This window comes from Polaribacter septentrionalilitoris (assembly GCF_009832745.1).
Lineage (GTDB): Bacteria > Bacteroidota > Bacteroidia > Flavobacteriales > Flavobacteriaceae > Polaribacter > Polaribacter septentrionalilitoris.
The window spans coordinates 1-115,343 of sequence record NZ_VRMJ01000025.1 but is presented as its reverse complement, the minus strand read 5'-3'; the positions used below and the strand labels follow the sequence as shown (position 1 = coordinate 115,343).

The 115,343-nt window shown below is 29.5% G+C and carries 109 protein-coding genes, 2 tRNA genes, 1 other RNA gene and 1 pseudogene; 58 read left to right on the top strand and 55 right to left on the bottom strand.

Annotated features, from left to right (window positions below; all coding sequences use genetic code 11):
- Positions 1-34 precede the first annotated feature (34 nt).
- Positions 35-133, bottom strand: an RNA gene (ffs, locus tag FP421_RS05050) — signal recognition particle sRNA small type.
- Positions 134-300: 167 nt separating this feature from the next.
- Here ffs and FP421_RS05045 point away from each other — a divergent pair.
- The 4 genes from FP421_RS05045 to FP421_RS05030 are packed head-to-tail and all read left to right on the top strand — an operon-like array spanning position 301 to position 5,425.
- Positions 301-822 carry a DUF4199 domain-containing protein gene (locus FP421_RS05045; protein ID WP_159948233.1) on the top strand — a complete coding sequence of 174 codons (522 nt, stop codon included), beginning with the start codon at positions 301-303 and terminating at the stop codon, positions 820-822.
- 56 nt (positions 823-878) lie between these two features.
- The gene (locus tag FP421_RS05040) at positions 879-1,835 is read left to right on the top strand and encodes a glycosyltransferase family 2 protein (protein ID WP_159948232.1); all 957 of its coding nucleotides are present in this window, start codon (positions 879-881) and stop codon (positions 1,833-1,835) included.
- A gap of 42 nt (positions 1,836-1,877) precedes the next feature.
- Positions 1,878-3,593: a phospho-sugar mutase gene (locus tag FP421_RS05035; RefSeq protein WP_159948231.1), complete on the top strand. Its 1,716-nt coding sequence runs from the start codon at positions 1,878-1,880 to the stop codon at positions 3,591-3,593.
- Positions 3,593-5,425 carry an ABC transporter ATP-binding protein gene (locus tag FP421_RS05030; protein ID WP_159948229.1) on the top strand — a complete coding sequence of 611 codons (1,833 nt, stop codon included), beginning with the start codon at positions 3,593-3,595 and terminating at the stop codon, positions 5,423-5,425. The genes FP421_RS05035 and FP421_RS05030 overlap by 1 nt, the downstream gene beginning before the upstream one ends.
- Here the strand turns inward: FP421_RS05030 and FP421_RS05025 are convergent.
- Positions 5,417-6,829 carry a CCA tRNA nucleotidyltransferase gene (locus tag FP421_RS05025; protein WP_159948562.1) on the bottom strand — a complete coding sequence of 471 codons (1,413 nt, stop codon included), beginning with the start codon at positions 6,827-6,829 and terminating at the stop codon, positions 5,417-5,419. The genes FP421_RS05030 and FP421_RS05025 overlap by 9 nt on opposite strands.
- Before the next feature lie 127 nt (positions 6,830-6,956).
- Here FP421_RS05025 and FP421_RS05020 point away from each other — a divergent pair, with 127 nt between their 5' ends.
- Together FP421_RS05020 and FP421_RS05015 are read left to right on the top strand one after the other, a co-directional pair.
- A complete protein-coding gene (locus tag FP421_RS05020; RefSeq protein ID WP_159948560.1) occupies positions 6,957-7,760 on the top strand; it encodes an alpha-1,2-fucosyltransferase in 804 nt (267 codons plus the stop codon).
- Complete coding sequence (locus tag FP421_RS05015) at positions 7,757-8,503, top strand: glycosyltransferase family 25 protein (protein ID WP_236548040.1); 747 nt, start codon at positions 7,757-7,759, stop codon at positions 8,501-8,503. The genes FP421_RS05020 and FP421_RS05015 overlap by 4 nt, the downstream gene beginning before the upstream one ends.
- On the opposite strand, the gene FP421_RS05010 is transcribed toward FP421_RS05015, so the two are convergent.
- Both FP421_RS05010 and FP421_RS05005 read right to left on the bottom strand, forming a co-directional pair.
- Complete coding sequence (locus FP421_RS05010; RefSeq protein WP_159948227.1) at positions 8,504-9,262, bottom strand: glycosyltransferase family 2 protein; 759 nt, start codon at positions 9,260-9,262, stop codon at positions 8,504-8,506.
- Positions 9,263-9,270: 8 nt separating this feature from the next.
- Positions 9,271-10,086 carry a 2,3,4,5-tetrahydropyridine-2,6-dicarboxylate N-succinyltransferase gene (locus tag FP421_RS05005; RefSeq protein WP_159948225.1) on the bottom strand — a complete coding sequence of 272 codons (816 nt, stop codon included), beginning with the start codon at positions 10,084-10,086 and terminating at the stop codon, positions 9,271-9,273.
- 123 nt (positions 10,087-10,209) lie between these two features.
- Here FP421_RS05005 and ruvX point away from each other — a divergent pair, with 123 nt between their 5' ends.
- From ruvX to mazG, 4 genes are all read left to right on the top strand, one after another.
- The gene (gene ruvX / locus FP421_RS05000) at positions 10,210-10,620 is read left to right on the top strand and encodes a Holliday junction resolvase RuvX (RefSeq protein WP_159948223.1); all 411 of its coding nucleotides are present in this window, start codon (positions 10,210-10,212) and stop codon (positions 10,618-10,620) included.
- A gap of 79 nt (positions 10,621-10,699) precedes the next feature.
- A complete protein-coding gene (gene def, locus FP421_RS04995; protein WP_159948221.1) occupies positions 10,700-11,290 on the top strand; it encodes a peptide deformylase in 591 nt (196 codons plus the stop codon).
- Between the two features lie 47 nt (positions 11,291-11,337).
- Positions 11,338-11,760 (top strand): DUF5606 family protein, encoded by a 423-nt coding sequence (locus FP421_RS04990; RefSeq protein ID WP_159948219.1) that lies wholly within the window; start codon positions 11,338-11,340, stop codon positions 11,758-11,760.
- Positions 11,760-12,539, top strand: coding sequence for a nucleoside triphosphate pyrophosphohydrolase (gene mazG, locus FP421_RS04985; protein WP_159948217.1), 780 nt, complete (start codon positions 11,760-11,762; stop codon positions 12,537-12,539). The genes FP421_RS04990 and mazG overlap by 1 nt, the downstream gene beginning before the upstream one ends.
- 5 nt (positions 12,540-12,544) lie before the next feature.
- On the opposite strand, the gene FP421_RS04980 is transcribed toward mazG, so the two are convergent.
- The 7 genes from FP421_RS04980 to FP421_RS04950 form a co-directional block, all read right to left on the bottom strand.
- Entirely contained in the window at positions 12,545-13,504 is a 960-nt protein-coding gene (locus tag FP421_RS04980; protein ID WP_159948215.1) for a glycosyltransferase, read from the bottom strand.
- 254 nt (positions 13,505-13,758) lie between these two features.
- The gene (locus FP421_RS04975) at positions 13,759-14,565 is read right to left on the bottom strand and encodes an enoyl-ACP reductase FabI (protein WP_159948213.1); all 807 of its coding nucleotides are present in this window, start codon (positions 14,563-14,565) and stop codon (positions 13,759-13,761) included.
- 112 nt (positions 14,566-14,677) lie between these two features.
- Positions 14,678-16,330 carry a DNA repair protein RecN gene (gene recN, locus FP421_RS04970; protein WP_159948211.1) on the bottom strand — a complete coding sequence of 551 codons (1,653 nt, stop codon included), beginning with the start codon at positions 16,328-16,330 and terminating at the stop codon, positions 14,678-14,680.
- Between the two features lie 46 nt (positions 16,331-16,376).
- Complete coding sequence (locus FP421_RS04965) at positions 16,377-18,548, bottom strand: peptidase domain-containing ABC transporter (RefSeq protein ID WP_159948209.1); 2,172 nt, start codon at positions 18,546-18,548, stop codon at positions 16,377-16,379.
- Positions 18,541-19,068 carry a TlpA family protein disulfide reductase gene (locus FP421_RS04960; RefSeq protein ID WP_159948207.1) on the bottom strand — a complete coding sequence of 176 codons (528 nt, stop codon included), beginning with the start codon at positions 19,066-19,068 and terminating at the stop codon, positions 18,541-18,543. Before FP421_RS04960 ends, FP421_RS04965 begins: the two co-directional genes overlap by 8 nt.
- A gap of 2 nt (positions 19,069-19,070) precedes the next feature.
- Positions 19,071-19,700, bottom strand: coding sequence for a hypothetical protein (locus FP421_RS04955; protein ID WP_159948205.1), 630 nt, complete (start codon positions 19,698-19,700; stop codon positions 19,071-19,073).
- 231 nt (positions 19,701-19,931) lie between these two features.
- Positions 19,932-20,135, bottom strand: coding sequence for a hypothetical protein (locus tag FP421_RS04950; RefSeq protein ID WP_159948203.1), 204 nt, complete (start codon positions 20,133-20,135; stop codon positions 19,932-19,934).
- A 354-nt stretch (positions 20,136-20,489) separates the two neighbouring features.
- On the opposite strand from FP421_RS04950, the gene FP421_RS04945 reads away from it, so the two are divergent.
- Positions 20,490-20,699, top strand: coding sequence for a helix-turn-helix domain-containing protein (locus FP421_RS04945; protein ID WP_159948201.1), 210 nt, complete (start codon positions 20,490-20,492; stop codon positions 20,697-20,699).
- Positions 20,700-20,771: 72 nt separating this feature from the next.
- Here FP421_RS04945 and porD read toward each other — a convergent pair whose 3' ends face one another.
- The 7 genes and pseudogenes from porD to FP421_RS04910 form a co-directional block, all read right to left on the bottom strand.
- Complete coding sequence (gene porD, locus FP421_RS04940) at positions 20,772-21,662, bottom strand: type IX secretion system protein PorD (RefSeq protein WP_159948199.1); 891 nt, start codon at positions 21,660-21,662, stop codon at positions 20,772-20,774.
- Entirely contained in the window at positions 21,655-22,866 is a 1,212-nt protein-coding gene (gene coaBC, locus FP421_RS04935) for a bifunctional phosphopantothenoylcysteine decarboxylase/phosphopantothenate--cysteine ligase CoaBC (protein WP_159948197.1), read from the bottom strand. The genes porD and coaBC overlap by 8 nt, the downstream gene beginning before the upstream one ends.
- Positions 22,866-23,186 (bottom strand): DNA-directed RNA polymerase subunit omega, encoded by a 321-nt coding sequence (locus tag FP421_RS04930; RefSeq protein WP_159948195.1) that lies wholly within the window; start codon positions 23,184-23,186, stop codon positions 22,866-22,868. The genes coaBC and FP421_RS04930 overlap by 1 nt, the downstream gene beginning before the upstream one ends.
- Positions 23,187-23,192: 6 nt before the next feature.
- Positions 23,193-24,056 carry an outer membrane protein assembly factor BamD gene (locus tag FP421_RS04925; protein ID WP_159948192.1) on the bottom strand — a complete coding sequence of 288 codons (864 nt, stop codon included), beginning with the start codon at positions 24,054-24,056 and terminating at the stop codon, positions 23,193-23,195.
- Between the two features lie 153 nt (positions 24,057-24,209).
- Positions 24,210-25,085, bottom strand: coding sequence for a 4-hydroxy-tetrahydrodipicolinate synthase (gene dapA / locus FP421_RS04920; protein ID WP_159948190.1), 876 nt, complete (start codon positions 25,083-25,085; stop codon positions 24,210-24,212).
- Positions 25,086-25,182: 97 nt separating this feature from the next.
- The gene (locus FP421_RS04915) at positions 25,183-25,704 is read right to left on the bottom strand and encodes a DUF6913 domain-containing protein (protein WP_236548039.1); all 522 of its coding nucleotides are present in this window, start codon (positions 25,702-25,704) and stop codon (positions 25,183-25,185) included.
- A gap of 32 nt (positions 25,705-25,736) precedes the next feature.
- Positions 25,737-26,708 (bottom strand): annotated as a pseudogene (locus tag FP421_RS04910) (esterase-like activity of phytase family protein).
- 185 nt (positions 26,709-26,893) lie between these two features.
- Between FP421_RS04910 and FP421_RS04900 the strand changes: the two are divergent.
- Entirely contained in the window at positions 26,894-27,277 is a 384-nt protein-coding gene (locus FP421_RS04900) for a DoxX family protein (protein WP_159948184.1), read from the top strand.
- A gap of 302 nt (positions 27,278-27,579) precedes the next feature.
- Here FP421_RS04900 and FP421_RS04895 read toward each other — a convergent pair whose 3' ends face one another.
- Together FP421_RS04895 and FP421_RS04890 are read right to left on the bottom strand one after the other, a co-directional pair.
- A complete protein-coding gene (locus FP421_RS04895; RefSeq protein WP_159948182.1) occupies positions 27,580-31,233 on the bottom strand; it encodes an ABC transporter permease/M1 family aminopeptidase in 3,654 nt (1,217 codons plus the stop codon).
- Positions 31,234-31,319: 86 nt separating this feature from the next.
- Positions 31,320-32,219 carry an ABC transporter ATP-binding protein gene (locus tag FP421_RS04890; protein WP_159948180.1) on the bottom strand — a complete coding sequence of 300 codons (900 nt, stop codon included), beginning with the start codon at positions 32,217-32,219 and terminating at the stop codon, positions 31,320-31,322.
- Positions 32,220-32,435: 216 nt separating this feature from the next.
- Between FP421_RS04890 and FP421_RS04885 the strand changes: the two genes are divergently transcribed.
- Both FP421_RS04885 and FP421_RS04880 read left to right on the top strand, forming a co-directional pair.
- Positions 32,436-33,524, top strand: a complete 1,089-nt coding sequence (locus FP421_RS04885; protein WP_159948178.1) for a M42 family metallopeptidase — start codon at positions 32,436-32,438, stop codon at positions 33,522-33,524.
- A gap of 70 nt (positions 33,525-33,594) precedes the next feature.
- The gene (locus tag FP421_RS04880) at positions 33,595-34,140 is read left to right on the top strand and encodes an NUDIX hydrolase (protein WP_159948176.1); all 546 of its coding nucleotides are present in this window, start codon (positions 33,595-33,597) and stop codon (positions 34,138-34,140) included.
- A 43-nt stretch (positions 34,141-34,183) separates the two neighbouring features.
- On the opposite strand, the gene FP421_RS04875 is transcribed toward FP421_RS04880, so the two are convergent.
- From FP421_RS04875 to FP421_RS04855, 5 genes are all read right to left on the bottom strand, one after another.
- The gene (locus FP421_RS04875; protein ID WP_159948174.1) at positions 34,184-34,948 is read right to left on the bottom strand and encodes a DUF6503 family protein; all 765 of its coding nucleotides are present in this window, start codon (positions 34,946-34,948) and stop codon (positions 34,184-34,186) included.
- Positions 34,949-35,014: 66 nt separating this feature from the next.
- Complete coding sequence (locus FP421_RS04870) at positions 35,015-36,781, bottom strand: ABC transporter ATP-binding protein (RefSeq protein WP_159948172.1); 1,767 nt, start codon at positions 36,779-36,781, stop codon at positions 35,015-35,017.
- 428 nt (positions 36,782-37,209) lie between these two features.
- Positions 37,210-39,120 (bottom strand): acetate--CoA ligase, encoded by a 1,911-nt coding sequence (acs, locus tag FP421_RS04865; protein WP_317163321.1) that lies wholly within the window; start codon positions 39,118-39,120, stop codon positions 37,210-37,212.
- A 130-nt stretch (positions 39,121-39,250) separates the two neighbouring features.
- Entirely contained in the window at positions 39,251-41,026 is a 1,776-nt protein-coding gene (locus FP421_RS04860; protein ID WP_159948168.1) for a M56 family metallopeptidase, read from the bottom strand.
- 2 nt (positions 41,027-41,028) lie between these two features.
- Positions 41,029-41,388 carry a BlaI/MecI/CopY family transcriptional regulator gene (locus tag FP421_RS04855; RefSeq protein WP_159948166.1) on the bottom strand — a complete coding sequence of 120 codons (360 nt, stop codon included), beginning with the start codon at positions 41,386-41,388 and terminating at the stop codon, positions 41,029-41,031.
- A gap of 183 nt (positions 41,389-41,571) precedes the next feature.
- Between FP421_RS04855 and FP421_RS15195 the strand changes: the two genes are divergently transcribed.
- Together FP421_RS15195 and FP421_RS04850 are read left to right on the top strand one after the other, a co-directional pair.
- Positions 41,572-41,790 (top strand): hypothetical protein, encoded by a 219-nt coding sequence (locus FP421_RS15195; protein WP_236548038.1) that lies wholly within the window; start codon positions 41,572-41,574, stop codon positions 41,788-41,790.
- A complete protein-coding gene (locus FP421_RS04850) occupies positions 41,733-42,224 on the top strand; it encodes a sulfite exporter TauE/SafE family protein (RefSeq protein ID WP_236548037.1) in 492 nt (163 codons plus the stop codon). The genes FP421_RS15195 and FP421_RS04850 overlap by 58 nt, the downstream gene beginning before the upstream one ends.
- A 40-nt stretch (positions 42,225-42,264) precedes the next feature.
- Here FP421_RS04850 and FP421_RS04845 read toward each other — a convergent pair whose 3' ends face one another.
- A complete protein-coding gene (locus FP421_RS04845; protein WP_159948164.1) occupies positions 42,265-43,488 on the bottom strand; it encodes a hypothetical protein in 1,224 nt (407 codons plus the stop codon).
- 172 nt (positions 43,489-43,660) lie between these two features.
- On the opposite strand from FP421_RS04845, the gene FP421_RS04840 reads away from it, so the two are divergent.
- From FP421_RS04840 to FP421_RS04830, 3 genes are all read left to right on the top strand, one after another.
- Positions 43,661-44,425: a sulfite exporter TauE/SafE family protein gene (locus tag FP421_RS04840; protein ID WP_159948162.1), complete on the top strand. Its 765-nt coding sequence runs from the start codon at positions 43,661-43,663 to the stop codon at positions 44,423-44,425.
- A 51-nt stretch (positions 44,426-44,476) separates the two neighbouring features.
- Positions 44,477-45,268, top strand: coding sequence for a TerC family protein (locus FP421_RS04835; RefSeq protein ID WP_159948160.1), 792 nt, complete (start codon positions 44,477-44,479; stop codon positions 45,266-45,268).
- A 173-nt stretch (positions 45,269-45,441) separates the two neighbouring features.
- The gene (locus FP421_RS04830; protein WP_159948158.1) at positions 45,442-45,978 is read left to right on the top strand and encodes a fasciclin domain-containing protein; all 537 of its coding nucleotides are present in this window, start codon (positions 45,442-45,444) and stop codon (positions 45,976-45,978) included.
- Between the two features lie 196 nt (positions 45,979-46,174).
- Here FP421_RS04830 and FP421_RS04825 read toward each other — a convergent pair whose 3' ends face one another.
- From FP421_RS04825 to FP421_RS04800, 6 genes are all read right to left on the bottom strand, one after another.
- On the bottom strand, positions 46,175-46,543 hold the full coding sequence (locus FP421_RS04825; RefSeq protein WP_159948156.1) for a glyoxalase: 369 nt from the start codon (positions 46,541-46,543) through the stop codon (positions 46,175-46,177).
- Positions 46,536-47,015, bottom strand: coding sequence for a hypothetical protein (locus tag FP421_RS04820; RefSeq protein WP_159948154.1), 480 nt, complete (start codon positions 47,013-47,015; stop codon positions 46,536-46,538). Before FP421_RS04820 ends, FP421_RS04825 begins: the two co-directional genes overlap by 8 nt.
- An 81-nt stretch (positions 47,016-47,096) precedes the next feature.
- Positions 47,097-48,284 carry an enoyl-ACP reductase FabV gene (gene fabV, locus FP421_RS04815; RefSeq protein ID WP_159948152.1) on the bottom strand — a complete coding sequence of 396 codons (1,188 nt, stop codon included), beginning with the start codon at positions 48,282-48,284 and terminating at the stop codon, positions 47,097-47,099.
- A gap of 4 nt (positions 48,285-48,288) precedes the next feature.
- Positions 48,289-49,242: a phosphoribosylaminoimidazolesuccinocarboxamide synthase gene (locus tag FP421_RS04810; RefSeq protein WP_159948150.1), complete on the bottom strand. Its 954-nt coding sequence runs from the start codon at positions 49,240-49,242 to the stop codon at positions 48,289-48,291.
- 43 nt (positions 49,243-49,285) lie between these two features.
- Positions 49,286-49,906, bottom strand: a complete 621-nt coding sequence (locus FP421_RS04805; RefSeq protein ID WP_159948148.1) for a hypothetical protein — start codon at positions 49,904-49,906, stop codon at positions 49,286-49,288.
- A complete protein-coding gene (locus FP421_RS04800) occupies positions 49,903-50,856 on the bottom strand; it encodes a PhoH family protein (RefSeq protein ID WP_159948146.1) in 954 nt (317 codons plus the stop codon). Before FP421_RS04800 ends, FP421_RS04805 begins: the two co-directional genes overlap by 4 nt.
- Before the next feature lie 129 nt (positions 50,857-50,985).
- Between FP421_RS04800 and FP421_RS04795 the strand changes: the two genes are divergently transcribed.
- Genes FP421_RS04795 through gldG form a run of 4 tightly spaced genes read left to right on the top strand, consistent with a single transcriptional unit; the run spans position 50,986 to position 54,526 of the window.
- Entirely contained in the window at positions 50,986-51,846 is an 861-nt protein-coding gene (locus FP421_RS04795) for an SAM hydrolase/SAM-dependent halogenase family protein (protein ID WP_159948144.1), read from the top strand.
- Between the two features lie 5 nt (positions 51,847-51,851).
- Positions 51,852-52,148 (top strand): putative quinol monooxygenase, encoded by a 297-nt coding sequence (locus FP421_RS04790; protein WP_159948142.1) that lies wholly within the window; start codon positions 51,852-51,854, stop codon positions 52,146-52,148.
- Positions 52,149-52,176: 28 nt separating this feature from the next.
- Positions 52,177-52,893 (top strand): gliding motility-associated ABC transporter permease subunit GldF, encoded by a 717-nt coding sequence (gene gldF, locus FP421_RS04785; protein ID WP_159948140.1) that lies wholly within the window; start codon positions 52,177-52,179, stop codon positions 52,891-52,893.
- The gene (gene gldG, locus FP421_RS04780) at positions 52,886-54,526 is read left to right on the top strand and encodes a gliding motility-associated ABC transporter substrate-binding protein GldG (protein ID WP_159948138.1); all 1,641 of its coding nucleotides are present in this window, start codon (positions 52,886-52,888) and stop codon (positions 54,524-54,526) included. Before gldF ends, gldG begins: the two co-directional genes overlap by 8 nt.
- A 23-nt stretch (positions 54,527-54,549) precedes the next feature.
- Here the strand turns inward: gldG and FP421_RS04775 are convergent, their stop codons facing one another.
- On the bottom strand, positions 54,550-55,314 hold the full coding sequence (locus FP421_RS04775; protein ID WP_159948136.1) for an NAD(P)-binding domain-containing protein: 765 nt from the start codon (positions 55,312-55,314) through the stop codon (positions 54,550-54,552).
- Between the two features lie 3 nt (positions 55,315-55,317).
- The gene (locus FP421_RS04770) at positions 55,318-55,983 is read right to left on the bottom strand and encodes an MIP/aquaporin family protein (RefSeq protein WP_159948134.1); all 666 of its coding nucleotides are present in this window, start codon (positions 55,981-55,983) and stop codon (positions 55,318-55,320) included.
- A 110-nt stretch (positions 55,984-56,093) separates the two neighbouring features.
- Here FP421_RS04770 and FP421_RS04765 point away from each other — a divergent pair, with 110 nt between their 5' ends.
- From FP421_RS04765 to FP421_RS04755, 3 genes are all read left to right on the top strand, one after another.
- Positions 56,094-56,942, top strand: a complete 849-nt coding sequence (locus FP421_RS04765; protein WP_159948132.1) for a DUF2911 domain-containing protein — start codon at positions 56,094-56,096, stop codon at positions 56,940-56,942.
- A gap of 91 nt (positions 56,943-57,033) precedes the next feature.
- On the top strand, positions 57,034-57,660 hold the full coding sequence (locus FP421_RS04760; protein ID WP_159948130.1) for a Crp/Fnr family transcriptional regulator: 627 nt from the start codon (positions 57,034-57,036) through the stop codon (positions 57,658-57,660).
- A 71-nt stretch (positions 57,661-57,731) separates the two neighbouring features.
- Positions 57,732-57,941, top strand: coding sequence for a YgaP family membrane protein (locus FP421_RS04755; RefSeq protein WP_159948554.1), 210 nt, complete (start codon positions 57,732-57,734; stop codon positions 57,939-57,941).
- Between the two features lie 56 nt (positions 57,942-57,997).
- Here FP421_RS04755 and FP421_RS04750 read toward each other — a convergent pair whose 3' ends face one another.
- The 3 genes from FP421_RS04750 to FP421_RS04740 all read right to left on the bottom strand — a co-directional run bounded on the left by FP421_RS04750 (position 57,998) and on the right by FP421_RS04740 (position 63,413).
- A complete protein-coding gene (locus FP421_RS04750; RefSeq protein WP_159948128.1) occupies positions 57,998-58,969 on the bottom strand; it encodes a Gfo/Idh/MocA family protein in 972 nt (323 codons plus the stop codon).
- Positions 58,970-58,992: 23 nt separating this feature from the next.
- Entirely contained in the window at positions 58,993-60,693 is a 1,701-nt protein-coding gene (locus FP421_RS04745; RefSeq protein WP_159948126.1) for a sodium:solute symporter, read from the bottom strand.
- Positions 60,694-60,887: 194 nt separating this feature from the next.
- Positions 60,888-63,413, bottom strand: coding sequence for a PIG-L family deacetylase (locus FP421_RS04740; RefSeq protein WP_159948124.1), 2,526 nt, complete (start codon positions 63,411-63,413; stop codon positions 60,888-60,890).
- 254 nt (positions 63,414-63,667) lie between these two features.
- Here FP421_RS04740 and dnaN point away from each other — a divergent pair, with 254 nt between their 5' ends.
- The 15 genes from dnaN (at position 63,668) to FP421_RS04665 (ending at position 83,481) form a co-directional block, all read left to right on the top strand.
- Positions 63,668-64,786 carry a DNA polymerase III subunit beta gene (gene dnaN, locus FP421_RS04735; RefSeq protein WP_159948122.1) on the top strand — a complete coding sequence of 373 codons (1,119 nt, stop codon included), beginning with the start codon at positions 63,668-63,670 and terminating at the stop codon, positions 64,784-64,786.
- 79 nt (positions 64,787-64,865) lie between these two features.
- Positions 64,866-65,456 carry an acyl carrier protein phosphodiesterase gene (locus FP421_RS04730; protein ID WP_159948120.1) on the top strand — a complete coding sequence of 197 codons (591 nt, stop codon included), beginning with the start codon at positions 64,866-64,868 and terminating at the stop codon, positions 65,454-65,456.
- 9 nt (positions 65,457-65,465) lie between these two features.
- On the top strand, positions 65,466-65,882 hold the full coding sequence (locus FP421_RS04725; protein WP_159948118.1) for a VOC family protein: 417 nt from the start codon (positions 65,466-65,468) through the stop codon (positions 65,880-65,882).
- A gap of 79 nt (positions 65,883-65,961) precedes the next feature.
- On the top strand, positions 65,962-69,213 hold the full coding sequence (locus FP421_RS04720) for a S41 family peptidase (protein ID WP_159948116.1): 3,252 nt from the start codon (positions 65,962-65,964) through the stop codon (positions 69,211-69,213).
- A 51-nt stretch (positions 69,214-69,264) separates the two neighbouring features.
- Complete coding sequence (locus tag FP421_RS04715; protein ID WP_159948114.1) at positions 69,265-70,140, top strand: RluA family pseudouridine synthase; 876 nt, start codon at positions 69,265-69,267, stop codon at positions 70,138-70,140.
- A 91-nt stretch (positions 70,141-70,231) separates the two neighbouring features.
- Positions 70,232-70,807, top strand: a complete 576-nt coding sequence (locus FP421_RS04710) for a GNAT family N-acetyltransferase (protein WP_159948112.1) — start codon at positions 70,232-70,234, stop codon at positions 70,805-70,807.
- A 145-nt stretch (positions 70,808-70,952) separates the two neighbouring features.
- On the top strand, positions 70,953-72,230 hold the full coding sequence (locus FP421_RS04705; RefSeq protein ID WP_159948110.1) for a hypothetical protein: 1,278 nt from the start codon (positions 70,953-70,955) through the stop codon (positions 72,228-72,230).
- The gene (locus tag FP421_RS04700; protein ID WP_159948108.1) at positions 72,230-73,312 is read left to right on the top strand and encodes an AI-2E family transporter; all 1,083 of its coding nucleotides are present in this window, start codon (positions 72,230-72,232) and stop codon (positions 73,310-73,312) included. The genes FP421_RS04705 and FP421_RS04700 overlap by 1 nt, the downstream gene beginning before the upstream one ends.
- An 8-nt stretch (positions 73,313-73,320) precedes the next feature.
- The gene (locus FP421_RS04695) at positions 73,321-74,508 is read left to right on the top strand and encodes a THUMP-like domain-containing protein (protein ID WP_159948106.1); all 1,188 of its coding nucleotides are present in this window, start codon (positions 73,321-73,323) and stop codon (positions 74,506-74,508) included.
- A gap of 148 nt (positions 74,509-74,656) precedes the next feature.
- Complete coding sequence (fdhD, locus tag FP421_RS04690) at positions 74,657-75,466, top strand: formate dehydrogenase accessory sulfurtransferase FdhD (RefSeq protein WP_159948104.1); 810 nt, start codon at positions 74,657-74,659, stop codon at positions 75,464-75,466.
- Positions 75,459-77,747, top strand: coding sequence for an FdhF/YdeP family oxidoreductase (locus FP421_RS04685; RefSeq protein WP_159948103.1), 2,289 nt, complete (start codon positions 75,459-75,461; stop codon positions 77,745-77,747). The genes fdhD and FP421_RS04685 overlap by 8 nt, the downstream gene beginning before the upstream one ends.
- Before the next feature lie 9 nt (positions 77,748-77,756).
- Positions 77,757-79,286 (top strand): hypothetical protein, encoded by a 1,530-nt coding sequence (locus tag FP421_RS04680; protein ID WP_159948102.1) that lies wholly within the window; start codon positions 77,757-77,759, stop codon positions 79,284-79,286.
- A 252-nt stretch (positions 79,287-79,538) separates the two neighbouring features.
- On the top strand, positions 79,539-79,802 hold the full coding sequence (locus FP421_RS04675; RefSeq protein ID WP_159948101.1) for a hypothetical protein: 264 nt from the start codon (positions 79,539-79,541) through the stop codon (positions 79,800-79,802).
- Between the two features lie 177 nt (positions 79,803-79,979).
- On the top strand, positions 79,980-83,267 hold the full coding sequence (locus FP421_RS04670; RefSeq protein ID WP_159948100.1) for a hypothetical protein: 3,288 nt from the start codon (positions 79,980-79,982) through the stop codon (positions 83,265-83,267).
- A 70-nt stretch (positions 83,268-83,337) separates the two neighbouring features.
- Positions 83,338-83,481 (top strand): hypothetical protein, encoded by a 144-nt coding sequence (locus FP421_RS04665; RefSeq protein WP_159948099.1) that lies wholly within the window; start codon positions 83,338-83,340, stop codon positions 83,479-83,481.
- Here the strand turns inward: FP421_RS04665 and FP421_RS04660 are convergent.
- Positions 83,478-84,614: a cysteine desulfurase family protein gene (locus FP421_RS04660; RefSeq protein WP_159948098.1), complete on the bottom strand. Its 1,137-nt coding sequence runs from the start codon at positions 84,612-84,614 to the stop codon at positions 83,478-83,480. The genes FP421_RS04665 and FP421_RS04660 overlap by 4 nt on opposite strands.
- A gap of 15 nt (positions 84,615-84,629) precedes the next feature.
- On the bottom strand, positions 84,630-85,175 hold the full coding sequence (locus FP421_RS04655; RefSeq protein WP_159948097.1) for a Smr/MutS family protein: 546 nt from the start codon (positions 85,173-85,175) through the stop codon (positions 84,630-84,632).
- A gap of 64 nt (positions 85,176-85,239) precedes the next feature.
- Between FP421_RS04655 and FP421_RS04650 the strand changes: the two genes are divergently transcribed.
- A complete protein-coding gene (locus tag FP421_RS04650; RefSeq protein WP_159948096.1) occupies positions 85,240-85,863 on the top strand; it encodes a low molecular weight phosphatase family protein in 624 nt (207 codons plus the stop codon).
- Here FP421_RS04650 and ppk2 (FP421_RS04645) read toward each other — a convergent pair.
- The gene (gene ppk2, locus FP421_RS04645) at positions 85,860-86,645 is read right to left on the bottom strand and encodes a polyphosphate kinase 2 (protein WP_159948095.1); all 786 of its coding nucleotides are present in this window, start codon (positions 86,643-86,645) and stop codon (positions 85,860-85,862) included. The genes FP421_RS04650 and ppk2 (FP421_RS04645) overlap by 4 nt on opposite strands.
- Before the next feature lie 2 nt (positions 86,646-86,647).
- Entirely contained in the window at positions 86,648-87,505 is an 858-nt protein-coding gene (gene ppk2 / locus FP421_RS04640; protein WP_159948093.1) for a polyphosphate kinase 2, read from the bottom strand.
- Positions 87,506-87,596: 91 nt separating this feature from the next.
- Between ppk2 (FP421_RS04640) and FP421_RS04635 the strand changes: the two genes are divergently transcribed.
- Positions 87,597-88,547 carry a lipid A deacylase LpxR family protein gene (locus FP421_RS04635; protein ID WP_159948091.1) on the top strand — a complete coding sequence of 317 codons (951 nt, stop codon included), beginning with the start codon at positions 87,597-87,599 and terminating at the stop codon, positions 88,545-88,547.
- Here FP421_RS04635 and FP421_RS04630 read toward each other — a convergent pair.
- Positions 88,544-89,968, bottom strand: a complete 1,425-nt coding sequence (locus tag FP421_RS04630; protein WP_159948089.1) for an ATP-dependent DNA helicase — start codon at positions 89,966-89,968, stop codon at positions 88,544-88,546. The two genes, FP421_RS04635 and FP421_RS04630, sit on opposite strands and share 4 nt — an antisense overlap.
- A 104-nt stretch (positions 89,969-90,072) precedes the next feature.
- Between FP421_RS04630 and FP421_RS04625 the strand changes: the two genes are divergently transcribed.
- The 3 genes from FP421_RS04625 to FP421_RS04615 are packed head-to-tail and all read left to right on the top strand — an operon-like array spanning position 90,073 to position 92,145.
- Positions 90,073-90,807: a hypothetical protein gene (locus FP421_RS04625; protein WP_159948087.1), complete on the top strand. Its 735-nt coding sequence runs from the start codon at positions 90,073-90,075 to the stop codon at positions 90,805-90,807.
- Positions 90,791-91,612 (top strand): DUF3822 family protein, encoded by an 822-nt coding sequence (locus tag FP421_RS04620; protein ID WP_159948084.1) that lies wholly within the window; start codon positions 90,791-90,793, stop codon positions 91,610-91,612. The genes FP421_RS04625 and FP421_RS04620 overlap by 17 nt, the downstream gene beginning before the upstream one ends.
- Positions 91,609-92,145, top strand: a complete 537-nt coding sequence (locus FP421_RS04615; protein ID WP_159948082.1) for an RsmD family RNA methyltransferase — start codon at positions 91,609-91,611, stop codon at positions 92,143-92,145. Before FP421_RS04620 ends, FP421_RS04615 begins: the two co-directional genes overlap by 4 nt.
- Here the strand turns inward: FP421_RS04615 and FP421_RS04610 are convergent.
- From FP421_RS04610 to FP421_RS04585, 6 genes are all read right to left on the bottom strand, one after another.
- A complete protein-coding gene (locus FP421_RS04610; protein WP_159948080.1) occupies positions 92,142-92,564 on the bottom strand; it encodes a hypothetical protein in 423 nt (140 codons plus the stop codon). The two genes, FP421_RS04615 and FP421_RS04610, sit on opposite strands and share 4 nt — an antisense overlap.
- A gap of 97 nt (positions 92,565-92,661) precedes the next feature.
- Positions 92,662-93,615 carry an AAA family ATPase gene (locus FP421_RS04605; protein ID WP_159948078.1) on the bottom strand — a complete coding sequence of 318 codons (954 nt, stop codon included), beginning with the start codon at positions 93,613-93,615 and terminating at the stop codon, positions 92,662-92,664.
- Positions 93,615-94,997 carry a peptidylprolyl isomerase gene (locus FP421_RS04600; RefSeq protein WP_159948076.1) on the bottom strand — a complete coding sequence of 461 codons (1,383 nt, stop codon included), beginning with the start codon at positions 94,995-94,997 and terminating at the stop codon, positions 93,615-93,617. Before FP421_RS04600 ends, FP421_RS04605 begins: the two co-directional genes overlap by 1 nt.
- Positions 94,963-95,811 carry a hypothetical protein gene (locus tag FP421_RS04595; protein WP_159948074.1) on the bottom strand — a complete coding sequence of 283 codons (849 nt, stop codon included), beginning with the start codon at positions 95,809-95,811 and terminating at the stop codon, positions 94,963-94,965. Before FP421_RS04595 ends, FP421_RS04600 begins: the two co-directional genes overlap by 35 nt.
- 3 nt (positions 95,812-95,814) lie before the next feature.
- Positions 95,815-97,449 carry a peptidylprolyl isomerase gene (locus tag FP421_RS04590; protein ID WP_159948072.1) on the bottom strand — a complete coding sequence of 545 codons (1,635 nt, stop codon included), beginning with the start codon at positions 97,447-97,449 and terminating at the stop codon, positions 95,815-95,817.
- A gap of 12 nt (positions 97,450-97,461) precedes the next feature.
- On the bottom strand, positions 97,462-97,743 hold the full coding sequence (locus tag FP421_RS04585) for a DUF493 family protein (protein WP_159948070.1): 282 nt from the start codon (positions 97,741-97,743) through the stop codon (positions 97,462-97,464).
- Between the two features lie 31 nt (positions 97,744-97,774).
- Here FP421_RS04585 and FP421_RS04580 point away from each other — a divergent pair, with 31 nt between their 5' ends.
- The 5 genes from FP421_RS04580 (at position 97,775) to FP421_RS04560 (ending at position 102,320) form a co-directional block, all read left to right on the top strand.
- On the top strand, positions 97,775-98,377 hold the full coding sequence (locus tag FP421_RS04580) for an ATP-binding protein (RefSeq protein WP_317163316.1): 603 nt from the start codon (positions 97,775-97,777) through the stop codon (positions 98,375-98,377).
- Positions 98,377-100,269, top strand: coding sequence for a RecQ family ATP-dependent DNA helicase (locus FP421_RS04575; protein WP_159948068.1), 1,893 nt, complete (start codon positions 98,377-98,379; stop codon positions 100,267-100,269). The genes FP421_RS04580 and FP421_RS04575 overlap by 1 nt, the downstream gene beginning before the upstream one ends.
- Positions 100,270-100,273: 4 nt before the next feature.
- Complete coding sequence (gene fmt, locus FP421_RS04570; RefSeq protein ID WP_201288796.1) at positions 100,274-101,218, top strand: methionyl-tRNA formyltransferase; 945 nt, start codon at positions 100,274-100,276, stop codon at positions 101,216-101,218.
- A 188-nt stretch (positions 101,219-101,406) separates the two neighbouring features.
- Positions 101,407-101,679, top strand: coding sequence for an HU family DNA-binding protein (locus FP421_RS04565; RefSeq protein WP_159948066.1), 273 nt, complete (start codon positions 101,407-101,409; stop codon positions 101,677-101,679).
- A 92-nt stretch (positions 101,680-101,771) separates the two neighbouring features.
- Positions 101,772-102,320: a YqgE/AlgH family protein gene (locus tag FP421_RS04560; protein WP_394350682.1), complete on the top strand. Its 549-nt coding sequence runs from the start codon at positions 101,772-101,774 to the stop codon at positions 102,318-102,320.
- Here the strand turns inward: FP421_RS04560 and FP421_RS04555 are convergent.
- Together FP421_RS04555 and FP421_RS04550 are read right to left on the bottom strand one after the other, a co-directional pair.
- A complete protein-coding gene (locus tag FP421_RS04555) occupies positions 102,317-103,150 on the bottom strand; it encodes an aminotransferase class IV (RefSeq protein WP_159948064.1) in 834 nt (277 codons plus the stop codon). The genes FP421_RS04560 and FP421_RS04555 overlap by 4 nt on opposite strands.
- Positions 103,151-103,250: 100 nt before the next feature.
- Positions 103,251-103,634, bottom strand: a complete 384-nt coding sequence (locus FP421_RS04550) for an START-like domain-containing protein (RefSeq protein ID WP_159948062.1) — start codon at positions 103,632-103,634, stop codon at positions 103,251-103,253.
- A 110-nt stretch (positions 103,635-103,744) separates the two neighbouring features.
- On the opposite strand from FP421_RS04550, the gene FP421_RS04545 reads away from it, so the two are divergent.
- Positions 103,745-103,818 (top strand) — tRNA-Met (locus FP421_RS04545).
- Between the two features lie 87 nt (positions 103,819-103,905).
- A tRNA-Gly gene (locus FP421_RS04540) sits at positions 103,906-103,978 on the top strand.
- Positions 103,979-104,017: 39 nt separating this feature from the next.
- Here the strand turns inward: FP421_RS04540 and FP421_RS04535 are convergent.
- On the bottom strand, positions 104,018-104,674 hold the full coding sequence (locus FP421_RS04535) for a rhomboid family intramembrane serine protease (RefSeq protein ID WP_159948060.1): 657 nt from the start codon (positions 104,672-104,674) through the stop codon (positions 104,018-104,020).
- An 83-nt stretch (positions 104,675-104,757) separates the two neighbouring features.
- On the opposite strand from FP421_RS04535, the gene FP421_RS04530 reads away from it, so the two are divergent.
- Positions 104,758-105,672 carry a lysophospholipid acyltransferase family protein gene (locus tag FP421_RS04530; protein ID WP_159948058.1) on the top strand — a complete coding sequence of 305 codons (915 nt, stop codon included), beginning with the start codon at positions 104,758-104,760 and terminating at the stop codon, positions 105,670-105,672.
- Positions 105,673-105,685: 13 nt separating this feature from the next.
- Entirely contained in the window at positions 105,686-106,609 is a 924-nt protein-coding gene (locus tag FP421_RS04525; RefSeq protein ID WP_159948056.1) for a lysophospholipid acyltransferase family protein, read from the top strand.
- A 36-nt stretch (positions 106,610-106,645) separates the two neighbouring features.
- Here FP421_RS04525 and glmM read toward each other — a convergent pair whose 3' ends face one another.
- Positions 106,646-108,040 carry a phosphoglucosamine mutase gene (glmM, locus tag FP421_RS04520; protein WP_159948054.1) on the bottom strand — a complete coding sequence of 465 codons (1,395 nt, stop codon included), beginning with the start codon at positions 108,038-108,040 and terminating at the stop codon, positions 106,646-106,648.
- Positions 108,041-108,189: 149 nt separating this feature from the next.
- Here glmM and FP421_RS04515 point away from each other — a divergent pair, with 149 nt between their 5' ends.
- A complete protein-coding gene (locus FP421_RS04515; RefSeq protein ID WP_159948052.1) occupies positions 108,190-110,118 on the top strand; it encodes a potassium channel family protein in 1,929 nt (642 codons plus the stop codon).
- Between the two features lie 65 nt (positions 110,119-110,183).
- Here FP421_RS04515 and rpsA read toward each other — a convergent pair whose 3' ends face one another.
- Positions 110,184-112,016 (bottom strand): 30S ribosomal protein S1, encoded by a 1,833-nt coding sequence (gene rpsA, locus FP421_RS04510; protein ID WP_159948050.1) that lies wholly within the window; start codon positions 112,014-112,016, stop codon positions 110,184-110,186.
- 215 nt (positions 112,017-112,231) lie between these two features.
- Between rpsA and FP421_RS04505 the strand changes: the two genes are divergently transcribed.
- Both FP421_RS04505 and FP421_RS04500 read left to right on the top strand, forming a co-directional pair.
- Positions 112,232-112,684, top strand: a complete 453-nt coding sequence (locus tag FP421_RS04505; protein WP_159948048.1) for a RidA family protein — start codon at positions 112,232-112,234, stop codon at positions 112,682-112,684.
- 3 nt (positions 112,685-112,687) lie between these two features.
- Positions 112,688-113,317, top strand: coding sequence for a 7-carboxy-7-deazaguanine synthase QueE (locus FP421_RS04500; protein WP_159948546.1), 630 nt, complete (start codon positions 112,688-112,690; stop codon positions 113,315-113,317).
- Positions 113,318-113,414: 97 nt separating this feature from the next.
- Here FP421_RS04500 and cmk read toward each other — a convergent pair whose 3' ends face one another.
- Both cmk and porQ read right to left on the bottom strand, forming a co-directional pair.
- On the bottom strand, positions 113,415-114,110 hold the full coding sequence (gene cmk, locus FP421_RS04495; RefSeq protein WP_159948046.1) for a (d)CMP kinase: 696 nt from the start codon (positions 114,108-114,110) through the stop codon (positions 113,415-113,417).
- A 1-nt stretch (position 114,111) separates the two neighbouring features.
- Positions 114,112-115,140: a type IX secretion system protein PorQ gene (gene porQ / locus FP421_RS04490; protein WP_159948044.1), complete on the bottom strand. Its 1,029-nt coding sequence runs from the start codon at positions 115,138-115,140 to the stop codon at positions 114,112-114,114.
- Positions 115,141-115,343: the final 203 nt, after the last annotated feature.

Below are 115,343 nucleotides of genomic sequence, written 5' to 3'. Positions count from 1 at the left end.
AACTAAATATCTGCGTGAAACTTTAAGGCACAAAAAATGGCAAGCTACCTACATCACACCGCTACGACCTAATACCCTTGCTGCGTTCCCGCCCTGGGGGATTCAAAGGGAGCTGGTTGTGTAGGACTTGCCGATGCAAATTTACAATCTATTTTTATTTTAACAATTAAAAAAATGTCAAAATTTATGTAACATTTTTAAGCAACTGAATACTAATGAATTGTTTTGATAGTTTATAAAACTTAAAAATTATCTAAATGAAATGAATATATTTGTATAACTAACTAAAAACCAAAACAAATGGAGAATCAAGTAAACACAAAGAGTATTATATTAAATAATGGTTTATACCTAGGACTAACTGGTGTACTTGTTGGCTTAATTTTATATGCTACTGGAAGTGCGATAGAATTACAATGGATAAATACAATAGTAAGTATTGTTGCAACAGTAGCATTTATAATATTAGGAATAAAAAAGTATAAAGAAGAAAATGGAGGTTACATTTCTTGGGGTCAAGGTGTAAAAGTTGGAATGGGTATTGCAATGGTTAGTGGAATAATCGCTGTTATTTACACCTTACTTTTTACGAATGTAATTGCTCCTGAATTCCAGCAACAGGCTATGGAAGTTCAACAAAAAGCATGGTTAGATGCTGGTATGACAGAAGAACAAATTGAAAGTGCTGCAGAAATGACACAAAAATTTCAAACTCCTGGTATATTAACTGCTGTAATTTTAGCTTCAGCTGCTTTCTTTGGCTTTATAATATCTGCAATAGTAGCTGCAGTTATGAAGAAATCTGAAGAAGAAAACTATTAAAAAAACAAAAAGTTTCACTAAAAAACTTTTAACTTTACTATCTCAAAATATATTACATGGATATTTCGGTAGTAATACCACTTCTTAATGAAGAAGAATCTTTACAAGAATTACACGATTGGATTGCAAAAGTCATGCAATCCAATCGTTATTTATATGAAATTATTTTTATTGATGACGGCAGTACAGACACTTCCTGGAAAGTAATTGAAGAATTATCAGAAAAAAATAAGGAGGTAAAAGGAATTCGATTTCAAAAAAACTATGGAAAATCTCAAGCTCTAGATGCTGGTTTTGAGATAGCTAAAGGTAGCGTTGTGATTACCATGGATGCTGATTTACAGGATAATCCAGAGGAAATTCCTGAGTTGTATGACTTGATTACCAAAGATAATTTCGACTTAATTTCTGGCTGGAAAAAGAAACGTTATGATAATGTCATTTCTAAAAATATTCCTTCAAAACTATTTAATGCTGCTGCTCGAAAAACTTCTGGCTTAAAACTACACGATTTTAATTGTGGCTTAAAAGCCTATAAAAATGAAGTGGTAAAAACCGTAAAAGTTAGTGGAGAAATGCATAGATATATTCCAGTTTTAGCAAAAAATGAAGGTTTTACTAAAATCGGAGAAAAAGTTGTACAACATCAAGCCAGAAAATACGGTGAAACCAAATTTGGTATGGACCGTTTTATCAATGGTTTTTTAGATTTAATTACCATTTCTTTCTTATCAAAATTTGGTAAAAGACCTATGCACTTTTTTGGACTTTTAGGATCATTGATGTTTTTATTTGGTATTTCTTTGGCTTTTTACATTGGTGTTTTTAAATTATATAAAGTTTATCATAACATTAAAACCATATTGGTTACAGACAACCCTTGGTTTTATATAGCTCTCACTTCAATGATTTTAGGAACACTTTTATTCCTAGCTGGCTTTATTGGAGAACTGATTATAAAAACTAAAAGTGATGAAAAACACTACTCAATAAAAGAAAAAGTAAATTTGTAAACGTATATTTGTAACTCAATTAACCTATCAAAAACAAACACAATGAAAGATATTCTAGAAAAAGCAAAGCATTGGCTTAGTGCAACTTTCGATGCTGAAACTCAAAAAGAAATTAAAGATTTAATTGATCACAATCCTGAAGATTTAGCAGATAGGTTCTATAAAGACATGGAATTTGGTACAGGTGGGATGAGAGGTACAATGGGTGCTGGAACCAATAGAATAAATAAATATACTCTAGGTAGAGCAACTCAAGGTTTATCTAACTACTTATTAGAAAATGTACAAAAAGAGCAAATTAAAGTTGTAATTGCTTACGATTGTAGACATAACAGTAAAAAGTTTGCTAAAGTTGTTGCTGATGTCTTATCAGCAAACAACATCAAGGTATTTTTATTCGAAGATTTAAGACCAACTCCAGAATTGTCTTTTGCTGTTCGTCACTTGAATTGTGATGCTGGTATTGTATTAACAGCTTCTCACAATCCGCCAGAATATAATGGTTATAAAGTATATTGGGCAGATGGTGGCCAAATTGTCCCTCCACATGATAGCGGTATTATCGGTAAAGTTAATTCTTTAGATTTTTCTGAAATTAATTTTGATGCAAACGAAGATTTAATTGAAGTTATAGGGGCAGATGTTGATAAAGTATTTATTGAAAACTCAGTAAAAAACGGTTCTTTATCTGCTGATATCGACAGAAAAAATTTAAAAATAGTTTTTACTTCTTTACACGGAACATCTATCATGTCTATTCCAGATGCATTAGCTGAAGCAGGATATACAGATGTACATATTGTAGAAGAACAAAGAAAGCCAAATGGCGATTTTCCTACGGTAAAATCTCCAAACCCAGAGGAACCAGAAGCATTAGAAATGGCTACCAATCTTGCAAATAAAATTGGTGCTGATATTGTTATTGGTACAGATCCAGATTGTGATAGATTAGGAGTAGCTGTAAGAGATATAGATGGTAATATGAAATTAATGAACGGTAACCAAACTATGGTGGTTATGACAGATTTCTTATTACGCAAATGGAAAGAAGAAGGTAAATTAAACGGAAAACAATTTGTAGGTTCAACAATTGTTTCAACCGAGTTAGTTAACGATGTTGCAGCAAATTATGATGTTGACACCAAAGTAGGATTAACTGGGTTTAAATGGATTGCCAAAATGGTGAAAGATTTCCCAGAACTAGATTTTATTGGTGGTGGAGAAGAAAGTTTTGGATACATGGTAGGTGATTTTGTACGTGATAAAGATGCAGTTACTGCTACTCTTTTAGCTTGTGAAGTTGCAGCTTATGCAAAACAAAACAACAGTTCTTTCTATAAAGAATTGTTAGATATTTATGTAAGAAATACTTTTTATAAAGAGCATTTAATTTCAATTACTAAAAAAGGAATGGATGGTGCTGCAGAAATTCAACAAATGTTGAGTGATATGCGAAATAACCCTTTAACTGAAATTGATGGAGAACAAGTAGAATCTCTTTCTGATTATGACGCATCTACTCGAAAAAATTTAATTACTGGTGAAGTTACCAATATCGATTTACCAAAATCTAATGTGTTAATTTATCAAACTGCATCAGGAACTAGAATCGCAGCAAGACCAAGTGGTACAGAACCAAAAATAAAATTCTATTTTAGTGTAAATACTCCTTTAGATGCTGCCACAAATGCAGAAAAAATAGAGGCAGAATTAGATGCTAAAATTCAGAGAATTATCAAAGAGATGAAACTGAATTAATGAATCACTTTAAAGACATTTTAAAATATGAGAAAAAATATAGAAAATTTACACTCTTAAATATTCTTTTCAATATTTTCTATGCAATTTTTAATGTTTTATCAGTTCTAGCTTTTATACCTGTTTTAGGTATACTTTTTGGTACTGCTGATAAAGAAATAGTTGCTAAACCTACCTACGAAGGCATAACCAAAATAGGTAGTTATTTAGAAGAAAGCTTTTATCATTTTGTTTCTCAAAAAATAGAAACAGAGGGTGAAATTAACGCGTTATTTTTCATTTGTTTATTAGCATTATCTTTATTCTTTTTAAAGAATTTATTTAGGTACTTAGCTTCTTATTCAATTACTTTTTTAAGAACAGGAATCGTTAAAGATTTACGTGATAAACTTTACAATAAAATTGTTGAGTTACCTATTTCTTACTTTACAGAAAAAAGAAAAGGGGATATTATAGCACGTATGACAGCAGATGTTCAAGAAGTTGAAACTTCTATTTTAACTTCTATAGAAATTATCGTTAGAGAACCTTTAACAGTAATCATTTCTATAGCTATCATGTTGTTTATGAGTGTAAAACTCACGCTATTTGTCTTTATTTTACTGCCCGTTTCTGGATTTATTATTTCATCAATTAGTAAAAAACTGAAAGCAAACTCTTTGAAAGCTCAAAAAGAAACAGGTACTTTTTTATCTTTTATCGAAGAAACCTTGGGTGGTTTAAGAGTGATTAAAGGTTTCAACTCAGAAAAAATCATTGAGCAAAAATTTAATGATTCAACTTCTATTTTTAGAAAATTAATGACTAGTGTTTTCCATAGACAAACATTAGCTTCACCAATGAGTGAGTTCTTAGGTTCTGCCACAATTATTGCAATTCTTTGGTATGGTGGTACAGAAGTTTTATCGAACACAAGTTCACTTCAACCTGATGAATTTATGGGCTATATCGTTCTGTTTTATACCGTTTTAAACCCTATTAAATTAATTACAACTTCTTATTACAACGTTCAAAAAGGAGAAGCTTCTGCAGAGCGAATTATGCAGGTTTTAAACACAGAAAATAGTATAACAGACAAACCTGATGCTATTATAAAACAAGATTTTGAACATAAAATAGAATTTAAAAACATCTCTTTTAAATACAAAAAAGAATATGTTTTAAAAGATTTTTCTTTAACCATAAATAAAGGAGAAACTGTTGCACTTGTAGGTCAATCTGGTAGTGGAAAATCTACGTTAGCCAACTTGATTACTCGTTTTTATGATGTGAATAAAGGAGAGATTTTAATAGATGGAGAAAACATCAAAAACATCACTAAAAAATCATTAAGAAGTTTAATGGGGATTGTAACTCAAGATTCTATTTTGTTTAATGATACTATTGCAAACAATATAAAATTAGGAACCCCAAACGCAAACGAAAAAGCAATAAATGAAGCTGCAGATATTGCCAATGCTAATGAGTTTATCAAAGAGTTACCGCAACAATTTGAAACGAATATTGGAGATAGTGGTAATTCTCTTTCTGGCGGACAAAAACAACGTTTATCGATTGCAAGGGCTGTTTTAAAGAATCCACCAATTATGATTTTAGATGAAGCAACTTCTGCTCTAGACACAGAATCTGAACAATTGGTACAAATTGCATTAGAAAAAATGATGCAAAACAGAACTTCTTTAGTAATTGCGCATCGTCTTTCTACGATTCAAAAAGCAGATCAAATTGTTGTGATGAAAAAAGGTAAAATTGTAGAGCAAGGTAAACATGAAGAATTATTGACTAAAAAAGGTGAATATTTCAAACTAGTAACCATGCAGAGTTTAAGCTAATTTTAGTCCTAACTCCTGTCCTTTTTTAATCATAAAATCATAAGAAGCTTGGTGTTCATTGGGTATTACACCATCTAAAATTGCATTTTTAATAGCTTCTTTAATTTGGCCAATTTCTCTACAAGGCTTTAAGTTGAAAGCTTTCATAATTTCTTCTCCTGTAATTGGAGGTTGAAAATTCCTGACTCTATCTCGCTCTTCAACTTCTTTAATTTTCTCACGAACTAACTCAAAGTTTTTATGATAGCGCTTAAATTTCTTTGGGTTTTTTGTGGTGATATCAGCCTCACACAATGTCATCAAATCATTGATATCATCACCTGCATCAAAAACCAAACGTCTTACAGCAGAGTCTGTAACATCGCTTGCTAACACAATTGGTCTTGAACTTAACAATACCATTTTCTGAACAAATTTCATCTTATTGTTCAAAGGCATTTTTAACCGTTTAAATAACTTATAGACCATTTTAGACCCTACAAATTCGTGTGAATGAAACGTCCAACCAATTTTCTTATGAAATCTTTTTGTAGGTGCTTTTCCAATATCATGCAATAACGCAGCCCATCTTAACCAAACATTATTGGTGTTTTCAGAAATATTATCAACAACTTCTAAGGTGTGATAAAAGTTATCTTTGTGTTTTTGCCCTTCTACTTCCTCTACTCCTTTTAAAGCAATTAATTCTAGAAGAATCTGTTTAAGAAGTTTGGTTTTCTCTAACAACAAAAATCCGATTGACGGTTTTGGTGAAGCTAAAATTTTATTCAACTCATCTACAATACGTTCTCGAGTAATTATCTTTAATCGATAAGCATTTCTGGTAATCGCTTCTAAAGAATCTTCTTCAATATTAAAGTTTAATTGGGTTGCAAAACGGATGGCACGTAGCATTCTTAATGGGTCATCAGAATAGGTGATATCAGGATTTAAAGGTGTTCTAATCACTTTATTTTGCAGATCTTCAATTCCGTTAAAAGGATCTAATAATTCTCCGAAATTTGCTTCATTTAAACTTAATGCCAATGCATTTATAGTTAAATCTCTACGATTTTGATCGTCTTGCAAAGAACCTTGAGTAACTTCTGGGTTTCTAGTCTCTTCAGAATACGATTCTTTTCTGGCACCAACAAACTCAATTTCTACATCTTTAAAACGCAACATGGCTGTACCATAAGTTTTAAAAACTTGAACTTTTGGTTTGTTAGGTAATAATTTAGACACTTGTAAAGCCAAATCTATTCCGCTACCAACTGCAACAACATCAATATCTTTTGCATTTCCTCTTTTCAAGAAAAAATCGCGCACAAAACCGCCAATTACATAGCTTTCTATTTGTAACTCTTTTGATGCTTTAGAAATTATCGTAAAAATTTCTGATGATATTGCTTCTGTAAACTTCATATTTTTTAAAAGTGTGGCAAATTTATTGTTTTCTATTCTTTTAATCATCAAATTGATTAAAGAAAATCCTATTAACATTTGTACTTTTGCTCTTATAGATGATAATTTATACAAATAGTAACTATTGATGATTATTGTAAGAATACTTGGTGGACTTGGAAATCAGATGTTTCAGTATGCGTATGCAAGAGCATTGTCTTTAAACGGTTATGATGTTCAATTAGACATTTCTAAGTTTAAAAAATACAAATTACATGGTGGTTATCAATTAGATAAATATAAAATTGATTTAAAACCGGCTAAACCTTTGTCCGTATTTTTAGGGAAAGTTGGTTTAAAACCGACTAAAAAAGAAGAAAGTTTACTTTTTAATTCGGACTTTAAGACTTTAAAAGGAAACGAATATGTTAAAGGTTATTTTCAAACAGAAAAATATTTTAAGGAAATTAGAGAAACTTTGTTAAATGAGTTTATTATCAAACAAAAACTATCTTCGCAAACTCAAGAAATGGAACAACAAATTTTAACTTCAAAAAATAGTTGTTCTTTACATATTAGAAGAGGAGATTATATTTCTGATGAAAAAGCCAACAAAGTTCATGGTACTTGTAATTTGGATTATTATAAAAAAGCAATTCAAATCATCAATAAAAAGTATTCTAACACTACATTTTTTATCTTTTCTGATGATATTTCTTGGACACAAGAAAATTTAAAAGTTGAAAAAGCTGTTTTTGTTGATGTAAAATCGATTCCGCATGAAGATCTTTACCTAATGAGTGTATGTAAAAATAACATTACAGCTAATAGTAGTTTTTCTTGGTGGGGCGCTTGGTTGAATAAAAATCAGCATAAAACTGTAATTTCACCTAAAAATTGGTTTGTAGAAAAAGAAAATGAAGTAGCTTGTGAAAACTGGATGCAACTATGAGTACATATAAATTCTACTATATAAACCTTGATAAAAGCAAAGATCGTAGAGATTTTATGGAAAATCAGTTTAAAAAACTGAATATTCCAATTACAAGAATGCCTGCTGTTTACGGTAAAGAATTACCTTCAAGTTTTTTAAAAAAAGCAAAAAAACAGCATCAAATTTTAACTCATTTTCCATATTTAAACGATGGTGAAATCGGTTTAACAAAAACATATTTTGATTTATGGAAAATTGTAGCAAAACAAAAAGAAGATTTTTCTATTATTTTGGAAGATGACGCTTTAATTAATGAAAAATTCTTTAAAGATTTACAGAATATTCTTTTAGAGATCACCACCAACGATTTTATTGATATTGCAGGAAGAAAAGGTTTTTATACATTGAAAAAAAATAGCAATTTAACCACATATTTAATACCAGCACTACAAACAACAGGACAAATTATTGGTAAAGAAGCTGCTAAAACACTTGCACAAAACTTAACTACATATTATGCACCAATAGATGTTTTAAAACAAGATATTTTTAAACATAAAGTAAAAGTTTATACTACCAATAAATGTTATGTTATTAGTAATGATAAAAACCTTGGTGGAACTACACTTCAACAAAAAAAGATGCCAAAAGTAAAAAAAATATTGAGAGAAGTTACAAGACCTTTTTGGCAAATTATTACCTTAATTACTTATAAATTGCAAAGATGCATAAGAAACTATATCTTTTATAAAAAGCTATAATTATTCTTTAATACCTCGATTCAACAACCAAAGTTTGATGTATCTTGAATACACACCATAAGCCTGTGTTCTTGCGAAAATATACCCAGGAAAACCATCAAGAAAACCAAATCTAATAAAATAGTGAATAAAAAACCTTGCAGCTGGCTTTATTACAATATGAAACAAATAATTAACTTTTTTCCCTTTTTCGAAATATTGCTTACCTCTTAATTGTGCATAATGATTCATTTTAGAAATATAATGATCATAATTTTTATAAGAGTAATGTTCAATTTTATTTTTAAAAAAACCTAATTTACCTTTAGCAGCAATCGTTTCGTGAACAGGACTTCCGTCATATCTGCATGAATCTTTTAAAAATAAACGAACTACTTTATCTCTTTGACAGCCACCATAATCTAGACGTTTGCCACAGAAATAAAATGTTCTTCTAACATAAAAACCAACAAAATCTTTAGGTTCTTTTACTGCTTCTAAAATTTCCTTTTCCACATCTGGAGTAACTCTTTCATCCGCATCTAAAATATAAATCCAAGGATGCTTTGCTTGGTCAATAGCAAAATTTTTTTGAGAAGAAAAATCATCAAACTTTCGTTTGATGATTTTTACTTTATGCTTTTCAGCGATTTCAATAGTTCTATCTGTACTGTAAGAGTCTATAACTATGATTTCATCCGCAAAACTAACCGATTGGATCGCTTCGTCTATATGAATTTCTTCATTTAAAGTAGGTATAATTGCGGTAATCTTTGTCATAGAATATTTTATACAGCTACATCGTACTCACGCAAAGCGTCGTTAAGTGATGTTTTTTTGTTGGTACTTTCTTTTCTTTTTCCAATAATTAAGGCACAAGGCACATTGTATTCTCCAGCAGCAAATTTTTTTGTGTAACTACCAGGAATCACTACAGATCTTGCAGGAACTACTCCTTTAGTTTCAATGGGTTCATCACCTGTAACATCAATAATTTTGGTACTCATTGTCAACACAACATTTGCACCTAAAACTGCTTCTTTTTCTACTCTTACTCCTTCTACTACTATACATCTAGATCCTATAAAAGCACCATCTTCTATAATCACTGGAGCTGCTTGTAATGGCTCTAAAACACCACCAATACCAACACCACCAGATAAATGCACATTTTTACCAATCTGCGCACAAGAACCTACTGTGGCCCAAGTATCAACCATGGTACCTTCATCAACGTGTGCACCTATATTAACGTAACTTGGCATTAATATTGTACCTGGAGAAATATAAGCTCCATGTCTTGCAACTGCATTTGGCACTACTCTAATTCCTCTTTCTGCAAAGTTTTTCTTTAACGGGATTTTATCATGATATTCAAAAATACCAGCTTCTAAAGTTTCCATTTTTTGAATTGGGAAATATAAAACCACGGCTTTTTTTACCCATTCGTTTACTTGCCAACCATCTTCTACTGGTTCTGCAACTCTTAATTCTCCTTTATCTAATAAATCAACAACTTTTCTAATTGTATTGACTGTATTCTCATCTTGTAGCAACTCTCTGTTTTCCCATGCTGCTTCAATGATTTCTCTAATTTCTTTCATGGTAATGATTTAATTTGTGCAAATATAAATTTATCAGCAAAAAATCGATACGAATATACATTTTTTAAACATATTATCCATCCTTGTTTAAATTCTTAGATTTGCAAAAAAATAAATTAAATTTTGGGACGAATTATAGCCATCGATTTTGGGGAGAAAAAAACAGGAATTGCAGTAACTGATGAATTGCAAATTATAGCATCTGGCTTAACTACTATTGCTACAAAGGATGTAATTTCTTTTTTGAAAGATTATATTTCTAAGGAAAATGTAGAACTTTTTGTGGTTGGAAAACCCAAACAAATGGACAATTCTGATAGCCAAAGTGAAGCTTTAATTATTCCTTTTTTAGAAAAATTATCTAAAGAAATCCCAAACATTTTAATACAAAGAGTTGATGAACGTTTTACTTCTAAAATGGCATTTCAAACCATGATTGATAGCGGATTAAAAAGAAAACAAAGAAGAAATAAGGGGTTAATTGATGAAATTAGCGCTACTATTATTTTGCAATCGTATTTATACAATCAATAATTTAGGAATAAATTCGCTATTTAAAATTTGGAATAACGAGTTTTGAAATTGTACTTTTGCAAAATCAAAAATTAGTGAAATGATATTACCAGTTGTAGCTTACGGAGATCCTGTTTTACGTAAAGTTTGTCAAAAAATTGACAAAGATTACCCTAATTTGGAAACCCTAATTGCCAATATGAGAGAGACTATGTATAATGCTTCTGGTGTTGGTTTAGCAGCTCCACAAATTGGTAAAGCCATTCGTTTGTTTGTTATTGATGCTTCTCCTTTTGCTGATGATGAAGACATCTCTGAAAAAGATAGAATAGTTTTAAAAGACTTTAATAAAGTTTTTATAAATGCTCAAATTTTAGAAGAAGAAGGTGATGAATGGGTATTTAACGAAGGTTGTTTAAGCATCCCTGATGTTCGTGAAGACGTTTTTCGTCAACCAAAAATTAAGATAGAATATCAAGATGAAAACTTTGACAAACATACAGAAGTTTTAGATGGTTTAGCAGCAAGAGTTTTTCAACATGAATATGATCATATTGAAGGTATTTTGTTTACAGACAAACTATCATCACTCAAAAAAAGATTGATCAAGAAAAAGTTAGAAAATATATCAAAAGGAAAAATTAGAGCAGATTACAGAATGCGTTTCCCTAATGCAAAAAAAGGTAAATAACCTCTCGACATTGCTCGAGATGACAAAAAAAATAGACAAATTACAAAATGGAGTTTAGTAAAATTATATCCGTAACTGGTAAACCAGGATTATTTCAAGTGATTTCTCAATCAAAAAATGCAGTAATTGCAGAGTCTTTAATTGAGAAAAAACGTTTGGCAATTAACGCAACTCAAAATGTGAGTTTGTTAGAAAATATCGCTATCTATACTTATGAAGAAGACATGCCTTTGTGGGATGTTTTTACTGCTATCAATAATAAAACTGAAGGTGCAGAAGCTATTTCTCATAAAGAAAGTGGAAAAAAACTTGAAGCTTTTTTCTTAGAAGTATTGCCAAATTATGATGATGAAAGAGTGTATACATCTAACATAAAAAAGGTAATTCAGTGGTATAATATTTTAGTGAAAGCAGGAATGGATTTTTCTAAAGTTGAAGAAACTACAGAAGAAACTGAAGCAGAATCTTAATGAACTCCAGAAAAGATCAGTTAACAGCAATTAACAGGTTGTTAGATATTATGGACGACCTAAGGGAAAAATGCCCTTGGGATAAAAAACAAACTTTAGAAAGTTTACGCCATCTAACTATCGAAGAAACTTACGAGCTTGCTGATGCTATTCTAGACAATGACTTAACAGAAATTAAAAAAGAATTGGGCGATGTGTTATTACACATCGTTTTTTATGCAAAAATAGGAAGTGAAAAAAGTGCTTTTGACATTGCTGATGTTGCCAATTCTATTTGTGATAAATTGATAGAAAGACACCCTCATATTTACGGTGATATAAAAGTTGAAAATGAGGACGATGTAAAACGCAATTGGGAACAAATTAAACTAAAAGAAGGTAAAAGTTCAGTTTTAGAAGGTGTTCCTAAAAGTTTACCTGCTGTTGTAAAAGCTAATAGAATTCAAGATAAAGTTGCTGGAGTTGGTTTTGACTGGGAGAAACCAGAACAAGTTTGGGAAAAAGTTCAAGAAGAACTTTCTGAACTCAATGAAGAGGTTGTAAAAGGAAACCAGCAAAACATTGAAAAAGAATTTGGTGACGTACTTTTTTCTATGATAAATTACGCACGTTTTATTGGCGTTAATCCAGAAAATGCGTTAGAAAAAACAAATAAGAAATTCATCAATCGTTTTCAGTTTTTAGAAGCTGCTGCTAAGAAAGAAGGTAAACAACTTTCGGAAATGTCTTTAACTGAAATGGATGTTTACTGGGAGAAATCTAAAGCCTTTTTTAAATAAATCTTTTATTTATTTTTCTTCAGATAGAACTGACTTTCTAAAAAACCTAAACCATAGCCTAAAAACTGAGTTATTGTAGTAATTAAGCTTAAAAAACCTACTCTAAATCCGTTTTGAAAAGTAGAATCTATAAACAAAACCAAAAAATAGACATAATACATTCCTAATAGTGAGAATTCTCCAAAAATTGCGAATAAAATACTGATGTCTAGCCCAATGATAAATAAACTTGGAAACCAATAGGTAATTTTAGATGTTCCAGGATACTTTCTATTTAAAATTGGTCTTGCTGTTCCAAAACCATAAGTTTGTTTAAAAAACTGTTTTACAGATGTTCTACGTTTATGATATACAAATGCTTCCGAAATTAACTGTGTTTTCAATCCGTTTTTCCATAACCTAAACGTCAAATCAATATCTTCTCCTGTTTTCATTTTAGAAAAACCTTGGGTGATATTGAATGCTTTTTGAGATAGCCCCATGTTAAAACTTCTAGGCTGAAATTTACCTACACTGTTATTTTTTCCTCGAATTCCACCAGTAGTTAATACAGCAGTCATAGAATAATTGATGGCTTTTTGTAAAGCTGTAAAGCTTTTATTAGCAGCATCAGGACCACCAAGAGCATCAGTAAAATTAATTTCTAAAGCTTTTTTTACTTCTGACAAATATTGTTTTGGAACAATAACATCTGAATCTAAAATGATAAAATAATTTCCTGAGGCCTTTTGCATTCCAAAATTACGACTTGCTCCTGCTCCACTGTTTTCTTTGAAAAAGTATTTTAATTTAAGTTTTGATTTGTATTTCTCAACTATTACATCACTTTTTTGAGTTGAACCATCTTCTACAATTAATACTTCAAAATCATCAGAATACTCTTGTTTTGTAAGGCTTTGTAACAACTCGTCAATTTCTTGAGGACGATTGTAAACTGGGATGATGATGCTGAAAAGAAGTTTCAAAGTTTTAAAGTTTCAAAGTTTCAAAGTTTTATACCTTTAAAACTTTCTATTTTGTAAATGTAGAAAAATAAAAAAAGTTGAAAGTTTTTATTGCTAAAAAAATTCAACTTTAAAATATTGTATAAGCTAGCAAACAAGTTTAGCCCTGATTGAAACGACATCCTTTTTTCTGTCAGTTCGAGTGATTACGCTTTTTAGCGTAATTGTATCGAGAACAGAAGAAAAAAGATATAGTGGAAAGCAGGAAATAGCTTCTACTCAAATTTTTCCATAACTGCATCACTTACACCCATATTAGAAAATCCTCCATCGTGAAATAGGTTTTGTAAAGTGACTTTTTTAGTTAAATCTGAAAACAGAGAAATGGTATAATCTGCACAATCAGCTGCAGTGGCGTTTCCTAACGGACTCATTTTTTCGGCGTATGCGATAAAGCCATCAAAACCTTTAACTCCTGTGCCTGCTGTTGTTGGCGTTGGTGACTGCGAAATGGTATTGACACGCACTTTGTGATCACGACCAAAAAAGTAACCAAAACTTCGTGCAATTGACTCTAAGAACGCCTTATTGTCTGCCATATCATTATAATCTGGAAAAACACGTTGTGCAGCCATATAGGTTAAAGCCACAATACTCCCCCACTCATTCATCGCTTTTTTGTTGTATAACACATTCATGGTTTTGTGGAAAGAAACCGCAGAAACATCCCAACCTTTTGTGGTAAAATCGTATTTTGGGTCTGTGTAATGTTTTCCTTTTCTTACGTTGACAGACATACCAATTGAGTGCAATACAAAATCAATTTTACCACCTAAAATCTCCATAGATTTCTCTACTAAGTTTTCTAAATCTTCCATAGAAGTAGCATCTGCTGGAACAATTTGAGAACCAGTTTTTTCTGCTAAAGCGTCTAACTCTCCCATTCTCATTGCAATTGGTGCATTTGTTAAGACAAATTCTGCGCCTTGTTCGTGTGCTTTTTCTGCAACTTTCCAAGCAATTGAATGCTCATTTAATGCTCCAAAAATGATTCCTTTTTTTCCTTTTAGTAAATTATTCATTGTGGTTGTTGGTTTTTAGTTGTTGGTTTTGGGTTGGTAGTATTTTTTTGTTGATCGTTTTCAATTGAGTTCTCGACTGCGCTCGAACTGACATCTATTCCTTTTCTTGTTTCTAGTTTAGTAACTCTTTTGCGTGGGTAATTGCTGAGTCAGAAATGTTTTTACCACTCAACATTTGTGCAATTTCAACAATTCTTTCATCAGTAGAAAGTTGTTTTAAATTGGTTGTAGTTACTCCATTTACCTCTTCTTTATATACTTTGTAATGATTGTTTCCTTTTGCTGCAATTTGTGGTAAGTGTGTAATAGCAATAACTTGCATATTTGTACTCATTTGCTTCATAATTGCGGCTATTTTATTAGAAACCTCTCCTGAAACTCCTGTATCTATTTCGTCAAAAATAATGGTTGGCAATTGTGTATTTGCTGATAAAACTTTTTTAACGGATAACATAATTCTTGATAACTCTCCACCAGAAGCTACTTTTTTGAGCTCTCCAAAATTACCACCTTTGTTTGCTGAGAATAGAAATTCTAACTCATCTTTTCCGTTTGAAAAATAACTTTTAGTTGGGTTGATATTGATTGAAAAACGTGCATTTTCCATACCTAAATCAGCCAACAAACTTTGTAATTCTTTGGTTAATTTTGGAATTGCGTTGTTTCTTGCTTTTGAAATCAAATTGGCGACTTTATCTAACTTTTCTGATACTCCATCAATCTCTTTTTTCTTTTGGTTGATGACATCTTCAGCAGATTCTACTTGTGCTACTTTGTGAGAAAGGCCTTCAAAAATAACTAACAACTCTTCATTAGAATTGACATAATGTTTTTTCTGTAAATTGTATAAGAGTTGTAATCTATCATTAATTTGTTCAGCTTCATTTGGATTGAAATCTACATTTTCATTAGCTGTTTCTAACTCAGCAACTATATCATCAATTTCTATTTTTACTGAGGTTATTCGTCCTGAAATCTCTTGATATTCTTTAGAAAAATCGGCTATTTTAAACAACCTATTTTCTAAGGTGTTTAATAAATTTTGAACTCCAATTTCTTCGTTTATAGAAATTTCTAAAGCCTCTGAAAGGTTGAGTTTTATATCCTCAATATTATTGAGCTTTTCTAGTGTGGTTTCTAATTCCTCTTGCTCATCAACCAAAATTTTAGCTTCTTCTAACTCTTTAAACAAATGCAAGTTGTAATCGTATTGTTGATTGGCTTCTCGTTGTTGTTGTTCGAGTTCAGAAAGTTCTTTTTTTAATTGATTGAGTTGTTGATACCCTCTTTTGTAAGAAGCTATTCGTTCTCCGTTTTTGGCTAAGGCATCTAAAATTGAAAACTGAAAATTAGTATCAGACAATTGCATGGTTTGATGTTGCGAATGCACATCAATCAATTTTGATCTCAATTCATTTAAAACAGATAACGTTACAGGAGTGTCATTTACAAATGCTCTTGATTTTCCAGAAGGTAGAATTTCTCTTCTAATAATAGTTTCTGCTTCATAATCTAAATCAACTTCATCAAAAAAATCTTCTAAACTGTAATTTGATATTGCAAGTTTTGCCTCAACAATACATTTTCTTGAAGTATCTTTTAAAGATGATAAATCTGCTCTGTTCCCCAACACCAAACCTAAAGCACCTAATAAAATCGATTTTCCTGCACCTGTTTCTCCTGTTATAATGGATAAACCTGATGAAAAATCAATAGATAACTGATTGATTAAAGCGTAATTATTTATAGAAAGTTGTTTGAGCAAATTGACTAATTTTTAAGGAATAAAATTAGTGAAAATTTATCAAACATTAAATCAACTCTTTCCAAAAATCACTATAAAAATTAGTAGTTTCCATTAATTCATGATGTTTACCATAATTTGAAATTACTCCGTTTTCTAATACATAAATTGTATCTGCAATTCGAGGTAATGAATGTAACCTATGAGAGATGAAAATAATAGTTATTTCAGATTTTAGTTTCTTTAATAATTTTAATACAAATTTTTCTGTTTTTCTGTCCATTGCAGAAGTAAATTCGTCTAATAATAATAATTGAGGTTTTTTGTATAAAACTCTCATTAATGCTATAATTTGTTTTTGACCACCAGATAAATTAATTCCTTCTTCTCCTAAAATTGTAGCAAAACCTTGTGGTAAACTATTTACAAATTCTGTAAAACCATATTGGTTACAAAAATTCTCAATGTTTTCAGGTGTATCTTCTTTACCTAATAAAATATTTGTGATTACATTTCCACTAAATATGGTTATATCTTGTGGAATAATGCCAATAATATTTCGCCAATTTTCTGTATTTATATTTGGTAAATTGTATTGATTGTTAATTAATATTTCTCCATTTTCAAAAGGATAGAATTTTTGTAATACTTGACCTAATGTACTTTTACCACTTCCGCTTTCGCCAACAATAGCAATACATTCATTTTTATTAACTGAAATATTAATATTTTTTAAGAGTTCTTTTCTACCAGCAAAACGAAAGGACAGGTTTTTAATTTTTAAAGAATTAAATTTGGATAATGCTATACTTCCTTTGTTTTCTTCTTCTATAGAAGTAAATTCATACATTCTATTAAATGCTACTTTAGCTTCATTAATTGGAATTGTAATTAATGCCAAACTTGCAACAGAAGGCAATAATGAACCAGCAATACCTAATATTGCCATTAATTCACCTAATAACATAGTTTCATTATAAACTTGTATGGATGTATAAATTAAAATTCCAATTAAAAATAACACACTAAAAATACCTGAAAAAATAGATAAGCGAACATTTATTTTTCCAAGATTAAAAACTTTCTCTTGAAAATTACCATAGATTAATTGATTTATTTTTTGAAAAACTGATTGCTTATTATTATTTTTTATAGTAGCGATACCTTGTATGGAAGTAATGTAATTACTTTCATTAAATGCGTACCCTTGCATTACTTCTTTTTGTGCATTGATAATACGTTTATTAAAACTATAAATTAATAAAAAGTAAAAAGGTAAACTTATAGAAGCAATTAAACCAGTTTTCCAAGAATAAGAAAATAAAAAACCTAAAGAAACAATTGTAACTAATATATTAATAGCTGTATTACCTATTATTTGACTTATAACCCTTTGAACACGTTGTGTGTCGTTTAGTCTTGCAACTAATTCTCCAATTTTACGAGTATCAAAAAAGGGTTTTGGTAAATGTAATAGAGAGTTATAGAAACTATCTATAATTCTATTATTAAAGTCTTTAGATTGTGTTATTAGGAAAAAGTCTCTTAATGCAGTAAACAGTATTCTAATTAATAAAAGAAAAGCAACTAAAATAATGCCTGTAATTAGTTTATTAAAATCTTTAGAAGGTAAAATATCGTCTATTAGCTTTTGAGAAAATATTGCCATTGCCATACCTAAAATAGCAATACCTAAACCTAATATAATACTAAAACTAATTAATTTAGAATCTTGTTTTATTAATTTTATAAACCATTGTTTTTTATTATTGGTTAGTGCTTTAGATTTTATAAAATTATTGTTTGGTGTTAATGTTAAGCAAGTTTTAGATTTCCAAATTTTTTCTAATTCTTCTTTAGTTAACTCAATAATACCTTTGGCTGGGTCTCCAATTATAAATTTATTATTTTCGTAAGCATAACAAATAACATAATGTTGTAAACGTTCCTCAATTACTACGTGAAGTATTAATGGTTCTTTATGGTCAATGATTGCTTGTATGTCTGCCTCATTACCCTGTGCTGTAAAACCTAATTGGTTAGATGCTTGATACAAGCCTAACAAGGTTGTACCTTGTTTTGTTGTCCCACTTAATTCTCTTAAATTTTCTAAAGAATTAGTGCCGTCATAATATTGAATAATGGATAGTAAACAGGCTACACCACAGTCTGATTGATCTTGTTGAAGTTTAAAAGTTTGTTGTATTTGTTTTCGAGTTGGTAATATTGTTTTAGTCATTTTGATATAATGCTCTTAAAATTCCGTTTGCATTTAATTGCCCTTTATGTTTTTTAACGAGTTCGTTTTTTTGATTGTAAATTAAAATATACGGAATAGAATTTGCATTAAATTGAATAGAAAAATCTCCTTTTTTATCTTCTAAAAAGATGATATTTTCTTGATTGTTTAGTTTGTGCAATTCTGCAAACTTTTTAATGGCTTCTGTTTGCTCAAAAGAAACAAAAACAAATTGAACATTTTTGAATTTGTTTAAGTTTTGACTGATACTTTTAGCTTCGTGGTGGCAAAAATCACAATCGCTATTGAAGTAAATGAAGATTGTAGAAGTGTTTTGTTTTAAGTCTGAATTTGTAAATGTAAAGTTTTCTAATGTTTTTAATTCAAACTTTGGAATGGTTTGTAATTGTTTTGCAATTTCATTTTTTTCTTTTGCCTTGGTAATTATATTATAGCCAAAATATGATAACAAACTAACAATAACTATGATTGTTATAATACCTATTTTCTTTTTTTTCATAATTAGCTCATATTTAAGGTCAGAAACACAACACTTACAACCCAAATTAATAAGCCTACGCCATAACTACTTGCTACTATAGAAAACCCTTTTTCAGTTGTTTCATTTATTTCTTTACTTATTAAATACGCTAAAATAAACCAATAAGCAATTTCAAATAAATTTAACACTTGAAAAGGATAAATAAACCAAGGATCTAAACCTTTATAACCTATAATGTTTAATGCAGACAGAGGATAAAAGTTTTGTAAATCTTCTAATGTATAATTTGTTTGAAAAAGGTAAAACCAACTAGTTTTAAAGATTATAACTAATAAAAATATAAATTCTGCTCTTACAACGATATTAAATAGTTTTTTATATTTTACGTTTTTACCAAAAATGAAACAACCAACGTCTAAAGCCATTGATGTGATAGAAATTTTTATAATTAGTAATAGAGGAATAACTAAATAACTTAACCATTTTAATTTTTCTTTATAATTAATTATATCTCTAACCTCTGTTTCTGTATAGTTTTCTATCATAGAATTGAAAATGAGGTTTTCAATATTAAGAAACTCTTTATTTAGTTGGCTAAGTATAATAGTAATTGAAGTAAGAATAATAAAAACGACTTTGTTATTTTTCATTATTTTTTATTAATTCTTTTTAAACTTAATATTATCATATATAAAAATGTACTTAATGTAGCAATAATCAAAAAACCATAATTTAAAGAAATTTTTTGACTATAGAGTTGTGATAATGTGTAGATTATTGATATAACTAATACTGTAGAAAATAAAATTAAAAATGTTTTCATATTTTTCGGCATTTAAGAACTGGCTTTACAATAGAAGTAAAGCCAGAAATATTAATAATTATTTAGGCATATTACCTGCAGCTACTGAACAAGATGCAGCAGCGAAAGACATACCTAATACAGCAGCAAATCCAAACATACCTCCTGTAAGAATTGTTGCTGCAACACTAATTGCAGCAACAGCTGCTCCGCCAGCACAAGCCATTAAAGCGTTACCACCTCCTTGTACTTTTTCCATTTGTTTTAAATCTAAAGATTTCATAATAAAATGATTTTTTAGTTATGCCATTCAATATTCAGTAAAATTTTAGAAATTGTGAATGGCTTTATTCAATTTCTAAAATATTTGAAACAAGGTTTTTGTAAAATTGCAATTTTTAACTTTCCAAACGTATAAAATAATTTTATAAATTTAAAACACAAAAAACAACTTATCAATCCCAAAAAAAGTCTAAATTATACCTTTTCTGTCTCACTGAAAACCGTGAGAAAACTAACCAATTTCAGTTACCCAAAAATTGTCTATTGCAAAAACCTGTTACAAAGTTTACCTTTGAAAAAATGTTTTGCTTATGTCTCCCATAATAATAATAATAATAATAATAATAATAGATTAATGGAGCAATTGGAAAAAGTAAGAAAAAGAATTAGATTGGCTAGATTAGAAAAAGATTTCACACAAGATTATGTTGGTGATCGATTATGTATGACTCAAAAATCATATCATAGATTAGAAACCGGTAAATCTCAACTAAAATTAGATATTCTGTTTAAGTTGGCTACTATTTTAGAGGTGGAAGTATCTTATTTTTTTAAGGGTTTATGAGTGGGCTTAAAAATTAAAACAATATGTGTTTTTTTGATTGATACTGAAATAACTTCAGCATAACGTTACACGTTAATTAATATCCTTCCACTTAGAATTGTTATTTGGAGAAATTTTTCTGAGCACTTGTGTTAGTCTATTTTGATTTCTTGTATTTGGTCCATCTGAATAGATATTCACGATTTCATCTGATTTTGCATCAAAAAATAACCGAATTAAGTAGTTACCAACAGTTTTATTAAACAAACCTTCCATAGAAATCACAGCATCTTCAATAGACTGTTTAGCAGTATTTTTATTTGAAGAAAAATTATCCAAACCTTTTCTATGATAGTTATACATTGCGTTTCTGTAGTTAACTAATTTCGGAGACAATAAATTATCAATCAATAGAAAACGATTTTGTTTCCCCACAACATTTTGCCAAGAAGCTAGTCCACTTTGTTGAGCTTGCAACATTGTATTTTGCGCTTCTTTTAAGTAAGGCTCTCCTCCTTTTAATGTAAAAGAGTCTGAATCTACACCTAAAATTACATTCACGTAAAAAACAATTGTAGATATTAAGTTACTATCAAAAGAATTTCGATTATAAATCAACGGTTCAAACTCATTGTACTTAAAGTTGAAGTCATTATCTCTAATATTTAATAATGGAGTTTCATAAGTTGCTCCATAAACTGGTCTTGTAGATTGAACTTGTAAAGTTGCTTCGAATGTATTATCATCTCTAGAAGTAATAATAATATTCATGGCACAATTAATACGTTCTTCTGGTTTTACCTCTCTATTTGTCCATTTTGTTTGATTGATGAATTCCGTTAATGCCTGTTGTAACGTTTTAAAAACCTGAGTATTTGAGCCTTGTACTTGGTTAAAATTAATATTCACCAAACAGTTTAACTCTTGAGACTTGATACTCAAAGTAACAAACAAAAACACAAAAAGGAATAAGAGTTTACGCATTAATTTGGTTTATAATTTCATTGATAATATCTTTTGCAACTTCAATTTTCGATTTTAATTCAAACGTTTTCTCATTCAAATTTGTATCAATAATAATAATTTTATTTGTGTCTGTTGCAAAACCAGCTCCTTTATCTTGTAAAGAATTTAAAACTATAGCATCTAAATTCTTTCTTTTCAATTTACTTTTTGCATTTTCTAACTCATTATTAGTTTCTAATGCAAACCCTACTAAATACTGATGTTCTTTAATTTTTCCCAAAGAAGCTAAAATATCTTTTGTGGGTGATAATTGTATCTCTAACGCAGCATCCTTCTTTTTTATTTTCTGAGTTGCCACATTTTTTGGCGTATAATCTGCCACAGCTGCAGAAAGTATTGCTATATCTACCTCTTTGTAATGTTGATGTGCAGCCTCATACATTTCTTCTGCAGAAACTACATCAATCCTTTTTACAAAAGAATGTTGAATTTGTTGGTGACTAGGACCTGAAATTAAAAATACTTCTGCGCCTAAATTTGCTGCTGCTTTGGCGATTGCAAAGCCCATTTTACCTGAAGAGTGATTTCCAATAAAACGAACAGGGTCAATGGCTTCATAGGTTGGGCCTGCAGTAATTAATACTTTTTTACCTTTTAAAGGTAATTTTGATAAAACATCATTTTCAATAAATGATACAATATCTTGAGGCTCTGCCATTCTTCCTTCTCCAACCAAACCACTGGCTAGTTCTCCAGAAGTTGCAGGAATCATTACATTTCCAAAAGATTGTAGTTTTTTTAAGCTTTCTTTTGTTGATGGATGAATGTACATGTCCAAATCCATAGCTGGTGCAAAATAAACAGGACACTTAGAAGATAAATAGGTTGCTAACAATAAATTATCGCATGTCCCATTTGCCATTTTAGACATGGTATTTGCTGTTGCTGGAGCAATAAGCATATAATCTGCCCAAAGTCCTAAATCTACATGATTATTCCACATTTCATTTTCGTCTTCTTTATCATAAAAAGTAGAATGAACAGGGTTTTTAGAAAGTGTAGAAAGTGTGAGAGGTGTTATAAAATCTTTAGACGCAGGAGTCATTATAACTTTAACTTCTGCGCCTAATTTTATAAATAAACGGACTAATGTTGCCGTTTTATAGGCGGCAATTCCGGCTGTAATACCGAGTAGAATTTTTTTACCGCTTAAAACAGACATTACTCAGCGTCTGGAGTTCTGAAATATACTTTGTCGTTTAACCATTCTTCAACAGCAATTGCAGTTGGTTTTGGTAACCTTTCGTAAAATTTAGAAACCTCTATTTGCTCTTTATTTTCGAAAACTTCTTCTAAACTATCATTATAAGTAGCAAACTCATCTAATTTATCAACTAACTCTTTTTTTAAATCTCCGTTAATTTGATTTGCTCTTTTAGCAATAATAGAAATAGCCTCATAAATATTTTGAGTAGGTGCTTCTATTTCATTTTTATCATAAGTAACTGTACTTAATGCTGCTTTTGTATCTTTATAATCCATAATTAATTATTTCTTCTTGAGTGTGTTTTCGTATTCTTTTTGTTTCGCAATTGCATCTTCCGCTTTTTTCTTTTCAGCTTTTAAGGTTGCTAACATTTTATTAGATTCTTCCATATATTTAGACTCTGGAAAACTCCTTTTTAATTTTTCATATGCTTCGATAGCGTCTTCTGCTCTATCGGGTATTCTTCTGGGAGTACTTTTCAAAACAAAATCATGTGCTGCCTTTAACCTGTAGAATAAAGCCTCTTCTTTAAATTCAGAGCCCAAATAATCAGATAGTAAATTATCAAAAGCCTGAATTGCTGCTTTATAATTCCTTAAATCATAATCAGCAGTTCTGTAGTAAGTTTTTGCAATTTCAAAATACTTTTTTTGAAGCTTGTAACGTAATTCTTTGTAATGCTTATTTGCTTCATCAAGTTTATCTGAATCTGGGTATGTATTGATAAATGTCTGAAAAGCTTCTAAGGCTTTATTTGTATCTGTTGGATCTTTACTAAAAACTGGAGAAGCTAATTTATAGCTGTAGGCAGACAAAAATGCTGCTTCTTCTGCTTTAGAACTTTTAGGGTAACTTTTTGTGAAACGATCAAAATAATAACCAGATATGCTATAATTTTTCTCGTTAAAATTAGATTGCGCTATCATAAAAGAAATACGTTCCATTTGAGGTTTACCTCTGTAAGAAGGTGTAATTTTCTCAAACAAACGCAATGCCTTAGAGTATTTTTTACTCTCATACATTTTTACAGCCATCTTATACTGCTCTTCTGCAGTACCTTTGTTTAATATTTTATGATACTCTCCACAAGAAGAAAGCAATAAAACAACTAAAAAAAGAAACGCTAAATTTTTAATTTTTTGCATCGGGCAAAATTACTAATTATTTATGGATTATTAAAACGATATTTTTCACAATAAATTGTGCTACAATAATCAGTAAAAAAAGCTTAAACAACCATTTTTACACTACTAAATATATGTTAATCTTATCCAGAAACCAAAACTAGCAATATACTCTTAGAAATTAGTAACAAAAGCAGCAATCTTTACCGTCAATTCTTGAGATGCTTTTACTAAAGGCAAACGCACATCATTTCTACAAATATTTAATTCTTGTAAAACAGTTTTTATTCCTGCAGGATTATTTTCTTCAAAAATAAAATCAATGATGTCCATCATTTTATAATGAATCTCAAAACCTTCTTTGTTATTACCTTGTAATCCATGATTAATCATCATCGAAAATTCTTTAGGAAAAGCTTGACCAATAACAGAAATAACACCAGAACCTCCTGCTAATGTAGTACCTAAAGCTAAATCGTCATCACCAGAAATTACTAGAAAATCTGCTGGTTTATCTTTTAGTAAAGTATAGTATTGTTGCTGATTATTACCTGCCTCTTTAACAGCCACAATATTTGCAAAATCATTTGCTAAGCGTATTGTAGTTGCAGGCTCCATATTTCTTGCTGTTCTTCCTGGAACATTGTATAAGATAATTGGTAAATCTGTTGCTTCTGCAATAGCTTTGTAATGTTGGTAAAAACCTTCTTGAGTTGGCTTACTATAGTATGGTGCAACAGATAGAATACCGTCTATACCTGTAAAATCTCTTGTTTTTAATTCATTAACAACTACTGCTGTATTATTACCTCCAACACCTAAAACCAAAGGCAAACGTTTATTATTTGTTTTGATAATTACATCAATAACTTCTTGCTTTTCAGATTCCGTAATTGTGGCACTTTCTCCAGTAGTACCATTTATTACTAAATAGTCTGTTCCGTTTTCAATGTTGTAATTCACCAATTTTACTAGCGCATCAAAATCTACACTTAAATCTTCTTTAAAAGGTGTAATTAAAGCAACTCCAGTTCCAACAAATTTCTGCATTATAATGTGTTTAAAAATGCAAAATTACAATTTTAAGATGGATTTAAATTAGAATTTGATGAAACTTAAAAAGAATAAACAACTTTAACCTTTACGTTTAATTTTTTATCTTTTTTAAGATAATAAGATACTTTTTTAACTCTGTAAAAAATGATTTTATTTCTTCTAAATTATTTGATATTTCCATTTGATACAGGTCTGAGTTTACATTTGAGAAACCTACTTTAAAACGAGCATTAGATTGCAATACAGCACACTCTAAATACAAGTGACTGGTATTAAAATATCCAATTAACAAATCAAAAGGTTGTTCTAAAAAACTTTGGAAATTTTCTTGCACATACTCCCCTTTCCAGTTGATGTTTTTCTCGGAAAAATGCTTAAAACTCTCTTCATCTGTTTTATTAAATTTTCTATAGCTATACATTTTCACATTTCTTACTCCCAAAATGGTTTCTAATTCTTTTAGTATATCCATTTTTGAAGAAATCTCATCAGTAGTTAAAATCCCTACTGATTGAATTATTTTTTGAGAATTAACGGTTTGACCTTTTGAATTAGAAAGTTTTTTATTGAATTGTCTTCGTATATTTTTTTCTTTTAATTTGGTAAGATTCATCAATGCAAAAATGTTTTTGGTAAAAATACTGATTATTTATTTTCGATTTCTAATAAAATAAACTGATTGATTTGTTTTCCATAAATCTGAAAATTATCATCAGCAACTAACACTAAAGATTGGTTTCCGTTTGATAGTTTTGGTCCAAATGTAATTCCCTCTATGTTATCTACTATTCCATCATTTAATTGACTTCTAATATCTTCGAAACTAAAAACTAATCTCTTTTTTAAAGGAATAAAACTGGTGTTCTTTAAAGAATCTATTTCTAAAACATTTGTAGATTCATCATCAATAACAGCTTCAAAAATTTGAACAATATTTCCGTAAGCTCCATAACCACTTTGGTAAATTCTTTCTACTATTAAAAAATGATTTTCTTTATATTCTAATAGAGCTGTAACTCCATTTAAATTAATATTTCCTTTTGCAGGTTTGGTAATATGTTCTAATTGATACGCAAATTGTTTGGTCGCTTTTTTAGTCTTTTTATCAAAATAAGTAATTCTAATTGGTGAAGCTGTTTTTTGAAAAGTTGGCTCTTCACCATCTGCATGTAAAACCCCTTCCATTGCAACCCAAAACCCATCTTTATTAATACTTTTTGATGACGCCTCAAAAGCAGCATTTTGTTTAATATTCTTAAGATTTTTTAAATGTTTTGGTAATTGATAACTGTCTAAGAATTCTCCTTTTATATTAATTTTAAAAACTGATGGTAATTTGTTTTTTCTGATAGAACCTTCACTAACTAAATAAACCACTTCTTTTTCATCAACAAAAATAGATTCCAAATCTAAAGCATTTTCATGATAGAAATTAGAAGTTGAATCTTATAAAAACACAACATTTTTAAATTTAATATTTTTAATTTTATCTGACTGAATGACAATATTCGCCTTAACATATCTTGGTTTTTCAGCATCATCAACGACTAAGTAGAAAGAATTATTTGCATAGTCTATTCCTGAAAAACCACCAAGTATTGAATTTTTAAACTGCATGGAGTCTTGAATAACATGTTCATCCAAAAAAACTATACTTGTCTTATTCGATTGATGACAAGCAAAAAACAAAACAGCAAATAATAAAAAAGGAATTGTTTTTTTCATCAAAAGAATTTTAAACAAATTTATGAGTTTGTAAGTAGAATATTGCTTTATCGTCTAAAAAATTAAATCATCCAACAATGAATAAAAAAATCATATTTCTATTGAAACTTATTGCTGCACTTATTATGCTGCAAACGTTATTCTACAAATTTGGTGGCGCTCAAGAGAGCATTAATTTGTTTACCAAATTAGCAGGAGAAAATGAAGTATTTCTAAGGATTGGTACTGGTGTTCTAGAGTTAATTGCAGCTCTCTTATTATTTGTTCCTAAAAAAATATGGATTGGCGCTTTATTAACAGTAGGTTTAATGAGCGGAGCAATTCTGTCTCATTTAACAAAAATTGGAATTGAACATAATGGTGATGGTGGCTTACTTTTTGCTTCTGCTGTTTTTATATTGATTATAGGCCTAATTGTTTTAATTTTTGACACAAAACAAAACCAAAACACAATTGTCTGATTTTTAATTTATTAGAATTGTTTTTTTGACTTTTTCTTAAAAAAAAAGGAAAACTATTTGTGATATTAGGAATTTGTTTTTACATTTGTGATGTAATTGGAAACAATTATACCTTTTAACCCCTAAATCAATACATATTAAACAAACTTATTTAGTGTTATCCCCCTAATTATTGGAGCCCCCTAAAATAACTGATAATTAACAATAAATAAAAAAGTAATATCTATTAATTTAGAACAAAAAAACCACTACAATTGTAGTGGTTTTTTCATTTAAACTATAGTTGTTTTAAAAATATGTCGTCACATTTTACGCCTGTTATCATCAGACTTAGTATCGATTAATTTATTGTACGGATCAATACCAACTTCTGTAGGTTTTTCATCAACTGTAATACTAATTTTATTATTGATTTTGGTGATTTTATGTTTTTCTAAATACAATACTTTTTCTTTTAATTTCCCATCAATCTCTTCTTCAGTAAATATTCCGATATCAATATAGTCAGCTAATGGAACAGATAAAACTGGTTTTTTCATCTTATCAGTTTTATAGGTTAAGGTATCTCCTATTTGCTCTCCATAGTAACGCTTTCCTTTTTCATCATTTCTATATTTAGAGACTTCAAACTCAATTTCTACTTCATATTTTCCATTTTCTAATTCCTTAGTTTTAGTATTTACTATCCTATTTCTATATAATGTTATGGTTTCGAACATATCTTTAATTAAGTACTGTAAAGAATCTGGAGTTACTTCTTTTATATAATTAACCATTTCTATAGAAGTAGTGTAAGGTGGTTCTTGAAACTTTACCTTCTCAACATATCGTTTTAAAGCTCTATTTAAGTTTTCTTCGCCAATATAATCACTCATCGCATAAAAAACTAAAGAACCTTTTTGATAACGAATGTAACCTTGTCCGTCATTATACATTAGTGGTTTTTCTCTTTTTGTTTCAAAAGTTCTTTGTATCAAATAATCATCTAATGCATCTTTTAAAAACCTTCTCATTTTGTTTTTTCCATGCTCATGCTCTAAAACTTTTAAAGCTACATATTCTGATAAACTTTCAGATAACATTGTTGCTCCTAAAACATCAGCTCCAATAACTTGATGTGCCCACCATTGGTGCGCTACTTCATGCACTGTTATTGCAAAAGGATAATCTACTCCGTCTTCATTGGTTTCATCTACATCTGCAATAAAACCAACACCTTCTGAAAACGGAATTGTGTTAGGAAATGATTGTGCAAAACTACCTGCTGTTCTTGGAAACTCGATAATTCTAGCTTGTTTATGCTGATAAGGGCTAAAATTCTTAGCGTTGTAATCTAAGGATGCCTTCATCCCTTTCATCATTCTATCTAAATTAAAAGTATGTGGTTTATGATAAAATATCTCTAAACTTATACCATTGTGCATTTCTTTTTTAACTTGATATTTCGCAGAATTAAACGCATAGAAATTTAAGATTTTACTATCCATTTTATAATGAAAATAGCGTCTATCATTTTCTGTCCATTCTTTCTGCAAATATCCAGGTGCAATAGCTATTTGATCTTTAGATGTAGAAACGGTTGCCTCAAAATCAATCCAATCTGAATCTTTTGAAATATACGTATCACCCAAAGCTGTAGAATCTGATGGATGTGGACGTAAATTATTTGGAGGTAAATCGTATTTTTTACGGGTTTTATTATCTGTTAATTCTCCCTGAGTTGAATAACCTAAAGTAGGAAACATCTGAAAATTATTTATAAATGTTCCGTTTTCTCTAATTGGTGAACGTTTTCTAAAATTAGTGTTTTTGTTACTTTTTACAGCAATTGCCAACTCTAAAGTATCACCTGGTAAAATTGGTTTTTTGAACTTATATATATCAAAATTTAGAATAGTATCCTCTAAAACTAAATAATTTGATTTGTTGAATTTGAAACTGCTTTCTAACGAATTATGGTTTAAAAACACACTATCAATAGGTTTATCTGTTTTATTTACCATTGTATAATTTGCAGTTGCATTGTACAACCTTTCTCTAGGAAAAATATCTACCGTTGTTTTTACAGCAACTATTCTTGGTTGAGCATAACTTTCATACTTTTTATAAGTCTTTTCCCACTTTACCGCATTTAACTCTGCTTGTTTAGAGGATGTTTTTTTGCCCTTTGCCCCAGTTTCTTGATAAATTGAGAACCCTAGTGCTAAAAAAGCTACAGAAAAAACAACTAAAGGTATTGCTGCGACTCCTTTTAATCTTGATATAGCTATTGAAACTCTCTCTGAAAATGAATTTGGAATTCCACGAACCCAAAACAAAAATGAAACAACTAGTAGTATCAATCCACATAAAATCCAATAAATTTTATAGGTCAAATAAGGTGTTAAGATTCCATAACCATTCATATCAGAGTAGCTATATCCTGGCCCCTCATTATACTTAAAGATAGCTAGTTCTATCCCTGCAAAAGTTAAAAATGGTGTACCAATTGCAATTACCAAAAGGATAAATAAACCCAAATAAGGATTTCGAATTAACGTCTGTAAAAAGATGGATAAAAATGCCCAAACTAATAAGTTTAAAAAATCAAGAAAAAATAATTCTGTAAAATAATGACCAATTTCAAAATTATAATATCCTTTATACGCTTGAAAAAACACACCAGATATCATAATAACACTCAATAAAACCAATTGCATTTTTACTAAAGCAATTACTTTAGAGAATAGTAAGGTCCAATTTGGAATTGGAGTTGCATCAACCAAATGATTAACTCTTGCAATTCCTGCCCTGTGCACCAACATACCAGCATACAAGAAGGTACATACATTGATTGCTAATCGTCCAAAAATTCTTCCACCACTTAACATTTGCCAAGTTACTGGTAAGGTTTTAGTTCCGAAGATTTCTCCTCTATTAAAAAGCGTAACTAAGAGTAAAATCAAACCAACTAAAACAATAGAAATAAAAGGCCAACTTTTAAAAATGTATTTAAAATCGATGTTGGAGAGTTTCCACATTGTTTTTAAATTCTGAACAAAAGAAAAGTTATAATTCACCTTAGGTAAAACAATTTTAGTAATTCCGCTAAAATTGGTTTTTGTAACTCTTTCTCCATTAGTTTTTCTAAAAGAAATTGAAATTGCATTCTGGCTAAAAGCAAAAAACTTATAGACCAATCCAAAAATTAAACTTGAGACTCCTAACCATAATAAACGATTGTAAATGATCATTTCTTTAATTGGAACCTGTAATTCATTTTGCTCTGACATGGTCCAATACTTTGTATAATAATTGGATGCTGCTGCTCCAAAAGGATCTAAAATAGCCAATAGACCTAGTTGATCTGGTTCCGTTAAAACACTTTCTAAAACACCTTGTCCAAACATTAAAATGATTACTGCTATGAAACCTGCAGCTACGTTTCTTGTAAAGGTTACAACCCCAAAAACAATAGCCCCAAAAAATAATACATTTGGTAAAATAAACACTAAATAAGCTTGTAAATAGGTAGTTATATTAAACTCACCAACAATATCTGGGTTTGTTCCAGGAAAACGAAATCCGATAATCATACCCAATGCAATTGATAATACAATTAAAGAAACCACAGTAATTGCACTTAAAAATTTAGCAAATAAATAGTTGGCTTTTGTAAACGGGTAAGAATACAAAATGGTGTGCATTTCACTCTTATAATCTCTATAAATGGATACCCCAATAATGGATGGAAATAAAAAAAATATAAAAATAGTTAGTAAACTAAAATTACCATAAATGTTAATTGGTGAATTTACAATTCTTGATGAACCAGTAGTAGCTGTATTTGAATCAAAAAAACCTGCAGATGCTGCTGCTAAAAAAAAGGCTAAAATTAAAAAAATTGATACATAAATATAGAAAGCTGGTCTTTTAAACCAATAATTTAATTCGTACTTGAAAATAGTTGAGAACATTTTTAATATGTTTTAAATGATGAGTTTTGAGTAATTTTTTTTGAATCTTAGAATTGAAGCTTTTAATTCAACTTAAAATTCATAAACTATACTCCTTGACTAGTTAAAACTGGTTCATCTTGTTGTAATGCCATAAAATAAACATCATCTAACTGTGGTTTAGCTGGCATAAACTCTCTTGATGGTTTTTCTTCTGAATGCACTCTAATATTTAAACTATTATCTTGATTGTAATTAGAAGATAAAATACTAAACTTCTTCTCTTCCATTTCTAAATCATCTCTTTGTATTGTCTTAGTCCAAATTGTTCCTTCAATTTCTTTTGTAGCTTCTTGTGGTGTAGTGTGTTTTAAAATTTTTCCTCCATTTAAAATTGCCATTTCATTACACAACTCTTTTACATCTTCAACAATATGAGTAGAAAAAATAACAGTACAATTTGTACCTACTTCACGTAAAACATTTAAAAAACGATGTCTTTCTGCAGGATCTAAACCAGCTGTAGGTTCATCAACAATAATTAATTTCGGATTGTTCAACAACAATTGTGCAATTCCAAAACGCTGTTTCATCCCACCAGAATAACCCGCAACATATTTACGTCTTACATCATACAAATTGGTAATTTCTAACACTTCTTTAATAATCGCTTTTCGTTCAGATTTATTAGAAACTCCTTTTAACGTTGCAAAATAATCTAATAAGTCTTCTGCAGACATTTTTGGATATACTCCAAAAGATTGTGGTAAATACCCTAACACTTTTCTAAGCGACATATTGTCTTCTAAAACATCGATATCACCAAAAGTAATTGAACCTGAGTCTGGACTTTGTAATGTAGCTATAGTTCTCATTAATGATGATTTTCCTGCACCATTTGGTCCTAACAAACCAAACATTCCTGTACCTATTTCAATACTTAAATTATCAATTGCTTTTACGCCATTTTTATAAGTCTTGGTTAAATTTTCAATTACTAACTTCATATTGTTGGTTTTAGTTTTTTTACTTTTGAGATAAGTGTAAAAATAAGAACTTTTGTTACACTTTTTTGTGATTTTTTTTATGGATTTGCTGAAAATTCGTTTTATTTTTACGTTCGAAGCGTCAACTTGTTCGTGGTATTTTTTATTTCTTCTTTTTCAAAAGAAAAAAACAGGAACAAGTTGAAACTTTTAAACATTTCACTTTAAACTTTTATAATGGCAGAAAAATCAATTTTAAACGAAAAATCGTTAGAATTTTTAGAAAAATATTTAAATAATGCAGCTCCTACTGGTTACGAATGGGAAGGACAAAAAATTTGGATGGACTACCTAAAACCGTATGTAGATACTTTTATCACTGACACTTATGGTACAGCTGTTGGAGTTATTAACCCTGATGCAAAATACAAAGTAGTTATTGAAGGTCATGCAGATGAAATTTCTTGGTATGTGAATTATATTTCTGATAATGGATTGATTTATGTGATTAGAAATGGTGGTTCAGATCATCAAATAGCACCAAGTAAAGTGGTAAATATTCATACCAAAAACGGAATTGTAAAAGGTGTTTTTGGTTGGCCAGCAATTCATACTAGAGACAAATCTAATGAGCAAGCTCCAAAACCAGATAATATCACAATAGATACAGGTTGTGCAACTAAAGAAGAAGTTGAAAAACTAGGTATTCATGTGGGGTGTGTAATTACGTACCCTGATGAATTTCATATTTTAAATGGAGACAAATTTGTATGTAGAGCTTTAGATAATAGAATGGGCGGATTTATGATTGCAGAAGTTGCTCGTTTATTAAAAGAAAACAATAAAGAATTGCCTTTTGGTTTATATGTTACCAATGCAGTTCAAGAAGAAATTGGATTACGTGGAGCAGAAATGATTACACAAACCATTAAACCCAATGTGGCTATTGTAACTGATGTAACACACGATACTACAACACCAATGATTGACAAGAAAAAAGAAGGTCATTTAGAAATTGGTAAAGGACCTGTAGTTGCTTACGCGCCTGCTGTTCAACAAAAATTAAGAGATTTAGTAATCGAATCTGCAGAAGCAAATAATATTCCTTTTCAACGTTCTGCGCTTTCTAGAGCAACAGGTACAGACACTGATGCTTTTGCTTACAGCAATGGTGGAGTTGCATCAACGTTAATTTCTTTGCCTTTACGTTATATGCATACCACTGTAGAAATGGTGCATAGAGATGATGTAGAGAATGTAATTAAAATGATTTACGAGACATTGTTAAATATCAAAGACGGAGAAACATTTTCTTATTTTGAATAGATAATTACGAACTTGAAATTATGAATTACGAATTTAAAAATTCGTAATTCATAACTCGTAATTTATTACTATGGATGAACTGATAGACATTTTAACTCCAGAAGGAAAACCAACAGGAAAAACGGCTTTAAAATCTGAAGCTCATAAAAATGGATGGTTTCATGCTACTGTTCATATTTGGTTGTTTACTAAGGATGAAAAAATTCTGCTTCAAAAAAGAGCTTTGACTAAAAAAGTATTTCCTGGATTGTGGGATATTTCTGTAGCAGGTCATATTGCTGCTGGAGAATCTATTTTATCTGCGGCTAAAAGAGAGGTTTTTGAAGAAATTGGATTAGAACTTCAAGAAAATGACCTCATCAAAATAGGTACAAGAATTCATCAAGTAAAACATAAAAACGGTATTCAAGATAATGAACATCATCATGTTTTTATTGCAGAATTAAAAGTTCCTGTTCAAAAATTAATCATTCAAAAAGAAGAAGTTGAAGACATCAAACTCTTTGATTTATCAGTTTTAAGAGATACAAAAAACCTTGAAAACGTTTTGCTTTCAAGGTTTCATAATTATTATTGTATGGTTTATGATAAAATTATAGACCAATTAAAAAGCTAACCATAAAGACCTATTAACATGGTCGATATGACAAAACACAGACTTATTTGATTGGTTTTGCGTAAAAAGAATCTGCCAATTTCCCCTCACTTACCAATGGCAACGTAAATTCTGTTGCGGGTCTTGCTGGTTCTGTTGGAACTCCATTTTCATCTTTTTTATACCATGTAATTTCTTTTGGCAAGATTAATCCGTTTACATTTTCCCATTTACCATATTTAATGATATTATATCTATCTGAAGGTTTTTTAGATTTAAACGTAACTGTGTAGGCTAACCATTCCATTTGATAGGTTTTTGAGTTGTAATAAATGATATAATTATCATCTGGTGAAGTCCCTATATTAGCTTTATAAGATATTTTATAACCAGGATATTTATTTCCATCAAAAACTAAACTATCTGCTTTTTCATATATAATTCCGTCATCTGCTAGTACAAATGGCATTGCATAAAAATAAAAATAGAGGTTGTAATAAAAGGTAGGATTTCCTTTATAGTTTCCTTCTTTTTCTTCATCCAACCAAACTTCTTTTCCGTCAAAACCTAACGAATAATTTGGAGTATTAATAACTGTTTTTCTTGTCTGTAAATCTACAGTATGTACTTCTTCCCCTTTGTTAAAAGATAAAATCTGTGCTTTTCTCCAAGTATGAATTCCTCCATGTTTTTCAAAAACTTTTGCAAGTTCACCTGGAAAATGTTCTTTTGTAGAAGTTGTTCCTTTTACTTCTTTAACTTTATTTTTAGATTCGTTTTTACAGGAAACTGCAACTAGAATAACTAACAGTAAAAGTAGTTTTTTCATTTAATTTATTTTTTTAAAAGGTCGATTTATAAAAGATATGCTTACAAAAATAAGAAAATTTTATACTTATATTTTTGCTTGATAGGTAAACAAATCAAAATATCTACCTTCTAAAGCAATCAATTCTTCGTGAGTTCCTCTTTCTACTATTTTTCCAGCTTCAATTACTAAAATTTGATCTGCTTTTTTTATGGTACTTAATCTGTGTGCAATAACTATACTAGTTCTGTCTTTCACCAATTTTGATAAACTTTTTTGAATTAAAGACTCACTTTCTGTATCCAAACTAGAAGTAGCTTCATCTAAAATGATAATTTTTGGGTTTGCTAAAATAGCTCTTGCAATTGCTAAACGTTGACGCTGACCACCAGATAATTTTACACCTCTTTCTCCAATTAATGTATCTAAACCATTATCAAATCTGTCTGTAAATTCATTTACATACGCTGCTTTTACAGCACTTTGTAATTCCTCTTCAGTTGCATTTGGTCTTGGAAATAGAATGTTTTCTCTAATAGTTCCTTCAAATAAAAATTCGTCTTGTAAAACCACACCCAAATGTTTACGATAGCTTGATAATTTTACTTTTGATAGATCTTGATTATCGATAGTAATTGTACCAGAATTTGGATTTAAAAATGTTGCTGATAAACCAGCTATTGTAGATTTTCCTGAACCAGAACTTCCAACCAAAGCAGTGACAGAGCCTGCTGGAACTTTAAAATTGATGTTATGCAACACCTCTTTTTCTTCTTCATATGCAAAAGAAACATTATCAAAAACAACTTCTCCGTTAATTTTATTTAACGCTATTGTTCTGTCTTTGTCATCATCTTCAGCAGTCATGTTCATCAATTCTTCGGTTCTGTCTAAACCTGCCAAAGCTTCTGTAAGTTGGCTACCAATATTACTCATTTGTACAATTGGAGCAACCATAAACGCCAACAAAAATGTAAATTGAATAAAGTCTCCAAAAGTTAAAGTACCTTGAATCATATAATAACCTCCAATTCCCATTACTCCTGTTGTTGCCAAACCTATTAAAAAAGTAGATGAACTTGTCATTATTGCAGTTGCTGTCATGCTTTTTTTAACATTCGTAAAAATGTCAGCTACTCCTTTTTCAAAAATTTTACTTTCTTGTTCTTCTGCATTAAAAGCTTTTATAACTCTTATACCACCTAAAGTTTCTGTTAAACGCCCTTTTACTTCTGCATTTATTTTTCCTCTTGCTCTAAAAATAGGTCGAATATATTTGAAAGATTTTAAAGCAATTAATCCGAAGATTGATAATGGCACAAACGTAAAAAGTGTCATCCAAACATTCATTTTTAATAAAATAACTAAAGTGATAATTGCCGTTAACGAACCTCCAATTAATTGTACTAAACCTGTTCCTATTAAGTTTCTAACTCCTTCTACATCGCTCATAATTCTAGAAACTAAAGCTCCAGATTTTGTGTTATCAAAAAAACGAATGGGTAATGTTAAAACTTTCTTTTGCACTTGAGCTCTTAATTCTGAAATTAAAAATTGGGCTTGAATACTTAAAACTTTTGTTAATAAAAATGAAGTAATTGCTTGAACTAAAATTGCGCCAATTACAATTGATATTAATGTATATAGCTGACTAAAATCCTTATTAGGTACAACCTCATCTATCAACACTTTACTTTGTAATGGCAAAACAAAACCAGCTAAACTTCTTATAATTATTAGAATTAATCCTAAAAAAACTAAGTTTCTTCTTGGCCAAATAATGGCTTTAAAGGCTTGTTTTAAAGTTACTTTAGATTTCTTTTTATCTTTATTTAAATCTTTAAGATGTTGCATAAATTATTTTAAGACTGTGAATGAATATCCTTGTCAATTTGTATGCCATTGAAAAGAAAACTGACATATTTGCTAAGTTAAGACAATAAAAAAGACCTCACAGGTTTAGATACTAAAATCAATTGAGTACAAGAACCTGTGAGGTCTAAAAAAAAAGAAAGAAAATATTTTAATTAAGCCAAATAAGTAAAAAATTACTAAAAGCTAGCAAATAAGCTTAGCCCCGATTGCAGTGAAAATCCTTTTTTTTATTGGATAAGAAAAGGATCTTTTTACAGAAGTATCAGCTAAAAAATTTACGGATGCTGAAACAAGTTCAGCATAAAAAAAAAGATTGCAACGAAAAGCGGGAAATAGCTTCTAAAAAAATAGACAAAAAAAACCTCAAAATATGTAATCTTTTTTGAGGTTTCATTTACTTTTAAAATCTACAATCGATTATCAATAATACTTTGTACCACTTCTGGATTTAACAAGGTACTTGTATCACCTAAATTATCCATTTCATTAGAGGCTATTTTACGTAAAATACGTCTCATAATTTTACCTGAACGCGTTTTTGGCAATCCTTCTGTAAATTGAATTTTATCTAATTTGGCAATAGGTCCAATTTTATCTGAAATTAACTGATTAATTTCTTTACTTAAATTATCATGATTTCTACTTTCTCCTAAATCTTTTAAAGTAATATAACCATATAAAGCGCTTCCTTTTATATCATGAGGAAAACCAACAATTGCAGATTCAGCTACAGCTGGATGCTCATTAATTGCATCTTCAATAGGAGCAGTTCCTAAATTATGGCCAGAAACAATAATTACATCATCTACTCTACCTGTAATTCTGTAATAGCCAACTTCATCACGTAAAGCTCCATCTCCTGTAAAATAGGCATTTTCATAAGCAGAAAAATAGGTTTCTTTATAACGTTGATGATTTCCCCAAATGGTTCTTGCCATACTTGGCCAAGGATATTTAATGCACAATCTACCTTCTACTTGATTTCCTTTTAATTCCTTCCCATTTTCATCCATCAAACAAGGTTGAATTCCAATAAATGGTAATGTTGCATAGGTTGGTTTTGTTGGTGTTACAAACGGAATTGGCGTAATCATCATTCCTCCTGTTTCTGTTTGCCACCAAGTATCTATAATTGGACTTTTCTTTTTTCCAATGGTATCATTATACCAGTGCCAAGCTTCTTCGTTAATTGGTTCACCAACAGAACCTAGTACTTTTAAAGAAGATAAATCGTATTTATCTACCAATTCTGTACCATGTTTTGCCAAAGCCCTAATAGCTGTAGGTGCTGTATAAAATTGATTGACTTTGTGCTTTTGTACAATTTCCCAAAAACGACCAAAGTCTGGATAACTTGGTACACCTTCAAATAGCACTGTAGTTGCTCCATTTGCTAAAGGACCATACACAATGTACGAATGCCCAGTAATCCAACCAATATCTGCTGTACACCAATAGACATCATTTTCTCTATATTGAAAAGCATTTTTAAAGGTGTAAGCTGTATAAATCATGTAACCAGCTGTAGTGTGCACCATTCCTTTTGGAGAACCTGTAGAGCCTGAAGTATATAAAATAAATAAAGGATCTTCTGCTTCCATAACCTCAGCTTCACAAACTGTGGATGCTTTGTCTAATAAAGGTTGTAACCATTTGTCACGTCCTTCTTTCATGTTGATATCTGAATTGATTCTTTTAGCCACCAAAACAGTTTCTACAGAAGCACAAGATTCTAAAGCATCATCTACAATACCTTTTAAATCGATGGTTTTAGATCCTCTGTAAGAACCATCTGATGTAATTACCATTTTACAATCTGCATCGTTAATTCTTGTTGATAAAGCTGTTGCTGAAAAACCTGCAAAAACTACAGAATGTATGGCTCCAATTCTTGCACAAGCTAGAGTTGCAATGGCCAATTCAGGAATCATTGGTACATAAATACAAACTCTATCTCCTTTTTTAATACCATTTTCTTTCAAAACATTAGCAAACTGATTTACTTTTTCTGAAAGTTGATTGTAAGTAATATGTTGGGCTTCTTCCTCTGGATTGTTAGGTTCAAAAAGAATGGCTGTTTTATCTCCTCTTGTGGCTAAATGCCTATCTATACAGTTTTCTGTAATATTTAATTGGGCACCTTCAAACCATTTGATTTCTGGTTTCGAAAAATCCCATTCTAAAACCTCGTCCCATTTTCTTTTCCAAACAAAATGTTCTTCTGCAATTTCTTCCCAGAAATTTTCGGGTTCTCTTATTGATTTTCGGTAAACTTGATAGTATTCTTCTAAGTGTTTAATATGATAGTTGCTCATCAGATTATTTTCTAATTGTAAATTTATAGTTAATTATGTTAGAAAAATACAACTTCTTACTGATTCTTTAAAATTGAGTTTACTATAATTTAGATAACTTTTACATTGGTTAATTTAATTTTTTGACTTTGTATTATTTTGAACTCTTCTTTAACTGAAATTGATCTGCTAATTCGATATTAAAAATAATATCAGCGTAGTTTATAGCTATTGGATGTATTGCTTTTTTATTATCAACATTATATGTAATAATATCTTCTTTAGAATTTGCAATAATTGAAATTGCTGTTATTTCATTTTTTTCATTTCTTTTCACATTAAAAAAATCAATCGTAATATTTTGCTTCTCAAATTTCTTAACTGCTCTTTCTAAACTATTATCAGTATAATAGCTCATTATTCTAAACGATTTATAACGTTTAAGGTAAGTAACACGTCCATATGAGATATCTCCGTCCTTATCAAAACCATATTGAATTAAAATTTTTCTATCTGGATCATACTTTAAACCTAATTTTCTGTCTATTGCTGTTTTTATTTTATTACCAAGTTTATCATTATTAATAAATTGGTAAGAAAAAGTCGCATTTGAAGTTTGGTTTATTTCATACGTAAAATCAACATCGTATTTTTCTTTAAAATCTTTTTTTAATTTATCTAAATACTTTGTGTCCTTTTCTTTTTCTATGATAATTTCAACTGTATTTTTATTAGTTGACACCAAATCATAAGCTCTTAAAAAACTTAGTTGTTGAATAAACATTTTATTTTCTTTTTCAAAATGTCGAATTGCAATTGACCCTAACACTTTACCAGAAAACATTCTATACTCTCCCCTAACTTCTTCTTTTGAAACATTAAAATAAATTCCTGTAATTAGATTTTTATCATTTCGTTTAATTTTTTTGATTTTAAAATCATAACCTTGTGTTTCTAATTTTGCTTGAAATTCGTGAACTTCGGACTCTGAAAAAGAACTTAAAAATAAAAACTCTTTATAATCTCCATTTTCATTTTTTGTATAAACTTCATTTATATTGAAATTCATAAAAAACACTGCCAATAAAGGCAACACAAAACTGTATTTGATAAAATTGATTTTTTTTGATTTTTCTTTGTTTAACATAACGATTCTTTTTTTAATTAATGAACTATAAAATAAATTACTCAACTGCGCATATTTTCCTACAACAGTTTCTTTTAATAAAGTGAATTGATAGGTTTGCTTACAGTTAAGTTGCTCTTGTGTTTTTGCGTCTGCAATAAATTCTAAATTTTGCTTTACTAACCTGTTATACAACCAAATAAATGGATTAAACCATAACATAATACAACTTAACTGCATCAACAAAACATCTATAGTATGCTTTTGAGTAGCATGTACTTTCTCATGAATAAGAATTTGCTCGAGTTCTTTTGTTGTGTAGTCTTTTGGATTATAAATAATCCAATTAAAAAATGAAAAAGGAGAACTTTTTTTTACTCTTTCAATAATAGTAAATTGACCTTTCTTTATCTTTTTAGATGTAAAAATAAAACGTAAAAGCGAAGATAATTGTATTAAAAATCTTATTGTAAAAAAAAGTACTCCTAAAACATAAATCAGTTGTAGAACTTCTTTTACATCTATAGGCATGCTTTCATCTATATGTAAATCATTTATACTATTAGTTACTGGTGTTATAAACTGTATAGGTTCTGTTAATCTAAAACTTTCAATTTCATTAACTCTAATTGGAACTCTTTCTACGGAGTTTGTAATTGTTATTAATGGAAGAATTAGTGCTGTAACTATTCCTAATAACAAAAACCATCTATTTTGTTCAAAGAATGTTTTTTGTTGTAAAAACAAAAGATAACAAACGTAAAACAATGTTGTTATTGCACATACTTTTAATAGGTATTCCATACTTACTTTTTCTTTTTTATGAGTTCTATAATTTCTTGCAATTCTGCTTCACTTATTTTTTCTTCTTTAGCAAAAAAGGAAACCATATTTTTGTACGAACTATTAAAATAATTTGCAATAGCGGTATTCATAAATTCTTTACGATACTCTTCTTTAGGTATAATTGGGTAATATTGATGCGTTTTTCCATAAGCAGTATAAGCAACATAACCTTTTTCTTCTAGTTTTCTAATAATTGTAGATAGAGTGTTATAATGTGGTTTGTCTTCTTTAATCTCTGCCAATACATCTTTTACAAAAGCTTTTTTAAGCGTCCATAAAATATGCATTACTTCTTCTTCTTTATTCGTTAGTTTTTCCATTGATGTAAAATTTTATCCACACAAAAATATAACTATATTTTTAGTTACACAACTATTTTTACAGTTAATTAACTAAAAACACAGTTAATATCATTCAACTCATAAAATTAAAATGAGGTTTTATATCATATTAGCATATATTTTTCTATTTTTAAATTTTATGCTCCACTACAATTATTTCTCTTGATTTTAGAAACTATCATTCAATTTTGGCACATCATTTTTCTATTTTTTATAGTCGCAATTTTATATGCTTCTGAAGGTTTTGGAGGTGGATCTAGTTATTTAGCCATTTTAGCATTAACAGGAATTGCGTTTCCACAAATTAGAGCAACAGCACTTTTATGCAATATTGTTGTGGTATCTGGAAATGTACTATTATACCATCATCAAAAAAAATAGATTGGAAAAAAATAATTCCATTAATAGTTTTAAGTATTCCTCTTTCTTACTTAGGGGGATATTTAAAAATAAGTCAACAATTTTTCTTTATTTTATTAAGAGTTACGCTTTTATTTGCCTCAATTACAATGTGGTTATCTAAAAAGATAGTTGCTTCTGATGAAAAAAACAAAAAAAATAACCCCTTGAAAAATGCAACTTATGGAGGTTTTATTGGTTTTATTTCTGGAATGGTTGGTATAGGAGGTGGAATATTTTTAGCTCCACTATTACATCTTATAAGTTGGAATACTCCAAAAAAAATTGCAACAACTGCGAGTGTATTTATTTTGGCAAACTCTATTGCTGGTTTGCTTGGACAGTTTTCGAATCCTGAATTTTCAATTAATTTAGCATCTCTTAAAATAATTATAAAACCTTTTGTAGTCATGTAGAATAAGCCCTTAACTATCAATTTTAAGATGCAAACTGGCATTATAAATAAATCATAGCTTGTAAAGAAACTAGATTTTCTGTTATACTTCCAAAATTCTGATTTCTGTATTCTAAAGTTAATTTAGCATTGTTGTTACTAAAATATGCATTAATACCTAAACCTAAATTGCTTCTGCTATTTGAGGTTGCATCATAGGTGTGATTCATGTAAGAAATATAGGGCTGATAACGTGTTTTTGTTCCATCACCAGCAAAAGCATAACCCAAATGTGTGTAAAACATATTACCTGTACCATACGCGTTAAAAAGATAATTTGTACCATAGTTATTATCTTGAAATACTGCATATGCTGTAAGAGCATCTCCTTTTTCTGATAGTGGAGTATCATAAAATGCATCTAAAGCAAAAATAGAAACATCTTCTCCAACAATATTATTTGAACTGTCTGCAATCACTGCCCCATTAGGATGAGCAAAAAAACCAAAACCTAAATTAAAAACTTTTTTAGTTCCTAAATAAGTACCAATTTTAAAAGGTAATTTATTTGATTCTTGATCTAAAAAATGATAATCAAAATAACCTGCATACGTTTTTCCAGCAGTTTTAGTACCTAACATGTTAGCTCCTGCATAAATTGCCTCATTAGATGAAATTACAGCTCTATTATCTAAACCATTAACTACTGCATCATTTATAGCGACTCTATATTGTAGTTTACCTAGGTTTCCTTTTGCAAAAACACCTAAATGCCTGACAAATTGATCAGAGAGCCCCAATGTTGACCAAGATTGACGATTGTTATCTAATGTCATAATATTTAATGTACTTTGATTATTTAACCTAGAGATTCCATTAAAATAATGCAATCCTGCACCAACTGTAAGTCCCTTTACCAATCTATATTCAACCCAAACATCATGAAAAAACAATTCTGATTCTTGAGCCAAACCTGTTGGAGACATATTATTTGCTTTTAAGTTGTTTAACCCAAAATGTGTTAAAATTAGAAAATCATCATTTATTTGAGCATACATCAATATTCTTGCTCTTCTTAGATTAAATTGTGTTTTTGATTCTTGGTTAGGAGCATTATTGTTAAAATTAGCCTGTACTTGAGCCCAAGAAATAATCCTTAAATATTTCTTGCCAGATTCGTTAAAATTAATTTTGAATCCGCCTGTGTAATCTGGTGATGTTTGAGAAAACAAATTAATTGAAAATAGAATTATAATAAGAATAATATTTTTTTTGAAAAAATTCATAATGTAAAAGCGGTTTTGGTACAATAATTAAAATATTTACAAAGATTTTAAAAGCATTTACATTAAAATATGACTTAGGTCATGTAATAAGTTTTACATTTAAGTAGATTTTTACGAATCTAATAGAAGCATTTTATCATAAAAGACTATTTTTATTTTATAAAGTTTTATTATGCTTGATGTATTATTGCAAAATTGGATTATTGTGCTAGCTTTCTTTGTAATTGCTGTGTTATATTCATCTGTAGGTTTTGGAGGTGGGTCCAGCTATTTAGCAATTTTAGCATTAACGGGCATTGCGTTTACTCAAATTAGAGCAACCTCTTTATTATGCAATATTGTAGTGGTTTCAGGTAATGTCTTTTTGTATCATAAACAAAACAACATAGAATGGAAAAAGATTATTCCATTAATACTTGCTAGTATTCCTTTAGCATACTTGGGTGGTTATTTAAAAATAAGCCAAGAAGTTTTCTTTATTCTTTTGGGTTTTACCTTATTGTTTGCTGCTATAACTATGTGGTTTTCTAAAAAATTTGTTTACAATTCAGACACCATTAACACAAAACAAAATTTAAAAAATAGTGGAATTGGTGGAATTGTTGGTTTTATTTCTGGTATGATTGGTATAGGAGGTGGAATATTTTTAGCTCCACTATTACATCTTATAAGTTGGAATACTCCAAAAAAAATTGCAGCCACTGCAAGTGTTTTCATTTTGGCAAACTCTATTGCTGGTTTGCTTGGACAGTTTTCGAATCCTGAATTTTCAATTAATTGGCAACTAACAACTATCTTATTAATTACTGTATTTGTTGGTGGTCAAATTGGAAATAGAACGAGTAATAAACATTTTACACAGATTCAAATTAAAAAAGCTACAGCCATTTTAATTGCATTTGTGAGTATTCGTATTCTAATAAAACATTTACTTTAAAAATCAGATATTACTTTAATATATTTGACATCTTAATCAAATAGAAAAACCATGTTACAAGTTATTTTTACCTTAATAATGTTAATACTATTACAAGCTGTTTTAGGTTTTGATAATTTGTTATACATTTCTTTAGAATCAAAAAAAGCACCTTTAAAAGATCAAAAGAGAGTTAGAAAAGTTGGAATTATCATTGCTATTGGATTACGTATTGTTCTACTGTTTATATTAGTCTCTCTGATTAAATATTTTCAAAAACCTTTTACCATTCTTACTGGAGAAATAGAAAGTATCGTAGAATTTGCTTTTAATGGTCATAGCCTTATTGTTTTAATTGGTGGTGGTTTTATTATTTACACTGCAATAAAAGAAATTTGGCATATGATTTCTACAAAAGGATTGGAGCTAAATGAAATGGCAACAGATAAAGGGACTAAGTCTTCTAACGCTGTTGTTTTTAGTATTGTACTGATGAATTTAGTTTTTTCTTTCGATTCTATTCTAGCTGCTATTGGGTTAACTAGAGAAATTGAAAATGAGAACACTGCTTTTATGGTAATGGCTGCTGCAATTGTTGTAAGTGGTTTACTAATGCTTTTTATGGCCAATAAAATATCTGAATTTTTATCCAAAAACAGAATGTATGAGGTATTAGGTTTGTTTATTCTATTTATAGTTGGTATAATGTTAATTACAGAAGGAGGACATTTAGCGCATATCAAAATTTTTGGCGAAGAAATAGTACCAATGAGCAAAACAACTTTCTATTTTGTAATTGCTGTTTTAGTTATAATTGATATCGTTCAAGGAAAATATCAAAAGAAATTATTATCACAGAAATAAACTTTCCTCTCACCAAATAAAACAATAAAAAGCTTTACGTAAATTTTTAAGTTTGTTTTGCTTAAAAAAAAACAAACTTAAAATTTTATATATTGTTTAACTTTTTTAACTTTTAATTAAACGTTTTGAGTTCGTATTAAAATTACCTTTGTAAGGAACTTAAAACATTAATTATGAATTTCAAAAAAATTATCCCAACACTTTTAGCCGTATTATTAATCACTACCTCAATTACAGCTAATAACACAGACCCCAAAAAAACTGATGATACTATTGTGAGTGTAGCTGCATCGAATGAAAATTTCTCAACTTTAGTAGCTGCTGTAAAAGCTGCTGGTTTGGTAAAGGTATTGAATAGTGATGGCCCTTTTACTGTATTTGCTCCAGCAAATAGTGCTTTTAAAAAACTACCAAAAGGAACTGTAGCTTCTTTATTAAAGCCTGAAAACAAGAAATTATTAACATCTATCTTAACTTATCATGTAATTTCCGGAAAATTTGTTGCTAAAGACGTTATTAAGGCAATTAAAGCAAACAATAATAAATTTGTTATAAAAACTGTTCAAGGAAATAAACTAACTGCTTCAATTGTAAATGGAAAAGTTGTATTAACTGACGTAAAAGGAAATACTTCTACAGTAATTATTACTGATGTTCCAGCTTCTAATGGAGTTGTACATGCAATAGACACAGTTGTAATGCCAAAATAATTATAATAAAGTATTATAAATATGATAAAAACAACTTATATTTGTTTCATTATTTTAACATTTTATTAAACAAATAATCACTATCTTTGTATCAGATAATATTAAAGTATACTTCTAAATAAAGCGAATTTATTTCGCAAATCATAAAAGAAGTTTTTGGTTGATTGTTAAAACCGCTGTTCTCAACAGCGGTTTTTTATATTTCAGACAAAGAATCTATCAATCGTTGCGCTATAATTTGACTGACTCTTTTATTAAATTCTGATGGTTTAGAAATATAGGTTTTTAATTCTTCTATTGAAAAATGACCTAGAATACAGCCTAATAATAACGTTTTAAATTTCGAATCAGTTTTTAAAATCGATTGAATTTTAAGAATCTTTTTCTCTTTGGCAAATGAATTAAAATTGATTTTCTTTTTTAACAAATAATCTTTAAAAAGCGTAATTACTAATTCGTGTTGCATTTTAATAATTGGCCTTATCACTTTATTTTGAAACCTCTCTATATCTGTAGTTTGAGAATTCACTAAATTCTCTAAAACTGGTCTATTTTTTTTATTCATCTAAAAGTTGGTTAAGTTCCAATTCGTAATCATATTGTAGATCTTCATGCAATTTATCAATTGCCTTTTTAATCATTCTAACCTGGGTATCAAAAACGTTTTGCAATCTTGTACTTCTTTTTATTGATGGTCTAAAATCTTTTAACTTCTTGCAAAAATAGAGTAGTAATTCTGTTTCAGTTTCTTTCTTTTTAGAATAGCGAATAAACTTCTTTGTCATTGATAAAATCTTTCTCACACTTTTTCTGATGTAGTAAAAACTATTGGTATTAATGTCTTCAAATTGTTCATCCATTTGATCTTTTATAGATTGTATGTATCCTTCTTCATTATGAGATTCAAACAACAAATAAGTGAGTAATTCTTTATTTTCTTTTTTAAACTTAGACAAATGCAAACACAATTCTTTTAATTCGTTTGCAGATTTATAAGAAAGTTCATCTTTTAATTGTTTTACAGTTACTGCTTTCATCAGTTCTATTTTTTTTATTAAGTTAAAAAAGAAAACCTCACAAAGAAATATTTGTGAGGTTTTTAAAATATTGATTAAATACTATGCTTCACTAGGTATTTCAACCATTTCATCAACTTCTGCATCGTAATTTACTCCATCTACTTTAAATCCGAATAAATTATAAAAATCATTACTATACCCTTCTAAATCTCCTATTTCTGGTAAATTTTCTGTAGAAGCAGTTTCCCATAATTTTACAACTTCAGCTTGTACATCCTCTCTCATTTCCCAGTCGTCAATTCTTATTCTTCCTTTATCATCTAAAGCCAAATCACCATCGAATAAACGTTCACTATACAAACGCTGAATTTGCTCAATACAACCTTCATGAATACCTTTTTCTTTCATGGTTTTATACAATAAAGAAATGTATAAAGGAATTACCGGAATTGCGGAACTAGCCTGAGTTACTAAAGCTTTATTGACAGAAACATACGCCTTACCTCCTATAGATTTTAAATGGTCTGTAATGGTAAATGCTGTTGCTTCTAAATGATCTTTTGCAGCACCAATTGTTCCATTTCTATATACAGGTTTTGTAACCTCAGGACCAATGTAAGAATAGGCAATTGTAGTGGCTCCTTCTGATAATGCGTCTGCTTCTTTTAAAGCATCCATCCACATTTTCCAATCTTCTCCCCCCATAACAGTTACTGTATTTTCAACATCGTCTCCTTCTGCAGGATTGATAGTAACTTCAGAAACTTTTCCAGTATGAAAATCAACCGTTTTATTAGAAAACACTTCACCTATTGGCTTTAAAACCGACTTGAAACGCTTACCTGTTTCTGGATGTGTTCTAACTGGTGATGCTAAACTGTAAATAACTAAATCAATCTGCCCTAAATCTTCTTTGATTAGGTTGATGGTTTGTGTTTTTATTTCATTAGAAAATGCATCTCCGTTAATGCTTTTTGCATACAAACCTTCAGCATGAGCATGTTTTTCAAAAGCTGCTGTGTTGTAATAACCTGGAGAACCTGGTCTTCCTGGACTTGAAGGTTTATCAAAGAAAACTCCAATTGTAGCAGCATCTGAGCCGAATGCACTTGTAATTCTTGATGCTAATCCAAATCCTGTTGATGCTCCAATAACTAATACTTTTTTAGCACCTTCTATCTTTCCTTTAGATTTTACATATTCTATTTGATTGATTACGTTTTGCTCACAACCTTTTGGGTGAGATGTTAAACATATAAATCCTCTTACTCTTGGTTCTATAATCATAATATTAGTTTTTATTAGCTAAAAATGAATTCACATTTTCTTTAACTCTTTGTAGCACATTTTCTGTTGATGCTTTTACAAAAGCTTCTCCTGTAATTTGTTCGTATAATTCTATGTATCTATTTGAAATTTCGATGATTTTTTCATCAGACATTTCAGGTATTTGTTGTCCTTCTTTACCTTGAAAACCATTTTCTATCAACCATTGACGTACAAATTCTTTGGATAATTGTTTTTGAGATTCTCCTTTATCTTGTCTTTCTTGATATCCATCAGCATAAAAATAACGAGAAGAATCTGGTGTGTGAATTTCATCAATCAACACAATTTTACCATCTTTCGTTTTTCCAAATTCATATTTAGTATCTACTAAAATCAGTCCTCTTTTTGCGGCAATTTCTGTTCCTCTTTGAAACAATGCTCTTGTATATTTTTCTAAAACGATATAATCTTCTTCAGATACAATACCTTTTGCTAAAATATCTTCCCTTGAAATATCTTCATCGTGCTCACCATTCTCTGCTTTGGTTGATGGTGTTATCATAGGTGTTGGAAATTTATCATTTTCTTTCAAACCTTCTACCATTTCCACTCCACATAACAAACGTTTACCAGCTTTATATTCACGAGCAGCATGACCAGACAAGTATCCACGAATTACCATTTCTACCTTAAAAGGTTCACACAAATGACCAATAGCTACATTTTCATCAGGATTTGCAAGTAACCAATTAGGAACAATATCTGCGGTATCATTCATCATTTTGGTAGCAATCTGATTTAGAATCTGACCTTTAAACGGAATTTGACGTGGCAAAATAACATCAAACGCAGATAATCTATCTGTTGCAATCATTACTAAAAGTTCATCATTAATATTATAAACTTCTCTTACTTTGCCTTTGTAAACCGATTTTTGATTGGGAAACTGAAAACTTGTTTCGTTAATTGTATTCATTATTTTAGTTGTTGTTGCGACTGCAAAAATAAGTTATCTAAAACTAATTCTTTTTCTTTTTTAGCACTTTTATTTGCTTCAAATTATCTGTAATTGGTGTTGCTGTAATTACCTTTTCACCAGGAATAAAATAGAAAAAATAAGCTGAATTCTGTCCTATCTTTCGTACATCTAACTTTGTATTGTCTTTAAAAACCAAAGTATAATTGGGTATAATTTCTTTATTGTTATATTTTTGTTTCATACCTATTCCCATACCTGTTCTCATGGAGACAAAAAGTAAAAAAAAGACAAACATCATTCCTGGCAATATATTTTTCTTACTTTTTAACTGTTCATATTTTTTATCCCATTTCTCAATATTATATATTTTTTGACACCATTTTTTTACTCTTAAATAAGCGTAAAATTTAAACATCCATTTGGTAAAATATAAATACATCAACCCAAACATGACTATAAGAAATAAGGATAATATCCAATTGTTAGTCAATAAACTAATTGGAGAAATTAAGGCATCTAAAATGGTTGTGTAATTTAAATAGGAAACCCCAAAAATTCCATAAAAAATGGCATCACTTACAATTCCTAAAATAATTAGGTATAAGTATCCAATGTAGAAATAATCTTGAAGCCCTAATTTATCTTTTTCAATCTTTATCATTCCGTTTCTATGCTTTTATAAGCAGTAATAATTCTTTTCACCAATCTGTGTCTCACTACATCTTTATCATCTAAATACACTTGTGCAATTCCGTCTATATCTTTCAATGCGAGTAATGACTCTTTTAACCCAGAAACCTGTTTACGAGGTAAATCTATCTGACCAGGATCACCAGTAATGATAAACTTTGCGTGCATTCCCATTCTTGTTAAAAACATTTTCATTTGGTTGTGCGTTGTATTTTGTGCTTCGTCTAAAATTACAAATGCATTATCTAAAGTTCTACCACGCATAAATGCTAAAGGTGCTATTTGAATCACTCCTTTTTCTAAATGAGATTCTAATTTTTCATGAGGAATCATATCACGTAATGCATCATACAAAGGTTGCATATATGGGTCTAGTTTCTCTTTTAAATCACCTGGCAAAAACCCTAAATTTTCTCCAGACTCTACAGCAGGTCTTGTTAAAATAATTCTTCTTACTTCTTTTTCTTTTAATGCTTTTACCGCTAAAGCCACAGCTGTATAGGTTTTTCCTGTTCCTGCAGGACCAACTGCAAACAACATATCATTTTTTTGCATTAAAGTCACCATTTTACGTTGATTCTCAGTTTGTGGTTTAATCAACTTTCCATTGACACCATGAACTAAGACATCCTTAGCATTTTTAGCAGACTTTGCCTGTTCTTCATTACCTGTAGATGTTAAAATACGTTCAATACTGTTTTCATCCAACTTGTTGTATCGATTAAAATATTTAATCAATCTGTCTAAGCGAGTTTCAAACTCATTTAAAATCTCAGGTTCTCCGTAAATTTTAAGTTTAGATCCGCGAGCAACAATTTTAATTTTCGGGAAGTATCTTTTTAATTGCTCGATTGTACTGTTGTGCGCTCCAAAAAAATCTTTAGGATTGATTTCTGTAAGCTCTATAATGCGTTCGTTCAAATGATAATATTTTGTTGATGGTTAACGTTATTTATTCAACTAAAAATAGTAATTTAAAATACTAAAATGATTAGATTTGCGTAAAATAGTTAACAACTTTTACACAATTCAATTAACAGCAAAAAATTAATGTCTCTAATTACATTAACTACAGATTTTGGAACCAAAGACCACTTTGTTGGCGCTGTTAAGGGAGCTATCTACTCTGAACTTTCTGATGCTAAAATTGTAGATATTACTCACGAAATATCTCCATTTAACATCACTGAAACTGCCTATATCCTTAAGAATTCTTATAAAAGTTTTCCTGATGGAACGATACACATAGTAGGTGTTGACTCTGAATTAAGCAGAGATAACAAGCATATTGCCTTAGAGCTAGATAACCATTTTTTTGTATGTCCAGATAACGGATTAATCTCTATGATTGCTTCAGAAATTAAACCTACAAAAATTGTAGAAATTAATATTCATGATAGAATTGAGAGTAGTTTTCCTGTGTTAGATGTTTTTGTACAGGTAGCATGTTTTATTGCTAGAGGTGGAAATTTAACTGTGATTGGAAAAGAAATTCAAGAGTTTAAAAAGCTCATTGAAATCCAGCCAAAAGTAAATCAAGTTCAAAATCAAATTGTTGGAGGAGTTGTTTATATTGATAATTATGGAAATGTAATTACAAATATTAGTAAAAAAATGTTTCAAGACGTTGGTAAAGGTCGTCGTTTTAAAGCCACTGCTAGACGTTATTCTTTTACAAAAATATTTACAAAATATAATGAAGTTACTGGCGACAGTGCACATGACAGTATTCAATATGATGGTAGTAAATTGGCTATTTTTAATTCAGCAGGGTTTTTAGAAATTGCAATTTACAGAAGCAATTTAGGAACAGTTGGTGGTGCTTCTACTTTATTAGGCTTAAACTATAGAGATGCCATTACTATTGAATTCTACAGTGACTCAAAACCTGATTTTACTCCTTTAAGTTAAAACCTATGTTTGTACGAATTGTAAAAATGAGTTTTCATAAAAAACACATTGACAAATTTTTAGCGATGTTCGAAGAGAAAAAAACATTGATAAGAGCTTCTAATGGCTGTGAGTTGCTAGAATTGTATCAAGATAAAAACAATACAGAAATATTTTTCACGTATTCTTATTGGAAAACTGAACAAGATTTAGAAAACTACAGAAATTCTGAATTGTTTGCAGCAACTTGGAAACAAACCAAAATGTATTTTAATGATAAACCATTGGCTTGGAGTGTTGATAAGAAAGTGAGTTTACAATAAAGTTAGTAATTAGAAGTTAGAAAGATAAATGTATCCAATCCTAAAAAAAGAATTCAACTCGTTTTTTGCAAGTCCAATTGCCTACTTGGTTATTGCGGTTTTCTTGATGATTAACGGACTATTTCTATGGGTTTTTAAAGATGATTTTAATATTTTAAATGCTGGTTTTACAGATTTGAATCCGTTTTTCTTTTTAGCACCTTGGCTATTTTTATTTTTAATTCCTGCCATCACTATGAAAAGTTTTGCTGATGAATATAACAGCGGAACTATAGAACTTTTAAAAACAAAACCTATTTCTGATTGGCAAATTGTTATGGGAAAGTTTTGGGCTTCTCTACTTTTAGTAATTGTAGCTTTAACCCCAACATTAAGTTATGTTTATACAGTTTACAGTTTAGGAAATCCAATAGGCAATCTTGATTTTGGAAGTACAATTGGTTCTTATATGGGCTTATTATTCTTAGCATCAACATATACTGCAATTGGTTTATTTACCTCTACTTTATCAAAAAATCAGATTGTTGCTTTTATTTTAAGTGTGTTTATTACTTTCTTTTTGTTTTATGGATTTGATGCGATTTCCAATTCATCAGGTAATGATTTAAGCATTCAAAAAATCGGAATCAATGAACATTTCAAGAGCATTTCTAGAGGCGTTATTGATACGAGAGACATCATTTATTTTGTAAGCGCAACTGTACTTTTTTTATTCATCACTAAAATGCGTTTAGAGAATGAATAAACAAATTAAGAATATTGTTTTTTTAATCATTGGTTTGATTGTGATTCATTTTATCAGCGAATCATTTTACAAACGTTTTGATTTAACCGCAGATCAACGCTACACACTTTCTGAAACAACTAAAGATATTGTTGACAACATTAACAATACGCTTTTTATAACAGTGTATTTAGAAGGTGATTTTCCATCAGAATTTAAAAGACTACAGTTAGAAACGCGTCAATATTTAGAAGAATTGGCCGCAGAAAATTCAAATATCAACATCAATTTTGAAGTTCCTGATAATCAACGTGAAGATTTGATAAAACGCGGAATGATGCCAAGTCAGCTTACAGTTGAAGAAGAAGGAAAGCTTTCTGAAGCCATTATTTTTCCTTGGGCAGAAATAACTTATGGTAAAAAATCTACTATTGTTTCTTTATTACCCAATGCAATTGTCGCTTCTCAAGAGGAGCAGTTGCAAAAAGCTATTGAAAATTTAGAATATAGTTTTTCTAACGCTATAAACTCCATCACTCAAAAGAAACAAAAAAGTGTTGCTATAATTACTGGAAATGGTGAACTACAAGACATTTATCAGTATAGTTTTTTAAGTGAAGTTGCCAAAAAATACAGATTGGCAAAGTTTACATTAGATTCTGTTGCTTCAAATCCGAAGCAAACTTTACAAGATTTAACAGGATTAGATTTGGCAATTATTGCAAAACCTACTCAAAAATTTACGGAAGTTGAGAAATTTACACTAGATCAATTTATTACCAATGGAGGAAAAACATTGTGGATGATTGACAACGTTCAAGCAGATCAAGACAGTTTGTTTACAGGCGGAAAAATGCTGGCTTATCCCAGAGATTTAAACCTCACAGATTTATTATTTACTTATGGAGTTCGCATCAATACTACTTTAATTAAAGATTTGTATTCTGCTCAAATTCCGTTAGCAACAGGTAAAGTAGGTAATCAAACACAGTTTCAAAATTTAGATTGGTTTTTTCATCCTTTGGTTGGCGGAAACCCAAATCACCCAATCACAAAAAATGTTTCACCTGTGCGTTTGCAGTTTGCTAATCAACTAGACACACTAAAAAACAACATCAAAAAAACACCGCTTTTAGTAAGTTCTTTATTAACACAAAAAGTAGGAACACCAACTTTTATAGAGTTACAATCTATCGCAGAAGAAGTTATTGAGACTGATTACAAAAGTGGAAATCAACTCTTTGCTGTTTTACTTGAAGGTGATTTCAACTCGGCATATAAAAACCGTATAAAACCTTTTGAATCTTCACTTTTTAAAGCACAAGCAAACAATAACAAAATGGTGATTATTGCTGATGGTGATGTTGGGAAAAATCAAATTCTTAAAGGAAAACCTTATGATTTATCTAGAGACAAATGGACGAATCAATCTTTTGGAAACAAAGATTTTTTACTGAATACTGTTGATTATTTATTAGATGATTCTGGACTGATTAATCTTAGAAACAAAACACTTCAAATTAGAATGCTAGACAAACAAAAAGCATTTCAAGAACGTCGATTTTGGCAATTCTTAAACTTAGTTTTACCCCTAATTTTATTGATTGGTTTTGGTTTTCTTTTTAATTATTTAAGAAAACGAAAGTATCGTTAGTTTTTAGAAATGTAATAATATTTCTATATCCTCAACAAATCATTATGAGTAAAAACATATCCTAAAAAGCTTTGAACTTTCTCTGAAGAAATAATTTTCCATTGATATACTTCTTCGTTTTTAAAAATAGGGGCTTCAAAACCTTTGCTTTCTCGAGCATTTATGTAGAAATCCCTTCTTGTTGGGTGATGGTTAGCACAGGCATTAAACGTTTGATTCCAACAATTCTGATTGATAATTTCGTGAATAATTTCGATACAATCTTCTTGATGAATCATGTTTACAAAACCATTGGGTTGCGGAATAGGTTTTCCGTTTTTAAACCAATTTGCAGGATGCCTTTCTCCGCCAAATAAACCTGCAAAACGAATGATTGTTGTTTCAAAAAAAGTATTTTCTTTAAATAAATTTTCTATAGCTACTAAAGGATGATTTGGTACAACTTCATCTTCTTCTGTCATCACTTTATTAATTCTAGGATACACAGAAGTTGAACTAATAAATATCACTTTTTGAATGGATGACTCTTGAATTTGAGCTATCAAGCTCTCAAAACCATCAACATCTTTAGAAGTAATTGCAATGACTAAAATATCAGATTCTAAAAACAAATCATATTCTTCAAAATCAGAAATATCAACCAAATATGGCTCAATAGCTAACGATTCTAAAACTGAAATTTTATCTTCAGTAGTTGTAGATCCTTTTACAGAAAAACCGTCTTCTAAAAATGATAGCGCTAGAGGCTTTCCTAACCATCCACAACCTAAAATACTAACCTTATTCATTTCTTAGCAATTAATAGTATCACAACAATTATCGTCTTTTACCAACTTGCAAGAAACTACTGCCAATAGTGCTCCCAGAATTGGTGCAAGTATGTACAACCATAACCCTTGAATATTTCCAGAAACTATATTCGGAGCCAAAGAACGTGCAGGATTCATAGAAGCATTTGTAATTGGGCCTGCAAACATAGCTTCCAATAATACAACTGCTCCAACTGCAATTCCTGCTATAATTCCAATTTCTTTACTTCCTGTAGAGACATTAATGATAACCACCATCAGAAAAAATGTCAATAATAATTCTAGAACAAATGCACGTCCAACATCAACAGATGGAATTGTTGAACCCAAAAACTCACTTGTTGGAAATAAAAACAACAAAATAAAACTTGCTGTAAACGCACCTAAAACTTGTGCTATAATGTACTTAGGAACTTCTTTCCAAGCAAACTTTTTAGCATAAGCGAAAGCAATAGTTACAGCAGGATTAAAATGCGCTCCAGAGGTTTCTCCAAAAGCATAAATCATCGCCATTACAATCAAACCCCAAGTTATTGCAATTCCAACATGAGTAACATCACCACTAGTGATTTCATTAACTGTCATGGCACCTGTTCCACAAAAAATCATTGAAAATGTGCCTATAAATTCAGATATATATTTCTTCATAATCCTTTTAAAAACGAGACAAAGATACATCTCCTTATTTTAAGTTTTTGTTAACGTTTACTGTTTTTTGAAGTTGTAATTTTGATTGATTAAATTTAAAAATATTAAAAATGAAAAAAATTATACTATCATTATTTGTCGCTACTTTAGCTTTTTCGACAAATGCACAAATTAAAACTCCAGCTCCAAGTCCTTTTCAGAAAATTGAACAAAAAGTTGGTTTAACAGATGTTACTTTAGAATATTCTAGACCAAGTATGAAAGGAAGAAAAATATTTGGAGGATTAGAAGACTATGGAAAAGTTTGGAGAACAGGTGCCAATGAAAATACAAAATTGACTTTTTCTACAGATTTTATGGTTAATGGTAAAACCTTAAAAAAAGGAACGTATGCATTATACACAATTCCAGGAGAAAAAACTTGGGATGTAATGCTATACACTGATGCAACAAACTGGGGAAATCCAAGAAAATGGGACGAGTCTAAAGTTGCTGCAAAAGTAACTGTTACTCCTTATAAAATGCCAATGCCAATTGAAACGTTTACCATCACTTTTGATGATTTAACAAATAACTCTGCAGTTATCGGAATTATGTGGGAAAATGTTTATGTGCCTTTTAAATTTGAAACCCCTACAGATGCAATGGTATCGTCTAGTATTAATAAAATAATGAACGGACCAACTGCTAACGATATGTATGGTGCTGCAGTTTATTATTTACAAGCAGGTAAAGACATTAATAAAGCACAAGAATGGATTGATAAAGCCGTAGAAATGACTTCTGATAAACCTCGTTTTTGGTTTTTACGTCAACAATCTTTAATCCATGCAAAAGCAGGAAATAAAAAAGGAGCTATTAAAGCTGCAAAAGCATCTTTAAAATACGCTACTGAAGCAGGAAATGCAGGTTATGTAAAAATGAACAAAGCTTCTTTAAAAGAATGGGGTGCAATGTAATTTGATCCTTAATTTAATAAAATTATAAAAATCTCAAGCATTAACTTGAGATTTTTTTATTTTTAATTATTCTTTTTTTAACTCATTACCTGTGAATAGTAAAACTAACTTTTTATCATTTTTAACGCCTGATTTAGCAACTGAAATCCTTGAAAAATCTTCTTTAGAACTCATTCCTAAAGGAACTGAGATTTTAAGAACTGAACAATACGTTAAAGTACTACCTATAGTTATTGATGGTTTGATAAAAGTATATTCTAGATTTAATGAAAAAGAATTACTTCTTTATTATATAGCTCCAAAAGAAAGTTGTATTATGACATTTTATGCGGCTTTAAAAAATACTCCAAGTAAGGTTTTTGCCATTACAGAAGAAGAATCTAAAGTATTATTATTACCAGTAAGATATTTATCTACATGGTTAAAAAAATATCCAGATTTTAATATTTTATTTTACAGTCAATTTAATTTAAGATATTCAGAATTATTAGATACCATTGGTCAATTACTTATTGATAAAATGGACAAACGCCTTTATTTTCATCTAAAGAAAAAACTAGATATCACTCAAAGTTCTTCGATAAAAATGAGCCATAGTGAACTTGCTAATGAATTAGGAACAGCAAGAGAAGTAATTTCTAGAACCTTAAAAAAACTAGAAATTGAAAATAAAATAACTCAAACCTCGGGTAGTATTAGAATTATTAATAGTTGGTGACCCAAGTCACTGCACAGTATATTTTAATCGTATAATTTTGCATTACAATAATAATTTTTAAATTTTTTATGATGAAAAAAAACATGGGTAATACAGATAGAATAGTTAGAGTTTTAATAGCTATTATAGTAGCTACACTCTACTTTACTGAAATAATATCAGGAACTTTAGGCATAGTACTATTAATACTTTCAGGAGTTTTTGTTTTGACAAGTTTAGTAAGTTTCTGTCCAATTTATGCTCCTTTTGGAATTAAAACTTGTGCTTTAAAAAAGAAATAAAATAATAAGGCGATTTTTAGAATTTTAAAAATCGCCTTATTATTTTTGATATCGTTTTAATATTTCAGGTCTATTTTCTCCCTAACTTCATCTAATAATTGGATTAATTTCCTAGAAAAATCGAAAGTCATAATATCACTTTCTTTTTTATCTTCTCTTATTAATTGATTAAAATGTTCTGTCTCAAAATTATAGCCAATTGTTTTGTATCCAAAATCGATAACATCTTCTTTACCTTCTTTAATCAAAGTTATGGTAGATGGTTGATGAAACATTGTATTGATAGTTATAACTGCATCTTCAAAAGTAAAAATAGCCTCAGTTTTAGTATCTTCTAATAAGGTAGATTTTAAATAGGCTTTTGCATCTTGATAATTAAAAACCATGTTACACTGAGAATCTGCACCAGTTTCAAAAAAAGTAGCATTTGCTTCAATTGATTTTGGTGTTCCTAATGTAGATAAGGCTGCAAAAATAGGATAGATACCAATATCTAATAAAGAACCACCTCCTACTTCTTTTTTTAACAATCTTCCTTCTAGATTATATTCAGGTTTAAAACCAAAATCTGCTTTTAGCTCTTTTAGCTTTCCAAACTTTTTACTTCTAAAAACATCTAAAACATATTGATAATGAGGTAAAAAATAGGTCCATAATGCTTCCATCAATAACACATTATGTTCTTTGGCAACAGCAATCATTTCTTCTACTTCTTGCATATTCATTGCAAATGGTTTTTCGCACAACACAGCTTTTTTATGTTGCATACACAAGATAGAATGTGCTGCATGAAATGAATGTGGTGTTGCAATATACACAGCATCAACTAGCGGATCTTTTGCTAATTCTTCATAAGAACTATAGGCTTCTGTTGCAGAATATTTACCTGCAAATTCATCAGCATTTCCTTGACTTCTAGAGGCTACAGCATACAACTCAGCATTTTCTACACTAACTAAATCTGTGGCAAACTTATGGGCTATTTTTCCTAATCCTATGATTCCCCATTTTATGGTTTTCTTCATCATAATTTTATTATTATTAATAATATCTAACTTTCTAATTTTTCCTTAGTTGGAATAAATGTTTGCAAAATTATTGCTATTCCCATTACCAAAATGCATCCTAATAAATTCAACCATAAATAAGGTAACAAATCTAATAAGAAGACTCCAATGATAATAATTTGTGTGATTAATGCTGCAATAAAAACCGCATTACCTTTTACATATTTGATAAAGAAAGCCAATAAGAAAATTCCCAAAACATTTCCATAAAAAATGGATCCTATAATGTTAACTAACTGAATTAAATTATCAAACAGGTTAGCTATACATGCTACAGAAATGGCAAGTAAACCCCAAAGCAAAGTAAACCACTTTGATGCTTTTACATAATGCTCTTCATTATTTACTTTTACATTTCGTTTGTATAAATCAATCGCTGTTGTGCTTGCTAGTGCATTTAATTCTGATGCTGTAGAAGACATTGCTGCCGATAAAATTACCGCTAACAACAAGCCAATTAAACCTCTTGGTAAATTGTTTAAAATAAAATGAATGAAGACATAATCTTTATCATTCGATTCTATTTTTTCTAATAGATTCTCCTCATCAATTTTATCAATAATCGCTTTTGACTTGTCTTTTAATACCAAGTCTTTTGCGTTTAAGTCTTGAATTTCTTGTTTCTCATCAACTTGAAAACCATCTAAAAAAAGTGTTTTTTTTCTATTTTCAATAATAGTATGTTCTTGCTCTAACTCTTTATATTCTTCAGCATATTTAGTCTTACTAATTTCTTGATTTGCTGTAGGGTTAAAATTTAAAGGTGATGGATTAAATTGATAAAACACAAAAACCATCACACCTATTAAAAGAATAAAAAATTGCATAGGCACTTTTAACAAACCATTAAAAATCAAACCCAACTGACTTTCACGAACTGATTTCCCAGACAAATAACGCTGCACTTGACTCTGATCTGTCCCAAAATAAGACAACATTAAGAATGTTCCTCCCAAAATACCTGTCCAAACTGTATACCTATTACTTAAATCAAAAGAGAAGTCTAAAACCTGCATTTTATTGCTTGCTCCAGCAATTTCTAAAGCATTTTTAAAAGTTATATTTTCAGGAAGCTTACTCATGATCATAAAAAAGGCAATTAACATGCCTATAAAAATGATAATCATTTGCTGTTTTTGCGTAACATTTACGGCTTTTGTTCCTCCAGAAACAGTATAAATAATCACTAAAAATCCAATAATAATGTTTAAAGTCATTAAATCCCAACCCAATACAGCAGACAGAATAATTGCAGGCGCAAAAATGGTAATTCCTGCTGCTAACCCTCTTTGAATGAGAAATAAAATTGCAGCTAAACTCCTTGTTTTTAAATCGAATCTTCCTTCTAAAAACTCATAAGCAGTATAGACTTTTAACTTGTGATAAATGGGAATAAAAACAACGCAGATAATCACCATAGCAATAGGCAATCCAAAGTAAAATTGCACAAATCCCATACCACTATGAAAGGCTTGACCTGGTGTAGATAAAAAAGTAATTGCACTGGCTTGAGTTGCCATAACAGACAAACCAATTGTCCACCATTTAGTATCATTTCCTCCTTTTATATAATCGGTTACATTTGCGTTTTTACGCGTAACATAAGTTCCGTATGCCACAATAAAAATTAGAGTCACTGACAGAATAATCCAATCAACTGCGTGTAATTTACTTTCTATTTCCATGAATTAAACTGTAAAGTAATTTGTGATAAAATAGAAAGCAATTAAATAAATAACATTTGCTATCAACACCAAAGTGTATTCTTTTGTCCAGGTATATTTTTGTTGATTCATATATTTTTATTTGTTACTGGTTTTTTGTGGTTTGATTGCAGTTGAAAACCAATTAAACCTCTCTACATTATTAGTATAGAAAGCTATTTCTTAATTTCTTGTTTTACCTCAATTTGTTCTTTGCCAACAGATAAGAGATTTGCAAACAATTTGTAAGCTCCAGAGACTCCTGCTGGCAGTTCTCTAAAGAAACTTAATCCAGTATAAATATAATTTCCTTTGCCATATTTTGCAATCAGCAAACTACCATTTTTAGCAGTTTCGCCTTTATCATTCATTGATAAAATTGGTGTGTATTCTTTACTCCATTTATCAGGAAAATACAAACCACGTTCTTGCACCCAACCATTAAAATCGTTTTGAGTAATTTTATTTGGAAAGTTCAATACTGAGTGATTTTCTTCTAAAATCCTAACCTCAGCAAACTCATCAGTAACTCTATCTCTAGACAGTTGTAACTCATAAGGTGCACCAACATCTACTCTTCTATTCGTGTTATATTGTACAATTAAGTTACCTCCGTTTTCAACATAACTTAATAAAAACTTTTGCTTAAACTTCAGCTCTTTTACCACATTGTATGCTCTAATACCCACAACTATTGCATCGAATTTCTGAAGGTTTTCTGCATTAATTTCTAATGGATTTACATCAACTACTGTATAACCAATTTGACGTAAGTTTTCTGGAACTACATCTCCAGCACCTTTAATATATCCAATATAATTTCCTGCTTTTTTGATATTTAAACGAACCACTTTTGCTTCTGAGTTTAACAAAACTGATTGTTTAGGTATATGATTGTAATTGATTTCTACTAATTCTTTTTGATAGTTTTTTCCATCAATTGTTGCAATTACTTTTAATTTCCCTTCAGATTGATTTTTAGGCGGAGTTACAAGAAAATCAACGGTTTGTTTATCATTCTTTTGTTCTATACCAAAAAGTTGTTTCTCTGGAGTTACCGTCCAATTTTCAGGGACTTCTAGTTTTACTTCTCCGTTTACAAAATTTGCTCCTGCTCTAACTTCTACTGAAACTTTTTTAGAAATACTGTCAGAAAAAATAAGTACTTTATTTTTTATTTTTGTAGTAACTTTAGGTAACACCTCAAAAGGCTCATAAATTTCACCTTTATCACGTTCTGCATATCTTCTAACAATATTCTTTGTAATAGTTATAGGTAAGTAATTGATAATTAAGTTAAAATCAATTTTAGTTTCTTTTGGCGTTTCAGGTTTGCCAATCAACTGTTGCTTATCAACAGTATACATACCTAATTCCCACTTATTTTTCAACCAATAAGGTGCAGAAAATGTTGTTGTTGACAAAGAAAAAACTTCTTTAAAAGTTTGTTTTTTATTCTGAGCTAAAGTAATTCCTTTAAAAATTTCTTTTTTATCAATGTGTGATTTTAGCGAAGTCAATTGAATGTTTACATCACTTCTATTCAACAATTCAAAATTAACATCTATTTTAGTATTTGGCACCCCTGATGAACTTAGCGCTGATGCTTCTAAATATAAGCCCGCACAAGCTTGAATAATATCTTTAATTTGAGCCTCCTTAATTGTTCTCCAATGATTATCTTCTAAATCTTTTATCAATCCATAAGCTTCCATCAATTTTGGTATATGTTTAGACGGATTTACAAAATCGAAGTTCTGCTCAATTTCATATAAAATATCTCCTATTTCTCCACCTCCTTTTACACGATTCCAAGTGGTGTTAATACCTGCAAATAAATCTTTCTTGTCTTTGGGTTTATCTCCTTTTAAAAATTCTACATACTCATTCTGACTTCCTCTAGTAGTTAACCTTCCAAAACCTTGACATAAATGTTGACTACTAGCTATAGAAGCCAATTCGTTATTAGACAATCCTTTTAAAGGATAATACACCCCAATATCAAAAGACATAAAACCAGGATTTCCTTTGGTTGCTTTTTCAAACTTTTCTTTACTTCCATAAAACCACCAAGAAGTATTATAAAACAGACGTTTGGATTGCCAAGAACTAGTGTATTTTAATTGATCTTTAAACTTAGAATTATCTCCTGCCAAATCAAAAGCTTCTACACTTAACATTGCTGAAGTAGTATGGTGTCCATGCGTTGTTCCTGGAGTTCTATGATTAAATCTGTTGATGATTACATCTGGTTTAAAAGTTCTAATTGCCCAAACTACATCACTTAAAACCTTTTCTTTGTTCCAAATTTCTAAAGTTTCATCTGGATGTTTCGAATATCCAAAATCATTTGCTCTTGTAAACAATTGTTCTCCTCCATCAACTCTTCTTGCGGCCAATAATTCTTGTGTTCTGATGACACCTAATAACTCACGAATTTCAGGACCAATTAAATTCTGACCTCCATCACCTCTTGTTAACGATAAGTAACCTGTTCTAGCCTTTACATTGTTGGCTAAATACGCAATTAGACGTGTGTTTTCATCATCAGGATGCGCTGCAATGTATAAGGCAGTTCCTAAAAAGTTTAGTTTTTGAATTTTCTCGTAAATCTGATTTGTAGTAAGTTTTTTTGGTTTTTGTCCGAAAATTGAAACAGAAATTAATAATGACAATAAAGTGAATCGTAAATATTTTTTCATTCTTTGAATAAAATTCAATGTCAAATTCAGCGAAAATTAAAACCTCTTAACTGCGCTTAAGTAGACATTTATGGTTGTTTTTCTTAAAAATAAATCAAACAAATGTAACTTTTTATCATCCAAAACATAGCTAATTAACATAATTATAACGTTTTTAAATTCATCAACAAAATGCTCATAACCTGTTGATAAATTAATTTTTAAAATCACTTATTAAAGTTATATTTGTAAGAATAATTAAGAAAATAAAATCAATGAAATTTATTGTATCGAGTTCGCAATTGTTAAAGCAGTTACAAGTTTTAGGCGGCGTTATAAATAGCAACAATACCTTACCTATTTTAGATAACTTTTTGTTTGAATTGTCTGAGAATCAATTAAAAGTTTCTGCATCAGATTTAGAAACCACAATGAGTTCTGTAGTTAATGTAGAAAGTAATAGTTCTGGTTCTATTGCTGTTTCTGCACGTTTACTGTTAGATACTTTAAAAACTTTTCCAGACCAACCTTTAACATTTAAAACAGAAGGAGACAATACTATTGAGATTAGTTCTGATCAAGGAAAGTATGATATGGCCTATTTTGGTGGTGATGAATTCCCAAAAGCGGTTTCATTAGCTTCACCAAGTAAAACTGTAGTACCTGCCCACATTTTAGGAACTGCGATTTCTAAAACTATTTTTGCTGCTGGAAACGATGATTTACGCCCAGTAATGAGCGGAGTTTTCTTTCAGTTTAGTTCACAAAGTTTAACGTTTGTTGCTACTGATGCTCATAAATTGGTAAAATATTCTAGAACAGATGTTACTGCAGATCAAACTGCAGAATTTATCATGCCAAAGAAACCTTTAAACTTGTTAAAAGGAATTTTAGGTGGTTCTGATAGCGAAGTAACCATTGAATATAATGATGCAAATGCAAAATTTACGTTTGATAATGTGGTTTTGGTTTGTCGTTTAATTGATGGAAAATATCCAAATTACGAAGCTGTTATACCTAAAGAGAATCCAAATAAATTAACCGTTGATAGAGCTTCTTTCTTAAATTCTGTAAGACGTGTTTCTATTTTCTCTAGTAAAACAACGCATCAAATCAGATTAAAAATGGCTGGGACAGAACTAAACATTTCTGCTGAAGATTTAGATTTTGCCAACAAAGCTGATGAACGTTTGAGTTGTGATTATCAAGGTGATGATATGCAAATTGGTTTTAACTCTCGCTTTTTAAGTGAAATGTTAAACAACTTAAATTCTAGTGAAGTATTGATTGAAATGTCTTTACCTAACAGAGCAGGAATTTTAACACCTATTGATGGCACTGATGAAGGTGAAAAAGTAACCATGTTGGTAATGCCTGTAATGTTGAATAATTAAAAAACAACTACTTTTTAAAGGAGTAAATATTAGTAAAAGCCACAACTTATAGTTGTGGTTTTTTGTTTACATTTAGCAAATGAATTTTTTAGCTCACCTCTACTTATCTAAAAACAACACCAATATTCTAATTGGTAATTTTATAGCAGACCATGTTAGAGGAAATCATTTCAAACATTTTAATGCAGAAATACAAAAAGGAATTCTATTACACAGAGAAATTGATACGTTTACAGATGCACACCAAATTGTAAGGAAAAGCAAACGTAGATTGCACAAGCGTTACAGACATTATGATGGAGTAATTATTGATATTTTTTACGATCATTTTTTAGCAAAAAATTGGACAAACTACTCTGCTATTCCATTAGATATCTATACACAAGAAATTTATAGCCTATTCACTAAAAAAGCTACTGAATTGCCTATAAAATCTCAACAATTCATCACATACATGGTAGAGTATGATATTTTATATAACTATCAATTTGAAGATGGAATTGAAAGAGTTTTAAAAGGAATGAATAACAGAACCAAAGGAAAATCTCAAATGGATTTAGCGATTGAAGATTTAAAAGAATTAAGTCTAGAATTAGAAAACGATTTTACCTTATTTTTTGAAGATTTACAAGAATTTACAAATCAGAAATTAAAAGAAATTACAAGATAACAACTAACAATGATACAACCCTTCCACTTAGCAATTCCTGTACAAAACTTAGAAAAATGCAGAACGTTTTATAGAGATATTTTAAACTGCGAAGAAGGTCGCTCAACAGAAGATTGGGTCGATTTTAACTTTTTTGGGCATCAATTGGTAATTCATGTAAAAGAAGATTATAAACCTCAAAGAATTTCAAACGAAGTAGATGGCCATAATGTACCTGTACCACATTTTGGTGTCGTTTTAACTTGGAAAGATTGGCACACTTTAGCAGATAGATTAAAAGAAGTCAACACAAAATTTGAAATTGAACCTTGCATTCGTTTTAAAGGCAAAGTAGGCGAACAAGCCACTATGTTTTTTATGGATCCAGAAAATAATGCGCTAGAGTTTAAAGCTTTTAAAGATATTGGGCAGTTGTTTGCTAAATAACCTTAATTTCTTTAACATATCTTTTAGCTTTTTTGATGTAGTTTTATTTAATTTTAGATGTTAATCAAATCGAACTCTCATGAAAAAACTATTTACGCTACTTTTAGTTGCATTTACCTTTGTAACTTTTTCTCAAAACACTCGTTTATTAAGGCAACCAACTCTCTCTAAAACAGATGTGGTTTTTGTGTATGCAGCAGATTTATGGAAAGTGCCTTTAAATGGTGGAAATGCCATGCGTTTAACTAGTGATGATGGTGTTGAATCAAATCCGCAATTTTCTAAAGATGGAAAATGGATTGCATTTACTGCACAGTATGATGGAAATACAGATGTTTTTGTAGTTTCTATTAATGGTGGAGAACCTAAAAGGTTAACATATCATCCTTCTTCGGATGTTGTTCAAGGTTGGACACCAGATGGAAAAATTTTGTTTAGATCTAATAGAGCATCTAGACCAACACAAACCAATAAATTTTACACAGTTTCCACCAAAGGTGGATTACCAGAAGCTTTTGATATTCCTAGAGCTGCTTTTGGTGAAATATCATCAGATAACAAATACATTGCTTATACACCCATTACAAGTTGGGATGCAGAATGGAGAAATTACAGAGGTGGACAAGCAATGCCAATTTGGATTGTGAATTTAAAAACAAAGAATTTGATAAAAACTCCTCAGTTAGATGGAGAAAGACATACAAATCCTGTTTGGTATAAGGGTAACGTGTATTATATTTCAGAAAGAGATTATACTGCCAATATTTGGTCTTACAACTTAAAAACAAAGCAAGAATCTCAAATAACATTTCATAAAAAATTCGATGTAAAAAATTTAGATGCTAATGAAAACGGAATTGTTTACGAACAAGGTGGTTTTCTGCACAAATTAAATCCTGAAACAAAAGAAACAAAGCAAATTATTATCAATGTAAAAGGAGATTTAAATTACTCTAGAACAAGATGGATGAATGTTTCTGGTAGAAATTTAATCAATCCAAATGTATCTCCCAAAGGAAACAGAGCCATATTTGAATACAGAGGAGAAATTTTTACAGTGCCTAAAGAAAACGGAACTTGGAGAAATTTAACCAACTCTTCTGGTGTTGCAGATCGTTCACCAATTTGGTCTCCTAAAGGCGATAAAGTAGCGTGGTTTTCAGATAAAAGTGGAGAATATCAATTGGTTTTAGCAGACCAAAATGGTACAAATCAAGAGCTTATTAAATTACCAAACCCTACTTTTTACTTTCAACCAGATTGGTCTCCAGATGGAAAATACATTGCATATACAGATACCAATTTTGTAATTTGGATTATCAATTTAGAAAACAAAAAGATTACAAAAGTAGATGCAGATGGTTTTGCACATCCTAACAGAACTATGAATCCTAAATGGTCTCCAGATAGTGATTGGATTGCTTACGCAAAACAAAATGACAATAGTTTTAAATCTATTTACACGTATCAAATTAGTACTAAAAAAATAATACAAATTACAGATCCAATTGCAGATGCAATTTCTCCTGTTTGGGACGCAAGTGGAAAATTTATTTACACCTTAGCAAGTACAGATTATGGTTTACAAACAGGTTGGTTAGACATGAGTTCTTATGACCCAAGTGTTTCTAGAACATTATATACAGTTGTTTTAAGTGCAGAAGACAAAGCACCAATTTTACCAAAAACAGATGAAGCATCTGTAGAGAAAAAGAAAAAAGAAGACGAAAAAAAAAGTAAAAAGAAAGACGAAAAATCATCACCAAAAAACAAAACAGTTATTGACGAAAAAGGTATTTTTAATAGAGCTGTGGCTTTAAAACTACCTGCTAGAAATTATGTTGCCTTACTAAAAGGTCCAAAAAACAAAGTTTTTATTGCTGAAGCAGTTCCGAATTCTTCTGGTTTAACTGTGCATAGTTACGATGTTACAAAAGAAAAAGCTACTGTTTTTGCAACAGGTGTTTCTGCAATGGTAGCCTCTAATGATAGAAATTCAATATTACTATCTAAAAGAGGTAGCTGGAGTTTAAACAGCAGTAAAGCTGCAAAAGCTGGTAAAAAATCTTTAAAAACCAGCATGAAAATTAAGGTAAACCCTAAAGCTGAAGCACATCAGATTTTTAAAGAAGGTTGGAGGTATATGAGAGATTTCTTATATGTGGACAATGTACATGGTGCTCCTTGGGATGATATTTATGAATGGTATTCTCCTTGGATAGATGATGTTAGACATAGAAGCGATTTGAATTATGTGGTTGATATTATGAGTGGAGAGGTTGCTATTGGTCACTCTTATGTATCTGGAGGAGATTATCCTAATTTAGACAGAGTACCTGTTGGCTTGTTAGGTGCAGATTTTGAAGTTAAAAAAGGCAGATATCAATTTAAAAAAATATACAGAGGAGAACGTTGGAATCCTAATATTACTGTTCCACTAGGTTTACCAGGTATTAATGTAAAAGAAGGCGATTATTTAATAGCAATTAATGGTGTAAATTTAACTTCAGAAATAAACATTTACCAACTTTTAGAGCAAACTGCTGGTAGAGAAATTTATATTAAACTAAATGATAAACCGTCAGAAAAAGACGCCAGAACAGTTTTAATTACACCAACTTTTAGTGAAAGAAGTTTACGCTCTATAGATTGGGTAGAAAGTAATAGAAGAAAAGTTGACAAACTTTCTAACGGAAAATTAGCATATGTATATGTTCCAAATACTAGTGGTCCAGGTTTTACATCTTTCAATCGTTATTATTTCTCTCAACAAGATAAAAAAGGAGTTGTTATAGATGAAAGGAATAATGGTGGTGGTTCTGCAGCAGATTATATGATAGACATTATGTCTAGAGAAGTTGTTGGTTATTTTAATAGTAAAAGCGAAAGTAGAAAACCTTGGACAACACCTATGGCTGGAATTTGGGGACCAAAAGTGATGATTATTAACGAAAGAGCTGGTTCTGGTGGAGATTTATTACCTTATATGTTTAAAGAAAAAAACCTAGGACCTTTAGTGGGAACAAAAACCTGGGGTGGTTTGGTTGGTACTTGGGACACTCCTCCATTTATTGATGGTGGTAGAATGGTAGCTCCAAGAGGTGGCTTTTATGATGTTGATGGTAACTGGGCTGTAGAAGGTGAAGGTGTTGCTCCAGATATTGAAGTGCATCAAACGCCTAAAGAAGTTTTAGATGGTAAAGACCCTCAATTAGAAAAGGCAGTAGCAGAAGCTTTACGATTGTTAAAAGGCAATGAGTTTGAAATGAAACCAGAACCTAAAGCACCTATTCGCTCTAAAAGACCAAAAGGTTATAAAAAAGATAATTAATTAAATTAATTCCTGCTTTTAGCAGGAATTAGTTTTTACACTTATTTTCTATTGAAAATTATAGAAACTCACATCGCAAAAAAGCAAGAAAAACCGATTCGTTTTCAAGAATATGGAGTGGGTATTTTTAATACAGTTTCAACAAAATCTGCCATAAAAAAAGCCATCAAAAAAGAGCTTATTTTTATTGATGGTATTTTGGCAACAACGTCGAAATATATTTCTGGTGGAGAAAAAATTGAACTATATAAATCAGAAAAAATTGCTACTTTTAAAAGATTAAAATTAGATGTAGAGGTTTTATATGAAGATGATTTTTTGGCAATTATTTACAAACCTGCAGGAATTTTAGTTAGTGGAAACAAATTTGTAACCATTACAAACGCTCTACCACGAAATTTACAAAAAAGCACTCAAAAAGTTGCTGTTAAGCCACAACCTATTCATAGATTAGATTATCCCACAAGTGGGTTGTTATTAGTAGGAAAAACAAGTTCTGCAATTCAGAAATTAAGCTTACTATTTAAGAAAAAGAAAATCCAAAAAACATATTACGCAATTACAATTGGTAACATGTGTTCTGCAGGTGTTATTCATTTTAAGGTAGATCATAAAAATGCTTCCACAGAATTTAAGGTTTTACAATCTGTAAAATCAGAACGTTTTGAAAATTTGAATTTGGTAGAATTACAACCAAAAACAGGTAGAAAACATCAATTAAGAAAACATTTATCAAGTATTGGTCATCAAATATTAGGTGATAAAATTTACGGAAAATCAGATTTGATTTTAAAAGGAAAAGGACTGTATTTACACGCTGCAAAATTAGAATTTGAACATCCTATTACCAATAAAAAAATTTGTATTTGTAAAAATTTACCAAAAAAATTTAGTAAGATTTTTATTAATTATTCAGATATCTGTTAAATTAAACGTTTTGTAACTTTCCGTTAATCAAGAAAACAAAATCATTTTAAGCAATTTATTTTATGTAGTTTTATTGAAAATAATTAGATGTTTGCTACAAAGATTAGTCCTAAAAATTAGAGTTAAAGGAACTAAATTCAGAATTGATATGATTAAAGTAAGAGAAGCCAACAGTTTAGATGCAAATACAATTGCATTATTAGGTAGGGTTACGTTTAATGAATCTCATAGTCAGTATATTAAAAACAAAAAAGACGTATTAGATTTTTGCAACTCAAGTTTCAATGTTCATAAAATTAAAAAAGAGTTAGAAGATAAAGATTTAATTTTTTGGATTATTTTTTATGACGAACTTCCTGTAGGTTTCGCTAAAGTTATTTTAAATAACGCTAATGAATTCATCAAAAATAAAAAAGCTTGTAAACTAGATAAAATCTATATTCTTAATGATTTCTTAGGGATGAAGTTAGGCAACAAACTACATGAAACTATCATAAAAAAAATGAAAACTTTAGAATTTGATGTCATTTGGTTGGTAACCTATATTTTAAATTATAAAGCCATACAATTTTACGAATCACATCAATATAAAAAAGTGGGGTTTGTGGATTTTACTGTTGCAGAAATTGGCTACAAAAATCATGTTTTTGTAAGAAAATTACACTAGAATTACCTTCATAAAACGAATCCTAACTAATAAAGTAACTCCAAAAAATAGGATTTCTAGAATATTTGAGATTACATTACCAAAAAATAGATAATCTCTCCTAAAAAAAAAGAATTAATTTAGCATCTTAATTTTAAGTTCAAAAATGAAGAAGCTTTTTAAATTTATCGGAATTCTATTACTACTATTAATTGTTGCTGGAGGAATTTATTATTTTGTAAACAATGAACCGTTACCTGAGGGAAAACAAGGCAAAGAAGCTGATGCTTTAGCAATAAAAGTGTTTAATGCAATAAATCATCAAGCATTTGAAAATACAGAAATATTAGAATGGAGTTTTAGAGGACAAAACTTTTATAAATGGCGAAAACAAGAAGGTATTGTAGAAGTTTCTTGGAATGAAAATAAAGTAATTTTAAACACCAATACAACTTATAAATCTGAAGCATATATCAACAATAAAAAAGTCGATAATCCAGAATTAATTCAAGTAGCTACAAATTATTTCAACAACGATTCTTTTTGGTTGGTTGCACCTTATAAAATATTTGATAAAGGCACTGAAAGACGTATTGTAAAACACGAAGGTAAAGATGCATTACTAATTACATATACCTCTGGTGGCTCAACTCCAGGAGATTCTTACCTATGGATTTTAGACGAAAACTACTTCCCTACTTCTTATAAAATGTGGACAAAAATTATCCCTATTGGTGGTGCTTCTGCTACTTGGTCTGATTGGAAAATCACTGAAGCAGGCATAAAACTGCCAACAAAACACAAGTTATCATTATTTGGTTTAGAAATTTCAATGGGTAATGTAAAAGCCTATAACCAAAATGCAAACGAGTTAGCCAACAAAATTTTAAAAGCAATCAATCATAAAGCATACAAGAATACAAGATATATAGAATGGAGTTTTGGAGGAAGGAGACATTTTAAGTGGGACAAACAAAAACATATTGTTGATGTTTCTTGGGATACCATTCGTGTAAATTTACACCCAGCAGATACTCAAAAAAGTACTGTCTATTTTAACGAAAAACTACAGGAAAAAACACCGAATAAAATTGTAAAAAGAGCATGGAACATTTTTAATAATGATTCTTTTTGGTTAGTGGCACCACATAAATTATATGATGATGGTGTAATCAGAAACATAGAAATGATTGATGATAAAGAAGCCTTAAGAGTTACCTACACTTCTGGAGGCACTACACCTGGAGATGCTTATGTTTGGATTTTAGATTCTACATATGTACCAAAAAGTTATAAAATGTATTTAAAAAACGGACGAATGAATGGAACTCCTGCAACTTGGGAAGAATGGATAACTACAGAAAGCGGAACTTTATTACCAAAAAACCATACTTTTAAAAATGGAAGAAATTTAAGTATGGGAGAAGTAAAAGGCTATAATTAATGAACTCAAAAATAATAGCAAACGGAATTTTAAGAGCTATAGGGATTTTAGTTGGTATTTTCCTTCTAGGCTACTTTTTATATACCATACAATCAGTAATTATTTACATTATTATTGCAGCAATTTTGTCTTTAATTGCAAGACCAGTCGTCTTTTTTTTAAGAAAAAAATTAAAGTTCCCAAACACTTTAGCTGTTGTATTTTCAATGATGTTAATGTTAGGTTTGTTTACAGGACTAATTCTAATGTTTATTCCACTAGTTGCAGAGCAAGGTAAAAGTTTATCTTTATTAGAAGTAGATAAATTAGAACAAAATGTAGAGCATATTGTAGCACAAATTACAGCTTATTTTTCATCTAAAGGAATAGATGTGTTTGGTGAAATTAAAAACTTTGATTTTTTATCTCAATTTCAAGAAATACCTAACTTTTTAAACTATATTTTAGGCACTTTAGGCTCTTTGAGTGTTGGTTTGTTTTCAATACTATTCATCTCTTTCTTTTTTATGAAAGACAGTCATTTGCTAAAAAATGGGGTTATGACAATTATTCCTAACGGAACAGAAACTAGGTTCTCAAAATCATTAGAAACCATTAACGATTTATTATCAAGGTATTTTATAGGATTAATTTTTCAAATTTCAATTCTGTTTGTGCTCTACACTATCATACTTTTAATTTTCGGAATTAATAACGCAGTAGTTATCGCTTTTTTATGCGCGCTACTCAACTTAATTCCTTATGTTGGTCCAATGATTGGTGCAGTAATTATGTTTATTTTATCAATGACAAGTAATATTGGACAAGATTTTCAAACAGAAATTTTACCCACAACAATTTATGTAATGATAGGATATTTGATTGCACAATTAATTGATAATTTTGGAAGTCAGCCAATAATTTTTTCAAAAACTACAAAATCTCATCCTTTAGAAATTTTCTTAATTATTATCATTGGTGGATTATTATTTGGTGTGATAGGAATGATAACTGCAGTACCACTTTATACTGCTTTAAAAGTGATTTTAAAAGAGTTTTTATCTGATAACAAAATTGTAAAATCCATTACAAAAGATATTTAGTAAAAATTTTGAATCCTAAAATTTTACATCCAGAAGTACAAAATTTCATCAATAATCATTTAAAATCAGAAATTACAAAACTGATTTTAAAAGGAAGTCCTTTTGATGCTATTCCAATTCAAGAGTTAGCGAATCAGATTATAGCAAAACAAAAATCTGAACGCAAACTACCTACTTGGTTTTCTACTAAAAACATTTTCTATCCACCAAAGATAAGCATTGAACAAACCTCATCAGAAATCACAGCAAAATATAAGTCAAGTATTGTATCTGGAAACTCGATTATAGATATTACAGGCGGGTTTGGTATTGATTGTTATTACTTTTCTAAGCTATTTACAACAGTAACACATTGCGAAATTAACGAAGACTTATCAACAATTGTAAAGCACAATTATAAACAACTAGAGATAAAAAATATTCAAACATTTTCGGGTAATGGTTTCAACTATTTAAAAGAAACTACAAGAACTTTTGATTGTATTTACATAGACCCATCAAGAAGAAATGATACAAAAGGAAAAGTATTTTTACTAAAAGATTGTTTGCCAGAAATACCACCAAAGATTGATTTTTATTTTTCAAAAACCAAAACAATACTGATTAAAGTTTCTCCCATTTTAGATATTTCTAGTACAATTAGAGAATTAAAAAATGTGAAAGAAATTCATATTGTAGCTGTAAATAATGAAGTAAAAGAATTGTTGTTTTTATTAGAAAAAGACTATCAAAAACAGATACATATTAAAACAATTAATTTTGGAAAACATAAAGTTCAAAAGTTTAACTTTAGATATCAAGAAGATGTAAATTCTGAATATTCAGAACCACTACAATATCTTTACGAACCTAATGCAGCCATCTTAAAATCTGGTGCATTTCATCAAATTTCTTATCAATTAAAAATCTATAAATTACATCAACATTCACATTTATATACTTCAGATCAATTAATTGATTTTCCAGGTAGAGTATTTAAAATTGAAAACATTTCAATTTACAATAAAAAGAAAATAAATAGGCTATTGCCAAATAAACAAGCAAACATTACCGTCAGAAACTTTCCTAAAACAGTAGCTCAAATTAGAAAAGAAACCAAAATTAAAGATGGGGGCACTAACTACATATTCCTTACAACTCTAAAAAACAATGACCTATCAGTTATTTTGTGTAAAAAAACAATTAATAATTTCTAAGAAAATATTATCTTTGTTATAGATCTATGTGTTTTATGATTAGGGGTATAAAACACCTAGAGTTAAGCCTTGAAATTCGTTTCAAGGCTTTTTCTTTCTAACCACATCTTTTTTCATTAAGTTTGTATAGAAGCAGAATCTTCAATTTATGCAAACATCAACTTATCAAGCATTAAAAGTAAATCAGAAGAGTCAAACCTTTCTCAATGATAATTTGGTTGTAGAATCACCTCTTCAAATCAATATAAATAATGAGGCGTATACTGTGGTAATGAGAACTCCAAATGATGATATTGAACTTATTAGAGGTCTCCTTTTTGCTGAAGATATTTACAAAAAAAAAGAAAATCTAATTTTTCAAATTGTAAAAGAAGAACATAAAATCCCAACAATTATCAATGTAAATATTTCTGAAAAAGATTTAGGAAAAGGATATTTAAATAAGAGAACTTTATTATCTGTATCCTCTTGCGGAATTTGCGGAAAAAAAGAACTCAAAGACATTAAAGTTGATGGAGAAAAACTAAAAAAATCAGATACTTTTTTAAGTAATGATTTGCATATAATGTTCTCGAAAATGGAAGTTTTTCAAAAAACTTTTTTTGCTTCAGGAGGTAGTCATGCAGCAGGAGTGTTTAACAAAAAAAATGAAATTTTATCGATAAAAGAAGATATTGGTAGACATAACGCAGTAGACAAGGCTATTGGTGATTTACTCATTAAAAAGCAACTTAATCATGCTCATTTTTTACTAGTGAGTGGTAGAGTTTCTTACGAAATTGTCTCTAAAGCATTTTTAGCTAAAATACCAATAATTGTAGCTGTTTCAGCTTGTTCTTCTTTAGCTGTAGACTTTGCAAAAGAATTTGGCATTTGTTTAATTGGATTTACAAGAGCGCAAAAGATGACTATTTATGCGAATCCTTCTTATCTAAAAAAAAGTTTGAGTTATGTCTAAAAATACAAATGCGCAGCCTCCAAATAAACTAACAGGAATAAAACTTAAAGAAGCTCCAAAAACTTCTGCTGGAATAAAAGCAATTCGTTCTGCTTTAACTCATATTAAAGACGAAGTGGGTGTTGGTAAAGGGATTCAATTATTAGCGAATTTAAATCAAAAAAACGGATTTGATTGCCCAGGTTGTGCGTGGCCAGATCCAGATGACAAAAGAGCTTTTCTAGCTGAATATTGTGAAAACGGTGCAAAAGCTGTTGCAGAAGAAGCAACAAAAAACAAAGTTACTCCTTTGTTTTTCGCTACGCATTCTGTAAAAGAATTATCTGAATTGTCTGATTATGAAATTGGTAAAAGTGGACGAATTACTCATCCTATGTATTTAGCTGAAGACGCTACTCATTATCAAGAAATTTCCTGGAACGATGCTTTTCAAATGATTGGTAATGAGTTAAATGGATTAAACTCTCCTGATGAAGCTATTTTTTACACTTCTGGTAGAACAAGCAATGAAGCCGCTTTTTTATATCAATTATTTGTAAGACAATTTGGAACAAACAATTTACCAGATTGTTCAAACATGTGCCATGAATCAAGTGGAGTTGCACTTTCAGAAACACTTGGAATTGGAAAAGGTTCTGTTACTTTAGAAGATTTTAATCATGCTGATTTGGTTATTGTTATTGGGCAAAATCCTGGTACAAATCATCCAAGAATGTTGAGCGCTTTAGAAAAAAACAAAAAAAAGGGAGGAAAAATTATTACTATAAATCCATTGCCAGAAGTAGGGTTAATGAACTTTAAAGATCCTCAAAATCCTTTACAATGGATAAATGGTGAAGATTTAACTGATTTGTTTTTACAAGTAAAAATTAATGGTGATGTAGCTCTATTGAAAATCATCCTAAAATTGATGAAAGAACAAGAAGAAGCATCTCCAAATGCTGTTTTTAATCATCAATTTATCAAAGAAAAAACTTCAGGTTTAGAGAATCTATTAAAAGATTTAGATAATTATACAATAGATGAATTACTACCTCAAACTGGTTTAGAACTATCAGAAATACAAAAAGCAACAGCACTCATCATCAATAATGAAAATATAATATTTTGTTGGGCAATGGGTTTAACGCAACACAAAAACGCTGTAGACAACATTCGTGAAGTTGTAAATATTTTATTATTAAAAGGTAGTATCGGAAAAAAAGGCGCAGGAACTTGTCCTGTTCGTGGACATTCTAATGTTCAAGGTGATAGAACAATGGGAATTTGGGAAAGACCAAAAGCTTCTTTTTTAGATAATTTAGAAAATGAATTTCATTTTAAAGCCCCAAGAAAACACGGTTATGATGTTGTAGATGCTATAGAAGCAATGCATCTAAAAAAGGCAAAAGTTTTTTTTGGAATGGGGGGTAATTTTATTTCTGCAACCCCAGATACTGAGTTTACTGCAGAAGCTTTAAGAAATTGCTATTTAACGGTACAAGTTTCTACAAAACTAAATAGAAGTCATTTAGTAACAGGAAAAAAAGCATTGATTTTACCTTGTTTAGGAAGAACAGAAAAAGATATCCAAGTATCTGGAGAACAGTTTGTTTCTGTAGAAAATTCTATGGGAGTTGTGCATCAATCTAAAGGAACTTTAAAACCTTGCTCAGAGCATTTATTAAGTGAACCTGCTATTGTTGCTGGTGTTGCCAATGCTACTATGAATAATTCAACTACTAATTGGACAGAATTAATTGCAAATTACGATTTGATTCGTGATAAAATTGAGGCTACAATTCCTGATTTTGAAGATTATAACAAGCGTGTAAGAATTAAAGGTGGTTTCTATTTACCTAACAATGCCAGAGAAAATGATTTTACACCTACAAAAACAGGAAAAGCTAATTTTAGTATCAATACACCTTCTAAAATTAAACTGAAAAAGAGTCAATTTATGATGATGACCATCAGAACTCACGATCAGTACAATACCACAATCTACGGTTTAGATGATAGATACCGAGGAATTTTAAACGAACGAAGAGTTGTATTGATGAACAAAGAAGACATGAATTCTTTAAATTTAGAAAAATTAGATTTAGTCGACTTAACAAGTCATTTTAATAATGAAAAAAGAGAGGCTAAAGGTTTTTTGGTAGTGCCTTATGATATACCTAAACATTGTACAGCAACCTATTTCCCTGAAGCAAACGTATTAGTACCTATTAAAAATAAAGCTGATATTAGCAATACACCCGCATCAAAAACAGTAATTATTACCATTAAAAAAAGATAATTTACAACTATGAAAAAGTTCCTTTTCTTATTTGCAGTTTTTATTTCATATCAATCTATATATTCTCAATCAGAGAAAATTCCAAAAAAAAATATTCAGAAAGGTTTTGCAAAAATTGATTACTTATCTATTGATATGCCAATTACCAATATACCTAATGAAACTAATATGGGTTTTACAGGTATACACTATAACCTTAATTTAAAAAATAATTTTTATACAGGTATTGGTATCTATGGCTCTGTGAGTGGTTCAAGAGGTGGTTTTTTTACCTTGGGAGTTAATGCAGGTCTCAAAAAATATTTTTCAGATGGTTTCTACCTAGATACAGGATTCCATTTTGGTGGTGGTGGTGGTGCTGGAGCTCCAGATGGTGGTGGTGCCTTTATATTACCTCACTTTAATTTAGGTTATGATTTTAAATATTTCTCAGTAAATTCTGGATGGAGTTATGTTGATTTTTTTGATGATGGTTTGATAAAAGGACATCAACTAAATGTTAGTTTAGAAATTTCTTTAGATTTTGAACATTCAAATTATAATGCTTCAGAAAAAGAGTTTGAAATTGAATCTTTAAGTTCTTCTGATTGGAATCAGAAAAGTAAAAGAAGTTCTTTAATGCTCCATGCCAATAATTTAAAAGTTGTAAAAGATAATACTGGAGTTATAAAAAAAGGAAAAACAATTAATCTTGTTGGTTTTGAATATGCTTCCTATTTTAATGAAAATTGGTTTGCTTTTCTAAAGGTTGATGGTGCATATAACGGAATTCGTGCAGGATATATGGATGTGTTCTTTGGTGCTGGTTACCTTTTGCCGATAATTAAAAACAATACAAATGTCTTAGCCAAATTCGGAATTGGTGCAGGTGGTGGTGGTGGTGTTGATTCTGGTGGTGGTTTTATGATTTATCCTGATTTATCAATAGAACAAAAACTTTTTAATGATATCTATATTTCAATAAATAAAGGATACCTGTTAACTCCTGATAAAAAATTTAATACTTCCACTTTTGGTATTGGTTTAAAATATTATTTAGAAAGAAATGGTATTATCAATGATGATGAATCCTACAGTAAAACTAAATTTAAAGGATTTGAATTCATTGTAAAACAAGACATCTATTTTAATGCAAAGCGTGAAACTGAGCCAACTGAAGATATGCATCAAATTTCACTTCAAATAAACGTAGATTTAAACAAATCTCTCTTTATTGCTGGTCAAACTTCATTTGCAAATTTTGGTAATGCAGGAGCTTATGCTGAAGGTCTGGTAGGTTTAGGTTTCAAAACAAAACCTACACTTAATACTTCTATTTCATTCTTTACTCAATTTTTAGCTGGTGCTGCTGGTGGTGGTAACATTAGTACTGGTCAAGGATTGATTATAAAGCCAAGTGCTGGTTTAGATTACAAACTTACAAATACACTAAACTTAAGAGCTGCTGGTGGTTATGTTAAAGCCAAAGGAGGAACATTGAGTAGCCCTTTTCTTAATTTTGGAATAAAATACAACATTTCTTTATTGAAATTAAAATAATTTTGTAAATTTGCAATATCAATATCCCCTTATTGATGTACCCTCTTTTTTAAATTTATAATAAGTTCGTAGTTAATTTAACGCAAATGTTAATTTGACTATACGTTTATTAAAGCTCCCTAACTTTATAAGTATTATTTAGTTGCTATTTTTTTACTAGCTACAGGAGATTTATTTTAAAACCCTCTACAAATTAGATCCTGTTTGTTTTTAAAATTTATAGTTGTTTTATGAATTGTAAAATTTTTTATTATGAAAAGAGTCTTATTTGCTTTAACATTTGTAGGGGTATTAGCAAGTTGCCAACCCGTAAAAACAGAATTGGAGTATTACGAATCTAACAAAACTACTGTTGAGAAAGAATATGCCAATTACCATATTACTTCTTTCAGACAGTATAGTTACATTTTTCAGGTTTCAAACCCTGAGCACGTAATAAAAGTTACTTTAGATAGTAATGCGAAAATTATTAAAAGAGATACTTTAAGAGTGTTTACCTCTTTGGTAAAAAAATAACTACTCCCACAAGTATGTTTATAATGGTATGATACCCCACGTTTCATGCCTAAAAGAGTAACCTATTAGGTTACTCTTTTTTTTTTTGAATACTTTTCTAAAAAAATCATTTTTTTTTAAAACCATACCTTAAAAAAATACGTAAGTCTTTATAGTAAACACTATAAAACATACTATATGCTTAAAACTACAATTAGAAAAAAATCCATAAACCATATTTGCATACTATTATTACTTATTTTTTCAATAAATAATTATGGTCAGAATATTTTAAAAATTTCAATTGATACCGATAAGGATGGAGTCTCTGACGCTATTGATATCGATGATGATAATGATGGAATTTTAGATAAAATAGAATCTTCTTACAAAAAAATAGAAAGTGCAACTGTAAATGGCTCTCCTCTTTTTACGTTAAATAAAGGAGTAAAAAAGGAATATCATATAACTGATGGCATCAATAGAAAAGGTGCTGAATTTGATAAAATAAATGATGAGTTAGTTGTAAATTTTGGAAAAGAAATACCAGCAAACACATACTTATCATTTAAATCATTTGCAAAAAAATATGGTAAAAAAATACTATTAATCGAAGAATCTAATAAAACAGGGGATATAACTTCAAACCCAAAATATATTGTTCATTATTACAACTACTATTCTAAAAAAACATATTACAAACTAAGTAAGAGTACTCAGTTTATAAAAATAAAAATGATTAAAAATCATGGTGGTTCAATAGTAGTTGATTATTTAGAACACCAACCCTATTCTATATTGACTGATATTGATACAGATGGAGATGGAATTCCAAATCGTTTGGATTTAGATTCTGATGGTGATGGATGTTCTGATGCTCTAGAAGCATGTGTCCCAGATATTTTTAAAAGTTACGAGACCCCAGAAGATAACGACACTATTTCAACATTAAACGAAGCAATTATTAAAGGAAATTTTGGGGCAAATGGATTTTCTAACAACTTAGAAAAAACAGATAATACTAACACAGAATCCAATTTTAGAGATGCATATCATTATGCAATAAATAAAGATATAAATGCTTGCGGAACACCAATGATTACTCAAATAGTAAAATCTTCTTCAGAAAATTGGATAGAGATTACAAACATTCATCCAACAGCAATAATTCCAAAAAACGCAATATTAATCAGCTTGTTTAAAAATTCTAATGATGATTTAACAGGAATTTCACCTAATGAAATTACAAGAAACCCAAAAGAGCTTCAACCTGGAGAATCATTAGTTTTTAAAAATGGAAATAGCGCTATTCCTTTATTAAACCAACTTCCTTTTGTTAATAATTTAATTACAAATTTCTCTGATTCTAACAGTATAATTACGATATCTAGAGCTAGTAACAAATTAACTTGGCAATCTAGAATAGATGTATCTAAGAACATTGAAAATACAACTGCATATGTAAGAATTGATGAAGTTACAAAGCCTAATAAAAACTACTCTTCTAGTGAATGGGTAGCTTTTGTAAACGATAACTTAGATCCTTATAGAGATTTAACTATTGGTGGTCCTGAAAGACACCCTCATGACCCATTATTTTCAGAAATAATATCTGCAAATCAAGAATCTAATATACTGTTAGGTTTGCATAGAATAAACCCTACAGAAAGAATTGATGGAGCTTGGAGTAATGGTTACCCTGATAGATCTAGACATGTTATTGTAAAAGAAGACTATATAGAAAATACCAATTCTTTTAAGGCAAGAAAATTAAGTGTCAAAAACGGCAGTACACTTTTAATGAATAACAAATTACTAGTTGTAACAGACAGCATTCATTTACTAACTAATGATGATGAAATTAGATTAGCTCAAAATGCTGAGTTAATTCAAACTCATAAAAACGAACAACAATTTTATGGTCTAGGTAAAATTTTAATTGACAAAAAAACCAAAGTAGAAAGTATATACAGATATAGCTATTTGAGTAGCCCTGTAAATTCTATCGGCAAAAATACATATACTATTGCTGATGTTTTAAAAGATGGGACTATTCCGCTCTCTATAGATTCTAAGATTACAGATATTAATTTTGTTTCTGGTTATAATGGTGAAGCAACTAGCCCTATAAGTATTGCAGACTATTGGATTTACACTTTTTCGAGCAGTAATGGTACACGTGCTAATTACGAACAAAAGAAAAGCACTGGAGCAATAAGGCAAACAAGTGGTTTTATAATGAAAGGCACTGGAGTACTTCAGAACTACACCTTTGTTGGAAGTGCTAAAGATGGAAAATTAAATTCAAATATAGGTGCTGAAGATTCTTATTTGTTAGGAAACCCATATCCATCAAGAATTAGTGCAAAAAAGTTCATAGAAGATAATCTCAACTCAATTAGCGGAACATTATATTTTTGGCAACATGCAGGAGAAAAAGATATCGAAACTTCTAATATTGCTGGACATTCATTTAGTGGTTATATTGGTGGTTATGCTACAAGAAATATTGCCATGGGTATTGCTGCAAATCTAGTACCTAGTAATAATTATAATACAAATGAACCCACTATTAATGATGATAGTTATTGGAGTCCTGGTAATTATATTCCTGTAGGAACTGGATTCTTTGTTGGTGGCAGCAAAACTGGTGGTCCAATAGTTTTTAACAATAGCCAAAGGGAATATAAAAAGAATAACAATACTGAAAGTACAGAAAACACATCAAACAATCTTTTAGAAAATGTATTAGATTTATTTCCTGTAATCGATTTTAAAAATCCTGATGAGCTACCAATTCTAAAACTTGGAATGGAATATAAAGAACCAGAAAAACCAACCATTCATAGACAAATAGGAATCTCTTTTAACAAAAACAATACTTTTAAAAAAGAAAAGGGTTATGATAGTGAGTTATTTGATTTGAATAATACAGATATTTACTGGAAGTTTGATAATGATGAATCAAAATATTCAATTGCGGGAGTTCAAGAAATTAGCTCTGACTTAGAGATTCCTTTAGAACTTAGTTTAAGTTACAGTGGTGAAATTAGTTTAGGAATTGATGAAAAGAACCAAATAAACACTCCTATTTACCTGAAAGATAAAGTTACAGACTCAATATATGATTTGTCAAATAAGGTAAAAATAAACTTGGCTTCTGGAACTTATTCAAATAGGTTCTATCTAGGATTTTCAAAAGAAAAAGAACCAATCAATACACCTGTAATTAGCACTCCTAAAGATTACTTTAATGTGTATTATAATTCAAGAAACAAAAAAATAATACTAAACAAAAAAGAAGTGATTACTGTTTCTAAGATTCATTTGTACAAATTATTTAGAGGTAAAATTGACAGTTGGTCAATTAAAAACCAACGAAAAAAAATCAAACTTAAAACAAGAAAAAGAATTAGAAGAGGCATTTACATTATTAAAATTGAAACAGAAAAAGGCATTTTTATTGAAAAAACACTAGTAAGGTAGTATAAAAAATAGTGTATCTATTTCTTAAAATAGATACACTATGCTTTAATGCTAAACTAATATTTAAAATATGCTAGCTTATATACAAATGGTACCTCCTGTAACTCCTCCACCTCCACCAGGTTTATCAATTCAGACTGATGGATTACTTGTTTTTACAGCAATATTTATAGGTATTGTTGTACTCAAAAAGTATAGCTTAAGAGATTTCTAGTTAAGTAATGCTACTAACTTAGATACAGTTATATCAACTTCTCGTTTGGTAGTATACTTAGAAAAAGAAAAACGAATAGAGGTATTATTACTCTCTTTATCAGACAATATTTCTGATAAAACATGAGAACCTTTATTACTACCACTTTGACAAGCACTTCCTCCAGAAACTGAGATTCCTGCTAAATCTAAACTAAACAGCATCATATCATTTTGAACAGGAAAACGTACATTTAAAATGGTGTAAGTTCCTTTATGCAACTCACCTGAAAAACCATTAAATTGAATATTTCTATTTAATTTAATCAATTCAGATTTAAAATATTGTTTTAATTCTTCAATGTGATTCTTGTCTTTTTTTAAATTAGAAATTGCTATTTCAAATGCTTTTTCCATACCCAAAATGGCATGTACATTTTCAGTACTCGATCTTGCTCCTTTTTCTTGATCACCACCATGCAACATTGGTAAAATTCCAAAACCTTTTTTAAAATATGCAAAACCAACTCCTTTTGGCCCATGGAATTTATGAGCACTAGCAACAATAAAATCTATAGGTGATTTTTGTAAATCCAGTGGATAATGACCAATTACTTGAACAGTATCAGAATGGAATAATGCATTGTACTTTTTACACAAGCCACTGACAGATTCAACATCAAGAATGTTTCCTATTTCATTGTTGATATACATTAGACTTACTAATGTTTTTTTATTTGAAGTTGATAAAAGTGTTTCTAAATAATGTATATCTATTTCCCCAAACTCATCAACATTTACATAATCAATCTGAATATTATGTGAATCTCTTAAATAATCACAAGTATGTAATACAGCATGATGTTCTATCTTTGAAGTAATAATTCTTGTAACATTTAAATTAAAAACAGCATTATGTAATATTAAATTATCTGCTTCTGTACCTCCTGCTGTAAAAATAATTTCGCTAGCAGAAACATTAAGATGTTTGGCTATATTTTTTCTAGCAGTTTCAACAGCAGATTTAGCTTTTCTACCAAATTGATGTGTAGAAGATGGATTTCCATAATTATCTTTCATAGAAGAATACATCACCTCTATGACTTCATCATCAATTTTTGTGGTAGCTGCATTATCTAAATAAACCGTTTTCATTTGGCAAAAGTACAATTATTTAGGGTTCTGATAAATATAAACTTCGGTAGCTCCTAACCCATATTTTTTATAAGAGGCATCATAAAATTTTACTGAATATTTATTTAAAAGTCTTTTTAATTCAGATTTTAAAACACCTTCTCCTACTCCATGAATAAAAACAACTTTAGAGATTCTTTTAGAAATGGCATATTCAATTTTTCTTTTTGCGGTGTCTAATTGAAGATTCAACATATCAAAATTATCCATGTTTTTGGTTGATTTTACCAACTGATTTATATGCAAATCTACTTCTAAAACAACTTCATTTTTTTCTTTTTTAAAAAGACTTTTCTGTTGCTTTTTTTCTGATATTTTCTCTTTTAACAACGGATTATTAATATCAGAATATTTAGACAGTTCATGTTGTTCAACATCAATTTTTACCAACTCTGATTTTTGAAAGCTAAAAATCATTCCATCAGTAGTTTGTATAGAAACATTGTTACCTTGAATAGCTACAACTTTACCTTTTAAAACATCATCTAAAACTGCTACTTTATTTCCAATTTGTAAACACATTCTTAACTTTCTCTTAATTTAATATGATTTTTGATGATAGTATCTTTGTGCAAAAATAACAAGGATGATTAAGACTTCTACTAATAACTTCTTTAAAAGTGCACAAAAATCAATTGTAATAAATGAAGAAAGAAAAGAATTACTTTCTAAAATCTCAACATTTATTGCAAATGAATACACAGAAAAAGGAGTTGTAAATCTTAATTTTATTTGTACACACAATTCTCGTAGAAGTCAACTTGGTCAAGTTTGGGCTTTTTATGCTGCCGATTTTTTTGGGTTAAACATCAATGCATTTTCGGGAGGAACTGAAGTTACTGCATTTTATAGAAACACTGTAAAAACGTTACAGAAGGTAGGGTTTACTTTTCAAGTTTCAGATTTTTCTCATCAAAACCCCAAATATTTAATTTCATTTTCAGGAGCTTTGAAATCTATTTTAGGTTTTTCAAAACGATATGATCATGCTCATAATAAGAACCCATTTATCGCCATTACTACTTGTAACAATGCAGATGCAAATTGTCCTTTTATACCTGAAGCAATTGCAAGATTTCATTTACCGTTTGTAGATCCTAAAATTTCTGACGGAACAGATAAACAAGATGAGACATATCTTGATACCAACAAACAAATTGCAGCAGAAATATATTTATTGTTTAATGAAGTAAATAAATTAATTTCTTAAACTTCTAAATCTTTGTCATAAGGTATTCTCTCTAAAATGTGATTTATTACATTAACTCTAGCCTCTGTTTTTCTGTTAGCTTTTATAATTTTCCAAGGAGAGAGTTCTGTATTAGTTTTTTCGAACATTGCATTTTTATACTCTGTATATTGGTCCCACAAATCTTGAGCTTTTTCATCCAACTTTGTCATTTTCCATTGTTTTAAAGGATCACTTTTAATATCTTCAAAACGTTTGGCTTGTTCTTTTTTAGAAATAGACATGTAAATTTTCACCAAGTGAATACCAGATTCTAAAATCATTCTTTCAAAATCATTAACTTGATTCATAAAAATATCATACTCTTTTTGAGTACAAAAATTATTTACAGGCTCTACCACAGCTCTATTATACCAACTTCTATCAAAAAAAACCATTTCACCAGCTTTTGGAAACTGCTCTACATATCTCTGAAAATACCATTGAGATTGCTCATCTTTTGTAGGTTTTGGCAAAGCTACTATGCGCATATGACGTGGATTAATACGTTCTGTAATTCTTCTTATTGCTCCTCCTTTACCTGCTGCATCTCTTCCTTGAAAAACAACAATAATTCTCTCATCATTATTAATTGCCCAAGTTTGTAAACGAATTAATTCTACTTGTAATTTCTTTAATTTACGTTGATAATCAATGTATCTTAATGCTCTATCAACATTTAAAGGTTCTTTAGATAGTAGTGATAGTAATCCTTTTTTACTATTTAATTTTCGAACTTCTTTATCTGATAACTGTCTATTCATAATTAATCTGTATGGATGTTAGAGCGATAGTAACGCATTACTACGTTAGGATCTGGATTTAAAATTGTCTGCGCTTCTTCTTTTCCATCATAATCAAACTGAGAGAGCACATGTCTCATAGCTTCTAATCTTGCTATTTTTTTGTCATTGGTTTTTATCATCATCCAAGGACTATAAGAAGTATGTGTTTTAGAAAACATTTCACGTTTGTAATAGGTGTATTTGTCCCACAAAATTTGACCTTGTTTGTCTACGGGACTAAACTTCCACCTTTTCAAAGGATCTTCATTTCTACCTTCAAAACGCTTTAATTGCTCATCTTTTGTGATGGATAACCAGAATTTTATAATGATAACTCCATCTTCATACATCATATGCTCGAATTCTGGCACTTGAACTAAAAATTCTTTGTATTGTTGATTGGTACAAAAACCCATTACAGGTTCAACAACTGCTCTATTATACCAACTTCTGTCAAAAAAAACAATCTCACCTGGATTTGGTAATTCTTTTATGTACCTCTGAAAATACCATTGTCCTTTCTCCACTTCTGTTGGTTTATTTAAGGCCACCAACCTACTAGATCGAGGATTTAAATGCTCCATAAACCTTCTAATATTTCCTCCTTTACCAGCTGCATCTCTACCTTCAAAAATAATAGCGACTCTTTTCTGGTTTTTAGAAATCCACCTTTGTAACTTAACTAATTCTATTTGAAGTAATCTTAACTCTTCATTATATGAAATTGTTTTTTTTACTTTTCGATACGCTTTATTTTTTTTTTCAATCAAAGCCAAGAGTTCTTCTTTATTTTTGGCATTTTGAAAATCATCTGAACTCAATCCTAATTTGTTCTCCATGAAATCTATTTAATGCTCTAAAATAACTACTTTTTTTTAGAAAAACATAAAAAACAAACATTTTAAATAAGTTATTTTATATTTGTCAACTATGAAATATTTCACTTGTATTCTTGTATTTTTTTTTACCTCTTTTGTAATTTCACAAGAAAAGTTTTCTAAAGAAATAAGTTTGGTAACAGATAACGATTTATATGTTTCTAGCATAAGAGATCGTTATTATACTAGTGGTATTTTTATAAATTACAGGTATCTTTCTCAGAAAAAAAAGAAACATTTAGAAAAAAGAATTTTTGAGTGGCAATTGGGTCATGAAATGTTTACACCTTATGTGTCTACAGTTCCAAACATTTTTTTTCATGACAGACCATTTGCAGGTTACTTATATGGAGGTTTCAATATCAAAAGGATTTATAAAAACCAACAAATTTTTAATACTTCTTTACGTTTAGGTTTTATTGGTCCAAATGCATTTGGAAAAGAACTACAAGAATTCATTCATAATATTTATGGTTTTAAAAATGCTATTGGATGGGAGTATCAAATTAAAAATGCTTTAGCTCTTAATTTAGGTGCTCAATTTTTAAAAAGAGTTGTAAAAACAGAAAAAGATAATTTTGATATTTCTTGGGTTAATCAAGTAAATATTGGTACTGTTTATACAAACGTATCATCAGGATTTTATTCTAGATTTGGCTTTAAACCTTTACAAAGTTTAGCGAATTCTATTGCTTTTGGAACTAATATTAATGACGAAAACACTCGTTTTAAAAGAGAAATTGAATCATTTATATACTTAAAATCTACTGTTCAGTATGCATTATACGATGCAACACTTCAAGGAAGTTTTTTAAATACTTCTAGTGGAGTTACTAAAGAAATTATCCCATTAGTTTTTAATTTAGAATTTGGAATTCTCTTTACTGCTAATCGTTTTAATTTTGGATATTCGTTTTTATACAACACAAGTAAATCTAAAGATTTAAGATACGATTATGGACATAAATATGGTCGAATTTCTATCAATTATTTATTACGTTAGGCACTAAAAAATTCATCTTTAAAACCTATCAAATATAATTTTTCTTGCGCTCGTGTTACAGCTGTATATAACCATCTGTAATACTCTTTAGAAACACCTTCAGGTAAATAAGGTTGTTCTATAAAAACTGTTTTCCATTGTCCACCTTGAGATTTATGACAAGTTATTGCATAAGAAAATTTAACCTGTAATGCATTAAAATAAATATTCTTTTTTATAAGTTGATACTGTTTAAATTTAGATTTCTCTTCTAGGTAGTCTTCTCTAACTGCTTCATAAAGCCTATTAGACTCTTCATAAGTTAAAGAAGGGCTTTCACTTATTAAAGTATCTAACAACAGAACTGTTTCAAAAGGTTTCATGTCTAAATAATCAACCATTCTTAACTCTACTTCAGCAAACTTAAAACCATACAACTCTTTTATAGAGAATATTTTAAGTACTTCACAAATATCACCATTTGCAATAAATCCTGCAGCAGATTTATCATCTAACCAGAAATAGTTGTTTTTTACAATCATAACATAATCTCCAGCTGAAATTTCATTTTCTTGACCTCTAATTTTCATACGAATTTGCTGATTATACAAATTAGCTCTTTTGTTAGATCGCACTATAAAAGCAGTATCTTCTAAACCTATATTGTCATAAGCAGAAACCAATGCATCTTCTATATCATAACCATCTTCTAATCTAATGATATCAGGAAACTCCAAATCAAATTTAAAATCTGTGTTGTTATTTTGGATTGAAAACCTTAATGCTGTTGCATTGCTTAAAATACCAGAGTTTTTATGCTGTCTCATCACCTCATCTAACTCTATCTCTGTAATTTGTTTTTGAAATATTCTTTCTAAACTTGAGGTGTCTAAAGCAGGACTAACATCAAGTCTTACTGGTGGAAGTTGTGCTGTATCTCCTACAAAAATTAATTTACAGTTTTTTCCACTATCAACATACCTTATCAAATCGTCTAATAAAGAACGTGCATCAAATAATTGCTGGTTTTGTCTACCATCTGGAATCATAGATGCTTCATCAATAATAAAAATAGTATCTCGAAACTTATTATCTTGTAACACAAAATCTACTGAACCATTTGCTAATTTTTTTGGAAAATAAATTCTCTTATGAATGGTAAAAGCTGATCTTTTTGAATAAGTAGAAATTACTTTGGCTGCTCTACCAGTTGGTGCTAGTAAAACTGCTTTTTTTCCAATTTTCCATAAACTGTTTACAAAAGCACTTATTGAAGTTGTTTTTCCTGTACCTGCATATCCTTTTAATAAAAAAATGGTGTTCTTTTCTTCTTGTAGAGAAAAATCACTCAAATAAAGTAATAATTTACTTTGTTTTTTTGTTGGAGAAAAATGGAATTTCTTTAACAACTCTTGGTAAAAAATGTTACTTTTATCTATCATAAAAAAATTAAAGAACAAAGATACATTGATTTGCAAATAAAAGTTTTTATCATAAAAAAAAAATTGTAGATTTGCCTAAAGACTATTAAAAAAATATATTTAAAATGGGATTACTTGGAATGATTTTAGCAGCAGTTTTAGTTGCTGTACTTATAGCTATAGTTATAGTAAAATTTTTACCTTTAAAATTAAGATGGATAGCTTCTCTTCTATTATTAGCACTTTCTGTATTTTTAGTTGTTAAAATTTGGACTGGAATAATGGAGCCTATCAACTTTAATAAAAATAAAGTAAAAAAATTCGCTAAAGTAGTTGACAAACTAAAGATTATTAGAGATGCACAAGTAAAACATTTTGAAGTTACAGGAAAATATACAAAAGATAAAGCTGCTTTAATTCAATTTATTGATACTGCTAAATTAGCTTTAACTGAAACCACAACAATTGTAGAGAAAGAAAATAGAGGTGGTGGAATTATTGTTGATGTTGAAAAAAGAAAAACTGACACTATTGGTTTTGAACCTGTTTTAAAATATTTTAAAGATACAGACTATAAGAACATGTTTAAAGTTCCTAGTGTTGAAGGTAAAGAATTTGATGTTGAGATAGGAACTGTTGAAAAAATACCAGGTTTAGTTGTACCAACTTTCTATGTAAAAACAGAAAAGAAAGATATCTTAAAGGGTATGAACGAATCTTTAGTAAAACAAGAATTAGAGGCTATAGCAACTGATCAAATTAAAGGAGAGTATATTTCTGTAGGTTCTTTAGAAGAAGTGACAACTGGTGGAAACTGGCCACCTTCTTACGATAAAAAGAAAGGTGAAGAAAACGAATAGTAATACTGTTTTAAAAAAAACAAAAGATATTAGATTATCCATCCAATTTAGTTTGGATGGATTTTCTTTTTGCATCCAAGACAATCTAACTAAAGAGGCGCTATTTTTTTCAGAATATTTATTTGAAGAAAAACAAGTTTCTCCAGAAGAGGTACTTAAAATAATAACTTCTATTTTTACCTCAGACTTAAATCTGCAAAAAGAGTTCTCTTCGGTCTTAGTAATTCATCAAAATGAGTTATATACATTAGTACCCCAAAAATATTTTAAAGAAGAGAAACTTTCTAATTACCTAGATTTTAATATCAAAACACTAAAGACAGATTTTATTGCTTTTGACAACATTGAAATCAACAATAGTAATAACGTTTATGTGCCATATATAAATATTAATAATTACTTATTTCAAAACTTTGGAGAGTTTACTTACAAACATCATATTTCAGTTTTAATAGAAAAATTAATATCTAAAAACAGTATAGAAACATTAAAGGTTTATGTAAATGTTTCTTTTTCTACTTTTGATGTTATTATACTTGATGGAAAGAAACTAAAATTTGCAAACTCTTTTTCTTATCATTCTAAAGAAGATTTTATCTATTACATCCTTTTTGCTTTTGAACAGTTAAAATTAGATACAGAAAAGGTACCTCTCTACTTTATGGGGAAAATAAGTTTGGAGTCTGAAATTTATAAAATTACTTTTGAGTACATTAGAAATGTTTTTTTTAAAGAAAGTAAAAACACAATTTTTAAAAATTTAAATTTATCTACTCACGATAATTACATACTTTTAGGTTCATGAGAATAATTTCCGGAAAATTAAAAGGAAGACGTTTGTCTGCTCCTAAAAACTTACCTGTTCGTCCAACTACAGATATGGCTAAAGAATCTTTGTTTAATATTTTAAATAATCATTATTACTTTGATAGTATTTCTGTAATAGATTTATTTTCTGGAACAGGTAATATTAGCTATGAATTTGCTTCTAGAGGAACTAAAGAAATTTATGCAATAGATGCTAACTTTAACTGCATTAGGTACATTTACAATACAGCTAAAACTTTAGAGTTAAACATAAACACCTACAAAAGTGATGTTTACAAGTTCTTAGAAAAAACTCCTTTAAAAGTTGATGTGATTTTTGCTGATCCGCCATACAACTTTGAAACTGAACAGTTTTTAAAAATTGCTGATCTAGTAAACGAAAAAAAACTCCTAAACGAAGAAGGAGTTTTAATTATTGAGCACTCTAAATACACAGACCTAACTGGCCATAAAAATCATAGTTATGATAAACGTTATGGCGGTAATGTATTTAGCTTTTTTGAGTTTTAATTATTTCGGTTTAAATATTCTCTCGCTTTCCTACTTAATTCAGTTTGTAAATCAGTAGGAAGTAATTTAGCACATTTTAAGAAGTATTTTTGATGATTGTTACTTTTAGACATATAAATATCAAACAACACACCGTCTTGTTTTTTATCCATTAATTTTAAAATCTCTGCTATAATTTTTTTACCAGATTGCTCATTTGAGAAACCAGAACATACTTTGGCCATAGAGTTATAAAAAGTTACAAAACAAGCAACATCACTACAAGCATTTATTTTGTTCATGATTTTAGTTGCCAAATCGTTGGTATCTACTTTACCTTTATTGGTATTATTAACGGGGACAGCATCACCTCCTTCAGATTGAGCTTGTACTTGGAATGAGATGAAAAAAACAAGTAGAGCTGTACACAAAATTTTCATAATAAGTTATTTAAAGTTACACTACAAATATCTTGTAATATAATAAAAATAAAAATACGGCATTTGCCGTATTTTGAAAATTTAAACAGTACTATTCTTATAATAAGGAGTTTATAATATTAGAGAGGGTAATACCTTCTGCTTCTGCTTTATAATTCTTAATAATTCTGTGAGATAAAATTGGTATTGCAACAGCTTTTACATCTTCTATATCTGGAGAAAACTTACCGTTTACAATTGCATTTGCTTTTGCTGCTAAAATTAAATTCTGTGATGCTCTTGGTCCTGCTCCCCAATCTAAAAAAGATTTTACTATTTCTGGAGCTTTGTCTGATTTTGGTCTAGTTTTACCCACTAAATTTACTGCATATTCAATTACATTATCTGCAACAGGTACTTTGCGAACGAGTTGTTGTACTTCAATAATTTCTTTTGGAGTAAAAAGAGAATTTAATTTTTGTGTATTAATACTTGTTGTATTCTTTACAACTTGTACTTCTTCTTCGAATGTAGGATACTCTAATGAGATCGAAAACATAAATCTATCTAGCTGAGCCTCTGGTAAAGGATATGTACCTTCTTGTTCAATTGGATTTTGAGTAGCTAGAACAAAAAATGGTAAATCTAATTTGTAATGATTTCCTGAAACTGTTACTGAGCGTTCTTGCATTGCTTCTAATAATGCAGCTTGAGTTTTTGGTGGAGTTCTATTAATTTCGTCTGCTAAAATAATATTCGAAAAAATAGGGCCTTTAATAAATTTAAAATGTCTGTTTTCATCTAAAATCTCACTCCCTAAAATATCTGAAGGCATTAAGTCTGGTGTAAATTGAATTCTATTAAAACTCAATCCTAAAGCATTTGAAACAGTATTTACTAATAAAGTCTTAGCTAGACCTGGAACACCTATTAATAAAGAGTGACCTCCACAAAAAATAGATAATAGTGTAAAATCAACAGCTTCTTGTTGCCCAATAATTACTTTTCCTATTTCTGATTTAAGTAAATTGTATTTCTCTACTAAATCATGAACTGCTTTAACGTCAGACATTATTTGTTTGTTTCTTTTTTCCAATTTTTTTGAAATTCACACTTTCCGTGCTCACTTCCTATTTTTATATATGTGTCTTTAATTTTTTCTCTAGACCATTTGGTTATAGTTTCCTCTTTCTTTTTTTGAAGGGCTAATTGTTGAATTTTTACATAATCGTCAACCAAATCTGCAATATGAGTATCTGTTCTATCTTTCATTAAAATAAACTTGAACATTTTTACACCAGATCTATTTTCATCATAAAAAGGGTCAGTCATTTCTCCTTTTTTTAAATCATTAACTCTTGCATAAAATGCAGGATCCATTCTAGTCAATTCAAAACGAGATTCTCCAGTAGATGGATTTAATATCAATCCACCACTATTCTTAGTTTCATCATCCATAGAATTTTTTTTTACAGCTTCTTCAAAAGTAATCTTACCTTCTCTAATATCTTTTATGATAGAAGTTGCTTTATCTTTGATTTCGTTCATTTTATCATCAGAAACTTTTGGCTGCATTAATATATGAGATGCAATTCTTGTGTTTCCTTTTATCTCATGTAGTTGCATGATATGATATCCAAAATCTGATTTAAATGGTTTAGAAACTTGACCTATTTCTAAGGTAAAGGCCATTTCTTTAAATTCTTTGATAAAGTTAGATTCTTTTGTTACTGGATACATTCCTCCATTTTGAGTAACTCCAGGATCTTCAGAATTTATAATCGCTTTCATTTTAAAACTTGCTCCATCTTCAATTTGTTTCTTGAGTTCATTTAATTTTGTAATTATTCTTTCATTTTCTTCTTTGGTTGGGATTCCTTTAAGAACAATTTGAGCCAATTCAATTTCTGCAGGAAACTGAGGTAATTCTCCTTTTTCTTTTAAACCGTTAAAATACAAACGAACTTCTTCTGGTGTAACATCAATTTTTTCTGTAATTTTTTGTTGTTCTTTTTCAATTAAAAGATTTTCTTTTTGAACTGTAGTTAGTTCTTTCTTTAAATCATCTAAATCATTAAAACCATAAGCTTTAATTACTTTTTCTATGTTACCATATTGTTGGGTAAAGTATTGGATACTTCTTTCTACCCTAGAAGAAACCTCAACATCAGAAACAACAACACTATCTACTACAGCGTGATGTGATAATAGTTTTTGTTGCATTAGTTCTTCTAACATCTCACAATTAGAAATTTGAACTTTACCTTCGCTTCTTAGATCTACTTCTTGTTTAAATTTTTCGATATCTGAATCAAGAACAATATTTTTACCTACTACTACAGCTACTCCATCAATTTTTATTTTTTGAGCTGATGTTGATAAAAATGAAAATCCTATAATAAATAATAAGAAGTGGAATTTAATATGTTTTAAAATTGTTGTTTTGTATGGCATCTTTTACTATTATTTTTTCGATTTCTCGAATTAACTCGATCTTACGCCTGTGTAAAATCATTTGTTTAATTGTTGGTTTAATATAACTTACAGGGGCTATTTCATTACGTGGTAAAACGTCTTTTATAGCGACCAAATATAAACCTAAAGAATCTTGTTTTTGAATGAATTTTGTTTTTTTTAACAATTTTTCTTTAGAAAAAGGAAGTTTTAACAAAACCTTATCTACTGCTGTCCAAACTGAATCATTAAATTGATGAAATTTAAAACTCAACTCTTGTTTTTCTAGATCTTCTAAATCTAAAATATCATCTGACTTAAAAAGTTTTAATATCTCATCTATATCATTAATATTCTCTGAAATATGAAGGTATCTTATTTTAATTAACTCTTCATTTAACTTAAAATTCTCTTTATTAACTTTATAAAAAGAGTCGATTTCACTTTCAGTAATTAAGGTATCTAAACGTTGTTTTACCAACTCTTCTTTATAACTATTAATAAGTAAACTTTCTTTGTAATCCTTTACCAATTCATCTATTTCATTAACTACTTCTAAAGAGCTGTTATTTTTAGCTTTGTCTAACAATAATCTTTGTACTGCCCAGTCTTTTACATAACTTTTAACAATAATAATACTGTCTTGTTTTGTGACATTTGATGGAATAATAGATTTAATATCATCTTTAAATAATTTCTCTGTATTTACTATTGCTATAATATCAGATTTTACATTTTCTTTTTCTTGTAATGTAAATATATCACAGGAAGTAAAAAGAATAAGAAAAATTAATATTGCTAATAAATACCTCATTATCTATTTTTTGGCGTAAAATTTAATTAATTTTTTAAGTTGTCTTTTTTTAACATTAATTTTACTATTTCTTCTCAAATCTAAAATCCAGTTTTTCTCTAAATGGTTTTGATAATCATTAATTACCTGACCTTTCACCTCTTTTAATTCTTTAGATTTGTAATTACTCATATTTTTCTTAAAATATTTTTGTAATCCTATAGTGTCTTTACTTGATTTATTCCATATTTTTTTTTGCATTAACTCAAATAAAAGTAAACCATCTTGATACTCTTTTAATGTATAAGCATATTCTGGTTCAGTGTATATTAAATTGTCTTTATAATATGTTAACACTTCTTGATTTTTAAAATCATCATAAAGAACAAAAACAGGTTTATGTCTTCTGTTTCTAATATATTTTATAAAATCTTCTTGAATGATTTTTTTATCATTGATACTAAATAATGTATTTTGAAGAGAATCTTTAGCAATTGATCTTAATTTAGGATTATCTAAAATCTTCTTAGAATCTTCATTCTCTTGTATGTTATATTTCCTTTTTAACTTGTTGATAACTGCCTGATCAGACAATTGCATTCTAGAACTTTTCTTTACTTTATTTTTTAGTTCTTTTTTTATCTCATTAAAAGGTTTAATTGGATGTTTTTTAATCAGTTTTACAATATGCCATCCAAAACGAGTCTTAAAAGGTTTAGAAACATCTCCTTCATTTTGTAAACCAAAAGCTGCATCAGAAAATGGTTTTACCATTCTACCAGCTTTAAATTTTCCTAATTTACCTCCATTATTTTTTGAACCTGGATCTTCTGAATATTGTTTTGCTAGTTCCTCAAAAGTTTCTTTAGACAATATTCTTTGATAAATACTATCTATTTTACTTTTACCAAGCGCAGTTGTGTCTCTAACTAAAATATGAGCTGCTTCAATTTCTCCAGCAGAGGGTTTAAAATCATCTACTTGAACAATATGATATCCAAATCTAGTTTTGAATGGTTGAGAAACCTCTCCTACTTTTGTTGTGTAAGCAGCTTCTTCAAAAGGATATACCATATTAAAAGCAGAAAAATAACCTAAGTTTCCTCCATTTCCTTTTCTTCCTAATTTTGGATCTCCTTTTGCAGATGGGTCTTCTGATGTTTCAGCAGCAACTTTCTCAAAATTCTCTCCATTTACAATTCTGTTTCTAATTTTTATAATTTTATTGTATGCTGTTAAAGTATCTTTTGGTGATGCATCTCTTGGCACACGGATTAAAATATGTTTTGCTTTTACTTCATTTTTAGTTCTGTAATAGACATCTTTCACTAATTTATCAATAAATGTAGTATCTTGTAAATAAGGGGCAGAAAGCTGGTTTTTATAGGTTTCCATTTCTCTTATGTAAGATGGCAGTGTATCTAATTGTAAACTGTATGCTTCTCTAACTTTTAATTTATAGTTAATGTACAATTCTAAATTTTTTGTAACATCTTTAGCTTCAGTATCATCTATGGCATCTAGATTTTTTTCATAAATTCTTTTAAATTCAGAAACTGTTGTTTTTTCTCCATCAATAGTTACTAGAACTTTATCTTTTTTTTGTGAGAAAACTGATATTGAAATACTTAAAACAAATAATAAAACTATTTTTTTCATAAACTAATTTATTTATAACGAAATGATTCCTTTAATTTTTTCTGCTTTTTTATAATAAGATATAACTTCTTTTGAGTCTTGTACTTTTAATACGATAGAAACACTTATATATTTTCCTGTTTTAGATTTTTTTGTTGTGATAACTGCTCCTTTGTTATTAAACATGTCTTGTACTTCTGCTTCCTGATTTTCATTAGAAGGTACAATAAACTTATACATATAATCTGCAGGAAAAGAAGTAGTATCTTCTAACTGACTTTTTAATTTGGTATAAAATTCTTCTTTTTTACTCATAATTTAAATTTCTTAGCAAATTACCTGCCAAATGAAAGTCTACAAAATTACATTAAAAATTAGTTTTATTAAGGGAATGATTTATTTTTGTGATATGCAGCAAAAAATTGTGCTTATTGGCGGTCCAGGAACCGGAAAAACATCTGTATTAAACGAACTTAAAAATAGAGGATTTTTCTGTATGGATGAAATTTCTCGAGAAGTAACCTTAAAAGCTAAAGAACAAGGTATAGACCAACTTTTTTTAACTGAACCATTACTATTTAGTGAAAAATTATTAGAAGGTAGAGAACATCAATACCTAAAAGCTAATGAGAGTAAGAAGAACGTTGTTTTTTTTGATAGAGGAATTCCAGATGTACATGCCTATATGGAATACTTTAATACAGAGTATCCAAAAACTTTTATCGAAAAAAGTAATGAATACAAATACGATATAATTTTTCATTTTTCTCCATGGAGAATGATTCATACCACAGATAACGAACGTTATGAAAGCTTTGAAGAATCTCAAGAAATAGACAAACACATCCTAAAAGCTTACAGCAATTTAAAATACAATATTAAAACGGTTCCTTTCGGAACTATAGAAGAAAGAGCAAATTATATCTTAAATGAACTTTCTTTAATTTAATGTTAAAATCAGCTAAAGAAATACTAGATCAATATTGGGGATATCAAGATTTTCGACATCCTCAAAAAGAAATTATAGAAAGTGTTTTAAACAAAAATGATGTTATTGCTTTATTACCAACTGGTGGTGGAAAATCAATTTGTTTTCAAGTTCCTGCTTTAATCCATGAAGGTATTTGTTTGGTAATTTCACCTCTAATTGCTTTAATGCAAGATCAAGTAGATCATTTAAAACAAAGAAACATTAGAGCAGCAACAATTCCATCTGGGGTAACTCAAGATGAAATGATTACGCTTTTTGACAATATTAAATTTGGAAATTACAAGTTTCTTTACATTTCTCCAGAACGATTGCAATCAAGATTTATTCAGCAAAAAATTAAAGAACTCAACATCAACCTATTTGCAATTGATGAAGCACATTGTATTTCTGAGTGGGGACATGATTTTAGACCATCATATAGAAGCATTAAAACTTTAAGAACCTTAAAACCTGAGGTTTCTTTTATCGCGTTAACAGCAACTGCTAATAAAAAAGTACTGCAAGACATTTCAACAAGTTTAGAGTTTAAAAAGGCAAAAATTTATAAAAAATCATTTTATAGAGAAAATTTAGCCTATCAAATCTTTAAAATTGAAGATAAATTACAACGCTTAATTCAGATTTTCACTAAAACAAAAACGCCAGCAATTGTTTATGTAAATTCAAGAAAAAAAACTGTAGAAATTGCTAATTTTTTAAATGCAAATGGATACAAGAGTTCTTTTTATCATGGCGGATTAACCAATGCTGAAAAACAAGTTGCTTTTGACAATTGGATGAATGAAGTAACTCCAATAATTGTTGCTACAAATGCTTTTGGAATGGGAATAGACAAAGCCAATGTTGGTTTGGTAATTCATTATAATTTGCCAACAAGTATTGAAAACTACATTCAAGAAACAGGTAGAGCTGGTAGAAACCAACAAAAATCTTTTGCAGCACTTTTGTATCATGAAAATGATATTACTTTATTAGAGCAACAAACAGAAAATTCGACTCCAAACATTAAAGAAATAAAGTCTATTTTAAAAAGCTTATACCAACACTTTCAAATTGCTTATGGAGAATTACCTTTAGAATCTTACAGCTTTAACTTTAAAGATTTTTGTAAAAAATACAATTTCAGTACTCTAAAAGTTGATGTTGTACTAAAAATTTTATCTAACAACGGAATTCTTGAAATAGACAGTAACTTTAATCAAAAATCTACTTTACAATTTATGGTTTCTAGTAATGCTGTCTTAAACTACTCAAACAAAAATGTCAAACAAAAAAAATTTATTGATATAATTTTAAGAACATATGGTGGACTTTTTGAGCAAGAAACGAAAGTTAATGAATACTTTATTGCCAAAAAAGCAGGAATTACTTCTCAACAAGTCTTTGAAGAATTAAAAAAATTGGAAGAAGATAAAATTATTACTTACAAAGCAGCAACTTCTGATGTTTCTATAAATTTTATCATGCCAAGAGAAGATGACAAAACGATAAATAAAAGCACAAAAGAAATCAAAGCATATATTCATCAGAAAAAAAATAAAACAGCAGAATTCATCAACTTTGTTAGAAATGATAAAGTATGTAGAAGTATCCAGGTTTTAAAATATTTTGATGAAGATTCATCACAAAATTGCGGCATTTGTGATGTATGTATTCGTAAAAAAAGAAAAGTTCAGCAAGATGTTTCTTTACTAATACTTCAACTTTTAGAAAATAAAGAAAGTTTATCCTCTTCAGAAATGACTCAATATTTAAACGTGAATGAAAAAGACATTTTAATACATTTGCGTAATTTATTATCAGAAAATAAAATCAGCATTAATCATCAGAACAAATACCGACTTAACTAATATTATGAAAGATTTACGCATCGTTTTTATGGGTACTCCAGATTTTGCAGTTACCATTTTAAAGCATTTAGTAGAAAATAATTATACTATAGTTGGTGTTATTACAGCTACAGATAAACCTTCTGGTAGAGGAAGAAAAGTAAACGAATCTGCAGTTAAGAAGTATGCAAAATCTATAAACTTACCAGTTTTGCAACCCAAAAACTTAAAAAATAAAGATTTTGTTGACGAACTAAAAAGTTTACAAGCAGATGTACAAATTGTTGTTGCTTTTAGAATGTTACCCAAAATAGTTTGGCAAATGCCTAAATATGGTACATTTAATTTACATGCTTCTTTACTTCCTCAATATAGAGGTGCTGCTCCCATTCATTGGGCAATTATAAATGGTGAAACTAAAACAGGGGTAACTACTTTTTTTATTGATGATAAAATTGATACTGGAGAAATTATTTTACAAGATGAAATTGATATTTCTGAAGAAGAAACTGTGGGAAGTTTGCATGACAGAATGATGCATACAGGAGCTCAATTGGTCTCAAAAACGGTTGATTTGATTGCTACCAATAAAGTTACTACTATTAAACAACCTGAGTTAGAAGAAAAATCTGCTCCAAAACTAAATCCTGAAAACACTAAAATTAACTGGAACGATTCATTAGACCATATTTATAATAAAATTAGAGGATTAAATCCTTTTCCTACAGCTTGGACCTATATATATAATAACAATGAAAAAATATTAGCTAAGGTTTATGCTATCAGAAAAGAAAAAGAAGACCATCGTTTTGAAATAGGAAAATTAATTACTTCTAAAAAAGAGCTAAAAGTTGCTGTTCAAAACGGTTTTATTATCATAGATGAAATTAAACTTTCTGGTAAGAAAAAAATGGATTCAAAAAGTTTATTAAATGGCTTTTCTTTTTCTAAAGATGTAAAAATGATGTAAACCCTTTATTCGTAAGGTTTTTAGCGTTTTTTGTATTTTCCAAGTACCTTTATTAACAATTTACCGCCATTTATCAACAAAAGAGTGCTTTTTTAGGCTTCAAATTTGCATAAACCCTTAATCCGTCTATATTTGTTAAGCTATTAAGCAAAAAATATTTATTCAATAATTTTAAAAATCAATTTATTATGAACAAGTCAGATTTAATCGATGCAATGGCTGCAGATGCAGGAATTTCTAAAGTAGCAGCTAAGGCAGCTTTAGAGTCTTTTACTTCTAATGTAACATCTGCTTTAAAAGGTGGTGGTAAAGTTGCTTTAGTAGGATTTGGAACTTTCTCAGTTTCTCACAGAGCTGCAAGATCAGGAAGAAATCCTCAAACTGGAAATACTATTCAAATTGCTGCTAAAAATGTAGCTAAATTTAAAGCTGGTGCTGGATTAACAGACGCTGTAAACTAAAAGACTTAGTTTAAAGGTATACAAAAACTCTCTATTTTAGAGAGTTTTTTTTTATGCTTTATTTTTTATACATTAGTTACATAATTATTCATATGAAACCCCATAAAGGAAAATTACTAATTGCAGAACCATCAATTCTAAATGATAATTCTTTTAATAGAGCTATTGTTCTATTAACAGAGCACTCAATAAACAATTCTGTAGGATTTATATTAAATAGACAATTACAATACACTTTAAACGATTTAATTCCAGAATTAGATTGCAATTTCCCTATATATCAAGGTGGTCCAGTAGAGCAAGATAATTTATACTTTGTACATAGAGTTCCTGATTTAATTCCTGATAGTATTGAAGTAGAAAAAGGTATTTTTTGGGGAGGTAATTTTGAAACATTAAGAAACTTATTGAATGACGAACTTATATCTACTACTGATATTCGTTTCTTCTTAGGATATTCTGGATGGAGTAAAGATCAATTAGAAGATGAAATGAACCAAAATTCTTGGTTTGTTACCGAAAACAATTTTGATAATATTTTTTCTATTGATGAAGAAAATTTATGGAAAAACAAATTACTTGAAAAAGGTGGAAATTATAAACTTTGGGCAAATGCCCCAAGCGATTTTAACCTAAATTAGTTTCCTGCAATTTGTAAAATTCTTAAACTGTTTGCTAATTTTTGACCAATATCAGTTTTAAAAGTCTTCTTCTTATAATGAGTTACTGGTTGTAAACCAACAATAGCATTGGTAATAAAAACTTCATCTGCTTTCTGAATTTCAAATGGAGATATAGAAGTTTCTTCGATTGTAAAATCTTTATTTTTAGAAAGCATCTCTATCAACTTCTTTCTAACAATTCCTTTTATACAACCTTCTGTTAGCGCTGGTGTTTTTATCACATTACCTTTAATGACAAAAATATTTCCATTGGTTACTTCTACTACTCCTTTTCTTTCATTTAATAAAACACAGTTGTCCAAATCATTTTCTTCGGCAAAAATACTCGCCAAAGTATTTAACATTCTGTTATTGGTTTTCACAGTGGATAGCAGCCCTGAATAATTGTAAAAATCTTTAAAAACATCTAATTTATAGGTGGTTTTCATTTGAGATGAATGTCCTTTTACATCAATCAAATAGGCTATTTCATTGGTCTTTGGTTTATATAACCCTCCATCTTTACGAAAAACATTTAATCTTACTCTAAAGGTTGGAGCATCATCTTGCACAGCAACTGTTTTCAATATTTCTTTTTCTAAGAATTCTAAAGTGAATTCCATAGGGATTTTCATTCTTAGCATTCTCATTGATGCCATTAACCTAAAATAATGATCTTCCCAAAAGACAACTTTATTATTAATGACTTTAATGGTTTCAAAAATAGCATCTCCATATTTAAAACCTCTATTTTCTGAAGTCAGTTTTATATTTTCTGGATACAATAATTCTCCATTAAAGTTTATCATAGTTTGTAAAATTTAAAGTTGCAAAATTAATCTTTCAAAAGATAAGTGCATAAAAAAACTCAACAAAATGTTGAGTTTATATTTAATGACTATTTAGAACTTAAGCTCCAATAGTATGTTTTAATTCATCTATTTGATTTTCCCATAATTGTTTAGACTCATCAACTTCATCTTCATCATCTGCAAAATCCGTAATTATTAAAGAAACATCTTTAGTTAAAGCATCAACTTGAATTTTAATCTCGAAAAAACTATCATCATCCTCACTTTCTAACCATTTAAATCTTACTCTTTCATCAGATTTTTTTGTAATTAACTCTGCTTGTTCTTCTGTACCATCCCATTCAAAAGTAAAAATTTTACCTCTAGAATTTACTTTATCAGCAAACCATTCCTGTAAATTTGAAGGTGATGATATATATTGGTATAACATATGCGGAGAGGCATGAATAGGGATTTCTAATTCAAATTTTACTTTATCCATTATAAACGTGTTGGGTTCACAATATAGGTATTAATTCTATTTAAAAAAAATTAAAAACACATCTTGCTAATCTGCAAAATTAAATTATATTTGCAGCCTCAAAACCTAATGGCGAGGTAGCTCAGTTGGTTAGAGCGCAGGATTCATAACCCTGAGGTCACGGGTTCAAATCCCGTCTTCGCTACAAAATCCCAAATTTTTTTTTGGGATTTTTTATTTAAAAATCATTGTAGAACTCAAAAATGATTTTATATTTGCAGTCCTTTACCATGCGAGAGTAGCTCAGTTGGTAGAGCGTCAGCCTTCCAAGCTGAATGTCGCCAGTTCGAACCTGGTCTCTCGCTCAAAAAAACCGAAACTAAATAGTTTCGGTTTTTTTATTGCTATAAATTTTTCATTTTTTTTCCAAAAAGTAATAATAGTATAATAGGGATTCCTAAGCTGATTACCAATATTTTATTAGTTGATAATAATATAGGCTGTAATACCAAAGTAATTACAAAACCTCCTATTGCTCCACCTAAATGTGCAGAATGTCCAACATTACCCAATTGTTTTTTCATACCGTAGATAGAATACAAAAGATAACCAACTCCAAAAATATAACCTGGTATTGGTATGGGGATAAAGAATAAATACAAACTCATTCCTGGATATAAAAGAATTGAAGAATACACAATACCAGAAACTGCGCCTGATGCACCAACTGAACTATAATAAGGTTCGTCTTTGTGATAATATAAAGAATACAAACTACCTGCTATTAAGCTCCCAAAGTAGATCATCAGAAAATTTGGTGTATTTAAAACTCTTGCAACAATATCTCCAAATAAATATAGTGCATACATATTGAAACCAAGGTGAATCCAATCAACATGTAAAAAACCAGATGTTAATGTTCTTATTTTTTCTCCTGCTAAAATTCTACTAACTTGAAATTTATATTTATCCAAGAAAGAATACTCTTTAAAGCCTTTCATTGATACTAATACATTAGCAATAATGATTATTAAAACAGCTTGATTTATATTATTCATCATACAACAAACATACTAAAAACAGATTAGTAAATCTATTGCGTTTTAAATTTAAATCCGATATTTGTAGCTTAAAAGAGAAGTTAATGAACTTTGTTATTTTTATAATTACTTATCCTCTTATATGGTTATTTTCAAAACTACCTATGAGGATTTTATATTTAAAATCAGATTTTCTATTTTTAATCGTGTACCATGTAGTTGGGTATCGAAAAAATGTTGTTTTAGACAACCTAAATTTAGCGTATCCAGAAAAGTCTTTAAAAGAAAAAAAAGCAATCTCTAAAGCTTTTTACAAACACTTTACAGATTCTTTTATAGAAACCATAAAAGGTTTATCTATTAGTGAAAAAGAAATAAAAAAAAGATATAGTTACTCTAATCCTGAATTGGTAAATGATATTATCACTGAAGGGAAAAGTATTGCCTTAACAAGAGCACATCATGCCAATTGGGAATGGTGTATTAATATGCCTCTTTTTTTAAATTGTAAAGTAAAGAGTGCTTACACTACTATTAGCAATCCTTATTTTAATAAATTGGTTAAGGCTTCTAGAGAAAAATTTGGTATGGATTGTTATCCTTCATCTAGAAGTGTAAGAGAAATTCATCAAGATTATAGAAATAAATCTCAAGGAGTTTATAATTTAGTGAGCGATCAATCTCCACAATTACATACAGCTACTTATTGGACTAATTTTTTTGGAGTCTATGTTCCTGTTTTTACTGGTCCAGAGGCATTAGCAAAGAAGTTTGATCTGGCAGTAGTGAACTGTGTAACCACTAAAGTTAAAAGAGGGTATTATAATACAGAGTTTCAGTTAATCACCAAGAATCCTAAAGCACTTGAAGAGCATGAAATTACTGACAAATATTTACAATTAACTGAAGAATTTGTAAAAAACCAACCTCAATATTATCTATGGTCTCATAAAAGGTTCAAACATAAGGACCGTTTTGAAGAATGGAAGAAATTAAAGATTTCTAAAAAGAAAAAGTAATTACTAGTATATTTTGCAGCGATTCATTTTCTACATAACATACCCTATTCTTTGGTTTCTCTCCATATTACCAATGCGATTATTATATATAATCTCAGATTTTTTTTATGTATTGATGTACTTTGTTTTTAGATATCGGAAAAAGGTTATTATAAAAAACATAACTACCGCTTTTCCAAAAAAAACAGAAAAAGAAATAAAAACGATTACCAAAAAGTTTTACAGACATTTTACTGATATGATTGTAGAGAGTGTAAAAGCGTTTACAATTTCAAAAAAAGAGATTCAGAAAAGATATCAATATAAAAATCCTGAGTTAGTTAATAAATTTGCTGAACAAGGCAAAAGTATTGCTTTAGTAGGAGCGCATCTTGCTAATTGGGAGTGGTCTACTAGCTTACCTCTAGTTTTAAACATTAATGTTTTTGGTGCTTATAATAAACTAAGAAATGAAACCTTTGAAACGAAACTAAGAACAACTAGAGAAAGATTTGGGGTTAAAGGAGGTAAAACTTCAGATTTTGTGAATTTGATAAATAATAACTTTAACAATAAAATTCAAGGTGCTTATATTTTATTAAGTGATCAATCTCCCATGATTCCAAAAACATTTCATTGGGCAGAATTCTTTGGGGTTAAAGTTCCTGTTCATACTGGCGCAGAAATGCTTGCTAAAAAACATGACTTGGTTGTCATTAACTATAGAGCTAAAAAGATTAAAAGAGGGTATTATGAAGTGGATTTTGAGTTGATTACAGACAACCCAAAAGAATATCAAAACTATGACCTTTCTGAAAAATTTCTAAAAATTACCGAAAGAAATATCTGTGAGCAACCAGAATTCTATTTATGGTCTCACAAACGTTTTAAACACAAAGACCGTTTTGAAGAATGGAAAGAACTCATGGCTAAAAAGAAAAAAGAGAAGAAAAATTAATTTCTTCTCTTTTTTCTTTTTAAAGTTTCTGCCACTTTAAATACCTGCTATTGCTTTTATCTCAGTAATAAAACGCTCTGCTAAAGCATCTGCTGCAACTTGAGATTTTGCTTCTGTATATATTCTAATAATGGGCTCTGTATTTGATTTTCTTAAGTGAATCCACTCTTCTGCAAAATCAATTTTAACACCATCAATAGTATTTACATCTTCGTTGACATATTTGTTAGCCATAGTTTCTAACAATTGATCTACATCTATTTGAGGAGTCAACTGAATTTTGTTTTTACTCATAAAATAACTCGGATAAGAATCACGTAATTCTTTACAAGTCATTTTTTGATGCGCTAAATGCGACAAGAATAATGCAACTCCTACTAGAGAGTCACGTCCGTAATGAGAAGCAGGATAAATGATTCCTCCATTTCCTTCTCCACCAATTACAGTATTGGTTTCTTTCATTTTGATAACTACATTCACTTCTCCAACTGCTGATGCAGTATATGTTCCTCCATGTTTTTGTGTTACATCTCTTAATGCTCTAGAGGATGATAAATTAGAAACTGTATTTCCACCTCCTAATTGTCCTAAAACATAATCTGCACAAGCTACTAACGTATATTCTTCACCAAACATAGAACCATCATTACAAACCAAAGCAAGTCTATCTACATCTGGATCTACTACAATTCCGAAGTCTGCTTTTTCTTTTACAACTAGTTCAGAAATATCCGTTAAATGTTCTTTTAAGGGTTCTGGATTGTGTGGAAATTGTCCATTAGGAGTACAATACAACTCTACACATTCTACATTCAATTCCTTCAATAAAGCAGGAATAAAAATTCCTCCAGTAGAATTTACAGCATCAACAACTACTTTAAAATTCGCATTTTTTATAGCATCAACATCTACCAATTCTAAATTTAAAACTTCTTGAATGTGTTTTTCTACATAAGACGAATCTTTTGTATATGTACCTAAATCATCAACTTCAGAAAATTTAAAATCTTCATTTTCTGCCAATTCTAAAATCTGCTCTCCTTCTGCTCCGTTTAAAAATTCTCCCTTTTCGTTTAATAGTTTTAACGCATTCCATTGTTTTGGATTGTGAGATGCTGTTAGAATAATTCCTCCATCTGCATTTTCTAAAGGCACAGCAACTTCTACTGTTGGTGTGGTTGACAAGCCTAAATCGATAACATCAATTCCTAAACCTACTAAAGTATTGGCCACTAAACTGGAAATCATTTTTCCAGAAATACGAGCATCTCTACCAATAACTACTTTTATAGTATTTTTTTCTTTGTTTCTTTCTTTGATAAATGCTCCGTAAGCTGAAGCAAATTTTACAGCATCAATAGGAGTTAAATTATCAGCCGTTTTTCCGCCAATTGTTCCTCTAATTCCTGATATCGATTTTATTAGTGTCATTGTATTTTTATTATCTAAGCAAAGATAATTTATTTGAGGAGATGCTGAAACAAGTCTTTAAAAAATAAAAAACCGTAACTTTATAAAAACCAATTAGTTGTAATATTTTAAAAAATAACATACTAATTTATAATAAAACTAACCTATCCATGTTAAAAAAAGCACTATTGCTATGCTTGTTTTTTATAACAGCATTTTGCTATACACAAGAAAAAAAACTTACCTACAGAGAGTATTCTTACACAGAATTCTTTAAACTTATTGAGAAAGAAAAAGATTCTGTATTTGTATTAGAGAATGCACTTGTCAAATACAAAGAACCTTCAGATTCTATCTACAAATACAAACCAATAACTATAAATAAAAATAATTTTAATAGAATTGATACTATATATATTAATAAAGAATTAAAACTCCAAAATGTTCAATTTATCCCATATCCAACTGAAGGTTTTAGCATTGACAATGTTAAATCAGGTAATTTTGAGCTGAACATTTTTGGTTTTAATCATATAAATTTCAAAAAAAAAGTTACATTAAGAAATACGTTAGCAGTCCTTTTTAATGAATGTGTTTTTGAAAATACATTAACCGTAACTAATAATGACCCAATTATAAACGACATTTATAATTATATCGAAAAAAATGAGAATAGATATAATTCTGAATCAGCAATTAGACAAACAGATTTTATTTTAAACTCATCCGAATTAAGAAAAGGGCTTTCTTTTATATTCGACTATGAGAATACAGATAATTTATATGAAGGTGAAGTTGGAATTACAAACTCAAAAATCCGGAAAATTCCAAATTCTGTCAACTTAAATGTATGGGGCAGTGATATCAGGTGCAAAAATCTTAATTATCTAAATATCAATAATTTAACATTCTATAATCAAGCACGTATTTATAACACTAATATTGGACGTTATTTCAGTTTTACAAAAAATAAATTTGAAGATATTTTATATTTTTATTACTCTGCAAAAACTGATAAAAGCTACATAGAAATCAAAAATAATATATTCACAAAACATGTGATAACAAATATAAATAAATTGTCTAAAAGTTCTGAAATCGAATGGGATAACTTTAGTAATAAACTAATTAATAGCAATTCTTTTAGTGAGTTTTTCCATACATTAAGAGATAATGAAAAATTTGGAGTTGTTGAAAGTTATAAAAGGCTTGAAAAATTAGATAACAAGAAAGATTCTTTAATTAAAGTGTATAAAAACTCTTACTTATTATCTCATAAAAGTGCCTTAAAAAAAGAAGTCCAATTAAGAGTTAATTATTATGATTTTTATAAAAGTCAACAAGACTTAGAAAGCTCTAATGCGCTATATATTGAATATAAGGACTTATTATTAATTCAATCAAGAGAGGAATATAAACAGAACTCTACTTTCGAAACATTTTTTAAATGGCGAATCAATCAGTTTTTAAAAATATTTTCTGACTATGGTACAAAACCAGAAAAATCTGTAGTTTTTTCTATGTACGTAATTTTACTCTTTGCATTTATTTATTTGTTATTTCCTAATTCTTGGGATTCTCATGGTAGAAAGCGAATTATGAATAGATATGCATTCTTCTTTACCTATATGAATAAAAAATCAGGCATTCATGAAGTGTATTTAGACCATCAACAAGAAGAGCTCTTAGAGTTTGATGAGTTTAAAAATTTGGTAGAAAAACAAGGAAAAACAGTTCCAAAATTTTTTACAGCAACAGCTCTCCCACTTTATAAATGGGCCATTTCGGGCACCAAAATATCAGCCTCTTTTTTGAGTAAAATTGATATTATGAAAGGCACTTGGCAAGAGCTACCAAAACATCAGCGCATTTGGAAAGCTGTTTTACTCATTGGAGCTTTTTTGGTTGCTATAATTTATGATATTTTTATAAAAATGCTAAACGCCTTAATGTTATCCATAAACACATTTACTACCTTAGGTTTTGGAGAAATTCCTATAAAAGGATTGCCACGTTATTTGGCAATCATTCAAGGTTTTATTGGTTGGTTTATGTTGACTATTTTCTCTGTTTCGTTAATCTCTCAATTATTAAACTAAAAAAGCCGTTGCAAATTGCAACGGCTTTCGGATATTATACATATCAGCTTTTTATAAAAGAAGAATTACTTCTTTTTGTTTCCTGCTTCCATTTTCTTTTTTAAGTCTGCAAGACCACCAATATCACCTAAGGTAGTTTTTTCTGCTTCAGCTGCTTTTTTAACTGCTGCTTTCACATTTCTTTTCTCTTGCTCTTTAAAGATAGATGTATGAGACACTACAATTCTTCTGTATTCTTTAGAAAATTCTAAAACCACAAATTCTACAGTATCACCTTTACCTAATTTAGAACCATCTTCTTTTTCTAAGAAACGAGTTGGTGCAAAACCTTCAACATCACCTGGTAAAGTTACAGTTGCTCCTTTATCGTTCTTATCTTTGATAGTTCCTTCGTGTTTAGAACCGATTGCAAACGTAGCTTCGTGAGCATCCCAAGGATTATCTTGTGTTTGCTTGTGACCTAAGTTTAACTTTCTGTTTTCAACATCTAATTCTAAAACTTGAACTTCTAATTCTTGACCAACAGTTACAAAATCTGATGGATGCTTGATTTTCTTAGTCCAAGATAAATCTGAGATGTATACTAAACCATCAATACCTTCTTCTAATTCTACAAATACACCAAAGTTAGTATAGTTTCTTACTGTACCAGTATGTGTTGAACCAACAGGGTATTTAGTAGTAATATCTGTCCAAGGATCTGGGTGTAATTGTTTGATACCTAAAGACATTTTACGGTCTTCTCTATCTAAAGTTAAGATTTGAGCCTCTACTTTATCGCCAACTTTTACAAAATCTTGTGCAGAACGTAAGTGTGTTGACCAAGACATTTCAGAAACGTGAATTAATCCTTCAACTCCTTGCTCTACTTCTACAAATGCACCATAATCAGCTAAAACAACAACTTCTCCAGTTACTTTATCACCAACTTTTAATTCAGCATTTAAAGCTTCCCATGGATGAGCAGATAATTGTTTTAAACCTAATTGGATTCTTGATTTGTTATCATCAAAGTCTAAGATTACAACATTTAATTTTTGATCTAACTCAACAACCTCATTTGGATGATTGATTCTTGACCAAGATAAATCTGTAATGTGTACTAAACCATCAACACCACCTAAATCAACAAATACACCATAAGAAGTAATGTTTTTAACAACACCTTCTAATACTTGTCCTTTTTCTAACTGACCAATGATTTCTTTTTTCTGTAATTCGATATCAGCTTCAATAAGTGCTTTATGAGATACAACAACGTTTTTAAACTCATGGTTGATTTTCACAACTTTGAATTCCATTGTTTTTTCTACATACTGATCGTAATCTCTAATTGGTTTCACATCAATTTGAGAACCTGGTAAAAATGCTTCGATACCGAAAACATCTACAATCATACCACCTCTAGTTCTACATTTAACAAAACCGTTAACTACTTCTCCAGTTTCGTGAGCATTGTTAACACGCTCCCAAGCCTTAATTACTCTTGCTTTTCTGTGAGATAATACTAATTGACCAGAAGAATCTTCTCTTTTATCAACTAATACTTCTACAGTATCACCCACAGCTAAACTAGGGTTGTAACGAAATTCGTTTAAAGAAATAACTCCTTCAGATTTAGAGTTGATATCAATAATTGCATCTCTGTCTGTAATTCTAATTACAGTTCCTTCGATTACATCACTTTCGTTAACAAAACCAATTGTTCCTTTTAAAGCTTCTTCAAACTCTTTTAATTTCTCATCATCAACTTCATCAATACCTTCTTCGTATTTGTGCCAGTTAAAATCAGCTAAAAATTGTTGTGGATCTTGTTTTTCTTCAACAGCAGGAGTTGCTGTTTCTTGTACTTCAGTAGCAACTACTTGCTCTTCAGTGTTTTTAGTTTCTTCAGACATTTCTGAAAATAAAATTTGTATCTTGCTGTTATTCAGATTTTTAACGATAAAAACGTCAAGAGATGTTTTTAAATTTTGTTTTCTAATATTCCTTTTTTAAATCTGTTCTCGTAAAAAGGAGTGCAAATTTACAAAAATCATTTGATTTTTAAAGACTTAGATTAAAAATTATCCTTTTTTTTCTGATTATATTTGCAACTGATAATCAAAATCTTATGAAATTACAATTCAAAATATTAATCTTTTTATTTCTGATGTTAAGTTTTTCATGCAAAAACGAATTAAAATCGGTTGTAAAACATCATAAATCTCACGAAAAAAGTAGACAAAATGTTCCATATTCTGATGCTGTTCAGGTTGATAATATATACTTTCTAACTGGTCAGATTGGTAAAAATCATACTACTGGAAAATTAGTTGAAGGTGGCATTGAAGCTGAAACCAAACAAGCTATTCTAAATATTAGATCAGTTTTAAATCATCATAAATTAACTTTGAATGATGTTGTAAAATGCACTGTTATTTTAGCAGATATAAATGATTTTTCTAAAATGAATACAATTTATCGTTCTTTTTTTAAGGATAATCTACCTGCAAGAACTACATTTGCAGCCAATTTAGTTGCAGGAGCAAAAATTGAAATAGAAGTAGTTGCTGCCAGAAAGTAGATGATGGATAATAAGACACAAGATTTAGTAGATAAAGGAATTATGCTTCCGTTAATGGAAGAGTTTTACACCATTCAAGGCGAAGGTTCTCATACAGGAACTGCAGCTTATTTTATAAGAGTTGGTGGCTGTGATGTGGGTTGCCATTGGTGTGATGTTAAAGAAAGCTGGAATGCAGATTTACACCCTCCAACCTTAGCAGATACTATTGTTAATAATGCAAAAAAATATGCTAATACAGTAGTAATAACTGGTGGTGAACCTTTAATGTGGTCTATGGATTATTTGACAAATTTACTCCAAGAAAACAATATTAAAACACACATTGAAACTTCTGGTGCGTATTCTTTTTCTGGGAAATGGGATTGGTTTTGTCTGTCCCCAAAGAAAACAAAACTTCCTTTAAAAGAAGTTTATAAAGAGGCCGACGAATTAAAAATGATTATTCATAACAAATCAGATTTCGATTTTGCTGAACAAGAAGCTGCAAAAGTTCCCAAGAAATGTCAACTTTTTTTACAACCAGAATGGAGTAAGAAAGAAAAAATGACCGAAGAAATTGTGGAGTATGTGATGAAAAATCCAAAATGGAAAATTTCTTTACAAACTCATAAATACTTAAATATCCCTTAATATTTTTTTAAGCTTTATCCTGCTATTCTCTATATCTTTTCTTCATTCTTCAGAAAAGGATGTTGCTATTATGAGGGCTAATCATACTTATTATCTTTTAGGATTTAGCCAATTTTTGGTCAACTAAAGAACATATTCTCTCAAATTGTTCTTCAATAGTCATATCAGAATTATCGAATTCAATAGCATCATCAGCTTTAACTAAAGGGGAATCTTTTCTTGTTGAGTCTATTCTATCTCGCTCTTGAACGTTAAATAAAATATCCTCAAAACTAACTTTATCACCTTTATCAATCAGTTCTTTATAACGTCTAGTTGCTCTTTTATCAGCAGATGCTGCCATAAATAATTTTAAATCAGCATCAGGAAAAACTACTGTTCCAATATCTCTACCATCCATGACAACTCCTCCATCTCTTCCCATATTTTGTTGTTCAGCTACCAACTTTTTTCTTACCTCAGAAATAGCAGCAACTTTACTTACTAATTGAGAAACTTCTAAAGTTCTAATTTCATTTTCAACATTTTTATCATTCAAAAACATTTCAGCAAAACCTAACTCATCATTAAAACAAAAAGAAAGAGTAACTTTATCCAAGCACTGAATTAATGCTTCTTTTTTAAGAGAATCTTTATCTACAAAACCATTTTGTTTTGCAAATAAAGTAACAGCTCTGTACATAGCTCCTGTATCTACATATACATAATTGTATTTTTTGGCTAATAATTTGGCAATAGTACTTTTTCCTGTTGATGAAAAACCATCTATAGCTATCGTAATTTTTTTACTCATATTATCTTCTTCTATCTAAATCAATTAACAAACTAAAAGTACTTGCATTTACTGCTGAATGAAACCGAGAATAGGCATAGTTTATTTTAATTTTATTCATCTTTAAACCAAAACCAAAAGAAATACCACTAAATGTTCTTGCATTTTGAAGTTTTAGTTCTGCTGCCCTTCTAAAATTATAACCTATTCTTAAATTTATTGCACTTTCTGGAAACAATTCTGCTCCAATGACAACATGTCTCAAAGCATTACCAATAAAACCAACTTCATCTTGAGTTACATTTCCCTCTAAATCTGTTGTTTGATCAGATGGATTTGGTACAGATAAGTCCCATTGTTGTAAGTTATCTAATGTAACATACCATTTTAAAGGCACATGATCTAATTGATAAGAACCACCTAATGCCAATCGAAAAGGAAGTCTCTCTTGTTCTCCACCATAAGTTTGGATTTGAGTTCCTATATTTCTTGCAACTAAAGTAATTATAAATACTTGAGAAGGATCATTATAAAGAAGCGCCAAATCTGATGAAATACCAGTAGACGAAAAATTTGAAATGTTTGAATTAATTATTCGAATATTAGATCCAAAATAAAGATTTGTCCAAGGAATATTAATAGCGTAACCAATAGAAACAGCGATATCATTGGCATTAAAATTTCCGGTTTCATTTCCTTGAGCATCAGCACCTATTAGAGTCCCATAATCCAGGTATTTTATACTTCCATGGATAGTTCCAAATCTTCTAGAAATAGTTTTACCGTAAGATAATGAGCCAATATTTATTCCAGCCAAATAGCTTGTATAATTTACAGAAAGCTTATTATCAATATCAGTACTAATTACTGACGGATTCCATATAGGTTGATTTACATCATCTAAAATAGTTAATACTTCTCCTCCTAATGCAACTTGTCTTGCTGAGGTAGATAGGTTTAAAAATTGATACACTTCTTCACCTCCAACTTGTGCGTATATTGACAAATAGCATGATAAAAAATTAAAAAAAAGTAACTTTTTAAATTTCATTTAACCTACAAACATTCTTACATTAACGATAACGAAAATACTTCAATATATTACAAAAAAGGTATAAAAAGTCATAAAAAAAACCTCATATCAAAAGATATGAGGTTTAATATACTGAAAAGATTCAGTATTAAAGAAAGGCAGCGACCTACTCTCCCACATAAATGCAGTACCATCGGCGCTATTGGGCTTAACTACTCTGT

Coding starts and splice junctions, on each gene's coding strand:
- FP421_RS04515 (WP_159948052.1), top strand. CDS start 108,190: ATGTTAAAAAAAGCACTATTGCTATGCTTGTTTTTTATAACAGCATTT.
- FP421_RS04650 (WP_159948096.1), top strand. CDS start 85,240: ATGATTAAGACTTCTACTAATAACTTCTTTAAAAGTGCACAAAAATCA.
- FP421_RS04755 (WP_159948554.1), top strand. CDS start 57,732: ATGAAAAAAAACATGGGTAATACAGATAGAATAGTTAGAGTTTTAATA.
- FP421_RS04825 (WP_159948156.1), bottom strand. CDS start 46,543: ATGAATAAAAAAAATAGACCAGTTTTAGAGAATTTAGTGAATTCTCAA.
- fmt (WP_201288796.1), top strand. CDS start 100,274: ATGAAAGATTTACGCATCGTTTTTATGGGTACTCCAGATTTTGCAGTT.
- FP421_RS04600 (WP_159948076.1), bottom strand. CDS start 94,997: ATGCCATACAAAACAACAATTTTAAAACATATTAAATTCCACTTCTTA.
- FP421_RS04795 (WP_159948144.1), top strand. CDS start 50,986: ATGTCTCTAATTACATTAACTACAGATTTTGGAACCAAAGACCACTTT.
- FP421_RS04990 (WP_159948219.1), top strand. CDS start 11,338: ATGGAGTTTAGTAAAATTATATCCGTAACTGGTAAACCAGGATTATTT.
- fdhD (WP_159948104.1), top strand. CDS start 74,657: ATGCAAACATCAACTTATCAAGCATTAAAAGTAAATCAGAAGAGTCAA.
- FP421_RS04680 (WP_159948102.1), top strand. CDS start 77,757: ATGAAAAAGTTCCTTTTCTTATTTGCAGTTTTTATTTCATATCAATCT.
- FP421_RS04945 (WP_159948201.1), top strand. CDS start 20,490: ATGGAGCAATTGGAAAAAGTAAGAAAAAGAATTAGATTGGCTAGATTA.
- FP421_RS04960 (WP_159948207.1), bottom strand. CDS start 19,068: ATGAAAAAAAAGAAAATAGGTATTATAACAATCATAGTTATTGTTAGT.
- FP421_RS04505 (WP_159948048.1), top strand. CDS start 112,232: ATGAAATTACAATTCAAAATATTAATCTTTTTATTTCTGATGTTAAGT.
- FP421_RS04720 (WP_159948116.1), top strand. CDS start 65,962: ATGAAAAAACTATTTACGCTACTTTTAGTTGCATTTACCTTTGTAACT.
- rpsA (WP_159948050.1), bottom strand. CDS start 112,016: ATGTCTGAAGAAACTAAAAACACTGAAGAGCAAGTAGTTGCTACTGAA.
- FP421_RS04530 (WP_159948058.1), top strand. CDS start 104,758: ATGAACTTTGTTATTTTTATAATTACTTATCCTCTTATATGGTTATTT.
- FP421_RS04900 (WP_159948184.1), top strand. CDS start 26,894: ATGAATAAAAAAATCATATTTCTATTGAAACTTATTGCTGCACTTATT.
- FP421_RS04955 (WP_159948205.1), bottom strand. CDS start 19,700: ATGAAAAATAACAAAGTCGTTTTTATTATTCTTACTTCAATTACTATT.
- FP421_RS05030 (WP_159948229.1), top strand. CDS start 3,593: ATGAATCACTTTAAAGACATTTTAAAATATGAGAAAAAATATAGAAAA.
- dapA (WP_159948190.1), bottom strand. CDS start 25,085: ATGCAGAAATTTGTTGGAACTGGAGTTGCTTTAATTACACCTTTTAAA.
- FP421_RS05045 (WP_159948233.1), top strand. CDS start 301: ATGGAGAATCAAGTAAACACAAAGAGTATTATATTAAATAATGGTTTA.
- FP421_RS04590 (WP_159948072.1), bottom strand. CDS start 97,449: ATGAAAAAAATAGTTTTATTATTTGTTTTAAGTATTTCAATATCAGTT.
- FP421_RS04725 (WP_159948118.1), top strand. CDS start 65,466: ATGATACAACCCTTCCACTTAGCAATTCCTGTACAAAACTTAGAAAAA.
- FP421_RS04550 (WP_159948062.1), bottom strand. CDS start 103,634: ATGGATAAAGTAAAATTTGAATTAGAAATCCCTATTCATGCCTCTCCG.
- FP421_RS04535 (WP_159948060.1), bottom strand. CDS start 104,674: ATGATGAATAATATAAATCAAGCTGTTTTAATAATCATTATTGCTAAT.
- FP421_RS04615 (WP_159948082.1), top strand. CDS start 91,609: ATGAGAATAATTTCCGGAAAATTAAAAGGAAGACGTTTGTCTGCTCCT.
- FP421_RS05040 (WP_159948232.1), top strand. CDS start 879: ATGGATATTTCGGTAGTAATACCACTTCTTAATGAAGAAGAATCTTTA.
- FP421_RS04660 (WP_159948098.1), bottom strand. CDS start 84,614: ATGAAAACGGTTTATTTAGATAATGCAGCTACCACAAAAATTGATGAT.
- FP421_RS04560 (WP_394350682.1), top strand. CDS start 101,772: ATGAAACCCCATAAAGGAAAATTACTAATTGCAGAACCATCAATTCTA.
- FP421_RS04610 (WP_159948080.1), bottom strand. CDS start 92,564: ATGAAAATTTTGTGTACAGCTCTACTTGTTTTTTTCATCTCATTCCAA.
- FP421_RS04855 (WP_159948166.1), bottom strand. CDS start 41,388: ATGGAAAAACTAACGAATAAAGAAGAAGAAGTAATGCATATTTTATGG.
- FP421_RS04875 (WP_159948174.1), bottom strand. CDS start 34,948: ATGAAAAAACTACTTTTACTGTTAGTTATTCTAGTTGCAGTTTCCTGT.
- FP421_RS04555 (WP_159948064.1), bottom strand. CDS start 103,150: ATGATAAACTTTAATGGAGAATTATTGTATCCAGAAAATATAAAACTG.
- FP421_RS04605 (WP_159948078.1), bottom strand. CDS start 93,615: ATGTCTGACGTTAAAGCAGTTCATGATTTAGTAGAGAAATACAATTTA.
- FP421_RS04700 (WP_159948108.1), top strand. CDS start 72,230: ATGAACTCAAAAATAATAGCAAACGGAATTTTAAGAGCTATAGGGATT.
- FP421_RS04580 (WP_317163316.1), top strand. CDS start 97,775: ATGAAAGTCTACAAAATTACATTAAAAATTAGTTTTATTAAGGGAATG.
- FP421_RS04880 (WP_159948176.1), top strand. CDS start 33,595: ATGGATGAACTGATAGACATTTTAACTCCAGAAGGAAAACCAACAGGA.
- FP421_RS04775 (WP_159948136.1), bottom strand. CDS start 55,314: ATGAATAAGGTTAGTATTTTAGGTTGTGGATGGTTAGGAAAGCCTCTA.
- ppk2 (WP_159948093.1), bottom strand. CDS start 87,505: ATGGAGAACAAATTAGGATTGAGTTCAGATGATTTTCAAAATGCCAAA.
- FP421_RS04705 (WP_159948110.1), top strand. CDS start 70,953: ATGAAGAAGCTTTTTAAATTTATCGGAATTCTATTACTACTATTAATT.
- FP421_RS04820 (WP_159948154.1), bottom strand. CDS start 47,015: ATGAAAGCAGTAACTGTAAAACAATTAAAAGATGAACTTTCTTATAAA.
- FP421_RS04665 (WP_159948099.1), top strand. CDS start 83,338: ATGCTAGCTTATATACAAATGGTACCTCCTGTAACTCCTCCACCTCCA.
- FP421_RS04500 (WP_159948546.1), top strand. CDS start 112,688: ATGGATAATAAGACACAAGATTTAGTAGATAAAGGAATTATGCTTCCG.
- FP421_RS04925 (WP_159948192.1), bottom strand. CDS start 24,056: ATGCAAAAAATTAAAAATTTAGCGTTTCTTTTTTTAGTTGTTTTATTG.
- FP421_RS04675 (WP_159948101.1), top strand. CDS start 79,539: ATGAAAAGAGTCTTATTTGCTTTAACATTTGTAGGGGTATTAGCAAGT.
- FP421_RS05020 (WP_159948560.1), top strand. CDS start 6,957: ATGATTATTGTAAGAATACTTGGTGGACTTGGAAATCAGATGTTTCAG.
- mazG (WP_159948217.1), top strand. CDS start 11,760: ATGAACTCCAGAAAAGATCAGTTAACAGCAATTAACAGGTTGTTAGAT.
- FP421_RS04670 (WP_159948100.1), top strand. CDS start 79,980: ATGCTTAAAACTACAATTAGAAAAAAATCCATAAACCATATTTGCATA.
- FP421_RS04730 (WP_159948120.1), top strand. CDS start 64,866: ATGAATTTTTTAGCTCACCTCTACTTATCTAAAAACAACACCAATATT.
- FP421_RS04585 (WP_159948070.1), bottom strand. CDS start 97,743: ATGAGTAAAAAAGAAGAATTTTATACCAAATTAAAAAGTCAGTTAGAA.
- FP421_RS04765 (WP_159948132.1), top strand. CDS start 56,094: ATGAAAAAAATTATACTATCATTATTTGTCGCTACTTTAGCTTTTTCG.
- FP421_RS04595 (WP_159948074.1), bottom strand. CDS start 95,811: ATGAGGTATTTATTAGCAATATTAATTTTTCTTATTCTTTTTACTTCC.
- FP421_RS04975 (WP_159948213.1), bottom strand. CDS start 14,565: ATGAATAATTTACTAAAAGGAAAAAAAGGAATCATTTTTGGAGCATTA.
- FP421_RS04845 (WP_159948164.1), bottom strand. CDS start 43,488: ATGAATTTTTTCAAAAAAAATATTATTCTTATTATAATTCTATTTTCA.
- FP421_RS04635 (WP_159948091.1), top strand. CDS start 87,597: ATGAAATATTTCACTTGTATTCTTGTATTTTTTTTTACCTCTTTTGTA.
- fabV (WP_159948152.1), bottom strand. CDS start 48,284: ATGATTATAGAACCAAGAGTAAGAGGATTTATATGTTTAACATCTCAC.
- FP421_RS04630 (WP_159948089.1), bottom strand. CDS start 89,968: ATGATAGATAAAAGTAACATTTTTTACCAAGAGTTGTTAAAGAAATTC.
- coaBC (WP_159948197.1), bottom strand. CDS start 22,866: ATGTCTGTTTTAAGCGGTAAAAAAATTCTACTCGGTATTACAGCCGGA.
- FP421_RS04565 (WP_159948066.1), top strand. CDS start 101,407: ATGAACAAGTCAGATTTAATCGATGCAATGGCTGCAGATGCAGGAATT.
- gldG (WP_159948138.1), top strand. CDS start 52,886: ATGAATAAACAAATTAAGAATATTGTTTTTTTAATCATTGGTTTGATT.
- FP421_RS04770 (WP_159948134.1), bottom strand. CDS start 55,983: ATGAAGAAATATATATCTGAATTTATAGGCACATTTTCAATGATTTTT.
- FP421_RS04835 (WP_159948160.1), top strand. CDS start 44,477: ATGTTACAAGTTATTTTTACCTTAATAATGTTAATACTATTACAAGCT.
- FP421_RS05015 (WP_236548040.1), top strand. CDS start 7,757: ATGAGTACATATAAATTCTACTATATAAACCTTGATAAAAGCAAAGAT.
- FP421_RS04890 (WP_159948180.1), bottom strand. CDS start 32,219: ATGAAGTTAGTAATTGAAAATTTAACCAAGACTTATAAAAATGGCGTA.
- gldF (WP_159948140.1), top strand. CDS start 52,177: ATGTATCCAATCCTAAAAAAAGAATTCAACTCGTTTTTTGCAAGTCCA.
- FP421_RS04870 (WP_159948172.1), bottom strand. CDS start 36,781: ATGCAACATCTTAAAGATTTAAATAAAGATAAAAAGAAATCTAAAGTA.
- porQ (WP_159948044.1), bottom strand. CDS start 115,140: ATGAAATTTAAAAAGTTACTTTTTTTTAATTTTTTATCATGCTATTTG.
- FP421_RS04685 (WP_159948103.1), top strand. CDS start 75,459: ATGTCTAAAAATACAAATGCGCAGCCTCCAAATAAACTAACAGGAATA.
- FP421_RS04830 (WP_159948158.1), top strand. CDS start 45,442: ATGAATTTCAAAAAAATTATCCCAACACTTTTAGCCGTATTATTAATC.
- FP421_RS05025 (WP_159948562.1), bottom strand. CDS start 6,829: ATGAAGTTTACAGAAGCAATATCATCAGAAATTTTTACGATAATTTCT.
- FP421_RS04885 (WP_159948178.1), top strand. CDS start 32,436: ATGGCAGAAAAATCAATTTTAAACGAAAAATCGTTAGAATTTTTAGAA.
- cmk (WP_159948046.1), bottom strand. CDS start 114,110: ATGAGTAAAAAAATTACGATAGCTATAGATGGTTTTTCATCAACAGGA.
- FP421_RS05010 (WP_159948227.1), bottom strand. CDS start 9,262: ATGACAAAGATTACCGCAATTATACCTACTTTAAATGAAGAAATTCAT.
- FP421_RS05035 (WP_159948231.1), top strand. CDS start 1,878: ATGAAAGATATTCTAGAAAAAGCAAAGCATTGGCTTAGTGCAACTTTC.
- dnaN (WP_159948122.1), top strand. CDS start 63,668: ATGAAATTTATTGTATCGAGTTCGCAATTGTTAAAGCAGTTACAAGTT.
- glmM (WP_159948054.1), bottom strand. CDS start 108,040: ATGACACTAATAAAATCGATATCAGGAATTAGAGGAACAATTGGCGGA.
- FP421_RS04805 (WP_159948148.1), bottom strand. CDS start 49,906: ATGATAAAGATTGAAAAAGATAAATTAGGGCTTCAAGATTATTTCTAC.
- FP421_RS04790 (WP_159948142.1), top strand. CDS start 51,852: ATGTTTGTACGAATTGTAAAAATGAGTTTTCATAAAAAACACATTGAC.
- FP421_RS04895 (WP_159948182.1), bottom strand. CDS start 31,233: ATGTTCTCAACTATTTTCAAGTACGAATTAAATTATTGGTTTAAAAGA.
- FP421_RS04575 (WP_159948068.1), top strand. CDS start 98,377: ATGTTAAAATCAGCTAAAGAAATACTAGATCAATATTGGGGATATCAA.
- FP421_RS04840 (WP_159948162.1), top strand. CDS start 43,661: ATGCTTGATGTATTATTGCAAAATTGGATTATTGTGCTAGCTTTCTTT.
- FP421_RS04810 (WP_159948150.1), bottom strand. CDS start 49,242: ATGAATACAATTAACGAAACAAGTTTTCAGTTTCCCAATCAAAAATCG.
- FP421_RS04860 (WP_159948168.1), bottom strand. CDS start 41,026: ATGGAATACCTATTAAAAGTATGTGCAATAACAACATTGTTTTACGTT.
- FP421_RS04950 (WP_159948203.1), bottom strand. CDS start 20,135: ATGAAATCTTTAGATTTAAAACAAATGGAAAAAGTACAAGGAGGTGGT.
- FP421_RS04930 (WP_159948195.1), bottom strand. CDS start 23,186: ATGGATTATAAAGATACAAAAGCAGCATTAAGTACAGTTACTTATGAT.
- def (WP_159948221.1), top strand. CDS start 10,700: ATGATATTACCAGTTGTAGCTTACGGAGATCCTGTTTTACGTAAAGTT.
- FP421_RS05005 (WP_159948225.1), bottom strand. CDS start 10,086: ATGAAAGAAATTAGAGAAATCATTGAAGCAGCATGGGAAAACAGAGAG.
- FP421_RS04655 (WP_159948097.1), bottom strand. CDS start 85,175: ATGTGTTTACAAATTGGAAATAAAGTAGCAGTTTTAGATGATGTTTTA.
- ppk2 (WP_159948095.1), bottom strand. CDS start 86,645: ATGAATAGACAGTTATCAGATAAAGAAGTTCGAAAATTAAATAGTAAA.
- FP421_RS04750 (WP_159948128.1), bottom strand. CDS start 58,969: ATGATGAAGAAAACCATAAAATGGGGAATCATAGGATTAGGAAAAATA.
- porD (WP_159948199.1), bottom strand. CDS start 21,662: ATGCGTAAACTCTTATTCCTTTTTGTGTTTTTGTTTGTTACTTTGAGT.
- FP421_RS04850 (WP_236548037.1), top strand. CDS start 41,733: ATGCAATATTGTTGTGGTATCTGGAAATGTACTATTATACCATCATCA.
- FP421_RS04965 (WP_159948209.1), bottom strand. CDS start 18,548: ATGACTAAAACAATATTACCAACTCGAAAACAAATACAACAAACTTTT.
- FP421_RS04745 (WP_159948126.1), bottom strand. CDS start 60,693: ATGGAAATAGAAAGTAAATTACACGCAGTTGATTGGATTATTCTGTCA.
- FP421_RS04740 (WP_159948124.1), bottom strand. CDS start 63,413: ATGAAAAAATATTTACGATTCACTTTATTGTCATTATTAATTTCTGTT.
- FP421_RS04915 (WP_236548039.1), bottom strand. CDS start 25,704: ATGAATCTTACCAAATTAAAAGAAAAAAATATACGAAGACAATTCAAT.
- FP421_RS04625 (WP_159948087.1), top strand. CDS start 90,073: ATGGGATTACTTGGAATGATTTTAGCAGCAGTTTTAGTTGCTGTACTT.